This is a genomic window from Aliiglaciecola aliphaticivorans (assembly GCF_054782055.1).
The window spans coordinates 1-115,343 of sequence record NZ_BAAGTF010000010.1 but is presented as its reverse complement, the minus strand read 5'-3'; the positions used below and the strand labels follow the sequence as shown (position 1 = coordinate 115,343).

Genomic DNA, 115,343 nt, shown 5'->3' with positions numbered 1-115,343 from the left:
AACTGCAAAACATTCCAGATATTGACTATCCGGAATTGCCTGTAAGTGAGCATAAAGATGCGATTAGTGAGGCAATCGCAAAACATCAAGTTGTGATCATCGCGGGTGAAACTGGCTCGGGAAAAACCACCCAAATCCCAAAAATTTGTTTAGAACTTGGTCGCGGGGTAGATGGACTTATTGGTCATACCCAACCTAGACGGTTAGCAGCCAGAACAGTTGCGAACAGAATCGCTGAAGAATTAGGTACTTCCATCGGTGAAAAAGTGGGATTTAAAGTCCGCTTTTCGGATCACGTGGGAGATGATACCTATATTAAGTTGATGACCGACGGTATTTTGCTCGCGGAAATGCAAGCTGATAGGTTTTTAAGTAAATACGATACTTTAATTATTGATGAAGCCCATGAACGCAGCTTAAATATAGATTTTATTTTAGGCTATTTAAAACAACTTTTACCTAAAAGACCTGAACTCAAATTAATTATTACCTCAGCAACCATTGATCCTGAGCGATTTTCGAAACACTTTAACAATGCGCCTATTATTCAAGTAAGTGGCCGCAGCTATCCAGTTGAAATACGCTATAACCCACTACAAGATAATGATGAAGAGAGTGACCAAATACAGGGGATTATTTCAGCGGTTGACGAACTAAGCCGTGAAAAACGGGGTGATATTTTGGTGTTTTTAAGTGGTGAACGCGAAATTAGAGACACTGCTGATGCCTTAAATAAACAGAATTATAAAGCCACGGAAGTATTGCCACTTTATGCGCGGCTTTCAGTCGCGGAGCAAAACCGAATATTTCAATCACACGGTAATCGTCGAATCGTCTTAGCGACAAATGTGGCGGAAACATCGCTCACCGTACCAGGGATTAAATATGTTATTGATCCCGGTTTTGCACGGTTGTCTCGCTATAGCTATCGCAGTAAAGTCCAGCGCCTACCCATCGAAGCTATATCTCAAGCCTCTGCGAATCAGCGGGCAGGGCGCTGTGGGCGGGTTTCTGAAGGTATATGTATTCGTTTATATTCAGAAGAAGACTTTACAGGACGCCCTGAGTTTACCGATCCTGAAATTCTACGTACCAATCTTGCTTCGGTTATATTACAGATGTTGTCGCTAAAACTAGGCAATATTCAGGACTTTCCATTTGTTCAGCCCCCAGACAATCGATTCATTAATGATGGATTTCGTTTGTTAGAAGAGCTTACTGCCGTGGAAAAACGTCAGGGCAAGCTGACCTTGACCGAAACCGGACGACAAATAGCTAAATTACCCGTTGATCCTCGATATGCCAGAATGGTAGTGGAAGCCGGACAGCATAATTGTGTCTCAGAATTAATTATTATTGCCGCGGGTCTGAGTATTCAAGATCCCAGAGAGCGGCCCCAGGAAAAACGTGCTGCAGCTGACCAACAGCATGAAAAGTATGCAGATAAACAGTCTGATTTTGTTTCCTTATTAAATTTATGGCAAGAGTTTAAATTACAACAAAAAGAGCTGTCGTCAAATCAGTTGCGTAGATGGTGTCGAAGCCATTTTATTAATTATTTGCGAATGCGTGAATGGCAGGATGTGGTCAGCCAACTTAAAAAATCTATTGTAGACGTTGGATTTAGATTAAATAAAGAGAGCGCCGATTTTGATGCTGTGCATAAAGCCATTTTGTCTGGATTGTTGTCGCATATTGGTTTTAAAGATAAAGAGCGTGAATTTGAAGGGGCGAGGGGATCGAAGTTTGTGATCTTTCCTGGTTCAAATTTATCCAAAAAACCGCCTAAATGGACTATGGTCGCCGAATTAGTGGAAACCTCCAGACTATTTGGTCGTTTAGCGGCCAAAATTGAGCCTGAATGGATCGAACCACTGGCCAAACATTTAACTAAATATCAATACAGTGAACCGGTTTGGTCTAAGAAGCGTGGGACAGTTCAAGCATTGGAAAAAGTGCTGTTGTTTGGCCTAACAATTGTCAGCAATCGGCATGTTAACTTTAGCACAATCGATGCCGTAGTAAGTCGCGAAATTTTTATTCGCGAAGCCTTAGTTAATGCTCAAACTAAGTTGTCTTACGACTTTATTCACTATAATCAAAGCCTTATTGAAGATATACAATTACTTGAAGAAAAGTCCCGTCGTCGCGACGTCTTAGTCGATGAACAAGAACTGGTAGCATTTTATGAGCAAACAATTCCTCAGCATGTTTGTAGCGAAAGTAGTTTTAAAAAGTGGTGGAATAAAGCCGATTCAACCATAAGGGAAAGTTTAAAGTACGACCCTGAGCAACTCAAAAAACATCAGGCAGAACAGGTCAATGATCTCAATTTCCCTGACACTTGGCAGCAAAACAATTTGAATCTGCCATTAAGCTATTGTTTCGAGCCTAACCAAATAGATGATGGCGTGAGCTTAATAATTCCATTACCCATTCTCAATCAATTAGAAGAAACCGGCTTTGACTGGCTTATTCCTGGTTTCCGACATGAATTAATCGTGACCTTGATTAAATCGTTGCCAAAGCGATTGAGGCGTAATTTTGTGCCTGCCCCAAATTTTGCAGATGCGTGTATGTTAGATATGCCGTCTACCGATATTAAAGGTCATCCATTACCATTTTTAACCGCCTTGAGTAAAAAGCTTTTGAAAATGACGGGTGTAACAGTGGCGGAAGATGAATGGCAATGGCAAGGCTTACCAGAGCACTTAAAGTTTAACTTTAAAGTGGTGGATGGCAAAGGCAACCTATTAAAACAAGGTCGTGACTTGCATGTACTTAAGTATGGACTGCAAGATAAAATCTCTACCACGTTAAAACAAGCGGCGTCTCCAGAGATTGAGAAAAAGGGCCTCACCCAATGGAGTTTTTCAGTACTCGAAGAAGAGTATATTGATAATTCCCAGGGATATGAAGTGAAAGCCTATCCAGCTTTAGTGGATGATAATAAGAGTGTAGCGATAAAGTTATTTGAAAATCCAGAAAAAGCACTAAACATTCATAGACAGGGACTGCGACGCTTAATTATGTTGAACATTCCATCACCCCTAAGTTATTTAAAGGAAAAGTTACCTAATAAAGCAAAATTAGGGCTGTATTTTAATCCGTTTGGGCAAATACAAGCACTAATCAATGATTGTATAGAAGCTGGAGTTGATCACTTAATCGCTCGTTTTGAAAGCGATATGGGTGTGCCTATTCGTTCACCAGAGTTGTTTGATAAAGCGCGAGACTTTGTTCGAAAAGACATTAACGAAGTGGTTCTTGATATAGCAAAAAAAGTCGAAGTAGGGTTAACTCAAGCTCATCAAATACAAAAGAAATTAAAAGGTAATGTCTCCCTTGATATGATTAGTGCCCATGGGGATATTAAACAACACTTAAACTCTCTGGTGTTTCCAGGTTTTATAAGCCAATTTGGTATCGTTAAAATAGACGATTGGAACCGTTATATTAAAGGGATCGCCAGACGTTTAGAAAAATTACCCATAGATCCCAATAAAGATCGGTTACATCAACTAAATATAGAAAAAGTGCAAGGGCGGTATCAGGCAGCATTAAATAAAATACCTAAAGGCAAAGAGGTGCCTGAAGACCTAAAAGCGGTGCGTTGGATGATTGAAGAGTTGCGCGTATCCTTTTTTGCGCAACAACTTGGTACTCCTATGCCAATTTCAGTGAAGCGAATTGAAAATCAATTGCTATCATTTTAAACGATGTTCGTTGACTTTATAGCAGATGCACCCTATAAAAGTCATAGGTGTTTATAGTTAGGATGAGGTAAAAGATGTTGGGATACGATGACAAGCGAAACTTTTTTCGAATGATGTTGAATTCACCCTGTGAATTGACAGTGCACGATGATGAGTCCACTCGTTCCATGCCCGCAGTTTGCAAAGATATTAGTGCCACAGGCATGTCTTTTGAAGTGGAAGAAGAATCTGTCGAGATAGGCACGCTTGTTGATGTGGCGATTGAATCCACCAGTAGTCAGATCCCTTCGTTAAGTGCCAAAGCCAAAGTTGTGCGCTGTGAACGCAGCTCTGATAGCAGTTGTATTATTGGTGTTGAAATTAACGAAATGAATTAATCTATTTCATTTATAAATGACCAAGGGGGCAGATTCTTGGTCATTTACATTGTTTTTCAGTAATAGTTTAACTTACTGAACAAACCAATCCTTTTAAATAAAACCCTTCAGGGTAGTTACTGGCTACGGGGTGGTCAGCAGCTTGTCCCAAACGCTGTAAAAAGTGCACGGTTTTATTGGCATCTAATGCGGCATCAGCTACCACTTTTTGAAATAAATCCGATGACAATAAACCGGAACAACTAAAGGTTAATAGTATACCTCCAGGATTAAGGATCTTCATCGCTAGCATATTAATATCTTTGTAGCCTCGACAGGCTCGGGTTAATGATGCTTTTGAATCAACAAACTTAGGTGGATCAAGCACGATCATATCGAATTTTGTTCCCTGGTCTCTATATTCTCTCAACGCTTCGAACACGTCTTGTTTTACAAAGCTGGCTTTAGCAGAATCTAGATCATTCAGCTCAATATTTCGTTTTGCTGTTGCCAACGCATTGTCTGAGACATCCATATTTACTACGCTTGTGGCACCACCTTTGAGTGCATAACACGCAAAGGTTCCGGTATAACTAAAGCAATTTAGTACTCGCTTATCTTTTGCATAAGTAGCAGCGGTTGCGCGACTATCTCGTTGATCTAAGTAAAAACCTGTTTTGTGGCCTTGTTTGAGATCAACAATAATTTTAATGCCATTTTCTTCGATAATGACTTCATCGGGTACTTCACCATGTAAGGTTTGAATGATTTCAGGTAAACCTTCTTTCGCTCTAACAGACACGTCACTGCGTTCTAATATACTGCATTCAGGAAAGCGCTTAGTTAGGGCCCAAACAATTTTTTTACGGTGCTTTTCCGCTCCAGCTGAAAGTAACTGACAGACAATGACATTGGCATACTTATCAATAGTGATACCTGGCAAACCATCGGATTCCCCGGCAACTATCCGATATCCGGTTAAACCATGTTGTAAAATAATGGGCTCTCGCAGTGCCATAGCTTGGTCGAGTTTGCGTAAAAAGAAACCATTATCTACCACTTCCTGACGATCGAAAGTCCATACTCTCACTTGTATTTGTGATTGGGTTGACCAAGCTCCTTTAGCGAGAAACTCACCGTTATCAGCGAAGATGTCGACAGTGTCGCCGTTACGTACTACTCCTTTGTGTTCTTTAATCGCGCTTGCAAATATCCAAGGATGTTTGCGTAGTAATGATTTCTCCCTACCGGGATGCAGAATGACAGATGCACTCATAAAAAATTCCAATGTTGATTAAATTAGACCCAAGTGACTAATTTATTTAGCGAAAGAAGACTAATTTTGTGATTGTACAGCAGTCACTATATGATAGCTAAATCCGATTTTATGTTTAATTTAAGGAGTGATTTTTTTGAACAGTCAACAGAGCATGTCATTTGTGGATTTTGAAAAAGGCGGATCCCCTGAAACGCTTACATTAAATACGACAAGTATTCCCAACATTAATGCAGACGAAGTATTAGTTAAAGTGAATGCCTTTGGCGTGAATAGGGCGGACACATTGCAACGACAGGGAAAGTATCCACCGCCAAAAGGTGAAAGTGAAATTTTGGGCTTGGAAATTGCGGGTGTTGTTGTCGCTGTGGGCAGCGATGTTACGAACGTAAAAGAAGGTGAGCGGGTGTTTGGATTAGTCGCCGGTGGTGGTTATGCACAATACGCGAAAATTTTAAGTGCTCATGTGATTAAGACACCAGCTAGTCTCAGTTGTGAGCAGGCAGCTGGCATTGCGGAAGTGTTTTTAACTGCCTATCAAAGTTTATGTGAAATTGGTCAACTGCAACCTAAACAATCTGCATTGATTCATGCTGGTGCTAGTGGAGTGGGGCTTGCGGCCATTCAATTAGCAAACTTGATTGGAGCAAAAATAGCGGTAACGGCATCTTCACCTCAAAAACTGCAGGTGTGCGCGGATTTAGGTGCAGGCACGTTAGTGAATTATAAAGAACAAGATTTTGCCGAGGTATTATCAACTGAACGTTTTAAAGCGGATGTGGTGATTGATTTTATCGGTGAGCAATACACAAATCGAAGTCTAAAAGTCCTCAATATGGATGGTTGTATTGTTCAGTTAGCCTTATTAAATGGTCGATTTGGCGATAAATTAGATATGGCGTTATTGTTAGGTAAGCGTGCGAAATTACAAGGTTCCACATTAAGAAATAGAAGTGATGAGTATAAAACTAAATTAATCCATGATTTCAGCCAAGGTTTTTTAGGGGAATTTGAATCGGCTAAGTTAAAACCGATAATTGATACCGTTTACGCGGTTGAAGACATTGCTAAGGCTCATGCTCGAATGGAAGTGAATGACACCATTGGTAAATTAATTTGTAAGTGGTAGCAGTAGCAGGGGGATCCCCCCTGCTAGCTTAATATGTTTGTAAAACTATTGAAAACCGTTGTCTTCCAATAAATTTGAAGATTCGGCCGCGGTTCTAGCTAACTCATCGCAGCGTTCATTTTCAGGGTGACCTGAGTGTCCTTTCACCCATTCCCATTGAATATTGTGCTTTTGTGCTTGCTCATCGAGCCGTTTCCATAAGTCTGCATTTTTGACTGGTTTTTTGTCGGATGTCCGCCAGCCGTTCTTCTTCCAGTTCTTAATCCATTGATTAATGCCATTCTTAACGTATTGGCTATCGGTGGTGAGCGTAACCTGACAAGGCTCTGTCAGCGTGTTTAAGGCTTCAATGGCTGCCAATAACTCCATACGATTATTGGTTGTATGTTTAAAACCCTGACTGATTTCTTTGTTGTGTTGATTAAATTTGAGTACCGCACCGTAACCACCAGGACCTGGGTTACCTAGACAAGAGCCATCTGTAAAAATTGTAATATGCTTCATGGAAATATTCGTGATTTAAAGTTGTAGGCAAGTATAATGAAAGCCACTACTAATGCCAATTGAGTTGATATAAATGCGTCAAATCGTTTTAGATACGGAAACTACCGGAATCGATCCTAAACAGGGTCATAGAATTATTGAAATAGGTTGTGTTGAATTAGTTAACCGAAAGCTTACTGGTAATCATTTCCATGTTTACATAAATCCTGAGCGTATTGTAGAAGCTGAAGCCATAGAAGTTCATGGTATAACCAATGAATATTTGGCGGATAAGCCTAAGTTTAGAGAAATTAGCCAAGGGTTTGTAGATTTTATTCGCGGGGCACAGTTGGTGATCCACAATGCACCTTTTGATATCGGTTTTATGGATCATGAATTTCAGCTAATGAATCCGGTTAGCCCGGTAAAAAGCAGAGAGATCTGTACCGTTCTTGATACCCTAACTCTCGCTAGAGAACTACACCCTGGTCAAAAAAATAATTTGGACGCCTTATGTAAGCGATATGGAATCGATAACTCCCATCGTGAATTGCATGGCGCTTTGCTGGATTCAGAAATTCTAGCAGATGTTTATTTGTTAATGACGGGGGGGCAAACCGATCTAAATTTAAGCGGTAACAAAGCAAACGAGAACAATAATAATAGTGAAAATACCATTCAACGTTTAGATGCAAACCGAAAACCATTCAAGGTTATTCAAGCTTCTGCCGATGAATTAGAACAACATCAAGCTCGATTACAACTTGTAGAGGACAGCAGTGGTTCTTGTATCTGGCGTCAGCCACATTAAGTTAATGGTAAAATGGGCAACAATGATAGTGTTGTTGCTGATGGGCATGACGCAAGTTTATGCCCAAGACCCTAATGAAAAAAACCAACAACCTTTGTCTGAATTAGGGGATAAATACCACAACAGCATTAAATTGTTGCAGAATCGCTTTCGAATAGATTACCAAGTTGAAGAAATCACCATGGTGTTTTTTCGCGAATTCGGCAGTGCACCGGTTGTTTTGGTGAAACCTGATGGTTCTAAAATATTTGAGTCAGATGCCGATGGTGAAACTATTTTTTGGTACGACTCTGCGACCTATGATCTAGTCAACATCAAAAATCCAACGCCAGGACCCTGGCAAGCAGTAGGGCAGATTTTGCCAGATAGCAGGGTAATGGTGATCACTGATATTGAACTTCACGCAAAACCACTGCCGAGTATTTTATTTTCAGGTGAAATACTAAAACAGACGGCACAATTGACTAATGGCGGAGAGCCCATTAGCGCCACAGAATTTCGTGATGTTGTCTCATTAGAAATTAAGCTTGTAAGTACCAATAACCCGAACTACAACAATTTCGGTGCAGAAATCGCAACTATAGCGACCTTTGAAGATAATGGTCGTGGGATGGACGAAACGCCATTAGATGGCGTGTTTACTGGTCAGTTTAACCTTTCGGTGGCTAATGGAGAGTGGACCCCAGTATTTATGGTGAGTACTCCTATGCTAACCAGAGAGCAGGTAGATCCACCGCTAATGCTGTATCCCAACCCCATTAAAATAAACATGATCGAAGATGGTGGGGGAGACGGATATCACAAACTAGTGATTGATGCAGAGCGCGAATATGTTGATATGAATTCGCTATTGATAGATGGCAAGGTACGTTTTCCAAATGGCGATGTTCAAAACTTTTCGTTAACCGAGCAAACACCCAATGCCAGAGAATACTTGATTGTTAATTATGAATCAGGGGTCTATCGCATCAAACTCACCGCCTATGGCAATACAAAGAGCGGTCGCGACTTCATTTTGGATGTACCCGAATATACATACTTAGTAGAAGAGCCAGAAGTGGTAGTAGAAACGCCACCTCAGTCAACTAGCTTAGATGGCACTATTGGTACAGGTGATAATTCCGCTTCTGTTCAATCGACGATAACTGATCCTTTGTTAGTTGAAGATGAAAAAATGTCGAAAGGGTTGTTTTGGGGGCTTATTATCGGGATTAATCTGATAATTATTGTGATTGGCGCTGTAAGCCTATGGTTGTATTTAAAGCCTTCTAAAAAAGCACTAGATTCAGAGCTTGAGGACACTGAAACCTCCTCAATAAGCTTATTAAATAAAATTAAAAACAGGTTTTCAAAAAAAGCTGTGGAACAACCAGAAGCCAGCCCTGCTAAAAAAAATAATGAAGATTCAGGGATTATTGATTTAACCATCCCCAAAAAATAAAACTTAAGCAAATAGGCTTGTTTATTTTTCTCAGTAATTGACGTGTGTTTATTGAACATTTTTGGGCGTTTTGCGCAAAATTAAAACAAATAGATGCATTAGATTCGGATATCCGAAAAAACTGGTTGACTCGCCAATAGTGAACCCTTATTATCTGCGCCGCGGTTGACTAGGGGGTTCTACAAAACTAGTTAATAGCGTTTCAATAGGTCAGCGGAGTGGTAGTTCAGTTGGTTAGAATACCGGCCTGTCACGCCGGGGGTCGCGGGTTCGAGTCCCGTCCACTCCGCCAACATATTGAAAAAAATTTGCGAATGGAGTGGTAGTTCAGTTGGTTAGAATACCGGCCTGTCACGCCGGGGGTCGCGGGTTCGAGTCCCGTCCACTCCGCCAGCAAATTTATTCTGTTTTAAAATGCGGAGTGGTAGTTCAGTTGGTTAGAATACCGGCCTGTCACGCCGGGGGTCGCGGGTTCGAGTCCCGTCCACTCCGCCATTTAAAACGAAAGTCAATTCCTATGAGTCTTTACCCAAGTGTGTTGTTACGGCTCTGTATTTCCCAACTTGATTCATTTTTTAAGACCCTTTCTAAATAGTTTTTATGATTGTTACCTCTAACCTTTCCCAATACATAGTTTGCTAACAGCAGATAATTAAATTATCTGCTGTTTAACGATTACCTCTTCCTTGCTTTTGACTATCTTTCCTTGAGTGATCGCTGTTTCAACACAAATCATGCTTTCAAAACTATCTTCGTGCATATCTTTCATTCTTAGACAGTTGTCTCTCCATGGGTTCCAAACAACGATGCTGTCATGTCCTGTCGAGCGTACGCTAATATTACGACCATTGTTAATCTCAACTAGCACCGCTGGATGTAAGTGTACACGATCGGTTTCTTGTTGAATTTTATACGTCTCAGGGGGTTCAAATTCTTCGTAACCTTTGGTTTTATCTAAATATGGCCCCGTCAAACCCACCAAGGAAACTTGATCAATATCATCGATACGAAAGTAACTATGCAAAGCACAGCCAAGATTCATATCCTGAGGGTCTAAATTGCGCGTGATCAACTCCACGACTAGAGTTTTACCCACAGTAACCCTTAGCTTTAATGTGCTCTTATATGCCCAACCTGGTCCTTGCGTGCTTTTCGGGCTTAATACCAATTGAGTGCCCTGATTACTTTCCTGTGCTGAATCTAGGGACCAGGTTTGGGTTCGAACAAAACCGTGTGAGGGGAGGTCATCGCGATCTTGCTTATGTCCATCGCCAAACCATGGCCAACAAATGGGAATACCACCTCGTATTGCCGTTTTGTTATCAAATATTGCTGCATCACTCACCCAAAGCCTGTCGATGTTGTCTGTTTTTGGGATGAAACTTAAAATATGCCCACCGAATAAAGAAATTGTAGCTTTCGCAAAATCATTGTTAATTTCTAATATATCGTTCTCACCTCGTTTCGCAGTGGAGATACTAGATGGTGTGTTCATATTCAGATACCTATTTAAAAGTGGGTTAATTAAGAAGTCTGGAGTAGCTAATATATGATCGAAAAATCATAATTACTAAACTTGATTGGAATAACATAAAAAAAGCGACCCTAAGGTCGCTTTATGTGAACAATTGCAAGTGTATTTATTGACTAACGTGAGCGACTAAATCCAGAACTTTGTTGGAATAGCCAATTTCGTTATCATACCAAGACACAACTTTTACAAAGGTGTCTGTTAAGGCAATACCTGCTTTGGCATCAAATATAGATGTTCTCACATCGCCAATAAAGTCTTGGGATACCACTGCATCTTCGGTATAACCTAAAATGCCAGCCAATTCGCCTTCTGAGGCTTCCTTCATTGCAGCACATATTGCTTCATAAGTAGCAGGTTTTTCTAAATTAACGGTCAAATCAACGACAGACACGTCTGCTACAGGCACTCTAAATGCCATACCGGTTAATTTGCCATTCAATTCAGGAATTACTTTTCCTACTGCTTTTGCTGCACCTGTTGAAGATGGGATGATATTTTGGCTTGCCCCTCGGCCGCCTCGCCAATCTTTATGGGAAGGTCCATCTACGGTTTTTTGTGTCGCAGTCGTTGCATGCACTGTCGTCATTAATCCGTCAACGATACCAAACTTATCATTCAGTACTTTAGCCAGTGGCGCTAAGCAGTTGGTGGTACAAGACGCGTTAGAAACGATGTCTTGACCAGCATAAGATTCGTGGTTAACACCCATAACAAACATAGGCGTAGCATCTTTAGATGGGGCAGAAAACACCACCTTTTTTGCGCCTGCTTGAATATGTTTACGGCCAGTTTCATCAGTAAGAAATAAGCCAGTACATTCAACGACCACATCAACATTCACCTCATCCCACTTCAAATCAGCAGGATCACGCTCTGAGGTAACACGTACTGTATTGCCATTTACGACTAAGTGACCGTCAACGACTTCAACCGTACCTTTAAATTTTCCATGAGTAGAATCATATTGAAGCATGTAAGCCATATAATCCGGATCTAAAAGATCATTGATTGCTACAACTTCAATATCAGAGCGTTCGCACGCAGCTCTAAATACAAATCGTCCAATGCGGCCAAAGCCATTAATTCCAATTTTGATTGCCATGAAGGTTCCTCAATTTTACATTTGGTTGTAAGATAATTACAAAAATTATGGATCATTATTGCCTATAAGGCAAAAAAAACCCGAATATTTGTTGTTTTATTACGATATATTCACTGCAAACGTATTCAATAACGATTTATTAACATTCTGAAGGATAATGTAGCTACCATCATAGCAAAGTTTGCGGTTAAAATTACTACCAACTTGGTTGTCAGTTTTATTTTTGTTGTGAAACGCGACGCCATTTATTAGCCTAAAAAGGTCAATCAAAAAGATTTGTGACCCTATGATGGTAAGTCTTTTAATTCCTTAGGTAGGTTGTAGGTAACTACTCAACAACATAATTATAGGTAAATTTACCACCTGTCAGGTAAAATTTCAGTTTCATATGAGACGAGTTTTTCTAAAAACTCGTTAAAGTACTATATTAATAGGACATAAAGCGACATGACTTCTCCTCTTATCGATAAGCTTGTAGATATAAAAGGTGTAGAAACGAACTACATTGATGCTTGGGGCAATCCCGAAATTATTAGCGAACAAAGTAAATGCAAATTATTAGGCGCGATGGGCTACCAAGTTGACAATGAAGAATTGTTAATTAATCAGGTAGAAAAGGAGTTTCAACAGGTTTGGATGTCGCCACTTAATCCAGTACAGGTAAATCGAGAAAGTGATGAATTATTTATTACAGTTCGGCTCCCCATCGAGTTAGTCAATGACGATTTTGTTATCAACATTGAGTGTGAAAATAACAACCTTTTAGAACAGAAGTTTGTTCCTATTGATGGTGATTTAATTAATGCGACCATTATTGAAGATATCGAATTTCAAGAATACCTGATCAAAATTAATCACACTTTACCTCTTGGTTATCATCAACTTAGGTTGTTGGCAGATGATGGTGATCAAATTGCATCCATGCGAATGATAATGGCACCAACGTCATGTTATCATCCCCAGTCCATTTTAGATGGCAATAAAGTGTGGGGGTTAAGCGTCCAACTTTATTGTCTGCGAAGTCGGAATAATTGGGGAATCGGCGATTTTTCTGATTTGGCTCAGTTGGTTGAATCTGCAGCCAAAAATGGCGCTCAATTTATTGGTTTAAACCCCATTCATGCCCTTTATCCTGCTAATCCAGAGGCTTGTAGCCCTTATGGACCATCTTCCAGACGATGGCTTAATTTTATTTATTTAGATGTTACTGCGATTGATGGTTACCACACTCATGACGTTCAAGCATTGGTGAATGATGTGGAATTCCAACGTAGTTTAGATAACGCGCGTAATGTCGAATACGTGGATTATGAGGTGGTTACTCGCTTAAAGTTACAGGCACTTGATCGGGTTTTCGCCTATCAAAATTCGAAATTCTTAAGTAAAAATACTAAGCAAAATAAAGCATTCAAAACCTTTGTCACCCAAGGGGGCGAGAGTTTGCAAATGCTAGCAACCTATGATGCTTTACAAGAGCATTTAGCCAGTGAAGGGAAACCCTCTTGGGGCTGGCCGGTTTTTCCTAAGGAATACGCAGATTTTCAATCTCCTGCGGTGTCCAAGTTTGTTAAAAAGCATAAAAATAGAATTAAATTTTATTTGTTTCTACAATGGCAGGCTGCTTTGCAACTAGAAGCTGCGAATCAGGTCGCGAAAGAAAATAATATGTCCATCGGGATTTATCGTGATTTAGCCGTAGGAGTGAGTGAAGGTAGTGCAGAAATTTGGGGAAATAAAGATTTATATTGCACCCAAGCAAGTGTGGGAGCTCCGCCTGACGTACTGGGTCCCTTAGGTCAAAACTGGGGCTTACCGCCCATGGATCCAGAAAAACTGTATGAACAGCAATATCAGCCAATTATCGATTTGTTTGACTCAAATATGAAGTCTGCCGGTGCTTTACGTATTGATCATGTGATGGCGTTACTGCGTTTATGGTGGGTTGCCAAAGGTGACGATGCTAAAGAAGGTGGCTACGTTTATTATCCTGTTGATGATCTTTTAGGTATTTTAGCCCTTGAAAGCCAACGCCATAGAAGTTTGGTAATCGGTGAAGATTTAGGCACAGTGCCTGAAGAAATTCGAGTTAAGTTGGCGGAAAACGGTGTCTATTCATATAGGGTGTTCTTTTTTGAGCAAGCCAAAGACGGCGGTTTTTATTCACCTTCCGATTACCCAATTCAATCGATGTCAACCTTAACCACCCATGATATGCCAACCCTATCTGGATATTGGCATTGCTACGATTTAGAACTGGGCAAAGAGCTAGGATTGTATCCGACTGAGGAGATTTTGTCGGGATTGTATGCCAGTAGACATAATAACAAGCAGCAAATTCTAGATAGTCTACATGGGCATCATGCGATTCCAGAGTGGATAGATCGCAAGGTAGATAATCTTGGTATGAGCAAAGAGCTAAACTATGACATGCAAATTCATATGGCTACCGGGTCTAGTGCTTTACTCAGCCTACAACTTGAAGACTGGTTACAAATGAATAAACCTGTCAACATACCAGGAACCTTTAAAGAATACCCAAATTGGAAGCGCAAATTAAACCAAGATTTAGAACATATATTCTCTGATCTGGAAATGACGCTTTTGGCGAAAAAATTAACTGAGGCAAGAGACAACGCATAGTAATTCTGTAATTATACTTTACTTAAACGGTTAAGGTTCTATATTTGAACTGACGTTAACCCAAAAGGCGAATCAATGTTGATAGAAGAAGAATTAAAGCAAGCGAATTGTACGGAACCATTTGAGTTTTTAGGTAAGAAAACCATTGAAGAATTAACCCAATTTAATGTGTGGTTACCGGGAGCAAAAAATGTCAGCGTGTTTGATTTAGATTCTGGAAAAAACATTGGTAAGCTTAAACGGAAAAACAAAACAGATTTGTTTTGTGGGCAATTTAAACAGGTTAAAGATAACCTAGTTTATGCTTTGAAAGTTGAAACCAAAGAGACCACTTACGACCTTATCGACCCTTACCAATTTCAAGAACAAGCGTTTCATGCCGTGCATTACGTTGATCACGCTCCAGAAAATGTCTATCAACAATTAGGTGCACAGCTTGTTTCTTTAGAGGTTGGATTAGACGAAAAAATAGAAGGCACACGGTTCGCCGTTTTCGCCCCTAATGCTAAGGCTGTTTCAGTCATCGGTGACTTTAATTATTGGAATGGTAGTTGTCATCCAATGCAGAAAACGTCCATGGGATACTGGGTTTTAATTATTCCCGGCTTAACTGCTGGGCAAAGATATAAATATCAAATTAAAGATTCCCAAGGCAACCAACTACCTCATAAAGCCGATCCTGTCGGCTTCAGTGCAGAACAGTATCCATCCCATGCGTCTATTATATTCAATCAAAATGATTATCAATGGAGCGATGCTGATTGGTTGGAAAAATCGAAGGCAGATAAATATTTGCAGCCAATGAGTATCTACGAAGTGCATCTTGGGTCGTGGAAACGACCATCTGATCCAACTAAAACCTATTTAACCTATCGAGAATTGGTCGATGATCTCATTCCTTATGTAAAGGACATGGGATATACCCATCTTGAAGTTTTACCCATTTCTGAATTTCCTTTCGACGGCTCATGGGGCTATCAGCCTGTCGGTCTGTTTTCACCCACAAGTCGTTTTGGCGATCCAGACGACTTTAAGTTTTTTGTTGATCAATGCCACCAAAATGACATTGGTATCATCATCGATTGGGTGCCAGCTCATTTTCCTGAAGACGGTCATGGATTGGCGCGTTTCGATGGTACCCATGTTTATGAATATGAAGATCCTCGAAAGGGCTGGCATCCTGATTGGAACTCTTGTATTTATGATTTTGGTAAAGATACGGTGCGACAGTTTTTGGTGGCAAACGCGTTGTTCTGGATAGAGCACTTCCACGTAGATGGTTTGCGTGTTGATGCCGTTGCATCCATGTTGTATCTCGATTATTCACGCAAAGATGGGGAGTGGATCCCAAATGTTGATGGTGGCAATGAAAACTATGAGGCCATTAGCTTTTTACAATGGATGAACAAGGCGGTCTATGAGAAATTTCCTCGCGCCATGACTATTGCAGAAGAATCCACTTCGTTTCCTAAAGTCTCTAAACCTGTATTTGAAGGTGGTTTAGGTTTTGGCTTCAAGTGGAATATGGGGTGGATGCACGATTCGTTACATTACATTAGTAAAGACCCATCCTATCGCCGTTATCATCACGGTGAAATTACCTTCAGTATGGTTTATTCCTTTAGTGAAAGTTTTGTCTTACCTATCTCCCATGATGAGGTCGTTCATGGCAAAGGTGCTCTACTAAGAAAGATGCCCGGCGATGAATGGCAACAAGCGGCTAATCTTCGTTGTTATGCAGGGTTTATGTATGCTCACCCAGGTAAAAAATTAAACTTTATGGGGAATGAAATTGGCCAAAGTGCCGAATGGAATCACGATGGGTCGTTGCAGTGGAATTTATTGGATTTCGAAAAACACCAAGGTATTCAATCTTTGTATCGAGATTTAAACCATATTTATCGCAATTATCCCGCGTTATACGAAAGTGATCATGAGCCCGGTTGCTTTGCATGGATTGATCATGGCAATGCTGAACAGTCCATACTTTCCTTAATGAGAACCTCTAAGGATGGAAAGCAAACAGTGATTGCCGTGAGTAATTTTACTCCGGTACCAAGGAGTGAATTTAGGATTGGTGTTCCTGCACAAGGTGAATATCATTTAATCATGAATTCCGATGATAAAAAGTACTGGGGAAGCGATTATAAGGTACTTAAAAAAGTACAATCTGAAGCAGTAAAATGGAATAATCAACCTTATTCCATTCTCGTCAATATGCCTCCTTTGGCGACATTGATGTTACAAATAACAGAGTAAAGATTTGGCTAATTCACTAAAACACGATTTTTCAGTAACGGAAGGTAAGTGCCTTCCTTTGGGCGCAACGTTAACAAAAGACGGCTGTAATTTCGCCGTACACAGTCCAAATGCCCAGCAAGTTTTACTCTGTTTGTTTAAATCAGATACTGAAGAACCATTTGAGTATATTGAATTAAAAGCAAAAACCGGTGAAGTTTGGCATGGGCACGTTGAGGGTATTAGAGCGGGGCAGTTATATGGATACCGTACCCAAGGCGAAAATAAACCCTGTAATGGTAATGCTTTTCATCCAGAAAAATTATTAATTGACCCTTATGCTAAGAAGCTAAACCGTGCACTGCATTGGAATCGTAAAAAGTACCAAGGTGATAGTGCATTGATGATGCCCAAGTGCGTTGTGGTGGAAAATAACAATCCTCCTTTAACAGACGACCACAATAGACCTCATACACCTTTAAGTGACACCATTGTTTACGAGGCCCACGTAAAAGGTTTAACCCAACTTCATCCTGATGTACCTAAGAATATCAGAGGAACTTACCTAGGTGCGTGTCATCCAGCGATTATCCAACACTTAAAAGATCTCGGTGTTTCAGCCGTACAATTCTTGCCTGTAATGGCATTCATGCCAGAGCCATACATAACTGAGAAAGGCCTTACGAATTATTGGGGTTATAACCCAATTAATTATTTCTGCCCCGAAATGCGCTATGCCATTGACGACCCCATTGCTGAATTTAAAACCCTAGTAGAAAAGTATCATGAGGCTGGTTTAGAGGTCATATTGGATGTGGTCTTCAATCACACAGCGGAAGGGGGGCACGATGGTCAAATCTTATCTTTTAAAGGCTTTGACAATAGCAATTTTTATCTCTTTGAAAAAGATCAGCATGGCCTCAGGGATTTTGAGCAATATGTTAATAATTCAGGATGCGGTAATAGTGTAAACACGGCTTCCCCATATGTCATGAAAATGGTGATGGATGCACTACGTTATTGGGTGAGCTTTATGGGGGTGGATGGTTTTCGATTTGATTTGGCAGCCGGTTTAGGTCGTGATCCTTATGAGTTTTCTAGTTCTTCTGGTTTTTTAACTACCCTTAGACAAGATCCAATTTTATCAGGGGTTAAATTAATCGCGGAGCCTTGGGATATTGGTTATGGTGGCTATCAGTTGGGGCAATTTCCTGCTAATTGGCAAGAAGTAAACGACAAGTATCGGGATACGGTTAAAGGTTTTTGGCGTGGAGACGTAGGTTTAACCGGCGACTTTGCCACACGATTATTAGGATCTAGAGATATATTCCCAAAAGGGCGACGTTCTATACAGTCATCGGTGAATAATGTGACTTACCATGATGGTTTTACCTTGCATGATTTAGTGTGTTATTCGAGTCGTCATAATGAAGCAAATTTAGAAGATAATAGAGATGGCCATGGGCATAATCTTTCAGCCAACTACGGTGTTGAAGGCCCGACAAAAGATGAAAATATTAATATTTTGCGGGAGAAGCAGAAACGGAATTTGTTTGCGACCTTAATTCTCTCACAAGGTATTCCACATATATTGGGTGGAGATGAATTGAGTCGAACGCAGTTAGGAAATAACAATGCGTACTGCCAGGACAACGAAGTTAATTGGTCAAAGTGGACATTAAATGAATCGCAACAAGATTTCTTAGAGTTTTGTAAGCAGGTTATTGCGTTACGTAAAAGCAGTGTTATTTTAACCGATTTATCCCTAAAAGATGATGATTATAATCTTCATCACAACGTTGATGAAGTGAATTGGTATCGACCAGACGGTGAAAATAAATTGGACTCAGATTGGCAAGATCCCCAAAAACAATCTTTCGCTGTTGAGTTAAAAGGCTGCCCTAAACATACTGATGAACATTTGTTAATGATTTTTAATACATACGATCACGATGTACGCTTCCACCTACCCGAACTTAAAACGGGTTATTGGTCGTTAGAATTAGATACCCGTTATAAAAAAATATCGTTACAACCCAAAACCAAAATAGCTAACGTGTTCCTGCAAGCCTATCGAAGTGTTACTGTATTTAAACGGACCTACGATTAAACCTAAATGAAGTCAACTTGGGAGAGGGTAATGAAATTAACTGATGAACAATGGCGAGAAAAGTTAACCGATGAAGAGTACAGAGTTTGCCGACAGAAAGGGACAGAACGACCTTTTACCGGTGAGTTACTGCATAATAAAGAAACGGGAAACTACACTTGCACATGTTGTGGCAGTATTCTTTTCTCGTCCGAAGACAAATTTGACTCTGGTTGTGGATGGCCTTCATTTTCTGCACACACAAAACATGATAATGTCGCGTTTCATGAAGATAACTCCTTGGGTATGCAGCGAATTGAAATAGTTTGCAAAAATTGTGATGCCCACCTTGGCCATGTTTTCCCTGATGGTCCAGCACCGACAGGCCAACGTTATTGCGTTAATTCTATTTCTGTTAGGTTTTCCCCACAAAATTAGCCTTAAACAGGCCTTTATATAAAATAGTTTAAAATATTTTTTGTAATATACTTACAGAAAATCCTATCAAAATTAGCGCAATAATGATTGTTCTCCCTAATAAGCCAATTTTATGGGGTAAAATTACATTCAATATCAGTGTTCATTACTATTTTGTCTAAAAGATGAAACTTTATACCAGTTTGGTGATATGGATAACTGCCTTTAGAATAGCCGCGTTTTTTGATGCTATTAACAAATTAGGGTAGTAAAGAATGAATCAGCAGTTTGAACAGGAACTCATGGGCAGTTGGCAGGAGCGTCAAGAATACGCTGAATTGATGCAGCCAGTACTAGGTAAATTATATCGTGATTGTGCTGTTGAAATCTCAATTTTTGGCAGACCTATGTTAGGGGCCAGCGCAATTGATATTATCAAATCACATCGCAAAGTTAGACGCCATACTGGTGACAAACTTAGACTAAGAGAAAGTTGGCCAATTCTAGAAGAAATGAGCAAACTTCAATTAGCACCAGCTCACATTGATTTAGGTAAGTTAGCTTACGCTTATCACCATGATGACAAATTCAAAAATATGGACATCAAAACCTATCTTGATGAACAACTTGCGACTATTGCTGGTAAGCAAGATAATCATCCCGTGCAAGATGTGGTGCTTTACGGTTTTGGTCGTATCGGCAGACTCCTGGCCCGTTTACTTATCGAACGCCAAGGTAAAAACAATAAATTACGTCTTAAAGCAATTGTTGTTAGAGGCGGAAAAGACGGTGACCTAGAAAAACGTGCAAGTTTGTTGCGCAGAGATTCTGTCCATGGTCCATTTAGTGGCAGTATTACTGTTGATCATGAGCGTAACGCGATAAAAGCTAACGGCTCATTTATTCAAGTTATATACGCAGACTCCCCAGACAGCGTTGATTACACCCAATATGGTATTGAAGATGCGATTGTCATTGATAACACGGGGATATGGCGTGACCGCGATGGTTTAGGGCTGCACCTAAAAGCCAAGGGGACTAAAAAAGCCATATTGACCGCACCAGGTAAAGGCGACGTTAAAAATATTGTTTACGGTGTGAATCACAACGATATCACCAGTGATGATACTATTCTTTCCGCTGCGAGTTGCACAACCAATGCGATTACACCTGTTCTTAAGGCCCTCGATGAGCAGTTTGGTATTGAAAATGGACATGTTGAAACGGTTCACTCATTTACCAACGACCAAAACCTTATCGATAACTTTCACAAAGCAGAACGTCGCGGCCGCAGTGCTGCATTGAATATGGTGATTACTGAAACCGGCGCAGCGAAAGCGGTTTCAAAAGCCTATCCCCAATTAGAAGGTAAATTAACTGGTAATGCGATACGGGTGCCAACCCCCAATGTATCCTTAGCCATTTTGAATTTAAACTTAAATAAGTCATCTGACAAAGAAGAAATGAATAATTTCCTGCGAGACTTATCTTTGTTTTCATCCTTGCAACACCAGGTTGACTTTACTTCTTCCATTGAAATTGTATCTACTGATTTAGTTGGTTCTCGTGCTGCTTCTGTGGTGGACTCTCAAGCAACAATTGTTGCTGGTAACCGAGCAACCTTGTATGTATGGTATGACAATGAATTTGGTTATAGCTGTCAGGTAATGCGAGTTGTACAAGCTATGGCTGGTCTCGTTTATCCCACCATTCCTGCTTAAAAAATAAACCAATGGATTCGCCGCTTTTAGTACTTAAAAGCGGCAATCTATGTTTCCCCATTCCATTTCTACTATTACCTGCTTTTACTAAGTTATATTTATAAGCTAATTTAATTTTTTTATTTAAATTAGTGACTCATGCTGACCCATTTTTTATGAGATTATGGTAGATTGAACTCGGTTAAAATATCAGTGAGTCTGAATGTGAAAATAAGCAGCAATTTTGATTCTGGCAATATTGTCGTAATCAATGCAGTAAACCCCAAACAAATCGAATTACAAATACGCAATGACAACCAGTCTGATTTTTATCAATGGTTTCATTTCAAACTAGATTCCACACCTTTCGTAGAGCATAAAATTAATATTGGTGACTTGGCCAACTCAGCATACCCAGAAGGGTGGGAGGGCTATCGAGCTGTTGCCTCGTACGATCGACAAGAATGGTTTAGAGTGGATAGTGTTTTTGACGGTGATAATCTCAGCATTTCCTTTACGCCTGAACATAATCACACGTATTTTGCTTATTTCGCGCCCTACGGTTACGAAAGGCATTTAGATTTATTGGCAAGTGCGCAAGTTAACGACCATTGTCAACTGCACCATTTAGGTGAAACCTTGGATGGTCGTGATATGTCAGTGCTAGAAATCGGGCAACCTGAAACGGATAAACCGATAATTTGGATAACCGCACGGCAACATCCCGGTGAATCCATGGCTGAATGGTTAGTCGAAGGGTTATTAATCCGCCTTTTTGATGCAGATGACGGTGTGGCCAGAAGTTTGCTTGATAAAGCCGTGTTTTATGTTGTTCCTAATATGAATCCTGATGGTTCAGTTCGAGGTCACTTACGCACTAACGCGGTTGGTACGAATCTAAATAGAGAGTGGCAATCGCCAAGTATGGATAAAAGCCCTGAAGTATTTTTAGTTATGCAAAAAATGCAAGAAACAGGGGTAGATTTGTTTTTAGATATTCATGGGGATGAGTCTTTGCCCTATAACTTTGTCGCGGGTTCAGAGGGCAACCCTGGTTATAATGAACGTATTGAAAGATTAGAGAATGCGTTTAAGTCTGCTTTGTTAACCGTGACGCCCGAATTCCAAGACGAATTTGGATACGATAAGGATGCGCCAGGTAAGGCGAATATGACAGTGGCAACTAATGCTGTAGGCCAATTGTACGATTGTTTAGCCTACACCCTGGAAATGCCATTTAAAGACAACGCGCTATTGCCCGACGATGATTATGGCTGGTCTCCTCAAAGGTGCAAACAGCTAGGTGAAGATTTATTAGTCGCAGTCAACGCGGTATTAAAAGATTTACGTTAGATAAAAGAAAAACACAATTAGAAACTTGTATTAAACACCATATAACAATAAAAAAAGGGGAATCGTTTGGAAGTTTTTCATGATTTTTTAAAGCTATTAGATAGCTATTTAGGGGGCAATGCCCTGTTTCCATTTATCTTACTGGGAACAGGTTTGTTTTTTACGATTTTTCTAGGGTTTCCACAGATTCGTTACTTTAAACACGCGTGGAAAGTGGTTACTGGCAAGTTTGATAGCGATGATTCCCCTGGTGATACTAGCCATTTTCGGGCATTAACTACGGCGTTGTCAGGTACAGTGGGTACCGGAAATATCAGTGGTGTGGCCTTTGCCATTTTTCTTGGTGGGCCTGCAGCGCTGTTTTGGATGTGGGCTACTGCATTTTTTGGTATGACCACAAAGTTTGTTGAGGTCACCTTGTCTCACAAATACCGCGAGAAGACCGAAGATGGAACTATGGCCGGTGGCCCCATGTACTACATGGATAAACGTTTAAATATGAAGTGGCTAGCAGTGGCATTTGCCATTGCAACGGTCATCAGTTCTTTTGGTACAGGAAACTTACCTCAAAGTAATGGTATTGCAACTAGCATTGAAGAAACTTTTGGCTTTGAACCTTGGATTGTCGGTAGTGTTTTAGGTATTTTGCTTGCCTTAGTCATTTTAGGTGGGATACAGCGTATTGCTGCAGTGACATCTAAGATTGTTCCTTTTATGGCCTTAGTTTATTTAATTGGTGCCTTAGCCGTTATATTTGCCAATTTAGAAAATATCGGTCCTTCATTTACCTCAATATTTGCAGACTTATTTACCGGTTCAGCGGCAACAGGAGGCTTCCTTGGCGCTTCAATTGCGTACGCCTTTAATCGTGGTGTGAATCGAGGTTTGTTCTCCAATGAAGCGGGGCAAGGTTCTGCTCCCATTGCCCATGCTGCAGCTAAGACCAAAGAACCTGTTTCTGAAGGTATGGTTTCCATCCTAGAGCCTTTCATCGATACTATTGTCATTTGTACGTTAACCGGTTTAGTGATTCTCTCTTCCGGAGTTTGGAAAGATAAACATATCAATGAATTTGAACGCTCCAGTCTTGAAATAGTTGCCGGTACCTATTCTGAAGATGATCAACAGGATCGTGAAAACCTTTATCATTATTTAAACCATATCGGTAATTCAAATGTGGAAAAATACACTGGTGATATTCAGGTTGTGTCAGGTAAAGCCGTGAGTAGCGGATTTACTATCATCCATGCCCGATCATTAGCTGAAGATGTGGTCTATACTGTTGGTGGTAATGAAGATTTATTCACCGGATCCGTTAAAGTTGTAGATGGCGGCATCGTAAAAGACAATTTAATTTTAACCGGTAAATCCTTAGTCCACTCTGCCCGTTTAACGACGATAGCCTTTACCAAAGGATTTTTTGGTGACTTTGGTCAGTATATCGTTTCCATCGGTTTACTATTGTTTGCTTTCTCAACGGCAATTGCTTGGTCTTATTATGGTGATAGGGCAATGACCTATCTATTAGGTTCACGTTCGGTTATGCCTTATCGAGTCGTCTATGTTGCAGGTTTTGTCTGGGCTTCATTTTCTGACACAGAATTGGTCTGGACCTTAGCAAGTGTTGCTATTGTGGTTATGACCTTACCAAACTTGTTCGGCATTTTGATGCTAAGCAAAGAAATGAAAAGCTCAGTAAAAGATTATTGGGAAAGATTTAATAAGGAAAATAAATCTTAATCCAGTACAATATTCTTAATAATTAATTTGTGTAGCGTTGACGCCAGGAAACTAGCGTCAACGTTTTGTATTTGGAGTTTGAATATGGCACTAATAGAATGTCCAGCATGTAATAAGAAAATTTCTGACAAAGCGGATTCGTGTTCTCATTGTGGTTTTGCTGTTGGGGATGCGTCTGCAGAAGATCTCCTGCGTAAAAAGAACCTCAACAAATTTAAAAAACAACACAGTATTCAAAATCAGTCGATGTTAGCCATGCTGATGTTTGTTGCTGGCTTTGGTTTTATGTATTGGGGTGGGGCACAGCCAGGCGATCTTCAGCATTCCATTGCAATAGCGGTCTCAGTGACAGGGTTTGTTTGGTATGTGGTCAATCGAATTCGATTAATTTTTATAAAGCGAGCTAATTAGTGAGTATCGATGCATTAGTGTCTTCAATGACAAAAGAAACCTATGAAAAGTTGTTGCAAGCAGTAGAAACAGGTAAGTGGCTTGACGGTTTGCCCTTGACAGAAAGTCAACGAGAGAGCAGCATGCAAGCGGTTATGATGTATCAAGCGAAAGTTTTAAAACTTGATCAACATATGACCTTAAATGCTGATGGCCAAATTAATCATAAAAGCCGTCAACAACTTAAAGAGCAGTTCGCTCCACAAAGCAGCATAGCACGGTTTAAGCAGGATGATTTTTAAACACTTTTTTCGACCCAAGTATCAAGATCCTAACCCGCAAGTTAGAATTCAAGCGATTGCGAATTTAATTCCAGAAGAATCACAACACAAATCTCAATTGCATGAACTAGCATTCAATGACGAAGATCCTAACGTTAGTCTTGCGGCTTTGACTCGCCTGAACAGTTTTGCACTGTGGTGTAAAATGGCAGACACCGCTAAATCAGAGCGGGTTAAAAAACGTGCTCAGACAATGGTTGAAAATGCCTTATTTGATCAAGGTGATTTGGTCATAACAGATCAAGAAAGAAAACGATTTATTGCCGAATGTAAAAGCAATTCACTGTTAGAAAAATTACTGCAATTACCCTCAGTCAAAAATGATGAATCTGGTTTGTTGTTGACAGTGTTAAACAAGCTAAATAAGCCCCATGTAACCAAACAGCAATTTATCAATAGTAATAATGAGAAAGTGCAGTTGAGTTTATTAGCTTATATAGAGGACGAATCGACCTTGAGCAAAGGGTTAAAAAGAACCTCGTTCTCTGTCGTTGAAGAGGCTATTCGTCTCAAGCTTAAACAAATTGAAGAAGCTAAACTCAAACCAATAGAAATTGAGAAAGATGCGAAGTTAGTGTTGTCTCAATTGTTGGCATTAAAAGATAAGTCTGACTTTGTGCAAATCAAACAGCAAAATGAAGCGTTAGTTAAGTCATTTTTGTCACTTCAACCAGAATTCACTTACCTTAAAGACGAAACTGAAAAGCAATTAAACGCTAGATTTGACGAAATAAAACAAAAAATTTCTCATTTAATTCAACAGTTAGCGCCACAGTTTGAAGCAGCTGAGCGAGCTAATGGGCTTAATAAAGGGCTTAATGAAATCCAACAGAAAGTTAATTCAATATTAGCTGAAGTGAATTTAGAACTTGCACAAGATGTTGAAAAGGTAACCTTAGGCGCCGTTGAATCCTATGAACACGCGCTGCAAGATTGCCAACAACAATTAGCGGGTATATTGCCTGAGTTAACTGACCTCCAATCATTGAAAGAAGTGTGGGATGATATTTCAGCGCAGATTATTCAATGTCGTTCGACTTTAGAGCGGTTACCTGAATTTAAAAAAGCGGTAACCTTAGGTAAAGAATTTATTGAAAAGTTTAAGCGTTTGGAATCGCCTACGGACATTAGTCAGATCAATGCCGCTAAAGAATATTTAGCCGAACAAACTGCTTACTGGCAAGATTTATCTTCCCCCTATGGCTCAGGTTGGCCAAAAGAACTTAATACTCAGTGGCAAGCGTGCCGTAAAGAATTTAACGCAGGTTTAAATAAGCTAATTGCTGGCGTAAAACAAAATGAGAATCGCTGTAAAGCTAAGTTGCGCGCTATAGACAGTTTAATTTCTCAAGGTAAATACAATGCTGCTATGGGCTTGTACTCAAAGGTAATAACTTGGTATGAGCAATTACCTGAGCGAAATCAACAACATATTAGTCGCCAACTAGAATCAATCAAAGAGCAAATTGAAAACCTTAAAGACTGGCAACATTATATAGCTCAACCGCGTAAACCGGCAGTGTTGAAAGAAGCTGAAACCATTGCATTGCATCCTTTGGAAATTGATCAACAGGTTGCCGAGGTGAAACGTTTGCGAAGTGCTTGGAATAGCCTTGGAAATACCGGTGCCGAAGCGGATACTCTTCTTAATAAAGCCTTCGACATGGCGATTGAAAAAGCATTTGAACCCTGCCGTTTGCACTTTGCGGAAATGGAAGCTCAACGCAAAGAAAATGAACAGCTAAAGTTAGGTTTAATTGAACAATCAAAATTACTGCAAACATCAGATAAACCTATTAGTGACATTGCTGACGAGGTTATGCAGATTCAACAGCGTTGGAGACAGGTTGGTAAAGTAGATTACAAGATTTTAGACGCCATTAATCAGGCTTATGCAAATGCACTTAAGCCCCTAAAAGAGCGGGTTCAGAAATTTCATCATGAAAATGCAGAAGCGAAGCAGCTACTCATTAACAAGGCGCAGCTTTTACTTGAAAATGAAGAAATCAATGATGCTGTAGAGCAAGCAAAAAAGCTACAGCTTCAGTGGAAGGAAATCGGCAACGCTGGTCGAAAACAAGATTCATTATTGTGGAAAGAATTTAGAAGTATCAATGATAGTTTATTTGCTAAACGTAATGATCTTCAAGCGAATACTAAACTCGTTCAGCAAAAACAAACTGAAGAAGCAGAGCGTAAACTAGACGATATACTAGGGCTGGCGAACACAGTTAACAGCTTAGGGGAAATTGAGCACGCGTCTGAGCAATTGCAGCAGTTTGCTGCTACTTTTGATAATGGTAACGGAAATAAGGTTTCAAAATCCATTCATCATAAGATAGCTAAAATTGAAAAACTGTTGCTCAGCAAAAAAGATTCACTACATAACGACAAAAAACGGAAAGTGTTAGTGGAGTTGTTTGAGTTGCTGGCAGGTTCGAACACCGAAGGTGAGACGAATGAGTTGCTTGAGCATCTTCCCCAGGCATGGAAACAAGCCTATCTTAACCAAAAAAACAGCGATTTCAATCGTAATGAAATAGCCGTATTATTAGAGATACTCGATTCTCAAGACAGCCCCCAAGAGGATTCGCAGTTACGCAAAAATCTGCAATTACAAATGATGACTGACAAATTGCAACATGGTGAGCAGATTGATAAAGACAATTTGCTAATACAGTTTATTCAGCATGGAAAATTATCATCTGATGCCCCAGACAAAGAGCGTCGGTTGATTGAACGTGTGAAGTCTCACTTTATCCAATAATTAAACGATCAAAACGCGCGTTGAATTAACTTAATTCACCGCGCAGATTGGTTATTAATTGATGTTTAATCTCGTCCACTGAAAGATCTTTACTTAATAAATAATGTAACTTGGCTAAGGCAGCTTCTGGCGTCATGTCGTTGCCAGATACCACGCCGACTTCACGCAGCACATGGCCATTAGCATATCCACTCATATTCACTTTACCACTAACACATTGAGTGCAGTTGAGCACAATTATATCGTTCTGTTGGGCTGCTTTTAGTTGCGTCAGTAAGGCTTTATTTTGCGGCGCGTTACCAACGCCATAACTCAGTAGTACCAATGCTTTGACTGGCTGTTGTATGGTGTTTCTGATCACTTCGGCACTGATCCCTGGATATAAGGTAACCACGCCTATAGGTTGGGCATTGACCGGGCTGACTCTCATGATTTTTTGAGTTGGTTGACTGATTTTTCCGGCAATGAGTTCGATATCAATTCCGGCTCTAAGCAATTCAGGATAATTGGGCGAGCCAAAAGCCGCAAAGCCATCAGCGTCTACTTTACGACTACGATTTCCTCGAAAAAGGCGATTGTTGAAATACAGTGATACTTCGGAAATCGGGTAATTTGCAGCGATGTACAGCGCATTTAACAGGTTTACCTGTCCATCTGAACGTAATTCGGCAAGGGGGATTTGTGAGCCCGTCACTATTACCGGTTTACCTAGGTCTTCCAACATAAACGATAAGGCAGATGCGGTATATGCCATGGTATCGGTTCCATGCAAGATAATGAATCCATCATAGTCAGCGTAGTTTGCGCTAATATCATCAGCGATATTTTGCCAATCCGTAGGGCTCATGTCGGAAGAATCAATCAAGCTTTGATACTCATGAATCTTAAACTCTGGCATTTCGGGGCGGTGAAATTCAGGCATATTGTTCAAGGTTTCAGTTAAAAAGCCTGAGACTGGAATATAACCATGATTAGAAGGCCGCATACCTATGGTCCCTCCGGTATAGGCCACATAAATACGTTTTTTAGTCTGAGTCATCGTTTTTGTTGTCTATTCATTTAATCGCGTCATTCTAACCCAAAAAATTTTTAAATTGATGATATATTCTTGTAATTGGTTTGAATAATCTCAAAAATAATTTAAACGGGCTCGTCGCCATTAATCACTAATTGAAGGGACGGGTTGATGGAACTGCTTGTTGGAAAATAAAGGATCAATTTTGGTAAATATAAAAACAATCGCGCCATTACTGCTAATCCTGGCTAGTACACTGTTTGCAGGCTACTCCCAGGCTGAAGTGCTGAGTATGCGGGAGCGCGCTACAGTAATAGATGACATTCTCAAAGATCGCTTGGAAAACATCCTTCCTCAGTTAATGGAGCGGGAAGGAATTGACATGTGGATCCTGATATCCAGGGAATACAACGAAGACCCTGTGTTAAAAACCATGTTGCCAGCGACTTGGTTGTCAGCACGTCGCAGAACGATATTAGTATTGTTTAACCCCGGGAAAGGGCAACCCATTGAACGTCTTGCGGTGAGTCGTTATGACGTTGATAGTATGTTTAGAAAGGGCTGGAATAAAGAACAACAACCGAATCAATGGCAACGACTCGTTGAGCTAATACAGCAAAAAAATCCACAAAAAATTGCCATCAATAAATCTGATCATTTTGCCTTAGCCGATGGGGTCACTGCGACTGAACACCAAGAGTTAATGGATGCACTACCTAATGAGTTGTCGAACAAGGTGGTTTCATCACAAAATTTAGCAATTGCTTGGTTAGAAACCCGCAGTCCTAAAGAAATGCAAATATATCCAGAGTTAATTAAAATCGGTCATAGTTTAATCGCCGAAGCCTTTTCTAATCAGGTCATTACACCGGGTAAAACCACTACTGAGGATGTGGTTTGGTGGTTGCGAGAAAAAAGCAGAGAACTAAAATTAATAAATTGGTTTCATCCCTCAGTATCCATTCAGCGTTCAAGCTCTGTAAAATTTGACCACCTAAAAGCGTTTACCGGCACTAATGTTGAACAAGTAATTCAACCTGGAGACCTTTTACATGTGGATTTTGGTTTGGTCTACCTGAGGTTAAATTCTGATCAACAACAACACGCCTATGTACTAAAACCAGGGGAAACAGATGCGCCTAGCTACTTAAAAGAAGCCTTTGCAAAGGCCAATCAATTACAGGATATATTCACCCAGAACTTCAAAGTGGGTAGAACGGGTAATCAAGTTCTTAAAATGTCGCGTCAGCAAGCTATTGCACAAGGCATTAAACCTTCCATTTATACTCACCCTATTGGCTATCACGGACATGCAGCTGGTACCACATTAGGCATGTGGGATTCCCAAGGTGGTGTGCCTGTTACGGGTGATTACCCATTGCATTACAACACCGCTTATTCCATTGAACTGAATGCGGCTAGCTTTATTCCAGAATGGAAAAAAGAGATTCGCATTATGTTAGAGGAGAACGCGTTTTTTGACAGAGCAGGGGTACGTTATTTAGATGGGAGGCAGACAAGGCTTCACCTTATTCAGTCCCATTAAATTAAGGGAAGTCGAATAAGCATAAAAAATGTTACAGAGTTTGTTTTAACAAGCTAGAAGCAAAGTGCTTTGTTATGCTTAACCTTCAATAATAAAAATATGCACTTACACAGGAAAATATATGAAATTCACAGTTAGTAACTTAGCCGTTAAACAGGCTCTGATTGCAATGTCTGTATCTATTGCTTTAGTCGGTTGTGCCGCAAACAATAATGTAAGCAAGACTACTAGTCCAGTTGCTGCGCCACAAGCATCACAGTTAACCGAGTCACAAAAAATTCAAACCTTAGCTGAAAATTATTTTGATGAGAGTATGGCGCTTAACCCGGTCTACTCGACTTTTATGGGAGAAACCAAATATAACGATCAATTTAATGAACCTCTTAGCGATAAAGTTCTAGCTAAACATTTGGCGTTGGATAAAAAATATTTAGCAGCAGTTAATCAAATTGATCCTAGTAAATTGAGAGGTCAAGATTTGCTCAGTTATGAAATCTTGAAACGTGATCTTGAAGTGGATATTCGCGGCTATGAATTACCTGAACACCTGATGCCCATTAGTCAGTTCGGTGGCGTACATAGTTATTTTGCCATGTTAGGCTCAGGTAGCAGCGCACAGCCTTTTAATAATGCACAAGATTATCGTAACTTTATGAAACGTTCTGAGGGTTTTGCTGCTTATATGGACAGCGTGATCACCACCATGCAGGAAGGTATCAAAGCAGGGGTAGTGCACCCTAAGCCTATTATTAGAAAGCTTGTTCCCCAATTGAAAGCCCATGTAGTTGATGATGTGAGCAAGAGTGTATTTTACGGTCCTGTTGCCGCATTAGATGATAATGAAAATATTTCCGAAGAAGAGAAAGCCACACTAAAAAGTGAGTATATTGCCGTTATTGAGCAGATTATTATCCCTGCCTATGACAAGGTTGCAACATTTGTGGAAGGTGAGTATCTAGAAAATGGACGGGATAGCGTAGGCTTATCGGCCCTTCCTAATGGCAAAAAGTGGTATGAATACCGTATCGAAACCAACACCACTTTGCCCCTAACTGCTCAAGAAATACATGAGTTTGGTAAACAAGAAGTGGCCCGTATTTTATCAGAAATGGTTAAGGTTAAAGAAACGGTTGGTTTTGAAGGCGATTTACCTGCATTTTTTGAGTTTTTACGCACAGATGACCAATTCTATTTCGACTCTAAACAAGGGATCATTGATGGCTACACAGAAGTAAAAGAAAAAATTAATCAAAAATTGCCATTATTGTTTGAAGTCTTTCCAAAAGCCGATTATGTGGTGAAACCGGTTGAAGCTTACCGAGAAGCCTCAGAAGCCGGAGCTAGTTACATGCCTCCTTCTCCGGATGGCTCCAGACCAGGGATTTTTTATATTAATACGCGAGATCTTAAAGGTCAGCCAAAATTTTCTTTGGAAACTTTGAGTATTCATGAAGCTGCCCCGGGGCATCACTTCCAAATTGCCATTCAGCAAGAAGTGGAAGGCTTACCTAAATTCCGTAAATTTGGCGGTTATACTGTGTTTGCAGAAGGGTGGGCATTATATGCCGAAAGCTTAGGAAAAGAGTTAGGTCTGTTTACTGACCCATACATGTGGTACGGCCGCTTAAGTGATGAACAACTTCGTGCGATGCGTTTAGTTGTAGATACCGGCTTGCATGCGTTTGGCTGGACACGTGAGCAAGCAATTGACTTTATGCTAGAGAATTCATCCATGGCTAAAAGCGATGTGGTGGCAGAAGTTGAGCGTTATATTTCTATCGGTGGGCAAGCCCTTGCGTATAAAATTGGTCAGCGACATATCCGTATGTTGCGCAATAAAGCTTCTGCTGCCCTTGGTGACAAGTTTGACGTACGAAAATTTCATACCCAAGTGTTGATTGATGGCGCGTTACCTATGCCAATTCTAGAAGCTAAAATTGATCGTTGGATTGAGAGCCAAAAAAGTTAATCAAACTCACTACAGGCACAGTAAACAAGGTTTACTTAGCAAACTGCGTTTTTAAGCCCATCGATGATGGGGTAGTATCATAGACGAGACTTTGGTCTCGTCTTTTTGTTGTAATTACATTGTTTCTAACTGCTCTAATTTATAGGATATTCGTGAAGTTTTTACATACCTCAGACTGGCATATTGGCCGCCAATTCCACAACGTCTCTTTGCTTGAAGATCAAGAATATGTCTTAAATCAGTTAATTGATCACATTAAGCAACACGAGGTTGATGCACTCATTATCGCTGGTGATATTTATGATCGCGCTTTACCGCCGGCCAGCGGAGTTGAATTATTAGACACTGTGCTAAGTACCATTTGTATGGACCTAAACATACCTACAATTTTGATCCCTGGTAACCATGATAGTGCCGAAAGAGTCCGATTTGGCGCGAATCAGATGAAACAGTCGGGTTTACATATCCTAGGAGATTTACAGCAGATTACGCAACCAACCGTCATCCAGGTCAAAGGCGTGGAAGTGGCGTTTTACGGCATTCCTTATTGTGAACCGGCGATGGTGAGAAATACCTTTGGTGTGGACGTGGCTAACTATGATGAAGCCCATACTTTCTTGGTTGAGAAAATAAAAAAGGTGATGTCAGAGAAGCAAAAGAATGTGCTTATCAGTCATTGTTTTATTGATGGGGCAACTGAATCTGATTCCGAAAGACCATTGCAGATAGGCGGTGCCGACCGTGTTAGCTATCATCCTTGTGTCGACTTTGACTATGTGGCTTTAGGTCATCTGCATAGCCCACAGTTTAAAGGTCAAGAACATATTCGTTATTCAGGTTCGATTATGAAGTATAGCTTTTCTGAGCAAAATCAGAAAAAAGGCGTGACCCTTGTTGAGGTGGGCAGTGGTGAATCAGTCTCAATGCAACATTTACCTCTCATTCCACTTAGGGATATGCGCATTATTGAAGGTGAATTAAACACTATTTTGCAGCAGGGAAAAGTCGACCTCAATAACGATGATTACCTTTTAGTGAGGCTATTAGATAAACACGCCATTTTAGATCCCATGGGTAAGTTAAGAGAAGTCTACCCAAATGTTTTACACCTTGAAAAACCTGGCATGCTTGAATCTAATGCCTCTCAGTTGAAACAAGAATCGTTAAAGCGGGGAGAACTCGAAATGTTTCGCGATTTCTACTCACAAATTGCTGGCCAAGAGATGTCAGAAGATCAGGACAAGCTGGTTACTGAATTGATCAATAATCTAACTAAATAAAGGGATAACGATGAAGCCGCTTAAACTCACTGTGCACGCTTTTGGCCCGTTTTCAGGCACTGAAAGCATCGATTTTGCTGATTTAGGTGCCAACCCTTTATTTTTAATCAATGGCCCCACGGGGGCTGGAAAAAGTTCAATATTAGATGCCATTTGTTTTGCGCTATATGGGCAAACAACGGGGGCTGAGCGTTCTGCTTCGCAAATGCGTTGTGACTTTGCAGAGATTAATTTACTCACCCAAGTAACCTTAGATTTCAGCTTGGGCAATAAAGCCTATCGAATATCCCGTATACCCATGCAAGAAAGAGCTAAGAGTGTAGGGGAAGGCACTACGTCGCAAAATTCAAAAGCAACCCTGTGGGAGTTAGATGGTAGTGATAATCATAAACTATTAGTGTCATCAAGCGTAAAAGAAGCTGATCAGCAAATTAAACGCCTTATGGGTTTAGATGTTGAACAGTTTCGACAAGTTATGGTTTTACCCCAAGGCAAATTTAGAGAATTGTTGTTAGCCGACTCTAAAGATCGCGAAAAAATATTTAGTCAGCTATTTCAAACTTCCATTTATAAAAAGATTGAAGATGCATTAAAAGTCAAAGCTGCAGACATTAAAAAAGCGGTAGAACAACATCAGAATCAAATAAAAGGCATTTTGCAAAGTGCTGATGTCAACTCACAAGAGCAGGTTGATACCAGTATCGTTCAAATCAAACCAGAACTTGAAGTAGCCTTGACTCACAAGCAAGATGCGGAACAGTTCGTTAGACAAACTGAAAAAGCCTTAGATGCAGCCAATCAATTAGGTAAAAAGTTCGTCGATTATGAGCTGAAAAACAAACAATTAGAACAGCACAAAGAACTGACGCCCGAAATAGACAAGCAGAAACATCAACTTAAACTAGGGTTAAACGCGCAAAAATTATCGCCTTACTACAATGGGAAAAGGGTTGCAGGGTTAAAGTTAACCCAAGGGAAGCAAAAACTGAGGGATAGTCAAATTGAATTGGGTAAATGCGACTCCTTATTAAAACAAGCGTTAGAAGGTTTTAACAGTGCACAGATTGAGCAACAACAAGTTGAATCAAAACAAAAACAACTGTCGGAAGTTGAACAATACTTAAACTTAGCACGCAATCTAGAGGTTGCCAAAAAGATAAAGTCTAAAACCGAAACACAAGCCGCCGAAAGTAAAATAAAGCTTGATGCACAGCGCGGTCGAATTCATGCAATCCAATGTGAAATTCAGCTTTTAGAACAACAATGGCATGAACTATCTGAACAGGTTAGCTCCATTGCTGATGAAAAGCTGTTACTTGAAAAACAAACTCAGATATTGACTAAGGCTAAAAAATTACAACGTTTATTTAGTGAATTGAAACAGTTACAACAGCTAAGTGCCAATGAGAAAAGTCGCTACGATTCTGCCCAAAATCATTTATTAGAAAGCTCAACCTTGGTTAAACAAACCGAGATGTCTTGGCATGCTAGCCAAGCGGCCATTTTAGCTAAAGAACTTAGCGATGGAGAGCCTTGTCCTGTTTGCGGTAGCTTACAACATCCTAATATTGCTACCACACAATCGGATATGGAATTTACCAGCAAAGATAAAGTCGAAGAAGTCAGAAATATTGAGCAACAAGCACGTCAGGCCCTGGATATTGCTAAAGCTGAATTTGATACTGCAGTAGCGAATGAAACCGTTAAACAAAGTCTAATTGATAGTTTACAAAAGGAGTTAGGAGAAGTTGCGGTTAAAAAGGTAGAAGTGCTGCAAACTGAACATAATACCCAGCAAAGCAAAGTCACTGAGTTGCTATCGGTGCAAGCAAGATTAAAGGGCGTGGCAGAAAGCCTGCAACTGAATAAAAACAAACTTAAAGAAGAACAAGATAAAAACGCGGCTTTACAGGAAAAATCAGCTCTGGATGAGAAAAACTTAATTACAGCTAATGCGAATGTAGAACAGTTAGAGCAGCAAATACCAGAATCCCAACGCAATATTCCTGAACTTGAATCTCGTATTGATATTTTCAAACAGAAGATTGCTCAGCTTAATCAAACTTTGGTCTCGGCTCGTCAAACCAAAGACAATGCCCAGTCTAACTTTGACCAAGAGCATGCTAAAAATAAAGCGTTGCAGGCAAACGTATTTGAACTTGAAACGGAAAGTCACGATGCGGAAAGTGTGTGGAAAAAAGGCTTAAGTGCAAGTGAATTTGTAAATGAGGAGGCGTTTTTAGGAGCACTGCTAAGTGAACAACAGCAAAGTGAGTTACAAAGCAATATTGATGATTTTCAAACTAAGCTAGATACCTTAACAGGTGCGGTTTCGCAACTTCAATCTGAGTTAAAAGATCAATCCAAACCTAACCTAGCATTGATTAACCATGAATTAGCCCAAGCTAAAAGCGTTCTCAATGAAAAAGATACTAAATGGCGTGAATTAGAAGAGCGTAAAAATCAACTCATTTCCGTGCAAGCAAAGTTAATTGCGGCACATAAAAAGAATCAAGCCCTAGAAGCAGAATATCAAACTGTCGGCACCTTATATGAGGTATCCAATGGACTCACAGGGGATAAAGTGAGCTTGCAGCGCTTTGTATTGAGCGTGTTGTTAGATGATGTATTAATACAAGCTTCCCAGCGACTGTCGCTAATGAGCAAAGGACGCTATCAACTTATACGCAAAGAGGAACGTGCTAAAGGTAATAAAGCTTCTGGACTAGAGTTGGAAGTAGATGACGCCTATACAGGTAAGTCTCGACCAGTGGCGACGCTCTCAGGAGGGGAATCCTTTATGGCTGCTTTATCTCTTGCTCTGGGGCTATCTGATGTAGTCCAGTCATATTCAGGGGGAATTCGCCTTGATACATTATTCATTGATGAAGGATTTGGCAGTTTAGATTCTGAATCCTTAGATTTGGCCATACGCACCTTAATCGATTTACAATCCACTGGTCGCATGATTGGTATCATTTCTCATGTCAGCGAATTGAAAAGTCAAATGGCGCTGCGTGTTGACGTGAAATCAGGTAGAGGTGGCAGTCAAATTGAACTCGTTTGTGCATAAATTGACTAACATTAAGTGTTGCTAGTCAAAATCTAGGATTGACAAGTCCCAGCATATAGTTACCATGGTAACTATATTATTTGTTAAGGACATCATAATGCACTGCATCTTCGCTAGTATTACGCCAAAACCCGAGTATTTTACATCCGCCGAGAAAGCGATTTTGGGTATAGTGGAAAGCACTCGTAAAGAAGAGGGGTGTGTGCGATTTGATGTGCACACCAATCAAGGCCTGACGCAGCTCTTTTTATACGAGCAATGGCTAGATGAAGCAGCCCTTGAGCAGCATTACCAGCGAGATTATACAAAAAAGGTATTTTCAGCTTACCAAGAGTGGTTAGCTGAACCTGTTGACATAAAAGCTATGACTTTACGTAAATAGTGGTTTGAGCGTAACAATATGTTTTTCTTAAAAGAGTTGCCTACCCAATCTATGATAAAGCAATATAGTGAGGCGTATTTTCCCGGGCAAACAGAAGAAGTGGCTAATCAGTTACAAGGGTTACGAGAATTCAGCATTTTGCTGCGTAAATTAGAAGACTATTTTGCGTCCCACAACCTGTCTCAACTGCGGTTTTTGGTGTTAATGGTGATTGATCGAGAGCCGGAGCGGAACTACCTTTATGCTCATGAAATAGCAGAACGCTTAGATGTATCTAAGCCTGTGTTGAGCAGAGCAATCAAGACCCTTGCAAAAGATAGTTTATTGACTTCCAAAAAAGATAATCAAGATGCAAGGGCGCTGGTATTATCTCTGACGCCATCCAGTAAAACATTACTGAAGTCCATATTGCCAGGCTATTTTCAAATTCTTAAGAATAAACCCACTTAACTAATGTTGTTTTACCGTTGGGGCGTTACTTGTTAGTGCTGAGCTTTTAGCCCCTGTGTTTTTATTCTATCTGTATTTATCCGATATTTATTCGTGAATCAGAGCTTTTGGCTTGTAGTAGCACATATCTAAGTTTCCATTGCCTTTAAAATGAAAAAACTCATTTTCTAAATTTCGAGAACTGCGTAAACGCTCTTGAAAGGCGTTTGAATCTTGTTTTTGTATTTCAATTTTGATGCGTTGGTCAGGGGCGATATTCTCAGCCATTTTAATCCATTGTATTTTACTACGTTGCCCACTTTTTTCGATTAAGCCAGTGGCTACATTAACATGTGCGCGTTTTAATGATTGAACAACGTGCATGCCGTAAATGACTTGACCAAAAGAGCTCATATTGCGGTCGAGGTGCCGCGTGGCTTGACCTATGACAATGTAAAAGTGCGTGCTAGCAGAGTCTTTATCTACCTCTCTGGCCATAGCTACATTTCCTGGACAATGCAGCAGCCACTCTTCTTTGGTTTGTAAATCTCGGCCAGCTGGAAATTCATGTAAGTAACCCGTTTCAGGGGCCATGAAATCATTCTTTTGTTCCAATTGAAATGCACTTATTGGCGGGATCGATCGGGTAAACTCCGCCGCTAACTGACGATTAAACTGAGTGGGCTTTTTTTCGTCAACATCACCTGCCTGAGCAACAAAACCATCTATCACTCGATAAAAGTCCAAGCCATCGTAATACCCTTCATTAACTAAGTTTTTAAATCGTTTCACATGATTAGGAGCAATAAAGGGGGCTAGCTCTATGATCACTAAGCCTTCTTCAGTCTGCATATACACTTGATTTTCTAATCGCGGTGCTCGCCATTCAGTTTGTACTTTACTTAAAGCGGAATACGAAAAAAAGGTGAAAATGACGAAGATCGCGCTGAATGTTTTCAATGTCGTTCCTTAAAATTAAAAAGCCCGTTAATGATTACATTAACGGGCTTTAATTCATCCGTAAACTAGTTAGTGCCGTAATTAATTATTTTACTTCAACACCAGCCGCTTGTTTATCTGCATGATAGCTAGAACGAACCATAGGGCCACAGGCCGCATGAGTAAAACCAATGCTATGAGCATAATCACCCAATTCGTCAAATTCACTTGGGTGTATGTAGCGCTTTAATGGGTAGTGATGTTTACTTGGTTGTAAATATTGACCCAAGGTGAGCATATCAACGTTATGGGCGCGTAAGTCATCTAACACCACACTGATTTCTTGTTTGTCCTCTCCCATACCCATCATCAAACCTGACTTCGTAGGGATTTCAGGGTGCTGCTCTTTGAATTTCTTAAGAAGATCTAAGGACCACTGATAATTTGCTCCTGGACGACATTCACGATAAAGGCGCGGGATAGTTTCCAAATTATGATTAAACACATCTGGAACGCCTTGCTTAAATATCTCTAAAGCACGGTCCATACGTCCACGGAAGTCGGGCACAAGCACTTCAATTTTTGTGGTAGGGCTGTGCTCACGGATAGCATTGATACAATCAACAAAATGTTGAGCACCACCATCGCGAAGGTCATCACGGTCAACAGAGGTGATAACCACATATTTTAAACCCATCTCAGCAATGGTTTTTGCCAGTTTAATGGGTTCTTCTGCACTAGGAGGTAAAGGTTTACCATGGGCAACGTCACAAAATGGGCAGCGACGAGTACAGATATCGCCTAAAATCATAAAAGTAGCCGTACCGTGATTAAAACATTCTGCCAGGTTAGGGCAACTTGCTTCTTCACATACTGAGTACAGGTTATTTTTGCGCAAGGTTTGTTTAATGTGATCAATTTTTTCCGTTGTACGGGGTAATTTAATTTTGATCCACTCAGGCTTACGCAACATTTGCTCCTTTTCTGTAGGAACAATCGTAATGGGAATGTGTTTTACTTTCTCATCATCGCGGAGTTTAACTCCTGCTTGTGGTCGTGCGTTACTCATCAAAACCTTCTTTATATTCTTTGTGATCGATATTTAACAAATTGCAAAAATGCTCAACTAATTTAGTTCCAGCTTCATTCACCGTTTGCGGTCCACCTATAGTTGCGCAATTTATCATTTCAAGCCCCGCATAGCCACAAGGATTAATACGGTTAAATGGAGACAAGTCCATATTTACATTTAAGGCTAAGCCATGAAACGAGCAGCCTTTACGAATACGAAGCCCCACTGAACAAACTTTTTTATGGTCAACATATACCCCAGGTGCATCCGCTTTAGGGTAGGCGTCTATTGAATAATCTTGCAACGTATTTACCACACTATTTTCAAGGGCAGTAACTAAGTTTCTAACCCCCAGCTTACGTCGCTTAATATTTAATAGAACATACATGGTTTGTTGGCCAGGACCGTGATAAGTCACTTGACCACCTCTGTCTACTTTTACCACGGGGATATCCCCTGGTGCCAGTAAGTGTTCTTCTTTACCCGCTTGACCTTGGGTAAATACCGGCAAATGTTCAACTAGCCAAATTTCATCTGCAACTGAGGTGTCTCGATTGTCAGTGAAATCTTGCATTGCTTGCCAGATTGGGTGGTAACTTTGTTTACCAAGTTGACGAACAATTAGAGACATATTATACAAAACATCCCACTGCTTTCATTACAGAACAACTCTTACCAATTCCAGGTTAGATAGTTCAGTGTAGATGGTTTCCATATGTTCTTTGCTCGTGACTTTTACGCTAATGGATAACGAATGATATGTTCCTTTAGAGCTTGGTTTTACCCTTGGACTATAATCACCCGGCGCGTGATTTTGCAAACAAGAAATTACGTCATTAGGGAGTCGCTCATGGGCGACTCCCATTACTTTAAATGTCTGTAAACAAGGAAAATCCAACAATTGATCGAATTTAGTATCCACTTTTATCTCTTAACTATTTTGGGGATTTGAAAATGAGTAGATAAACTACTCATCAAATCCAAGTTGTAATTTTATATAATCGTACGCTCGGTCAAACAAGCCACCTTCTTGCACTTCTTGTAAAGCGACTAAAGGATATTCAGCAATATCTTCCCCTTCAAGTTGTAAAAATAGCTTGCCTACCACTTCACCTTTGGCGAGGGGAGCTTCCAAGCTTTTTTCCAATTCAAAGTTTGCTTTAAGGTTTTTGACCTGACCTCTAGGTATAGTTATGGGGGTGTCTTGGTTAATTCCCAAGTCTACGGTTTCTTTATCACCCATATAAATGCGATGAGAAACGAAGCTATCTCCAGCTTTATAAGGCGTGATAGTTTCAAAGAAGCGGAAACCATATTTTAGAAGTTTTTTATTTTCATTCTTACGGGCTCTTTCGCTATCGGCTCCCATAACCACCGCAACCAAGCGCATATCACCTTGGGTAGCGGAAGTCACTAAGCTATAGCCTGCATCTGAAGTGTGGCCAGTTTTAATTCCGTCTACATTTAAACTTTTATCCCAAAGCAAACTGTTACGGTTGTATTGTTTTATATCATTGTAAGTGAATTCTTTTTCTTCATATAAGGCGTATTCTTCCGGCACATCATTAATTAGCGCACTGGCTAGAATTGCCATATCCCGAGGGGTGGTATAGTGATCTGCATCATGTAAACCATGGCTGTTTACGAAATGAGTTGAGGTCATTCCTAACTTTTCCGCATGGGCATTCATTAGGCTGACGAAGGCGCCTTCTGTTCCTGCGATGTGCTCAGCCATGGCAACACAGGCATCATTGCCAGATTGAATAATAATACCGCGATTTAAATCGTGCACGGAGACTTGTTTACCTACTTCGATGAACATCTTTGAAGAGTCTGGAAAGTTTTTCGCCCATGCATTTTCAGACACTGTGACCATATCGGATTCTGAAATATTGCCTAGCTTAAGCTCATTTCCAATCACGTAACTGGTCATCATTTTTGTTAAGCTTGCAGGTGCTAGTTGAATATCCGCATTTAACTCAGCTATCACGTGACCCGTATTATGATCCATCAACAAGAAGCCCTTAGCGGCTACGGTCGGAGGAGGGGGGATAACCACTGCTGAGAAGGCACTAACGGAAAATACAGCTGTGCTAACTGAGCAAAATAACCCGAATAAAATAGACTTAAAATTGTTCATTGACCTACCATTTTTATTTATCTTTTGAAAAGTGTTTCGTGAGCGCTGCGTAATATATCATTTCTGTCATTTACTTTCGTGAAAAATATCATCAAGTTCGTTTAATCGTTCAGATTTTATGGCGGACGACATCTTTGCAACCAATATAAATATATTGGCTTCAACGTAGAATCAGTAAATGGGCAAATTACCCTGCTTAGTATGACAGTTAAAACCTAAGAAAAGTTTATTGGTCTTTCGGTTTATTCGACGCTACCGGTTTAGAAAGGTTGAATGTGGCTTAGCATTTACGGGGGAGTTGCCTGACTATAAATGCGAAAAGCACTGCTGTAACCATCTACTTTCAGTTGTTGTAACAGTTGATCCGCGTGGCTTTCATCATTGAGCGGACCTAAATGCAATCTAAATAGTCCGTTTTCGTTAGGTGTGTTAACGGATACCTGATATTGGCTTTGTAAACCTTGTGCTAAAGCCTGTACTTTTGATTTATCTTGCAAAGCGGCAACCTGGATAAACAACTGTTCTCCGGTGTTATTCGCTACTAAGGTGGCCGGCGGAGGTGTTGGAGTATTACCCACAGTCAAAGTACCCGCTTGGTCCATGTGCAACACTTCTACTTTCACTTTAGCCGTTCCAGTATCTAGCACACCAATTTTCATCGCCGCGGCATAAGATAAATCAATAATTCGATTATGGTGGAAAGGTCCGCGATCGTTGACTCGGACCACTGCAATTTTCCCATTTTCTAAATTTGTTACTTTAGCGATGGATGGAAGGGGTAAGGTTTTATGGGCGGCACTCATGGCAAACATATTGTAAACTTCGCCATTGGCAGTTAAGTGGCCATGAAACTTTTGTCCGTACCATGAAGCGATACCTTGTTTAGCGTAGCCTTTACCGGTTTTTAACGGTTTATAGTATTTTCCTAATACGGTATAAGGTCGCATGGATGCAGATAAATAAGGCTCGTAGGCAGGCTTCACATCGCGAAAATCAATATCCTGACTAATTGATTTTGGTTTTGAATCTGAATGTTGGCTATAACGACCCGTATTGCTACACGAGGCAATTAAAATACACAGTATCAAACATCCAATTCTTTTCATGGTTATTCCATAGCTTGCTTTAATTGTTGGCTAAACTGAAATACCGCCATGGCGTACAATGGGCTATGATTGTATCGAGTTATGGTATAAAAGTTAGGTAGGCCTACCCAATATTCGCTACTTTCGGGTTGTTGAAATGCCAGTAGTTTAACACTTTGCTGAGGGCTTAACGTTATGTTTTCATTAAGGCTTACACCTGCAACCTCTAAATCTTGCCATGTATGGGTGTATTTTAAGCTTTTACTGAGTAGATCATCAATATTACTATCAGATGTTAGTACATTAGCCTTATAAGCTACGGGCTCGTTGGGTTTCCAGCCATGGCGTTTAAAATAATTGGCGACACTTCCAATGGCGTCAGTTGGATTATTTAATAAATCGCGAACACCGTCGCCATCAAAATCCACCGCATAATGTCGGTAGCTAGATGAGATAAATTGTCCCCAACCCATAGCACCGGCATATGAGCCTTTTACATCTTGTAAATTGAAGCCTTCTTCTCGCGTAAGTAGGAAATATTCAGCTAACTCACTACGAAAAAATGTCGCGCGGGGAGGGTAGTAAAACCCCAGCGTATAAAGAGCGTCTAATACCGAATATTTACCTTTATAGGTGCCATAAAATGTCTCTACGCCGATGATTGCGACAATGATCTGAGCCGGTACTCCCGTTTCTTGCTCTGCTCGCTGTAAATCTTCTTTATGTTGTTGCCAAAATTCAATACCTTTAGCGAGGCGCTTTTCAGTCAAAAAAATGGGGAAATACTGATGCCAAGGTTTCGCTTCCCAAGGCCGAGCAATAGCATCTAAAATTGTTTGGTTTTTATGGGCGCTATCCAAGGTTTGTTTTATAACGTCTGGATTAAATTGATGTTTTTCAGCCATCATTACCACGAACTCTTCAATCTGGGCGTCTATCTGTGAGGTATTTGCCGTTTCGGCGGTTACCTTGCTCACATTAAGACTTAACGCTGAAAAGAATAGAAATTTCGCTAACACTCGCATTCTCTCTCCATGGCCATTCCCGTCGGATTCGCCTTTTTATTTTGTTTTATTGTCTGGAAAGCAGACGTTTTTGTGTACTGATTGCCATTAGAATGCCAAATCCGGCTAATAAAGTCACCATTGAAGTGCCTCCATAGCTCACTAAAGGCAAAGGCACCCCAACAACGGGCAACAAACCAGAGACCATCCCCATGTTAACAAATACATAAACAAAGAATGTCAACGTAATACTACCAGCCAATAGTTTTGCAAAAGCATCTTGGGCACGCATCGCAATCATTAATCCTACCACTATGATGTAACAATATATGGCCAATAACGCTAAAATGCCAAAGAGTCCAAACTCTTCACTAAACACCGCAAAAATGAAGTCGGTGTGTCGTTCAGGTAAAAATTCCAACTGAGACTGTGTGCCTTGCAACCAGCCCTTACCACTAACGCCGCCAGAGCCTATTGCTATCTTTGATTGAATAATATGATAACCCGAGCCCAAGGGATCGCTCTCAGGGTTGAGGAAAGTTAATACTCTTTGTTTTTGGTATTCCTTCATCAGGAAAAACCACATGACAGGAGCGAAGGCTGATACTAAACAGGTAACCATCAAAATAAGGCTCCAGCTCATACCGGCAAGAAACAAAACGAATACCCCAGAGCTGGCAATCAATAAAGAGGTACCAAGGTCAGGTTGTTTAGCAATGAGTAAAGTTGGTACAACAACAAACAAAAAACCGATGCAAATATTCCAGATTTTTGGGGGCAGATTGAAACGACTAATATACCAAGCAACCATCATAGGCACGGCTAACTTCATTATTTCGGAGGGTTGAAATCGAACTACGCCTAAATCTAGCCAGCGTTGCGCGCCTTTCCCCGAGACCCCAAAAAGTAACACGGCTAACAGCATAAGCACGCCCGCAATGTAAAAGTAGACCGACATACGTTGATAAGCTAACACCGGAATTTGAGCTAGTATTAGCATTACAAACAAGGCTACACCTAGGCGAATTACCTGCCGTTGTATTAATGCCATGTCCTGACCACCGGCGGAATAAATGGTGACTAGACCAACAGCCATAAGAACTAAGAGTCCAATTAGTAAAGTCAGGTCTATGTGTATTTTAGTAAAAATAGACTGTTTATTGGGTTCTAGTTTGGTTCTTAACATAGGCGCGGCTTATTGTGTTTTCTGATTATCAGTTTCTGGTTCTTCGGCTTTAGCCTTAACCAACTGATGCTGTTTATCTTTAAAGTAAAAATCCATCACCTTACGCGCAATGGGGGCGGCCTGTGAGCTTCCGCCTCCAGCATTTTCTAGGGCAACTGCAATACTTATTTGCGGGTCTTGATAGGGTGCAAAGCCAACGTACATAGCGTTGTCACGGTGTTTCTCAGCTAATTTTTCAGCATCATATTTTGCGTCTTGAGCAATGGATACCACTTGAGCTGTACCGGTTTTACCTGCGGGCTCATAATTCACATTTTTAAATGCTCCTCTTGCTGTTCCATGAGGCTCATGAATAACACCGTACATAGAGGACAAAACTAAATCCCAATTTTCACTATTTTTAATGGCAATGGGTTGCAATTCTTTTAGGGGATCTAAAATCATTTCGTTATGTACAATTCGGCCCCGTAAAATTTGAGGAACAATTCTTTTACCTTTGTTCACTAGGGTATTCACCGATTTGACTAATTGTAGTGGTGTTGCCGTCCAATAACTTTGACCAATTCCCACTGAAATCGTATCCCCTATATACCAAGGTTCGTTGTACCGTGCTTTTTTCCAACCGCGACTTGGCATATTGCCATCGGACTCTTCGTAAATATCTACTCCAGTGTAATCACCAAAGCCAAATTCAGTCATGGTTTCATTAATACGATCGATACCTAAATGGTAAGCTAAGTCGTAAAAGAAGAAGTCGCAGGAGACTTCAACGGATTTTTTGACATCTACCCAGCCGTGTCCCCATGGGATCCAATCTCGCCACACATGACTGACATTTTTGAGTTTGTAACGTCCATTATCAAATAAGCGAGTTTCACTATCGATGACACCTTCTTCTAAACCTGCAAGGGCTAAATGGGGTTTTACCGTGGATGCTGGGGGGTATTGACCTTGGGTTGCTCGGTTTATTAAAGGTCTGTCTGTTGATTGCAATAATTTGGCGTAGTTTTTACTACTAATACCATGAACAAATAAATTGGGATCGTAACTGGGATTGCTATAAAGTGCTAAAACGCCACCGGTTTTTGCATCCAGTGCAACCACTGAACCTCGGGTATCACCCAAAACACTTTGAATTTCCAATTGCATTTTAACGTCAATGTTGAGGATCAAGTCTTGCCCTGGTTCGGGTGGTTGAAAGTTTAAAGTGCGAATAATGCGGCCCTTGCTATTCACTTCAACTTCTTGATAACCCACAGAGCCATGTAACAATTCCTCATGATATTTTTCAATGCCTAGTTTGCCGATATCATGGGTGGCAGCATAGTTGTCTTCTTGACCGGCTTCACTGAGTTTCTGCAGATCCTTTTTATTGATCCTCGCCACATAGCCTAATGCATGAGTCAGGGCACTGCCAAACGGGTAATGGCGTGTTAATCTAGCCTCAATAGAAACTCCAGGGAATTTGTGTTGACTCGCTGAAAACAGAGCAACTTCATTATTACTCAGTCGATTCCGCAGGGATACCGGCTTAAATCGTCTGACCCGTTTCATATTCTCTTTAAAATCGGTAATTTCATCTTCGCTTAGGTCTAACAGTTTGCTTAGTTCAGCAAGGGTGCCATCTAGATCGTCAATTTCTTCAGGAATAAGCTCCAACGAGAATACCGGGCGATTTTCAGCTAACAAAATCCCGTTTCTGTCATAAATTAAGCCGCGGTTGGGCGCAACGGGGAGAACTTTTATGCGATTTCCGTTAGAACGGGTTTGATAATCAGAATGTTTAGATACTTGTAAGTAGTATAAGTTACTTATGATTAAGATCATCGCCACACAAACTAACACCATTGCAATAAAACTTCGTCTTGCAAATAGGTTCGCTTCAGCGGAATGATCTTTAATGGTAACGCGGTTAACTGGCAAAATTACTCTCGGTGATATGGATGATTGGCATTCACCGACCAAGCGCGATACAAGCTCTCAGCAACTATTATTCGAACCAAAGGATGGGGCAAGGTGAGAGCAGATAACGACCACTTTTGTTCACTCGCTTGAATACATTCTGGTGCAAATCCTTCAGGGCCGCCAATTAATAAACTGACGTCTCTACCATCCATCTGCCAAGCGGCAAGATTTTTTGCTAATTCAGTTGTGGTCAACGCTTTTCCGGTTACTTCAAGGGTGACTATTTTATTACCTTTGGGTATTGAATTTAAGGTAAGTTCCCCTTCTTTTTGTAAAATACGTTTGATATCCGCATTTTTACCCCGTTTACCCGCGGGTATTTCCGTTAAGGTTAATGCTAAATCGCCATTAAACCGACGTTCATATTCTCGGTAACCTGCGTCTACCCAAGAGGGCATTTTTGTGCCGACCGCAATTAGCTGAATGCGCATTGAAACTATTATCCTAAATAAGTTTAGTCGTTATGCCCAAAGCTTTTCTAATTGATAGAAGTCTCGGGTTTGGTCCTGCATTACATGAACCACAATGTCACCTAAATCCACCAGCACCCATTCTCCCTCGGCTTGGCCTTCAACACTAAGTGGAGGATGGCCCGCTTTTTTCGTTTCATACACCACATTTTGTGCTATTGAAGCCACGTGGCGTTTTGAATTGCCAGAGCAAACTAGCATAGTATCGGTGACTGTAGATTTACCTTTGACATCAATATCAACAATATCTCTGGCTTTAAGATCTTCGATTTTATCGATTACAAATTTTTTAAATTCGTCGCTTTCCAATTGTGTTCCTCTTAACCTATTTTTTTGAAAGTGAATTGTATCAGAAATAATGACAAACTAGGATAGCTATCTATCACTTCTAAACTAAAGGGATTGAAAGGTTATGCGTAACCTTTCATGTTACTCAAGGGGGATGCCATTGAGGTCAAAGGGGACGAATAACAAACACAAATGGCAGAGTTCTACATAAGGACGCATAACTTGCGATTGTTTGATACGTTGATCTAGAACCTGCAGTTTTTGCTGAATATTATCCAACGCCTTAAAGGACAGTCGTTGCATCGCACCAAGGTAGATATTCTGTCTGGCTTTCCAAATCCTATATTGGTTCCAGTTAATACTTTTTCCTGCTTGTTTATCGGCCAGTAGCGAACTTAATATTTGCCATTCTCGTGTTAGTGCCCAGCACACAATAGTGGGCTCAACCCCTTCCGCCTCTAAACGATAAAGCATTTTAACCATTTTAACAGCATCACCCGATAACATGACATCAACTAACTGAAATACGTTGTATCTAGATTGATCGACCACTGACTCCATTATTTGTTGTTCGGATACCACACCATCGGGAAATAATAATCCTAATTTATCAATTTCTTGCTTAGCTGCGAGTAAGTTACCCTCACTATAATCACTGAGTAGTTTGATAGATTCAGGTCCAGTTTTTATGCCGCTTTCATTCAAATAACCAGCAATCCATTGTTGCAGGTTATTGCCTTCTAATGGAAAGCATGGAATATAAATACCTTGTTTATCGAGGGCTTTAAACCACTTAGCATTTTGTACATCACGACCAATTTTTTGACCATGAATAAGTACGATAGTGTCGTTATGAGAATTTTCTGCTAGCTCGCATAAGGTTTTACTGCCTTCAGTACCGGGTTTCCCTGTGGGCAGTTCCAATTCGATAAATTGCTTCGCGCTAAAAAGGGATAGGGTTTGTGTTGCTTCGATTAGGCTTGACCATTGAAATTGATTATCTACAGATAATTGCTGCCTTTCATCAAAACCTTGCTGTAACGCTTGCTTACGTATGGTTTCAATGCTTAGCATTTTTTGCAGTGGCTCATCCCCAAACACCAAATAAAACGAATGATTATTTTGTTTTACATGTTGTGCTAACCGATTGGGATATACCTGCATTAAAGTTCTCGGCTATCCAAACTAGGCAACATTCTAACTATTCGGTCTGCGGCTTGACTACGCATCTCCCTTAACACTAAATCGAGTTCACGAGACTTCGCCAAAATAGCGTCAGGGTCATCTTGGTATTCACGGGTAACATCAAACTCAACTATTTGTGGCTCTTTATTGGGTAAGATGAATTGCAGTTTAATGGTTAATACCAGTTCATATTCTGCAACTTGCCCGGTACTAAAAAGTGACAGTAGCCGTCTATCCAAAGAGTCTGGATATAAATAAATAGCTAGGGTAGTGTCTTTTTGTTGAATAGGAATATTCGCGACATAAGGAATTTGGTATAGATCAAAGTGTTCCTTCACCGTGCGATTTAACGGTAAATATTCCTGTGTGCCCGCAAGGTATACCTGTTGGATACCTGCGGGTAACGGCTGTGAGCCCCTAAGTTTGAAACCACAACCTTGAATACCAAAGAGCAACAGAAATATTAAAAAAGCACGGTTTGAGAATATTTTCATTAAATTAGTTTGCCACTATGTTTACGAGTTTACCGGGTACATAAATGACTTTTCTAAGGGTTTTCCCTTCAGTAAATTGAGTTACGTTGGGTTGTGCCAAAGCATGTTCTTTCACCTCTGCTTCAGGCAGGTCAGCGGCCACTGTCATTTTAGCGCGAACCTTACCGTTAACTTGCACGATGATCAGTTTTTCATCTTCAACTAGTGCCGATTTATCTGCTTGTGGCCAAGCTTCAAAAGCGATTTCTGTGGAGTGACCAAACTGTTGCCATAATTCATGGCAAATATGTGGCGTTATCGGATTCAACATCAGTACCATTGATTGCAAACCTTCGTCTAATAACGCGCGATCTTGAGCGGATTCTTGCGAAGCTTTTTGCAAATGATTTAAAAGCTCCATTATTGCCGCTATTGCAGTATTAAAGGTTTGGCGACGTCCAATATCATCACTCACTTTATCAATGGTTTTGTGAATATGACGACGCAAGGCTTTTTGTTCAGAGGTAAGGTTAGACAGGTCTAAATTCTCTACCGATCCCAACGCCAAGTGTTCTTGGACTAGCTTCCAAAACCGTCTTAAAAAGCGGTTAGAACCATCTACACCTGAATCAATCCACTCAAGTGTTTGCTCCGGTGGCGCGGCAAACATGGTAAACAAGCGGATTGTATCTGCACCATAAATATCAATGACTTGTTGAGGGTCGATTCCGTTGTTTTTTGATTTAGACATTTTCGTCATGCCACCAAATTCAACTTCTGCCCCGTCACTTGCTAACTTAGCACTTACAATGCGACCTTTCTCATCCTTTTCGGTTTCCACATCTGCTGGCGAATACCAATGCTTTTTGCCTTTTTCATCTTCTCGATAGAAGGAATCGGCTAGCACCATCCCTTGGCAGAGTAAACGCTTGTAGGGTTCGCTAGATTCAACTAAACCCTCATCTCTTAACAACTTATGGAAAAATCGCGAATAAAGTAAATGTAAAATGGCATGCTCAATGCCGCCTACATATTGATCAACGGGTAACCAATAATTCGCCTCAGTGGGGTCGAGCATAGCTTGATTATTTTGCGCGCTAGTATAGCGTGCGTAATACCAAGATGATTCCATAAAAGTATCGAAGGTGTCGGTTTCACGCAGGGCTGGTTGCCCTTGATATTCAGTTTTAGCCCATTCTGGATCGGCTTTGATTGGCGAAACCACGCCATTCATGACAACATCTTCTGGTAAAACAACGGGTAAATCTTTTTCAGGAACAGGTACAGACTCACCATTTTCAAGGTTTAACATAGGGATGGGTGACCCCCAGTAACGCTGTCGTGAAACGCCCCAATCACGTAAGCGATAATTGACTTTGCGCTGACCTTTACCTTGGCTTTCCAATTCTTGGCTTATCTTTTCAAATGCCTGTTCTGAGGTTAAACCGTCAAATTGCCCTGAATTAATTAGTTTCCCTTTTTCAGTAAAAGCGGCTTGGCTTAAATCACAAGGTTGCGAGTCGCTATCAAGAGGTTCGATAACTTGAGTGATATTTAATTTATATTTAGTGGCAAATTCATAGTCTCGCTGATCGTGACCAGGCACCGCCATAACCGCACCCGAACCATAATCCATTAGGACAAAGTTAGCGGCCCAAACCGGTACTTTTACGCCAGAAATTGGATGGATTGCATATAAGCCTGTAGCACACCCTTTCTTCTCCATGGTCGCCATTTCAGCTTCTGCTACTTTAGTATTTTTACATTCTTCAACAAATGCTGCTAATTCTGGATTGCTATTTGCTGCTGCAAGGGCAATTGGATGAGTCGCTGCAATACCCACATAAGTGACCCCTAAAAGGGTGTCTGGACGGGTTGTATAAACCTCTAAGTGATCAATGTTATCGATTGCTTGGGCAAGTTCAAACTTGATATCGACGCCTTCAGAGCGACCAATCCAATTTTTTTGCATGGTGCGAACTTGTTCAGGCCAGTCATCCAACTGTTCCAAGTCTTGTAAAAGTTCTTCTGCATAATCGGTGATCTTAATGAACCATTGGGGAATTTCTTTTTGTTCTACCAATGCTCCTGAGCGCCAACCACGGCCATCAATAACCTGTTCATTGGCAAGCACAGTATGATCAACGGGATCCCAGTTTACCGTTGCATTTTTTTTGTAAACTAAGCCTTTTTCATATAAACGAGTGAAAAACCACTGTTCCCAGCGATAATAATCCTGTTTACAGGTAGCTACCTCACGATTCCAATCATAGCCGAAACCAAGAGATTTGAGCTGCTGCTTCATATAATCGATATTGGAGTAAGTCCAATTCGCAGGGGCTGTGTTATTGTTGATTGCGGCGTTTTCTGCCGGTAAACCAAACGCATCCCATCCCATAGGCTGCAAAACGTTTTTACCTTGCATACGATGAAAACGACTGATTACATCGCCAATGGTATAGTTTCTAACATGGCCCATGTGTAATCGACCACTTGGGTAGGGAAACATCGACAAACAATAAAACTTTTCCTTATTGGCATCTTGTTCAGCGCGGAATATGTCATTTTCTTCCCAATGGGATTGTACCTTTGATTCAATTTGTTGCGGGTCGTATTGTTTGTCAGCCATTAACACGGAATTCCAAAAAAATAGTATAATTATCTGTTAAAAGAAGTGAAAAGACCTTCTTAATGTTATTCATGCAAGAATACCTTAGCTAGCCATATGCAAACAACCTGAAATGCAATTTAGAGCAATTAAAAGCGTTTAGTCTGATTATTATTTAGTCGAAACTCAATTTTGCGGTGTGTTTGCCTGTTGACACAATTCAACTTAAAGGGTTCACTGTGGCCAAATTAACTTCAAAATAGTCGTATGCTGGAACATAAATCACTGAACGTTGAACAATTAACTGCAATCCCGAGCCGCCGTTTAATCAATGAGGCGCTGCGTGATGATGACGCATTATTGGCCACTTTTATTGGCCAGCAGCGAGCCAAGGAAGCGTTGTCTTTCGGTTTGGGTATTCAAGCTAAAGGTTATAATTTGTATGTTATGGGTGAGCATGCCACTGGCCGGTTTACGCTAGTTCAGGAATATATTGCTAAGACGGTTGATAAGGTTCCCACACCAGACGAGTGGTGTTATATCAATAACTTTGAAGAAGAAAGAGAACCCTTTGTTCTGCGCCTAAAACCTGGGGAGAGTAAATTACTGCATAAAGATATGGAAGGGTTAATTGATGAACTTTTAGATACCTTTCCCGCGGCCTATGATAACCCTGGATACCAGAGAAAAAAGGCAGCGATTGGCAGAGCGTTCGATCAACGTTATGACATGGCAATCGATAAGGTTGAGCAATACGCGCAATCTAAGCAAGTCGCCTTATTTGAAGAAAATGGCACGATTAGCTTTTCCCCCATTTTAAATGATAAACCTATTACTGATGCCGATTTCGCTAAAATAGACGATCAACAACGTCAGCATTATTATCAATTAATTGATCATTTAGAAGATTATCTAAGTGAAGCATTATTAGAGTTGCCCAAGTGGAAGCGTCATTCTTCTGAACAATTGCGAAAATTAAAACGAGATACCGCTGAACAGGGTATTAAACCGTTACTCAAAGACTTAGAACATAAATATGCTAACGAATTAGCTATTCTGAAGTTTCTAAGGCAATTAAAGTCGCATCTGGTCGACACCATTGTTGAATTACTCGCCGGTGATCTCAAAGATGACAAGCAAGATGAGTACGATAAGCGGGATGTGTTAGAGGAGCAATACTTACCGAATATTTTGGTATCGCATAAAATTCATGATGGTGCACCAGTGGTTTACGAACCTAATCCTACCCATCAAAATTTATTCGGTAAGATAGAATATACCAATGTGCAAGGTTCCATGTTTACCAGTTATCGAATGATACGCAGTGGTGCGCTGCACAAAGCCAATGGAGGGTACCTTTTGCTCGATGCTGATAAAATGATTGATCAGCCATTTGTGTGGGAATCCTTAAAGCTAGCCTTGAAATTTGGTCAGTTAAAAATGGAATTACCACAGCTTGATGTTGGAATGGTTAATTCCATGACATTAATACCCCAGCAAATCCCTCTGAACGTCAAAGTAGTATTGTTAGGCTCAAGAGATTTATATTATTTATTACAAGATTACGATGAAGAATTTGATGAACTGTTTCGGGTTTTAGTGGAATTTGACCATGAGATCCCACTTAATAAACAAACACTTTACGATTTTGTTGGCAGGGTACGTAATCATGTGATTTCCATTGGTTTAAATGGTATTTCCAATAAAGCGATGTACCGATTAGTGGAATATAGTTTACGCCTTGCTGAGCACCAACAGAATTTTTCGGCGCGTTTTTCAGATGTTATTGAACTAATCAATGAAGCCCATTACTTCTGCGTAGTGGAAAATTTAACTGAAATTCAAACAGATCACATTGAAACAGCGTTAAAAGCTAAAATTGAACGGACCGGCCGGGTCAGCCAAGCGTTATTAGAAGACATTAAGCAAGGGCAAATATTAATTGCTACCCAAGGTACTTCAATTGGACAGGTTAATGGCTTAACAGTACTTGAGGTTGGGGATAGCGTGTTTGGTACCCCTGCTAGAATTACTTCAACGGTATATGCCGGTGCCAACGGTGTGGTGGATATTGAGCGTGAAGTGGAGCTAGGCCAACCCATACATTCTAAAGGTGTCATGTTGCTTACAGGTTACTTGGGAAACAAGTACGCACAATATTTTCCTTTAACCTTATCTGCTAATATCGCGTTGGAACAATCCTATGGTCATATTGACGGTGACAGTGCCTCACTAGGTGAACTAGTTGCTTTAATTTCCGCCTTGACCGAAGTTCCCGCTAGACAAGATTTAGCCATTACTGGATCAATAAATCAATACGGTGAAGTGCAATCTATTGGTGGCGTTAACGAAAAAATAGAAGGCTTTTTCACGCTTTGCCAACATCGAGGATTGACAGGTACGCAAGGTGTAATTATTCCCCATTCGAATAAAATCAACTTGATGCTAAACAGTGAAGTCATCAAAGCAGTTAAGGCTGGTGTATTTCACATTTATACTGTGGCCACTGTGGATCAAGCCTTGTCTTTATTGACCGGTAAAGAAGCTGGTGAGTTAAATTCGCGAGGACGATATCCTAAGGGCAGCATGAATTATCTGGCCGTTAATCGCTTGTATAATATTGCGTCTATAGTCAACGGCGCAGACGGTGATTAATACCTAAACTAAATGTAAGAGTGCAATATGACAATCAGTAAAAACAAAGTAGTCCAGTTCCATTATCGTATAAATGATCTTGATGGCAACGAGTTAGAAGCTAGCGAAGCAGACGCGCCAGTCGCTTATTTACATGGCCACAATAATATGATGGTTGGGGTCGAAAACGCCTTAGAAGGCAAAAGCGCTGGAGATGAGTTTAGTGTCGAACTTCCACCTCAAGAAACCTTTGGTGAAGTGATAAAAAACGCGGAGCAGCGGGTTTCTGTTAAACATTTGCAAGGGGCTAAGAAATGGAAACCTGGCATGAGAGCAGTGTTGCAAACCGAAAATGGGGCTAGGGAAGTGACTATTGTGAAATTAGGAAAGTTCATGGCGACTGTAGACATTAATCATCCTTTAGCGGGCCAAACCCTTAAGTTCGATTTAAAAGTGGAACATGTTCGAGATGCCACTGACGACGAGTTGTCCCACGGCCATGCTCACGGTGTGGGTGGGCATCATCACTAGTTTCTATTGGCAGCATGTTCGCCTTATCGCCACTGGTGTAGGCTAAAATCCTAAAATTTACCCTAAAAATTTAATCATTTTTGAAAAATGCGCTATCTTCATTAAGTGCAAAATAGAGAAATCAGCAAAATTTTGTACGAATGGGTAATGCCGCATCGAAGTTTGAATGCACATTTTGTTTTCATAACTTAAGGATATCAAAAATGATTCCAGTGGATGGCGATTTCATACTAGCTGTAGCACCAAGATTTTCAGGTGAAAAAGCAGAAGCACAAATGCGAATAGTCGGTCAGATTTCGGCAATATTTGCTCCAACCTTAGCAAGCTATCAAATTAACACCAGACTGCGAATCGCCCATTTTATGGGACAGGTTACCCATGAATGTGCAGGTTTTCGAACAACAGAAGAGTTTGCCTCCGGTGCGGCCTATGAAGGCAGAAGTGATCTGGGTAATGATCAAATAGGGGACGGTAAACGTTATAAAGGGCGGGGATTGTTGCAATTAACAGGAAGAGCGAATTATCGCCTTTACGGTAAGAAACTCAACTTGCCATTAGAGGATGATCCGGAAATTGCTGGTGATCCTGCGATTTCTCTTAAAATTGCCTGTGAATATTGGAAATCTCGAAATATTAACAGGTTCGCTGATTTAGACGATTTAATTAAAGTAACCAAATTAGTGAATGGAGGTCGACGTGGTCTTGATGATCGGCGAAAATATTTACAGAAAGCTAAAAATGCACTTGCAGCAATTGAAGGAATTCGCGTCGCTTTAAATGAAGGTGAAAATGCAGTTGTTTTAAGGCGTGGCTCTTTTGGTGATAAAGTGGGGGAACTCCAACAATTGCTAGTCGATAAGGGGTTTGTAATCTCCATAGACAACGACTTCGGGGCAGGAACAGAAGGCGCTGTTATTATGTTTCAAAAACAAAATGGCCTTAAAGTCGATGGGATTGTTGGTAAATCTACTTGGGACAAATTAGCTGCGCCAAACAATAGTAAATAAAATCTGCTTATTAGATTGCTTGAGCCTGGTGAGGAGCCGTTTTGTATAAATATACTCGGTTTCTACCATTTTCTTTGGAGTCATATAAAGCCGTATCCGCCCCTGCAAATAGTTTTTCCAAACTGTAGCCGCAGGTCTTAGCATCTGAAACACCAAAGCTTGCGGTTATTTTAAACTGATGCTCGGTTGCCCGAGTGTCGATTTTTTCAATGGCTCCTCGGCAAATTTCAGCGACTTTACAAGCTTCATCAACACTGCAACCAGGCAACACAAGACCAAACTCCTCACCTCCCATGCGGCCAATAAGATCGATTGATCTGCACACTTGTTTGGCGGCTTTTACCGCTTCTCTGAGCGCCCAATCTCCTGTTTGGTGTCCGTAGGAATCATTGACTTTTTTAAAGTGATCTAAGTCAAATAAAACAAAACTAATGGGTAGTTGCTGATTTTCAGCATTTTCAATGATGTTTTTTGCTCGATCATTAAAAAAGTGACGGTTGCTGATCCCAGTTAACTCATCCGTTTCAGCCATTTTTCTCAGTTTTAATTGGATTTTTCTGCTGCGGTATAAGCCAACAAATAGCAATATTAGCAATAAAACCGATAAGGATAACGCAAGTTTGTTGTTACTGGATTGCTCGGCGGCCAATGCAGCTTGTGTACGCAAAAGGGCATTTTGCTTATCTAAAATAACGATTTTGTTATCTTGTTCTAGCTTTTCATACTTAGCTTGTTGAAACGCCAGTCCTCGTGCTTTAGTGTCATCTATATAGGCTTTTTCAGCTTGATTGTATCGTTTTAAATAATCAACGGTTTGCTGATAGTCACCCTGAGCTTCGGTGGCTTTATATAATACTTCTAAGGATTTGACTAGGGCTTTTGTCAAACCAAAGTTTTGGATACTATTGTATGCTTTGAGGCCATATTTTATTGCCAAATCTGGTTGATCTAAGAGCAAATAATTATTTGCCAGCAAACTATAAAAAATACCAATTAATGGCGGATATTTGCTGTCAACAGTTTGTTGTTCTGCACTTTGCAATAACGCTATTGATTCGTTAAGACGACTTTCATTGGTTAATGATTCAGCCATGGTCATAACAATGATATTGGCAACCAGAATTTCATTGTTTTCCCGGCAAAAATCGATACTTTGTTGAGCGTATTGATAGTCAGAAAGGCTCTTAGCAAGTTCAAACTCTGATTCAACTTTAATTTGGCGAGCAAAACAATGGGTTCGATTAGTAATATTTCTTTTAAGAAGCTGATTGGCAACTTGTAATCCGAGTTCATATTGTTGCGCTTGATTGTAAAATATTGCTACAACCCCAAAACTCGTGTTTAGGGCTTCTTCATCTTGTACTTTTTCACGTTGGTCAAATAAACGGTTAATGGCTTTTGCACCAAGGTAAAAGTCGCGTTTAACCGCATAATTGTTTACTAAAGAACTTAGGGCGCGTAATTTTAACGTTTCAGATGCATTACTGCTTTCGATATTCTGATAAAGCTCGATGGCCTCATCCACCTTTCCGTTGAAAGTAAGTTGATAACCTTTAAGAAGGTGATAGAAATGCGTCTGCTGCTCGCTAAATGTGTCTTCACTTTTTTCAAGTTCAGTCATTAAAATTTCAAAAGCATTAAAATCGGCGCTCCTAATTTTATCTGCTTTGTGCAGTAAGGTCGTAACATCAGCATACGACACAAGAGGAGTGATTAAGCACACTAAAAACAAAGCAGAAATAACGATAAAACGCATGTTTAATTCTCTTTTGGCGCTTCTTCCTGCTCTTCAGGCTCGTCTTCTGTTTGCTCGTCATCTTTTGCTGGCATCAATGCACACCAAAACTTACCCTGTTTTTGACGCATTTCTTGCATATCTTTTTTCGCTTTCAGGGCTAGGGGATGTTGCCCACCTTCGGTCATTTCTCTTTTAAAATCGGGGTTAACCGCCAGTTTTTCCATTAATTCTAACGCAGCCATGTTGGTTCCTTATGTTGTTTTAAAAAATTAGACGTCGAAACATTTTTAACCGGCAGTATTATTAAACACTTAGGGTCGGTGTGGAAAGGACTATCCGTTGTTTTTTGACATTTTATTGATTTCTCGAAAGCTGATTCATTTTATGCTGCATGAAAAGGTCAATTTTTTTAACTTCACAAGGGGGAATGATAAGGGTTGAATAATGCTCAACATGCACTTTGCTTAATTCATCTAAGAAAAACCAATCGATTCTGGCCGTTTCTGTGGGAAGCGTCGGTGACTCGTAAATGGCTACTTTATGCTTAGCTGGAAAATATTCAATCAATAACTGTTGCAAAAGGAGTCGATAAGCACTGTCGGTTTGATATTTAGACATACTAAGGTCACCAACAAACCCAAGTTGCCACAAAATCAAATATGCAGTGTTATCAACCTTGCGCTCGTATAGCATAAATTGGCTAGCCTCTACATGCACAGCTCCGTTTCGTCCAGGATCTATGCCCATGTCGGAATATAGGCAATCTTCGGCAGATATACCTGGTTCCATATGGCCGTGATATCCCTTTTCTTTCGCTAACTGGATTAATTTATGAGGTGCCCAGGCAAACACACCTGGATGACCATAAAAAGCGGCAACAACTTTTTTACCTAATTCAACCTGAGCCATTATGGCGTCTACCATTTCAGCATAGCTCTTTCTTCTGTCTTTGCCATCAGCATAGAATCTTTGCAAACTATGACAGTTAGGGTTCATCTTTTCCACCCAAGCTTCTGTTAGGGGGTCAGTTACACTCATAAACACGACGTCTGCTTGTTCGACAAACTGTCGCGATAGCGGGGCAATATGAGACCCTAGTATCATTCCCAAACCGACACAAACGATACTGCCTGTTTTTTGAGTCGAATTATTTTCAGGCATAGATTGCTTGTCCATTATGGCTTAGAAAAGTTTTTTGGGAGATACAACAGCGCATCTTATTGGTTTGTTGATTATCACTGGTTATCTCAAAGTTGAGTTTTTCAGCGATTTTTTGAATGGCAATATTGTCAGCGTCAAAAAACGCATGTGCAGTTGCTAAGTTAAGGTATGTAAAACCGTGGAACAACATGGCGGTGACAGATTCCGTTGCCACATGATTGCCGTAGAAGTCCGGTCTAATTAAAATCCCAAATTCAGCATCGTTACGTTTCTGTTGCTCAATATTGCTCATAAAGCCTTGTATACCTACGGCTTTTTCAGAATGGACACATTCAATACGCCAATACACATTTAAACTCTTTTGCTGCTTATTCAGTATATTTGAAAAAAGGGAGCTGGCTTGCTTCCTTTCAAGCTTAGGCATAATTTTGCCCATAACGACATCGTTACAATATAGTTCGCAGAATAAATCTCGATCATCGTCTGTTAAAGGTTGGAAGCGAAATCTTTGAGTTTGGTATTGTGATGTAACACTTGGCATATTCATTCCATCAAATAGTTACATAGATTGTTACAGATTAAGTCTTTGCCTAATTACAATTTGACGTAAACTTAATTTTAGAAATTCCGACACCCCAAATTACATGCTAATAGCTGTGTTATGAAAAGGGGAATAGGTAAAGGTTTCTATCAATAGGGTTAAATCTATTATTCCGTATAGAAACCTAAAAAAGGTGAGAGATTGGACCTAAGTTTTCTATTTAAACTTTTGGAATACTGATTTTTTTCTCATCACTTTGTCGGTACATTATTAGGGTGTGTCCAATGACTTGCAACTGAGTTGCCGAAGTTTCACGAATTATCGCATCCATAATAAGTTGTTTTTCTTCGCGATCATCAGAAGGTACTTTAACTTTGATTAACTCATGAAAACTCAAGGCATTGTCAATTTCTGCTAACACACCTTCAGTGAGACCATTGTTACCCAATTGCACTATGGGTTTTAAAGGATGGGCTAGGCCTTTTAAATATTGTTTCTGTTTATTCGATAACTTCATTTAGATTATTCTTACAATTTTAATAATAATTGATGGTTGAAAATCGCTATTCTAACGCCATCTTACTTTTATACCTAATAAGAAACGACAAACTAGGTAAAAAAGACCTATAAATAGTGTAGAAAGTGGTCGTTTGATGAATTTCAAATTGCATTTGAACAAAATGAAGGGATTTAGCGTATCTATGCAAGGTCATTCAGCTTTAGGAATAAATGTTCCTTCCGGGACGTTTTGACAGCAAATTTATTTTGTATTGGTCAAGGTTAAAACTTAATGGAGATTTAGTAGTCATAAGAAAAGCAGGTTTTAACAATTTCGTGAGTGAGTTGTATTTGCCATTATTTGTGGTGGAATCCAGAGAGCTGATTTATCTGAAGGCAAAACTGAACAAGCTTTATCTGGTAGCGGCAGGATTTAAACTGTAGTACCCTTGATGTACTGCTAACCGGGCGGAAGACTTGGTTGATTATTTAGTAATCTTCCTAGTGACTAGCCTACAGACAGAATTTTACTTTTTAGAGGTTAAAAGCGTTGAGCGATATGGCAAAAAATTTAATCTTATGGTTGGTCATCGCCGTTGTGCTGATGTCCGTGTTTAATAGTTTTACGCCTGGCGAAACAAGCAAGGCTAAAATTGATTACACCACGTTCGTGCGTAATGTTGATCAAAAAACTGTGCGACAAGCAACCATAGACAGGCAAACAGGCGAGATAACTGGTACTACAACCAGCGGTGATGCGTTTTCAACGTATATTCCTTACGCAGATCCTGATCTAATGAATGATTTAATTAGTAATGGTGTTGTAGTTGAAGGCAAGCCACCTGAAACACCTTCTTTCTTATCTCAGATTTTTATTTCTTGGTTCCCAATGTTATTGCTTATTGGAGTATGGATATTCTTCATGCGTCAAATGCAAGGAGGCGGCGGTCGTGGCGCAATGTCGTTTGGTAAGAGTAAGGCTCGTTTATTAGGTGAAGACCAAATAAAGACAACTTTTGCTGACGTTGCCGGTTGCGATGAAGCCAAAGAAGATGTGTCTGAGCTCGTTGACTTCCTAAGAGATCCTTCTAAGTTTCAAAAACTAGGTGGTAAAATACCTAAAGGTGTTTTGATGGTCGGTCCTCCAGGTACGGGTAAAACCCTTTTAGCTAAGGCGATTGCTGGCGAAGCCAAAGTGCCATTTTTCACCATTTCTGGTTCCGACTTCGTAGAAATGTTTGTTGGTGTAGGTGCATCTCGTGTGCGTGACATGTTCGAACAAGCTAAAAAGTCTGCGCCTTGCATTATCTTCATTGATGAGATTGATGCAGTAGGTCGCCAGCGTGGTGCTGGTCTAGGTGGTGGACATGACGAACGCGAACAAACTTTGAACCAAATGTTGGTTGAAATGGATGGCTTCGAGGGTCACGAAGGCATTATCGTTATCGCCGCGACTAACCGCCCAGATGTACTTGACCCCGCGTTACTGCGTCCTGGCCGTTTTGACCGTCAAGTGGTCGTTGGTTTACCTGATATTCGTGGTCGTGAGCAAATTCTGAAAGTTCACATGCGCAAAGTGCCTATTGGCGACAATGTTGAAGCCTCTGTTATTGCCCGCGGTACACCAGGATTCTCTGGTGCCGATTTAGCTAACTTAGTTAACGAAGCGGCTTTATTTGCAGCGCGTTCCAACAAACGTGTTGTTTCAATGGAAGAGTTCGATAAAGCTAAAGACAAAATCATGATGGGCGCTGAGCGCAAAACCATGGTTATGTCTGAAGAAGAGAAAACCAATACAGCGTATCATGAAGCTGGGCACGCCATTGTTGGCCGTGTAGTGCCAGAACATGACCCTGTTTACAAAGTCTCAATTATTCCTCGTGGACGTGCGCTAGGGGTGACAATGTATTTGCCTGAACAAGACAAATACAGTCACAGCAAGCAACACTTGGAAAGTATGATTTCTAGTTTGTTTGGCGGTCGTATCGCTGAAGCCCTTACGTTAGGTGAAGAAGGTGTTACAACCGGAGCATCTAATGATATCGAAAGAGCAACCGATATCGCCCGTAAAATGGTCACCCAGTGGGGACTTTCAAATAAAATGGGCCCTATGTTGTATTCTGAAGAAGAGGGCGAAGTGTTCCTTGGACGCAGTATGTCGAAAGCTAAGCATATGTCTGACGATACAGCTCGGGCAATAGACGCTGAAATTAAGTCTATCATTGACCGCAATTACGAGCGTGCTGAGAATATCCTTAACGAGCATATGGATGTTTTGCATGCCATGAAAGATGCGTTAATGAAATACGAAACTATCGATGCGAAACAAATCGATGATTTAATGGCTCGTCGCCCTGTGCGACCACCAGCGGATTGGGATAGTCGGGACCCTGGTTCCAATGACAAACCTACCGGTGGTGCAACAGTAAGTGCTGATGATGATAAAAGCACACCTCCACCTACTGTAGGTAAGCCTGGCGATTTGCCGAGCTAATTTGCTCCTGATTAAATTAGGTCGATTCAGACGAGCGCTGATTCGACCTTTTTTGTATTTACTATCCTATTATTTCGTGTCCCAAATTATTGTATGCAGTTTAAAAACAAAAGTATTGATTTAACCACGCCCAGAGTTATGGGGATTTTAAACGTTACCCCAGATTCATTTTCTGATGGTGGTAAGTTTGAAGGTCTCGATAAGGCCCTTGGGCAAGCTGAAAGAATGGTTTTAGATGGGGCTGACTTTATTGATGTTGGTGGAGAGTCGACTCGTCCTGGTGCCGAAGATGTGAGTGTTCAGCAAGAATTGGATCGCACTATTCCTGTTATTGAAGCCATTCATGCCAATTTTGATGTGGTGATTTCAATCGATACTAGCAAACCCGAGGTCATGGAGCAGGCTGTTTCAGCTGGCGCTGGGCTTATCAATGATATTCGTGCCTTAAATCAAACTGGTGCCTTATCAACCGCCGCAAAAAGTGGGGCCGCTGTTTGCTTAATGCATATGCAAGGCCAGCCAAAAAGCATGCAGTTGGCTCCCCATTATCAAGATGTGGTCAACGACGTCATCGAATTTTTACAAGCAAAAATAGCGTTATGTACCCAAGCTGGTATTCCAAAATCTAAGCTAATGATAGATCCTGGTTTTGGCTTTGGGAAAACTTTACCGCATAATTATCAATTACTTGATAGACTGGATGAACTACAATCATTAGCTTTACCCATGTTGATTGGTGTGTCTCGTAAATCTATGATTGGAAACTTATTGGATAGGAAAGTGGACGAACGGTTGGCGGGCAGTTTAGCTGCAGCGACAATTTCGTTAACTAAAGGTGCTTCGATTTTACGAGTGCACGATGTAAAACAAACCGTTGATGCCGTAAAAGTCGTATCAGCGTTGAGTGCGTATAAGGATTAGTGTGATGAACTCAAGAAAATATTTTGGTACAGATGGTATTCGTGGAAAAGTTGGCGAAAGTGTCATTAATCCTGAGTTTGTAATGAAACTGGGTTGGGCCGCAGGAAAAGTGCTTGCTGGACAAGGCACTAATAAGGTCCTTATTGGTAAAGACACCCGAATATCTGGCTACATGCTTGAGTCTTGTTTAGAGGCGGGGTTATCCGCAGCTGGTATTAATATTGGTTTATTGGGGCCGATGCCGACGCCAGCTATTGCCTACTTAACCAAAACCTTTCGTTCTGAAGCGGGGATAGTAATTAGCGCTTCCCACAATCCATTTTATGACAATGGTATTAAGTTTTTCTCAGCTAATGGCTATAAATTGGATGATGAAATTGAACTGGCCATTGAAAAGGAAATGGAAAAACCTATGGTTTGTGTTGCCTCAGATAAGTTAGGAAAAGCTTACCGGATTGAAGATGCAGCAGGAAGGTATATCGAATTTTGTAAAGGTAATTTTCCGTCCGATCTTAACCTTAAAAGCTTAAAAATCGTTGTCGATTGCGCCCACGGTGCGACCTATCATATAGCCCCCAATGTTTTAGAAGAACTAGGTGCCGAGGTCATCGAAATTGGTACTGATCCTGATGGTTTAAACATCAATAAAGGGGTAGGGGCAACGTCAATGAAAGCGATTCAAGAAAGTGTGTTAGAACACCAAGCAGATCTTGGTTTTGCTTTAGATGGTGACGGTGACCGAATTATGATGGTCGATCACAAAGGCAACCTTATCGATGGCGATCAACTAATATATATTATTGCTCGAGACTGTCTCAAATCCGGCCGTTTGAACGGTGGCGTTGTTGGCACTTTAATGAGTAATTTGGGCTTAGAAATTGCCTTAAATAAACTGGGAGTAGCGTTCGTAAGAAGTAATGTTGGCGATCGCTATGTAATGGAGTTGCTACAAGAGCGCGGTTGGGCAATTGGAGGCGAAAACTCTGGTCATGTACTTAATTTAAATGTTACTTCAACAGGGGATGGTATACTTGCTGGCTTACAAGTCATTACTGCCATGCTGCGGTCGCAAATGACGTTGCATGAACTATGCTCAGGCATGGATATGTACCCGCAAACATTAGTTAATGTTCGCTTTGAAGAAGGGGAAGACCCGTTAGACAACCCTAAAGTGAAAGAAGCGGTCATTGAAGCGGAGACCAATTTAGGTAAAACTGGTCGGGTATTGTTGCGAAAAAGTGGTACTGAGCCATTAATTCGTGTCATGGTCGAAGCAGAAAAACAAGAAGACTCGGAGAATTGGGCTGAATTTATCGCTGACGCAGTGCGTAAATTAACCAAATAGTCATTTAGCATCATAAATTAACGCTAGCCCACTTGTATATTTTACTCGGGTTAGTTAATATCTCGCCCGCTTTTTCGCTGGGTTAAGGAAGATTAAAGTGCAGAACAAACGTCGCCCTATAGTTGCAGGCAACTGGAAAATGAATGGTAGTGTCGAACTTGCTAAGCAAATGATGGATACTATTAATAGTGCTAGTTTGCAGGATGTCGATGTATTAATATGTCCTCCTTTCCCATTCTTAAGTGCGTTTGCCCCGTTTAACGGTGCTATTGGCGGACAAAATTTAAGTGAATTTGATTCTGGTGCCCATACAGGTGAAGTTTCAGGTTCAATGCTAAAAGCCTTAAATTGTGATTTTGTCTTAGTTGGTCATTCCGAAAGAAGAACTGACAATGGCGAAAGCGATTTGCTCGTTGCTGAGAAGGTTCGTGTAGCATTAGAGCACGGCTTAACACCCGTGTTATGTGTTGGTGAGCCAGAGTCGGTACGTGACAGTGGCGAATATTTTAATCACATTCAAGGGCAAATTGATGCGGTTATTAGTGTTATTGGTATAGCCAGTTTTGAAAAAATTGTCGTTGCTTATGAGCCAGTTTGGGCTATCGGAACGGGTAAAACAGCAAGCCCAATACAAGCGCAAGAAGTACATGCATTCATTCGCGAATACGTGGGTAAATTAGATGCAGACGTCGCCAATGGGTTACGTATTTTATATGGTGGCAGTGTTAAAGCGGCGAATGCCAATGAATTGTTTTCACAACCTGATGTTGATGGCGGGTTGATAGGTGGAGCCAGTTTGGACCCACAGGAATTTTTAAATATTTGCTTAGCGGCAAAAGGTTAGAGACATAACATGACGTATTTTTACGAGATTTTGATAGTAGTTTACTTAGTAGTTGCTTTGATGTTGATAGGTATGGTCCTTATTCAACAAGGTAAGGGTGCCGATATGGGAGCATCTTTTGGCGGTGGCGGTTCAAACACTGTGTTTGGTTCTACGGGTTCTGGTAACTTTATGACCAGAACAACAGCCATACTTGCCACCTTGTTTTTTGTGATTAGTTTAATTTTAGGTAATCAAACTGCTGACAAAGATCAATCTATAGATGAATTCGAAAATCTAGGGGTAGTAGAACAAACTATCGATTCAGATATTCCTAATCAAGAAGAGACTCCTGAATCCAACGAGATCCCTAACTAAGTATTTGATAAAATAAAAACATCGCGGATGTGGTGGAATTGGTAGACACGCAGCCTTGAGGGGGCTGTGGCTTAGGCCGTGGGAGTTCGAGTCTCCCCATCCGCACCATACAATAAAAGGCTGTAACATTGGTTGCAGCCTTTTTTCTATTTATGGCTACCTGATATTTTCAATCATCAACACGTTTGTTAAACATCGATTGTTGCTTAGAGTACTTGTATGCAGTAGGCCTGTGGGGTAAAGAGTGAACTTCCCATTGAGCAGCTTCCATTCTATAAAATAAAACTACTCGACAGTTCTTGCTGCAGCAAATCAGTGGGTAAGCAGTGTTTTCGCTGTTGCATAACGATGATAGAAAATTTCATATTAGGGAACCACAGGACAAATTAATTAGGCTCTAGGGTTTTACGAATAGCAGCATCTGCATGTTTGACATTGAGAATAGTGACTAAATAGCTAGTACCAGTGAATGTGAGTTGAAGGTTCATATCTTTATATTGCCAGATAGTGCTTTATCATCTATTTCAGGCTTGTCGTATTTTTCGGTAAACAGGGTCGTAATTTCAGCTATTTCCCCAGGTTTATCGATGTGTTTAGTGCGTAGTAGGTTGCCGGCAATCAATTTATTTGCAGATATGATAGGTTGCGCAGAAACTTTTATTTCATTCCGTGCTTTAAAGGGGCTTTAAATCTTATCATTAAAGCCCCTTAAATTAGTTTATAAGTGTATTTATCTTACTACTCAAAACAAAACTTCCAGTGTTTTAATTGAGTACTCATACCTTATCTAGCGCTTGACTCACATCGGCAATAATGTCGTCGATATGCTCGATACCCACAGAGATCCTAACCAAATCGGTACTTACTCCAGCAGCGGCTAGTTCTTCTTCGTTTAATTGACGGTGTGTGGTTGATGCCGGGTGACAAGCCAATGATTTAGCATCGCCTATATTCACTAGACGTAAAATCATATTTAATGCATCAATGAATTTTGTGCCAGCTTCAAGCCCACCTGTTATGCCAAAGCTCAATACGCCTGAGGCTTTGCCTGAGGTGATGTTTTTGCAGTTTTCATGGTACGGGCTATCAGCAAGAGCAGCATAGTTTACCCATTCAACTTTATCGTGTTGCAATAAATATGCTGCTAATTTTTCAGCATTTTCACAATGACGGTCCATGCGCAGACCCAGGGTTTCTAGTCCCTGTAGAATTTGAAATGAATTTAATGGGGAAATCGCTGCCCCTGTGTTTCTTAGCGGTCCTACACGACAACGCCCAATATATGCAGCTTCTCCTAGGGCTTCGGTGTAAACAACACCGTGATATGAAGGATCCGGTTCATTTAGTATTGCAAAACGCTGTTTGTTTTTAACCCAGTCAAACTTACCAGAATCAACAATCACACCGCCTACTGACGTACCATGACCACCAATGTATTTCGTTAACGAATGCACAACAATGTGAGCACCTAACTCAAATGGCCTACATAGATAGGGGGTGGCAACGGTATTATCCACAATTAATGGGACCCCGTGTTTTTCAGCTATCTGTGCTAAATGCTTTATATCAACAACGTTACCTGCGGGGTTACCAATAGATTCACAAAAAATAGCTTTGGTTTTTTCATCAATAGATTCTTCGAACTTATCAAAATCATCATGGGAAACCATACGGGTTTCAATTCCTTGGCGAGGCAATGCGTGGGCAAATAAATTATAGGTTCCACCGTACAGTTGACTGGTACTAACGATATTATCGCCGGCCTCACAAATACATTGAATCGCGTAGGTAATAGCGGCCATACCTGAAGATACACAGACTGCCGCAATACCGCCTTCCATTGCTGCCACACGTTTTTCAAGAACGTCAGTGGTTGGATTCATTATGCGAGTGTAGATATTTCCTGCAACTTTAAGATCAAATAAATCTGCGCCATGCTGTGTATCATCAAACGTGTAAGATGTGGTTTGATAGATTGGAACTGCAGCAGCTTTAGTGGTTTCTTCTGATTTATACCCTTCATGTAATGCTATTGACTCTAATTTCATTATTTTTCTCTGTAAGGTTTGAGTTAACAATTATTAACTATTGCAAAAGCTCATGATAGTTAAGGAATTATAATCCGTAAAATCAATTTAGTTATTAATCATACAAAAGGGTTAGAAGACGCAACAATGCATGTTTAGCCATACAATACAAATTTAACAAATGACCAATTACCAATTACCAATTACGAAACATATCCTTAAAACGCTTTTTTTACGAAAAGTCGAAATACGTTATCCCTCGCACCATTGGTAATGCCTCTTAGATAACTGATTGAATAAGAAATGCCTTGATATTTGCCCGAGACTGAAGGGCCAATTTGGTGGCTTTGTTCATTGCCGTTTCCAAAGTCGCCTATTTTCCCTAGATTATTGAAGGAGTCGAGGCCCAGAGTAACCTTGTTGGTTGTATATGCAATCCCAGTTCGTGATTCTAAATAGGTACCAGTGGCAGGGCTCTCTCCTCCAACATTCCAACTAAAGGACAATACCTGCGTAATAGACCATTTGTCTGCAAATGACCATCTATTGCTCCATTTAAACGATAAGCCTTCACTGCGATGAGCCTTACGTGTTTTTATATCAAATCGAACTGCGCTATCCCAGATACCATCTTGTCTGTGTTGAAATTGCCATAATAGATCGGCGCTAAGGGCATCATACTCAAAATTCCCAGTGGTATCTTTTACTTGACCGACCAAACGAATACGTACGGATTCAAGAATGGACTTTTGAACATTCATTCTTACCACTAACTGTTCTCTATGATTATTTTCACTTGGGGTATAAGCCGTTCGAAATTGAAAAGACTGATCTTTAGGATTGACTATAGGACTGGTTACACCACTGGTATTGTTAGCATGTGCCTTGGTGTAGCTAAAAGAAATACATAGTATGAGACTAAATTTAACGACAAAGTTATTTTTTATAATCACGGTTACTGTTACATATTTGTTTCATATTTATGACAGGCGGGAGATTCTAATCCAAATCATTGTAAGTGCAAAAAACTATTTTCTTTATTTATTGTCTCGCCATTCAATTTGCCTTACTTAAAGCTTACTTTGCCATGAATTTTTGATGTAGATATTGTTTGCAATATACAAATCGAAACAGATTAAAAGAAAAAAACAGTAAAAATATTCAATTAACCTTGATTAAATATAAATTTCACTGTCGATTTGCCAATCATATAGCTATACTATGCGCCGCATTTGAAAGCGATATAAGAAAATATTAAAAAGGATAAATAGTGACTCCTATTACTAAAACATTTCAGTATGGACAGCATACTGTAACGCTAGAAACGGGTGTAATTGCTCGTCAAGCAACCGCCGCGGTTATGGCCAGCATGGACGATACATCTGTATTAGTCAGTGTTGTTGGTAAAAAAGATGCCAAAGCAGGGCAAGACTTTTTCCCATTAACGGTTAACTATCAAGAAAAAGCATACGCAGCTGGTAAAATACCAGGTGGCTTTTTCAAACGTGAAGGTCGTCCTTCTGAAAGTGAAACGCTTATTGCACGTTTGATCGACCGTCCCATCCGTCCTTTATTTCCAGACGGATTCATGAACGAAGTTCAAATTATTATTACCGTTGTTTCTGCTAACCCAGAAATTCCTACCGATATCATCTCTTTAATTGGTACTTCTGCTGCTCTTGCTATATCAGGTATTCCATTCAATGGACCTGTTGGCGCGGCACGAGTTGGTTATAAAGAAGGTGAGTACATTCTTAATACATTGACTTCAGAACTTGAAACAAGTGAATTAGATTTGGTTGTAGCGGGTACTGAAAGTGCGGTACTGATGGTTGAATCTGAAGCGAGTATTCTTTCTGAAGAAGTGATGCTTGGTGCTGTAATGTACGGACACGAGCAAAGCCAAGCAGTAGTTAATGCTGTAAGTGAATTTGCCGCTGAAGTTGCTACGCCTAAGTGGGAATGGTCTGCCGTTGCAGAAAACACTGATCTTAAGAGCAAAATCAAAGAGCTTGCTGAAGCTGGCATGACTGAAGCGTACCAGATTTCTGATAAAATGGTTCGTAAAGATGCGGTAGTTGCTGTTACTGAGAAAGCGGTTGAGGCTATTTTAGAAGCGGATCCTGAACAGGATCCTAAAGAAGTATCTGAAATGCTACATGACCTTGAAAGTGATGTTGTGCGTTCTCGTATACTTGCTGGTGAGCCACGTATTGATGGTCGTGAACCTGATATGATCAGAGCGCTACACGTTAATACTGGCATTCTTCCTAGAACTCATGGTTCCGCACTTTTCACTCGTGGTGAAACACAAGCTTTAGTTGCTGCTACCCTAGGTACAGAACGTGATGCACAGATGATTGATGAATTAGGTGGAATGGCAAGCAGTCGTTTCATGTTGCATTATAACTTCCCTCCATACTGTGTAGGCGAAACTGGTTTCGTTGGTTCTCCTAAGCGTCGCGAAATCGGCCATGGTCGTCTTGCTAAACGTGGTATTCAAGCGGTTATGCCTTCTGAAGCTGAATTCCCATATGTGGTACGAGTGGTTTCAGAGATTACTGAATCAAATGGTTCTTCATCTATGGCATCAGTTTGTGGTACCTCGTTAGCACTTATGGATGCAGGTGTACCGATCAAAGCTTCTGTAGCGGGTATTGCTATGGGCTTAGTGAAAAATGACGAAAACTTTGTCGTTTTATCGGACATCTTAGGTGATGAAGATCATCTTGGTGATATGGACTTTAAAGTTGCTGGTACTACTGATGGTATTACTGCACTTCAAATGGATATCAAAATCGAAGGTATTACCAAAGAAATCATGCAAAAAGCCCTTAAGCAAGCTAAAGAAGCTCGCTTACATATTTTGGGTGTGATGGATGAAGCCCTTGGTGGTCACCGTGATGAAATGTCTGAATTCGCTCCGCGTATCTATACTCTTAAAATCGACCAGGATAAAATCCGCGATGTTATCGGTAAAGGCGGCGCAATGATCCGTGCTATCACTGAAGAATCTGATACTAATATCGAAATCGAAGATGACGGTACTATTAAGATTTTTGCAACTGAATTAGCGAAAGCGGAAATTGCTATTGCTAAGATAGAGCAAGTGACTGCTGAAGTTGAAGCGGGCAAAACTTACCACGGTAAAGTAACTCGTATCGTTGATTTCGGTGCATTTGTTGAAGTGCTACCTGGTAAAGAAGGTCTAGTACACATTTCTCAGATTGCTCACGAACGTGTGAATAAAGTTTCTGATTACCTTTCTGAAGGCCAAATGGTTGACGTGAAAGTAATGGAAATTGACCGTCAGAATCGCGTACGCTTAAGTATCAAAGAGTTGTTAGAAAAACCAGCTGCTGAAGCACCATCTGAAGATTAATCTTTAGCATTAACTGACATAAAAAAGGAGCGCTAAGCTCCTTTTTTGATTTTTACTACATTGATTATCATTTTTGGAATTCATAATGGATAAACAAACAGAAATTGAAATACAAGCCGCGACTTTTAGACGTTTATTAAAACACCTAGATGACAATAAAGATGTGCAAAACATCGATTTAATGATTTTGGCAGACTTTTGTCGCAATTGTTTAGGCAAGTGGTACAAGGCAGCGGCGGAGGAAAAAGGAATTGATATCGACTACGAACAAGCACGAGAAAAGATATACGGTATTCCCTATGCTCAATGGAAAGAACAATACCAAGCCAAAGCTACGCCTGAACAATTAGCGGCATTTGATGCCAGACAAGCTCAAAAAGGAGGGTGCAGCTAAGGGCTAACTGAATTGTTAAAAGGAGAATTGCGATAATGATTATTAATGGCTAAAGTTATTAGAATTATTTAGTAAAACGTTAATCCAGTTCAGCATTAATTATGACAGTTCGGAGTAGGCATGTTCCTTGAGAACAACGTATTAGAACAGCTTTATAGCAACGCCAAAATTAATCACTTAGACCAATCTCATATTTATCCAGAGGATGTTACTAAACATCTTGATGAGCATATTATCTCTGCCCCAGGTTTTATACAAAAGCGGGTTATTGGTTATTCCTATTTAGCACTGCCCATTCATATGATTTCTGTTGGAAAGGGCAGTAGCACAATCTTATGTTGGTCGCAGATGCATGGTGACGAACCAACGGCAACGGCAGCAATATTAGATCTACTGCAATTTTTTCAGCAAAATAAAACCACGGCATGGTTAACAGACTTATTCGACAAGGTCACTTTACACCTAGTTCCTATGCTCAACCCGGACGGTGCTAAGCAACGTACCAGAGAGAATGCCCAAGGCATCGATATAAATCGAGATGCTGCTGCTTTACAAACCCCCGAAGGAAAATTACTTAAATCATTGTTCGACAATATTAAGCCAGATTTCGCTTTCAATCTGCACGACCAATCTCGTTTTTATCGAATCGAAGATACTTTAGATCCCGTTGAAATGGCGTTTTTAGCGCCACCTGGCGATCCCAACGAAAGTGTGCCTGAGCACAGATGTAATGCAATGAAGCTCATTGCCGCAGTGTTAACTGATATGTCTGAAGAATTATCTGGAAAAGTTGCAAAGTATCAAGATAACTTTTCTCAAAGAGCCTTTGGCGATCTCGCCTGTAGTCAGGGAATAGCATGTATTTTGATTGAATCGGGTAGTAAAGCCAATGATGCCAATAGACAAAACGCCAGAAGACTAAATTTTCTGTTTTTGATCAAAGGGTTAAAACATATATCTGCGGGCTCTTTTAGGCAGGTAAACGAGCTCGCTTATCAGGCTTTACCCTACAATATTGAAAATGGTTTATGTGATTTAGTCATAAGAGGACTGAACGTTGATAGCGTAAAAGGGCATTTCAATGTTGATATTGCCCTGAAAAATCAGATAAATAATCGGATGCTAATTAGTGAATTAGGGGACTTAAGACAATTAGGTGCTTATACAGTGCTCAATGCACATAATTTTAGTTATGCCCCTGGGAATACATTTGAAGTAAGCGAAGCTATCGATCTCAATGAAGAAAAGTACTTAACGCTTTTGCGTGGTGGTTTTTGTCGTTTTAGTGGTGACATTTCTCTGATCAATCAATTAACCGATTGGCCAATTATTAAAGTCCCTGGTGAGTCAGAGCCAGCAGGTTTCTGGCAAAAAGACATGCCACCAACTTGGTTGATGTTATTCAATGACCAGGTGAAAGCTGCTCTGTTAGAGGGAAGGTTAATCGTTTTAAATTAAGTCTCAGTTTAATATTCTTTTTAATAAATGGAAGAATCCCAATACAAATCCAGTAAGCACTCTTGAAATGATTCATAATCGATGAATTTCTCAATCCAATCGTCGGAATTGCAAGGCATTTTTCAAAAAATGCGATAAGCTATTTGTTCGCCCACTAAATTAGGGATAAAAAATGAAAAAAGTAATAGTTAGCGTTATGTTGATTGGAGGATTAATCTCTCCAACAATCAGTGCGAAAACTGAAATGGATGTGCTCAAATCTGAAAATATCTTTGATATTGAGTATGCGGCAGATTTAAAAATTAGCGCTGACGGCGAAACCATCTATTTTGTACGTCATTTTATGGATATTCAAAGTGACAGAAAGCTTGGCAATATTTGGTCTGTAGATAGCAAAACTGGCGAAATGCTTCCCGTCACGACAGGGGATCATTTGGATTATAACCCTGTATTGTCCGCCGATGGTAAAAAGCTGGCTTATATTTCAACGCAAAGTGGCAAGCCTCAAATTTATTTGACTTGGTTAACTACAGGCAAAACGGCAAAACTGACGAATTTAACCTCCTCTCCCAGTGGTTTGAGCTGGTCTCCAGACGGTAAATACATTGCATTTAGCATGTTTGTGCCAGGTACACCTAAGTCTCCCGTATCTCTTTCAGGTAAGCCTGCTGGCGCAAAATGGGCGGATCCTGCTATTTATATCGATGATGTTTATTATCGCTTTGATGGTGGAGGTTATCGCACCCCGGGTACTAGTGAGATCTTTATCTTATCCGCAGAAGGTGGAACACCAAGACAATTAACCCATGATGAATTTGACAATGGCGGTGAGCTTAGTTGGGGGCAGAATAGTCAACGCATTTATTTTTCTGCAAATCGTTCAGAAAATAGGGATTTCACTCCTCTCAATAGTGATATATATGCTATCTCCATAGATGATAATTCCATCACTCAATTGACGGACAGAGATGGCCCTGATGATAGCCCTAAGGTTTCCCCAAACGGTAAATACATTGCCTATATTGGTTTTGATGATGCCCGCAAGAATTACGATAATGCCAAAGTCTATGTGAAGCAACTTTCGGATGGGGAGACCATCATGGTGTCCGACGGCTTAGACCGCAGCATCGACCGACTTGAGTGGGATCATAAGAGTCGAAACCTGTATATTCAATATGATGACAAAGGTAAAACCATTTTGGCGTTACAATCAGCAAGAACAGCGGATAAACGCACTATATTGTCAGATAAATTGGGTGGCCAATCCTATGGTCGACCTTATACTAGCGGTGAATTTTCGGTCAGTGAAAATGGCAAAGTTGCGATTACCTATTCAAATCCATTACGGCCTGCCGATGTCGGTATCATTGATAACAAAAAAAGCAAACAATTAACCCATTTAAATGATGATGCTTTAGGCCATAAAAAGCTGGCTAAGATTGAAGAGTTTTGGTTTACATCCAGTGCCGATGGCAAAGATATTCAAGGTTGGATAGCTTATCCACCAGGATTCGATGCAAATAAAAAGTACCCAATGATATTGGAAATACATGGCGGTCCAGTCACTGCTTATGGACCTCATTTCTCCATGGAAATTCAATTGTTTGCTGCTGCTGGAAACGTGGTTTTATATCTCAATCCTCGTGGAAGTTCTAGTTACGGAGCAGATTTTGCTCATACAATTGATAAAAACTATCCCAGCCAGGATTTTGATGACTTAATGAGCGGTGTCGATAAACTCATTGAGAAAGGGTTTATAGATACTGAACAACTATTTATTACTGGTGGGTCAGGCGGTGGTACTCTGACGGCTTGGTCCATTGGTCACACTCAGCGATTTACCGCGGCAGTAGTGGCAAAACCGGTTATTAATTGGTTTAGCTTTGTGTTAACTGCTGATTTTTATCCATTCTTTTACCAATATTGGTTTAATGGAAAACCTTGGGATAATTTAGATGAGTATATGCGGTATTCCCCCATTAGTTATGTAGGTAATGTCACCACACCTACAATGTTGTTAACTGGCGAGTCTGATCATCGAACGCCAATATCCGAATCGGAGCAATTTTATCAGGCTCTAAAAATCCAAGGTGTTGATAGTGCAATGGTACGAATTCCGAATGCGTCACATGGGATCTATCGTAAGCCAAGTAATTTGATGGCTAAAGTGGAATACATTTTATGGTGGTTTGAGCAACATAAACCAAAGAAAGAGGGAGATAGCTAACTGTATGTTGCTATTAATTATCTATGTAGTTGTTGCACTGGGTTTTTCTTTTTTATGTTCAGTGGCTGAAGCGGTTATTTTGAGTATCTCTTCGGCTTATATATCAGTTTCCATGAACAATGGCGAAAAATCTGGAGAGATTTTGCATGACCTAACAACGGACATTAACAAACCCTTGGCCGCCATCTTAACCCTAAATACGATTGCGCATACTATGGGGGCAGCAGGAGCTGGCGCACAGGCGGCTGTGGTTTTCGGCGACGCTTACCTAGGTGCAGCTTCAGCAGTATTGACGTTGTTGATCTTGGTGTTTTCTGAAATTATACCGAAAACCCTAGGCGCAACTTACTGGCGGCAACTAGCGCCAATTACGGCTTATTTCTTAAAGTACTTAGTTTGGGTTTTGTATCCGTTTGTACAAATGGCCAATGCGTTAACCAGTAAATTCACTGAAGAAAGCCCACTAAAAGGCCTGAGCCGTGGTGAACTTCAAGCCATGACGGAATTGTCGAAACATGAAGGCTTACTTGATCATCAAGAAGCCAATATTTTACAAAGCCTGTTGAGTTTAGATGATCTTAAAGTACGTGATGCCATGACCCACCGAACCGTGGTGTTTAAAGTGTCTGAAAACATAAGCGTTGAAACTTTCTACCATAAACACGCAACCGTGGCTTTTTCGAGGATCCCCGTTTATGAAGATGAAGAGCCGGAAAAAATCAGTGGTTTTGTTTTAAAATCTGATTTGATTTTAGCTCAGGCCAGGGGCAACGGTAACAAGTTACTGGCTGAATATCGCAAGGACATGGTAGCTTTATTGAGCAGCACCAGTCTGGCTGAAACTTTCCCGCACTTTTTACAATCGCGTTCTCACATGCTGCTGGTCGTGGATGAATACGGTGGTATGGATGGCATTCTGACATTGGAAGACTTGCTAGAAAGCCTGTTAGGGTTTGAAATTGTCGATGAAAAAGATAAACACGTGAGTATGAAAAAAGTGGCAAGACTGATGTGGAAACGACGTGAGCGAGAATTGTTTAAACAACAGCAATATGAAAAATAAAGAAGAGATTATGTCACAGTTGTTAATCTGTAAAAATGTAAGTAAAACTTATCAAGAAAATGACGCAGCCTTAGTGCAAGTACTAAATAAAGTAAATTTTGAGATCAATAAAGCAGAGCAAGTTGCCATATTAGGGAGTTCTGGCTCGGGAAAAAGTACGTTATTGCATATTTTAGGCGCATTAGATACACCCACCTCAGGACAAGTATTGTTCAACGGACAAGACATTTTCCAGTTTACTGAAAAGCAACAAGCTGACTTTCGAAATAAGTGTTTAGGGTTTGTTTATCAATTTCATCATTTATTGCCTGAGTTTACAGCCCTAGAAAATGTTGCGATGCCACTGCTTATTGGCAAGTGCAAAACTGAATTGGCTAAACACAAAGCAGAAGAAATTCTAAAACGAGTAGGTTTAGGTCATCGATTAGATCATAAGCCATCTCAGATGTCTGGTGGAGAGCGTCAACGTTCAGCCATCGCTCGGGCACTAGTCACTCAACCTGACCTAGTTTTAGCGGACGAACCCACTGGCAATTTAGACCACACGACCGGGCAGAGTATTTATCATTTATTGAACGAGTTGAGAGAGCAAATCTCAACCAGTTTTATCGTGGTTACCCATGATATTGAGTTGGCTGCAAAATTAGATAGAACCTTACACATTACAGATGGAAAACTCGTTGAGCAGGGCGCAACGGTATGAATTTAGTTGCACAACTGGCTTGGCGTTTCCGTTCAGGTAAGCGTCAAAATGGTTTTATATCCTTCATTTCAGCGTCATCAACCTTGGGTATTGCATTAGGATGCATGGTGCTAATATTGCTGCTATCTGTTATGAATGGTTTCGAACGTGAGCTCAAAAATCAACTGTTGAGTTTTATTCCTCACGCTGAAATATACGCTTATGAGGGCAGCGGATTAGAGGATTGGCAACAACAACTCGACCGCTTGTCTTCTGATCCAAGAATTAGTGCCATTGAACCCTATATTAAAGCCGCTGGATTACTGCAAAAAGGCAGTAAAATGAAAGCCGTGCCTGAGCTGGTTGGAATTAACCTAAATTATTCAAAAAATAACCGATTAGTGCAACAAGTGGGGGAAAGTCATTGGCAGAATTTTAAGGCAGACCCAAATTCGGTTTTACTAGGTCGGGCGATTATGCAGCAATTAGCGGTAAAGGTCGGAGATAAAGTGCAGCTTGTTTTACCGCAAATATCTGATGATCTTTCTTTCTCAGCGCCCAAATCTGTATGGTTAAACGTTGCTGGTGAAATTGCCATAGGCGGAGAGCTCGATGGTCAGATTGGATTTATGCATATTCAGCTTGCGGCGGATACCTTAGGCACGAAAACCGGCGCCCAGGGGTTGCGCTTTCGCTTTGACGATCCTTTTATAGCGAATAGTGCTATTCGTGAATTTGGCTTTTCATTTTCACAACATGTTTTTATGTCAGACTGGATACGAACGCAAGGACATCTATACCAAGATATTCAGTTAGTAAGAGCGGTAGTGTATGTGGCCCTTACGTTAGTCATTGGTGTAGCTTGTTTTAATATTATCTCAACCTTAGTGATGGCGGTGAGTGAAAAACGGGCTGAAATCGCCATGCTCAAAACTATGGGAGCACGAGATAGGTTAATTATCCAAGTGTTTATTCTGCAAGGTGCGGTGAACGGTGTTATCGGTACCTTCGTTGGCGTCATATGTGGGGTGTTGTTGGCGGAGTATCTTACCCAGATTGCCAGCCTAATTGAAACCATCAGCGGTGCGAAGTTTTTATCGGGAGATGTCTACTTTATTGATTTTTTGCCGTCACAATTACGTTGGAGCGAAGTATTATTTACGGCCTTAATCGCAGTAACGTTAAGTTTGTTAGCTACAATTTATCCTGCCATTAAAGCAACCCAAATAAATCCAGCCGAAGCCCTAGGTCAGCATTAGCAACTAATTTTTAGCTGCTAATGCCTGTTATTACAATTAATCCTTAGTTTCAGTGGCCGTGGATTTAAAATCATCTAAGTCAACTTTTTCAAAGTCTTCGCCAGCTTCCATATCATAGTATACTGACTCATCTAGCTCATTTTCGCTTTTTGCCACAACACAAGAAACCATACAGTCACCGGTAATATTCACCGCTGTTCGGGTCATATCCAATAACCTGTCTACACCTAATATTAAGGCAACACCTTCAACAGGTAGCCCAACTTGTACTAGTACCATAGATAACATGAGTGTACCGACGCCGGGTACTCCCGCAGTGCCTACCGACGCCAATGTTGCGGTTACTACCACCATCAACATGTCTGATGTGGAGAGGTCGATACCATAAACTTGAGCGATAAACACGGTAGCCACCCCTTGCATTATCGCTGTGCCATCCATGTTAATTGTAGACCCTAAAGGAACCACAAAAGAGGCTACGGATTTGCCAATACCTAACTTTTTGGTGGCGGTTTCCATGGTAACAGGCAAGGTTGCACTACTACTGGCGGTACTAAAGGCAAATAACACAGCTTCGCGCATTTTTAAGAACAAATACTTTGGATTTAATCCAGTCAATAGTTTCAGAATAATGGAATAGTTAACAAAGGCATGAATTAACAGTACGGCAAATACCAAGACAAAATATAAAGCCAATGATGCGATTCGCCCCTCGTCTATAGTGGTGAATAATTTTGCTAAAAGGGCAAACACACCGTAAGGAGCCATATTCATTAAGATAGTGACTAACTTCATGATGACCGTATTTAAATCTTCGAAGAAAGCCGCTACTCGTCTACCTGCATCACCTACCATTGCAATGGCTAATCCGAATAAAACGGCGAAGGTGATAACCTGCAACATTTTACCTTCGGTAAAGGCTTGAAATGGGTTAGAAGGAAAGATGTCGATAATCACCGCGGCAAGGGTAGGTGGCTCTTTAGCCGCAAAGACCGCATCGGAAGGAATGGGGATCCCCGAACCAGGTTGTACGATAATGGCTGCAATCATTGCAACGGTTATTGCGATAGCCGTGGTGCCAATGTAGAGCAAAACAGACTTTCCGCCTAAACGTCCCAATTTGCTAGGCTCAGATAAATTTGCCACACCACAAACCAAAGATACAAATACCAGGGGCACAATTAGCATTTTTAAACTGTTGATAAAGATCTGACCAATAACGTTAAATATACCATTGACTAAAACATCATACGTAGAAACCGTTGTCCCGAATACACTAAATGCTAAATCTCCGCTATCATCAAATGACCATTTTAAAATAACACCGGTAATTATCCCGGCAATCATGCCGATAAAGATTTTAGCGGTGAGACCAAGTTTTTTTGGAGATTGCTGCATTGTTTGTCCTAAATTTATTATTGATTTTTGGATAGCGTAGCAAGTTTAGGTCTCTAGCAAAACAATAAAAATGATTTAGAACGGGTACTTGAATTGAAAAACATTATTTGTGGGAAAAAATGCATGGCTTCACGTTTGAAGATGTTATTCGCAGTTATACTAATTTTTACACTATCCGCGTGTGGCGGAGGAGGCTCAGTTGAGCGTGATTCTACAGCAACAGATAGCGATGGCAGTGATACTTCGGTAACCTATGAGGTTAATTTGAGTATCGCCGATCAAAACGGCGCAGCAGTGAATGAGCTGACCTCAACGTCTCCATTGGTAGTGACTGCCACCGTTACTAGCTCCGACGGTGACGTGGAAGACCAGCTAGTCACCTTCACCTTTAGTCAAGATGGCTTGGCTAGCTTTGATAATGATACTGGCACAGCCCTAACCAACGCACAGGGCGTTGCTACTATTGGATTAATAGTAGGAGCAAGTTCCGGAGATGGCCTGGTCACAGGTGCGCTTTCAGATGGTACAGAAGGCCAGATAGGTTTCAGTTCTTCAGGTACTTCTCAATCTGGTGTAACACCAGCTTCGTTGGAGCTCTATGCCAGCTCAATTCAGCTTGCCTCTAGCGGTTCTGATGAAATAGAACTTATTGCGGTAGTGAAAAATGCACAAAATATCTTACTTTCTGGTGTTGATGTATCCTTTGCTGCAAATAACGGGGCGGAATTGCAAATAGTACAAGGGACCTCTGCGGATGATGGTACTGCCAGAGCCACCTTAACCAGTCGCAATAATCCTGAAAATAGAACGATTACAGCGACAGTTTCTTCGGGTACCCTAAGTGAAACCATTGATGTTGAAATTGTAGGCACAGAAGTCAACGTTGATGGCCCTATTTCCGTGGTGTTAGGGGATACTGTAGATCTCACCATTAAAGTCGTTGATTCTGATGGTACTGGCTTAGCCAATCAAAGTGTGCAACTAAGCACAACACAAGGAAGTATCGTTTCTTCAGCAGTAACAGATAGTGAAGGGCAGGTAGCCATCCAATATGTTGCTACTACTTCTGGTGAGAATGTCATTACCGCCAGTGCACTTAATGCCGAAGGAAGTTTAACCTTTACCGTACAAGAAGACAGTTTTAGCTTCAGTTCAGTACCAACGGAGGATGTGCCTCTTAATACCAGCACAACATTGGAAGTCACTTGGTTAAAAGACAATATCGCTTATGCTGGCGGTGAAGTGACCTTAAGTGCCTCTCGGGGAGACTTTGTATCTTCAACAGTGGTAACAGATGCTAATGGTGTTGCTGCGTTTTCCATTCAATCTAATAACGCCGGCTTGGCTTCGGTTACTGCCAATGGCGTAGATGCTAACAATCAAACTGTTAGTGCCAGAACCCAGTTTGAATTTATTGCTACGGTTCCAGATACTATTATTGTTGACGCATCTCCGGATCTAATTGGTCCTGATGGCCAAACATCAACGATTACGGCTATCGTAAGAGACGTGACAGGAAATCTAGTTAAAGGAAAAGTGATTAATTTTAGAGTAGACGATGTCAGTGGTGGATATGTTTCGCCCAATTCAGCTACAACGGACAGTAATGGGATTGCCTCTACTGTGTATACCTCTAATGCGGTGAGCAGTGAAGATGCGGTTATAGTGCATGCTGAGGTGGCTGATAATAATTCTATTACTGACTTCACTACCCTTACTGTAGGTGATAGAGCTTTTGATATTTCATTAGGAACGGGGAATTTACTGTCGTCACCAGATGATTCTAGTTACTCAAAAGAATTTTCAGTGTTTGTCAGTGACTCTGTGGGTAGACCAGTTGCGAACGTTGCGTTAACTGCTTCTTCAACACCAATAAAATATGCAGATGGTGAAGCTTTTTATCAAGGTTTTTGGACTTACGATATTGTGTCTGGTTTTTGGTATACAACCACGACAAAAAATTGTCGTAACGAGGATATTAACGGAAATGGTTCTTTAGACATAAATGAAGACATTAACGAAGACGATAAATTAACTCCCGGTATTATTGGTACAATAAGTTTTGTAGATGGAATTAATGAAACTGATGAAAATGGTCAAGCTAAAATTGAGATACGCTATCCAAAAGCTTACGGTGCGTGGACCAACGTAAATATTGCAGTATTCGGTCAGTCTTCTGGTAGTGAATCGTTTGAAAGCCAAACATTTTTATTACCCGTTGCATCGGAAGATTTACAAATTGAAACGGCTGCACCACCAGCTAATCCTTTTGGTTTTAATGAGATTTGTAATGAGATTACGCCTTAGTAAAACATGAACTTAAATTAATTAAAAAGGCCCTTAGATTTTAGAGGGCCTTTTAAGTTCTAAAAGTTACTTTTTACTGACGTTGGAAAGGATAAATTGAACCTAGATTTAAAATCTGAGTTAATTCATCCAAGGCACTGCGGGTTTCATCTAGCAACTGCGCATCCCGTAAATCGTTAACACTTAATTGATCACGATAATGTTTGTTCACCCATTTATTCAGGCGTACAAATACCGCATCAGACATCAAGGTGTGCTGATTGACCGCTTCGAGTTCTGCACCTGTCATGGCGACTCTGAGTCTCAAACAGGCTGGTCCGCCGCCATTTCGCATACTTTGTTTTACGTCAAAGTAATGCACTTTCTTAATAGGGGTATTTAGGCTAGTCAATTCCTGTAAATAATTAGCGACGATAGGATTCTCTTCACATTCCGTAGGCGCAATGATTGCCATTTCACCGTTGGCCATGGTAATAATTTGGGTATTAAATAAATACGTTTTAATGGCATCTTGAACCGGAACAGTCTTTGTATCCACTTGGATAAAATGGAGTTTTTGCTCGCCAAATTTACGTTGAATTTCATCTAAGGCATTTTGCGTATCAAGAAAAGCTTGCTCATGATAAAAAAGCACATTCTGATTGCCCACTGAGATCACATCGTTGTGAAACACCCCCTGGTCTATTAGATCTGGGTTTTGCTGCACAAACACAGTCGTATCATCACTTAGTCCATGTAAACGAGCCACTGCCTGGCTGGCTTCTAAGGTTTGTCTAGCAGGAAATTTCTTCGGAGCAGGTTTACTGCTGTCAAAAGCATAACGACCGTAAACAAACATCTCGATGCCTGCATGACCATAGTCACTGCAAAGTCGGGTGTGGTTAGCCGCGCCTTCATCACCAAAATGCTCATTCTCTGGCAAGTGCTGGTGATGCTGGAAATACTTGTCATTATCAAAAGTGGCTTGCAAAATTCGGCCAGTCACCTCTGGCTCTAATGAACGATGAAATTTATTGGTTAAATTTGCAGGTGTAAAATGCACTTTGCCATTGCTCGTATCGGCACTAGGAGAGACGCTAGCAGCATTTGCCGTCCACATGCTACTAGCAGAGCAACAGGCGCTGAAAACTTCAGGAGCTCGCTTTGAGGCCTGTTCAAGCACGTTTGAATCACTGCCAGTAAAGCCAAGTCGTCTGAGAGTGTCAATATCCGGTCTCGCTTGCGGGGCTAATACACCTTGTATCATTCCCATATCATGTAACGCCTTCATTTTTTGTAGGCCTTGTAGCGCAGCTTGTTTAGGACTACTAAACGCGTTTGCATTGTTCAAAGAAGCCACATTTCCAATTGAGAGCCCTGCATAGTTATGGGTTGGACCGACTAGACCATCAAAATTAACTTCAACTTGTTTCACTCACTCACCTCATTGCAATTAAAATGCACAAAAACTTGCCCATTAGGTTTAGTCTCAACTAATTTTTTGATAAAAAACTAGGTGAATTGGGCTTACTCTGTTTATTATTCGTGGCGATTATACGTCTTTTAATGTGCTTGCCAATGTGCCTGTACATATTTTGAACATATTTAGAGCGGCTTTACAGATAAAAAGTAGATAAGTATTAAGAAGAACTTGTTTTCTATTCACTTTGCCGATATATGTTAAAAAAGCAATATGCGACAGGAAGTTTACGTAAACTCCTTATAAATGGCATAAAACCCATATGAATCAAAGGTTAATGAATAATTTATGGCAAAATCATTGGTTATTGTCGAGTCGCCAGCTAAGGCGAAAACAATAAATAAATATCTCGGCAAAAATTTTATTGTTAAATCTAGTGTTGGACACGTTAGAGATTTACCAACAAAAGCATTAGGTCAAGCTCCGGCTAAAAAACCAGCTAAAGAGCTTAAAGAATGGAGCGAGAATAAACGCGAAAAGTACCTAAGAGAATTTGAATATCAAAAGTTAGTCGATCGCATGGGTATAGATCCCAAACACGATTGGAAAGCTCATTACGATATCCTGGCTGGTAAAGAAAAAGTAGTAAATGAATTAAAGAAACTGGCAAAAGACGCCGACACTATTTACCTCGCAACGGATTTGGATAGAGAAGGGGAGGCCATCGCGTGGCACCTGCAGGAATTGCTAGGTAGTAAAGGTAAGACCTACCAAAGAGTTGTGTTTAACGAAATTACTAAAAATGCAATTCAAGAAGCGTTTGCTCATCCAGGCCAATTGAATATCGCCCGGGTGAATGCCCAGCAAGCCCGTCGATTCCTTGATCGGGTTGTGGGTTTTATGGTTTCTCCGTTACTTTGGAAAAAGGTAGCCAGAGGATTATCTGCAGGACGAGTGCAGTCTGTTGCTGTGCGTCTTGTGGTTGAGCGAGAGCGCGAAATTAAAGCGTTTGTGCCTGAAGAATTTTGGGATATTCACGCAGATTTAAATGCTAAGCAAACTCCATTGCGTATGCTTGTCTCTAAACATTTAGGCAAAGGATTTAAACCGGTTAATAAATCCCAGGCTGATACTGCGTTAGAGGCTTTAAACAAAGCTGATTATGAAGTTATCAGTCGCGAATCTAAACCGACACAAAGTAAACCTTCAGCGCCGTTTATCACCTCTACGTTGCAACAAGCTGCGAGTACCAGATTAGGCTTTGGGGTGAAGAAAACCATGATGATGGCCCAGCGTCTTTATGAAGCAGGTCATATCACCTATATGCGTACTGATTCAACTAACTTAAGTAAAGACGCCGTTGATAGTTGTCGTGGCTACATCGAAGACAATTTTGGCAATAATTACCTTCCAAATGGTCCTATATCCTATGGCAGTAAAGAAGGCGCACAAGAAGCTCACGAAGCAATACGTCCTTCAAATGTCATTGTGAAATCGGAATCATTAACGGAAGTTGAACGGGATGCCCAGCGTCTGTATGAGTTAATTTGGCGACAATTTGTAGCCTGTCAAATGGTGCCAGCCAAATACGATGCAAGCACCATTAAAGTTAAAGCCGGTGATTACGAACTAGTCGCTAAAGGTCGCGTATTAAAGTTTGATGGTTGGACCCGGGTGCAAACTCAAGTGAAAGGAAAGGGTGATGGAGACATTAATTTACCTGATGTAAAAGAAGGTGAAAAACTTGATCTCAAAGCATTGGATCCTAAGCAACACTTTACTAAACCCATTGCCCGCTTTAATGAAGCATCATTGGTGAAAGAGCTGGAAAAACGTGGTATTGGCCGTCCATCAACTTATGCCAGTATCATCTCGACTATCCAAGATCGCGGTTATGTGAAATTGGATAATAAACGCTTTTATGCAGAGAAAATGGGAGAGATAGTTAACGATCGCCTAGTTGATAATTTCTCTGATTTAATTAATTTTGATTTTACTGCAAACATGGAGCAGCAACTTGATGACGTTGCAAATGGTATCCGTGATTGGAAAGACGTTTTAAATGAATTTTATGAAGACTTTTATCAGCGCTTATTAAAAGCTGAATTACCTCCTGAAGAAGGGGGCATGCGCCTTAATCAAGCCATCGAGACCGATGTGGAATGTCACTTATGTGGCCGACCTATGAACGTAAGAACGGCATCGACAGGCGTGTTCTTAGGCTGCTCGGGCTATAATTTACCACCTAAAGAGCGTTGTACCGGAACTAAAAACCTGACGCCAGGTGATGAAGTTGTAAAAGTTGATGATGAAGAAGAACTGGAAACAGAAGTATTAAGGGCTAAGCGCCGCTGCGATATTTGCGGTACTGCTATGGATAGTTATTTGGTAGATGAAACCCGCAAGTTACATGTGTGTGGTAATGCGCCAACTTGTCCAGGTACCTATGTGGAAAAAGGGACCTTTAAAATTAAGGGATATGATGGACCTATTATCGAATGTGATAAATGTGGTTCGGATATGGAACTTAAAAATGGTCGTTTTGGTAAGTACTTTGGATGTACCAACGTCGAGTGTAAAAATACTCGTAAATTATTGCGCAACGGAGAAGCCGCGCCGCCTAAAGAAGATCCAGTTGATTTACCAGAATTGGAATGTGAAAAATCCGATGCGCACTTTGTGCTTCGTGATGGGGCTGCGGGTATCTTTATGGCCGCCCATAATTTTCCTAAATCCCGTGAAACGCGGGCACCTATGGTTCACGAGTTGGCAAGGTTTAGGAATCGCATTTCACCTAAGTTTTATTACTTGGCCGATGCCCCTGCAAAGGATCCTGATGGCAACCCGACTATGGTGAGATTTAGTCGTAAAACAAAACAACAATATGTCACCTCTGAGAATGCCGAAGGCAAAGCAACAGGCTGGTCAGCTTGGTATCAAGATGGTAAATGGGTTGTTGAAGACAAACGTAAGAAAGCCAAGTAGTCGGCTTTACAATTCAGTTGTAACGGCAGTGTAATACTGCCGTTTTTATTTCTAGAATATTCAAAGAGTATTTTATTATGGCGTTATCATTACAAGAGCAATTATTGAAAGCCGGTTTAACCGATAAGAAGAAGGTTAAGCAAGCTAAGAAAGAAAAGCATAAACAGGTAAAACAACAACAAAAACATAAAGTTGTAAATAAAAATGAATCGCAAATTGCGGCGCAAAATGCACTTCGTGAAAAGCAAGAAAAAGACCGAAAGTTGAATCAGGAAGCCAAGGCCTTAGCCGAATCCAAAGCGGTAAAAGCGCAGATCAAGCAGTTGATAGAACTGAATAAACAAACCAAGGATAACGGTGATATTCCGTGTAATTTTACCCACGATAATATTATTAAACGTCTGTATGTGAATCAACAAACCCGCAATCGAATTAGCCAAGGTAAATTAGCCATAGTGGTGCTTGATGGTGCATATGAAATTGTGCCTATGCCAGTTGCCGATAAGATTAGTTTACGTGATAAAAATGCGGTGGTTTATCGGGCCGATGCCGCCGAGCAAGCGGAAGCTAAATCAACAAGCACGGCAGAAGAAGATGAATGGTATGCCGATTATGAAATTCCAGATGATTTAGTATGGTAAGTCCGTTAACTATACGATTTATATTCTTTTCGAGGAGCGTTACAGTTTGAAGATTTGGGTTGATGCAGACGCTTGTCCGAACGTAATAAAAGATATTTTATTTAAGGCTGCACAACGCACTGGCGTAGAAATGACGTTAGTGGCGAATCAGTTTATTCGAGTGCCTGGCAATAAAAACATTACATCATTACAGGTATCTTCCGGTTTTGATGTAGCCGACGATGAGATTGTTGCGCGCTGTGAAGCCGGTGATCTAGTCATTACTAGCGATATTCCACTCGCGGCCGAAGTGATTGAAAAGGGGTGTAACGCCTTAAGTCCTAGGGGAGAGTTGATGGACAAAGAAAATGTTCGCTCACGCCTAAATATTCGCGATTTTATGGACACCATGCGCGCCAGTGGGGTAAACACTGGCGGGCCTCCTGCTTTAAATCAAACTGACAGACAAAACTTTGCTAATCATTTGGATCGGTTGTTAACCCAGTTTCACCGTTCAAGTTAATTTTGCGGTTTTGTTTGGGGGGCCGAGGCAGGTTTTCTAGGTCTTCTTGGTTTTTTAGGTCTGGGTGCCTTTTTCGGCTGTGGTTTCGCTGGCGTTTCTGATAATTTCTCAGTTGGTTCGAATCCCTTCACTTCAATACGATTGATTTTTTCACCAATTACACGCTCAATATCTTTGAGTAATTTAACATCTTCAACCGTCACTAGTGATACAGCATGACCTGTTGCTCCAGCACGACCTGTTCGTCCAATACGATGCACATAATCTTCAGCTACATGGGGGAGATCATAGTTTATGACAAAAGGAAGTTGATGGATGTCTAACCCTCTGGCTGCAATATCTGTTGCAACCAACACTTGGATCTTTGATGACTTAAATTCTGCTAACGCCTTGGTACGAGCTCCCTGGCTTTTATTACCATGAATCGCAGATGATACAATGCCTTTGGCCGTTAATTGCTTGGCAAGGCGGTTAGCGCCGTGTTTAGTGCGACTAAACACCAATACCTGATCCATATTTTGTTGCTTGATAATGTGAGATAGCAGTGCCGACTTTTTACTTTTATCAACGGGGTGAACACATTGTTCAACTTTATCGGCAGTTTTGTTGGCTGGGGCCACAGAAATTTCTACCGGATTGTTGACAATGTTTTTAGCAAGTTCACGGATTTGCGTTGAAAATGTTGCAGAAAACAATAGGTTTTGACGTTTAGGGGGTAGTAACTTCATTACCCGCTTGATATCGTGAATGAACCCCATGTCTAGCATGCGATCCGCTTCATCCAGCACTAATATTTGCAAGTTATCAAACTTAACCGCTTTTTGGTTATATAAATCCAATAAACGTCCAGGTGTGGCAACTAGAATATCGACACCTTTGCGCAAAGACATCATTTGTGGATTAATACTCACCCCACCAAATACCACTGTATGTCTAATATTTAAGTTTTTACTGTAGGCTGTTACATTATCTGCTATCTGTGCCGCTAGCTCTCTAGTCGGGGTTAAGACTAAGGCGTTGACTTGATTTGCTTTAGGACGGGGTTGATGACTAAGTTTTTCTAAAATAGGTAGTACAAAGCCAGCTGTTTTACCTGTTCCTGTCTGGGCGGCCGCCATTACATCTTTATTGTCTAAAATAGCGGGGATGGCTTGTGCTTGAATTGGGGTAGGCTCATTGTAGCCTTTTTCAATTAAGGCATTAGCAATGTTTTGGCCTAAACCAAGGGAATTAAAATTCATTAAAGTTTCTCTATTAAGTAAAATACGGTGATATGTTCATTGCTTAATATCTAAGTATTAAACGCAAGAAAATACAAATAATTTGAGCCATGATACTTTGATATGTTTGTGTTTATTCACATTAAGGCATATTGGCTAACAAGAGGAGAAATGCGCCCAACACTGAGCGCATTTTGAAGAGTGCTTATAAAACATCTACCAAAGCGGTAGCTAACGCATCGACATTTTTTAAACTAATACCAGCTATGTTGACTCGACTTGAATCCACAAAGTATACACTATGTTTGGCTCTAATAGCTTTAACTTGTTCAGGACTGATACATAAATAAGAAAACATGCCTTTTTGTTGAGTGACAAAACTAAAGTCTTTTGTCGCGCCTTTCTCGGCCAGTTTGGCAACTAATAACTGTCTTAAAGACTGCATACGGGCACGCATATCTTCAACTTCGCCTTGCCATTCTGTTTTCAACAAAGGATCGTTTAATACGATATCTACCAAGGCACCACCGTAGGAAGGAGGCATTGAGTAAATAGCTCTAGCAATGGATTGAATTTGCGTTTGCACAATTTGTCTAGTTGCACTGCTGTTGGTTACAGATACCGCAAGACCAACACGTTCACGATACAAACCAAAGTTTTTGGAGCAAGATGCAGCAATAATGACTTCAGGTAGGTTTGTAGTTAATAGGCGAACCCCATAAGCATCATCTTCGAGACCATCACCAAACCCTTGGTAGGCCACATCGATAAAAGGAATAAAACCTTGTTGTTGCGCTATTTCCAGTACAGTTTGCCATTGTTCTTTAGTCAAATCCGCACCTGTTGGGTTATGGCAGCAACCATGCAACAACACAACATCGCCTTTTTTAACTTGTTTTAAGCAGTCAGCCATTTCATCAAACTTTATGTTTGCGGTTGCCTTATCAAAATACGGATAGGTTTCAATATTTAAACCAGCGCTGCCGATTAAGGGGATATGATTTGCCCAAGTAGGATCACTCACCCAAACTGTCGTGTCAGCATTACAACGTTTAAGTAATTCAGAAAGTACTCTTAACGCACCGCATCCTCCAGGAGCTTGAACGGCCGCTACACGGTCTTCAATCACTGCAGGGTGACCTTTACCCAAAAGCAGTTCCAACATGCCATTAATATAACCCTGCACGCCTTGGGGTGTGATGTAGGTTTTTGAGGTTTCTTGGGCTAAAAGTATTTTTTGCGCTTTTGCAATAGAACTAAGTATTGGCGTATTACCGTTTTCATCTTTATATACGCCGACACCTAAATCAATCTTGTTAGGATTCGGATCTTCACGATAAGCAGCAGACAGACCTAGAATAGGATCGGCGGGTAATTTCGGTAACACTTCTAACACAGCAATTCCTCAATAAATAACGGGCGAAAAAAACAAGCCGCTATTATGCCAGTAATTAGAGATATTTCGAGTAATATATGAGCTTATTGAATGTTAAATTGAAACTCTCGTTGCTGGACGTTAGTTCCTGCTGGATCGAATGTGTGTTCTAGCCATGTTACCTGCTTGTTTTTATTCACTAATAACAGGGTGGAAGAGCGAGTGCCATATTCAGGAGATTGGATGAATATGGACGATAATCGGCGCTCCCAATCAATTGGAACCCCCGTCTTTGGGAGCTGTTCGTCTTTTGCTTTGGTTTGATCAAGTAGAATTTCAAACAATCTATCGGTATCAATCGTTTTAGCCTGTTGGCAGTGTTCTCTTAGCTTATCCACACCTTGGTTTATTTTAGGCCAGGGGCTATCCAAATCTGCATTTGATAATCCATACACTCCTGAGCCTAAGCGATTCACATTATCGGTGTGATTATTGTAAACAAAAAGGTCGTTCCATTTTCCAAATAACAGATTATAACCATTGTATTGCTGTTTGCTTTGCCGCAATTTGCTTAAATAGTCCTGGGGGTTATTTTGCTCAATCAAAAATTCACTTACCAAATACCCCCTTGAAATAGCATTACTTAGCAGTTTTTGAGGATCTCGCACATTGGTTAATGCGCAAATACGGCCATGCAAATTTGCGCCCATCCAAGTCCCACCCGCTTCCAAATCTCGCCCTGCTAATAGCTTAGGGTGTGCTTGCCAGAACTCAGATTGAGCAGTAGGGCGTTGATGAAACTCATCCCGATTAGCCGCGATTATTAACGGATAGTCAGGATGCTGTTCCACAGCGATAAAAAGAATGCACATTAGTTATTTGTTGTCCTTTTCAACTTCTTGCTTTAAACCTTCAATTAAATTTTCGGACCTCTCTACAAACGCTTCTGTACTTTCAGGCGCTGTGATCCTAAAAATAGGAGACAGCACTTGTGAAGTGTAGCGGGGCGCTGCAACGAAATTTTGGGTATTGAAAAAGTGTGGAGCTAAAACGTACATGGCTAATAAAGCCGTTCCTGCAATGCTAATACCATTGCGCATAGCCCTTGATTGATGGAAAGCTATAAACAACGTAAACCACAAGAATGCGAAGAACAAGATCCCTTTTAACAACAATATGAACCAATAAATAAATTGCACAGAACTTAAGTTAAACTGCAATAGCGCCTGTAAATAACTCATTAATTCGTGACAAATTAAAAACAGCCAGAGCAAATTAAATTGAGTTACGATGTGGGCATCTTTTTTCGCCAAAATGGATAACAACGCAAAACATAGAGGCCAAATGCAGGCTACTGCTGTGGCGCTTAAACTCACTTTCATAATTTGCGAAATATTGACTTCAACAATACTATTAAAATAGAAGTTAGCGGATACAAGCCCTATAAAGATAAAGGCTAAAAGTGCGCATATTCTGCGCATTGAAAGCCATTCCATTTTTTCTTCTAGTTTACTTAAAATCACGGCAGGTGCGACGTTTTGACTATCTTTGAATATTCTAAGTCGTGTTCGGCCTATGGTAACGATATCGTCAAAACCTATTAAGGCGTTTTTACCCGATATTCCATTGATTTTGACGCCATTTAATGAATCAACATCATTTAAGATGAGTGTATTACTATCGTCTTGTGAACTAACAGATAAGTGGCTAGGTTCCACATAGGGGTCGTCTATGCGTACATCATTATCGTAGGCTCTGCCAATGGAAATAGTCTCTTTCTCGAAAGCTTGGTAGCTTAAAACTTTGCCGCTTCTCGACAGTACTTCAACAACTATTGCCATGACATGGAATCCATAAATTGATTAGAAAATTGTTTCATAGAATCAGCACTTACTCCTGCAAGCGTGAAATGGCTAATTAAACTTCCATCTGAAAAATCATTACTGGCGGAGATAAATAAAACATCATACAAATCATCAAAGTCTTTATAAGCGCGAGCACACAAAATACTTTTCTGCGAAACTTGGTGTTGGTTGGATACGATATCTTGTTGGCAACGATAATTTGTCACATCGTTTTTACCCGCTTGGTTTCCAGGGCGCGTAAAGGCAATTTTTTGAGTCAGAAAGTTGTGAAATTGAAAGGTGTTGAGTTGTTCGCTAGTGAGCCACTCGAATTCAATTTCAATTTCTCCAGTTTGTAATCTACCGTTTAAAAAGATGGCTTCACCAATTCGGCAGCGACTGGAGACGGATAAAAATTTCACATCCTTTTCACTGGCATTTGAGCCTCCCCAGCAAGATATAAAGTCGGATATTTTTTCAGGGACACTGGCTTTACCTAAAGGGGCGTGGGACCAAGGGGTGGATAAAATCTGAGCAATCATTTTCCCTTGGTTTTGTTGCAATTGTTTTTGTATGTGCGATTTGTAATCTTGTGCATCAATTTGTTGTTGTGAATAAAACAGCGCTTTTACTTTCGGCAAAGGGATTAAGAAACCTATTTGATTGCCTGCTGTGGCCACATTAACGCCAACGATTTGACCCAAGCCATTGACCGCCGGACCACCACTCATTCCAGGGTTAATTGAACCGGTAAAATGAATTCGTTGGTAAAAACTATTCTTTTTTAATCCATTGTAGGTGCCAGGCACGACTATCATACCTAAATCATGTGGGTTGCCTAATGAATATATATTTGAGCCTTGCAATGGTAAGTTATCTGCTAGCTTAAAGGGTAAGCCGCTGGTTTGTGCAGGATCAATTTGCAACAAGGATAAATCGTTAATTACATCAAAGTTTTTAAGCTGCAAATTACCGGTATTACCATCTGCATCTAAATACTGAATGCGGTATTTATCGGGAAAGTAAACAAAGTCAGATATCACGTGATAATTGGAAATAATATCTCCGTTTTCACTCACTCTAAATCCGGAACCAATTGACGATTTGTTTCCAGACTCTTTATCAATCATTTGAATTTGATATAAAGAGCTTCGATATTGGCTAAACAGGTTTTGCGCTGTTTGTTGGCTAAAAGTATGTTGGCTATATAGTAAAGATATAAAAATTATAATTCTTAGCACTAAAAATCCCATTAAAATACTGACGATGGTAACAAGGGGTTATTTGAGACCGGTTTTCATACAACTTAGATTGGTAAACTACGGTTTTAGGTAAAATAATAAGAGTGATTATTTTTCCATGGTTATTTACTTGACCCTAGAAGTTATAAAAAGTTGCAAACCCGTTCGTTTGTCTAATCCGAGTGTATAATAAGAGAATCTGAACGCAAATAATATTGTAAATATTATTAATTCATTACAACAGGATATAAAACTGAAACTTTCTGCAAATATACCAAGATTAGGAAATGCCTTAAGTGAGAGTTTAGGCTGCATTATTTTAAAAATATTGGGATGGAAATTTGAAGGGGAGTTTCCTGAACAAAGTAAAATGGTAATTGCAGTAGCTCCCCATACCTCAAACTGGGATTTCGTGATTGGCATGGCTGCGGTATTTCGTTTACGACTCAAAATCTCATTTTTTGGCAAGCATAGTATTTTTGTTCCTCCTTTCAAATCTTTACTGATCCGATGGGGAGGCATACCCATTGAACGGTCTCAATCCCATGGTGTCGTCAATCAAATGATTGATAAAATTAAACAAAAGGATAAAATACTATTAGCTGTTGCCCCTGAGGGTACTCGTAGCAAAATTTATCCTTGGAAAAGTGGTTTTTTACATATTGCTAAACAAGCGAATATTCCGGTGTTTTTAATTGGCCTAGACTATCGCCGTAAATCCATCGTTTTAGGTCCTATTTTTCATCCTAAAGAAGATAACTCTTTAGAAATGCAAAAAGTTTATGCGTTTTATGCTAAAGTGCACGCAAAATTTCCTTCCCAGGTAGCCTTTCCCGCGGAGAGTTCGATTGAAAGATAAAGGTTTTACAACACGACTTGTGCATGCTGACCGCATGTTTAACAAGCCCCAAGATGGTTCTGTTCATTCACCCACAAGTAATTCAGTCCTTTTTGAGTACCAAGACGTCAATGATTTAGTCGAGGTGTTTCAAGGTAAGAAGCTTGGGCATGTATACGGACGCTCATCTTCTTCCTCTAATGCAGCTTTGCAAAATATATTGGCTGATATTGAAGGCGGTGTGGCAGCTGTCACTTTTGCCACAGGCATGGCAGCTATTTCTTCTATGTTTTTTGCATTATTGAAGCAAAACGACCACATTATTGTTAGCCAATTTTTATTCGGCAATACCAGCAGTTTAATGGTCACATTAGAAAACTTAGGTATTCAAATAAGCTATGTGGATAGCACTAATATCAATTCCATTGCTAAAGAATTGAAAGACAATACGCGAATGGTATTCACTGAAACTATTGCAAATCCAGTGACTCAGGTTGCTGATTTACAGGCCATTGGTGAGTTTTGTGAAGCAAACAAGCTTTTGTTTGTTATTGATAATACCATGACACCTGGTTTTATTTTCGATGCCAAAACAGTCAAAGCATCCTTAACGGTTACGTCATTAACTAAATACATCGCTGGCCATGGCAATGTTTTAGGTGGTGCTGTGGTGGATACTGGGGTTTATGATTGGTCTGAATATCCAAATATTTTTGACTTGTACCGTGTGGGTGATCCAGCCACATGGGGTATGACCCAAATTCGTAAGAAAGGTTTACGTGATTTAGGGGCAACTTTATCTCCGCAGTCGGCACAACAAATATCCATAGGCTTAGAAACCCTGGCTTTACGGCTCAACAAAACCTGTGAAAATGCACTGAGGTTAGCCACTTACTTGCATGGTCACGAAAAAGTGGCCAATGTTTACTATCCTGGGCTCGCTGATCATCCCCAACACTATATTGCCAGAGAACTGTTTAAAGGTAATTACGGCGGAATTTTTAGCATGGATTTATCCCCGGGGCTAGATGTACACAAGTTTATAAATTCACTCAATACAGTGGTAATTGCTACTCACCTTGGGGATACACGCACATTATGTTTGCCGGTAGCGTCTACTATCTTTTATGAAAACGGTGCCGAGCAGCGTGCGCAAATGGGGATCAACGAAAGCATGATACGATTTTCGGTAGGCATTGAAGATATCGACGATATTGTGGCTGACTTTGAGCAAGCCTTTGCACAAATTTAATGGGAGTGATTAGCCGCACTGTTTATTCTCGAAGGTGTATTAATAAAAATATCACCCAAAAATTCACTAAAATTCAATCACTTGAATAGATACTTTGAAATAATTTAAAATTTTATGAACTAATAGTATTTAGCATTGACTAATAATTAGTTGTAAAGATGTTTTATTGCTAATAAGAGTAAAACATTTCATTGTGTGTTCCAAGTGATGTGTGTTTATAGCCCCGTTTATCGGGGCTTTTTTTTGCTTTCGAATTCAAACTATCTATTTCAAAGTCAGTTATTAACGGGCTATTGCGTCTAGAATATCTTTCCTAAACTCTTTATCTGAAGGTTTGATGGAGGATTTATATGCGTTTACCACCTCACCATTTTTATCAACCAAATATTTATAAAAATTCCAACCTGGTTCAATACCACTTTGTTTGCTTAACTTGCGGAATAAGGGATCGGCGTTTTTGCCTTTTACGTTTGTTACCTCAAACATGGGAAATTCCACACCATAGGTTAATTCACACAACTCAGCGGTTTGACTTTCATCACTAAATTCTTGTTTAAAATCATGGGAAGGAAAACCTAGAACTACAAAATCTTTATCTTTAAGTTCACTATATAAGGCTTCAAGGCCTTCAAATTGAGGGGTATACCCACATTTACTTGCGGTGTTAACAATTAGCAGGGTCTTTCCACGATACTCTTTGCACATGTTAACCGTTTCTTGTGAGTTCAGTTTGCGTTTCATAAACTTTAAAACATCTGGGCATTCATTTGCTGATGTGAATAGGGGGGTGAATACTAAACTGCAAAGTAAGACTAATTTTTTCATGAAAACTCCATTGATATGACGATCTACTATTTGGCATGTAAACGTTACTATCTTCAAAAAGCAATTTTAGATCATTTGTTTACCTAAATAAGCTCATGGGTTTTAATACCATCCTAGGTTCTAACGACTATAACAAAAGCAGAGACTCAAAAATGCAAAAAAGCTTTAAACTGCTCATTATTTCAACTTTTACGTCTAGTTTACTTGCCTGTTCTGGGCTGCAAACTTCGGAAACTCCTCCTGAATCTAATTTAGTACAAGAAAATAGTGTCAGTACTATAATCCAGCAAAGAGTAAAACAAAAAGCGCCATACCTCGGTGATAACAATGAAACGCTTACGTTAAAGAAAATAATGGCGGATCCTGATTGGATCGGAAGACAACCGGAATCTCCTTATTGGTCACTTAACGGCGAAAGTTATTTTTATTCTCAGAAACGAGAAGGGTCAGTGGTACGAGACTTGTATCAACAATCACTGACATCAAACACGGCGACGTTAGTCCCTTTGGCTGATTACCACCAGGTTTCCTATCAAGATAAGGTGTTTAATCAAGGTCGAACGATAACGGCTTGGTTATTTGAACAAAATATTTATATACAAGACCTTCAGTCTGGAAAGGTGACTCAACTCACCCGCAGTGATCAATATAGAAGTAATTTACAGTTTCTGGTTGATGGTAGGTTAAGTTATCGTAGTTACAACAAAATATTTGCCATAGATACAACCTCAGGCATAACAGAACAATTGGTCAGCTGGGAATTTAAAGAGGCTCCGAGTGCCAACGAAGCGGCTAAAGATTACATTGCTCAAGAGCAATTGAAGTTAATTGCGGTGCTAAATGATCGTCGAACACGTACTCAAGATAAGTTTGACTTCAACGCACAAATTTCAAAACAGAATCACACAACCACTCCCGAACCTTTTTATCTCCCTAAAGATCATAAAACCGCTTCGGCCAGTCTGTCTCCTAACGGCAGATACCTAATAGTAGCCATTGAAAAAGATACCCCAAGCAGAAGTAAAGGCGACATTATGCCTAATTACATCAAAGACAACGGGCGTATTAAGGCTGAGAAAGTGAGACGTCGGGTTGCGGACGCTAAGCCAGAAAGTCAATATCTGTGGCTACTCGATTTACAAAGCGGCGCGCAGAACAAACTTTCATATCAAAATTTACCCGGTTATAACGAAGACGTATTAGCTTCTGTTAAACAAGAAAATGCTGAAGCAAAAGGGGAGACCTATGAAAGCAACCGTCTGCCAAGGGATATCGCATTGTTGCAAGATTGGGATTGGGATCAAAGTGCGATACAGTGGCAAAGAAATGGCGAAAACGTCGCCATTATGTTGGAAGCCTGGGACAATAAAGATCGTTGGTTAGCCACAGTCGATTTCAACAATCACACTTTCGTTACCCAAGATAGACTGCATGACGATGCCTGGATTAATTATAACTTTAATAGTTTTGGTTGGTTAAATCAGTCTACAACCCTGTATTTTCTGTCTGAAAAAACTGGTTACTCTCACCTTTACTTGAAATCCTTAAATGCTGCAGCCAAACAACTTACCCGTGGTGAGTATGAGGTGGGTTCATTAACCTTAAGTACAAACGATGAGTATATTTACTTTAAAGCAAATAAAAAACATCCCGGTATTTATGAGATTTATCGCATTGATTTAAACAGTGGTGATATAGAAGCTTTAACCGATTTGAATGGCGTAACCGACTACGTACTTAATGATCAGCAAACTAGTTTATTGTTAACCCACTCAAAGTTAACCATGCCGCCAGAACTTTTTGTTAAATCAATTGGCACCGAAAGCTCAGCTGAGCAGGTTACATTCACCACCAGCGACGCATTTAAACAAATTAACTGGTCAATTCCAGAAATTGTGCCGATAAAATCTTCCCACGTAGCACAACCTATTTATGCCCGTTTATACGTGCCTGAAAATGTCGCAGAAGGTGATAAAAAGCGTGCAGTTATCTTTAATCACGGCGCAGGTTATTTACAAAACTCCCATTTGGGATGGTCTGCATATTTTCGTGAGTTTATGTTTCACAGTTTGCTGGTTCAACGAGGTTATGTGGTGCTAGATATGGATTATCGTGCTTCAGCAGGATATGGCAGGGATTGGCGTACGGCAATATACAGACACATGGGGAAACCTGAAATTGAAGATTTAGTGGATGGCGTTAATTGGATGGTAAATAACGTTAACGTGGATAGAAATAGGATAGGGACTTATGGCGGATCATACGGTGGTTTTATGACGTTTATGGCACTTTTCACTGAGCCAGATCTATTCCAAGCCGGTGCGGCATTGCGTCCTGTATCTGATTGGGCCCACTATAACCATCCGTACACCTCAAATATTCTTAATACCCCTGATGTAGATCCCATTGCCTATGAGCGCAGTTCTCCCATCTATTTTGCTGAAGGTCTTGAAAAGCCCTTGCTTATAAATGCTCCTATGGTGGATTCAAATGTGTTTTTTGTTGATACGGTACGTTTAGTTCAACGTTTGATTGAGTTAGAAAAACAGGACTTTGAAACCGCTATTTATCCAGTTGAATCCCATGGTTTTATTGAACCAAGTTCGTGGTTAGATGAATACCGCAGGATCTATAAATTATTTGAAGAAAACTTGTAAGCTTATCAATGCACTATTTGCCTCGGTGATCCTGAGGCAAATAGTTACCTTTGACTAAGTTCAGAACTATACAGCCTAGCCCAGCCACAGCACCATATAAATGGGCATCAACCGCCACATTTGCTGCAATCAGATCCTTAATCATTTGGTCTGCCCCATAAAGTTGTTCATAGCTCACTTTTAACCAAACCCCAAACATTAACAGCCAGCCAAACTTTACTTTGTTACGGATATCTAAATACGCTCCGTAAACAAAAATGCCATGTAAAGTTCCAGAAAGACCTGCATACCAAAGCAAATTGTTTGAAAACAGGTAAATACCAATAGTTACGCCTATACTTAGAAGCACAATGTTAATGAGATAGTTTTTTACATTGTAGTATTGACCATGGACTGCCCAAAGTAATGTGACGCCGGTTAAATTAAGCAGCAAATGGTTTGTATTGGTGTGCACAAAATTGGCGGTAAGAAATTGCCAAAGGTAACCTTTGGCAACTAAGTCTCGCTGGAAGGCGAAATATTCTGAGGCGGTAGGTTCAAATAACCACAACAAACAACAGATAAGCATAATTAAAATAGGCCCGGTTATTTGTTGTTGTTTTAACGGTAAATTTAACAAGTTGCCAACACAATATTTATAAAAAGTAATGAACACCTTAACTAAATCCATGATTTATCACAAGAATGCTTTAATAAACAGATTTTCGGTTGCATCCAATTCTAGGGATAGTTATCTTTCTAACATCCCTTAGCCGTTTAGTGAGTTAGTCTGTGAAGTTATTGTATAAAGTTGTGTTTGTCTTTTGTTTAATCTCGTTTAATCAAGTTAATGGGAAACAAACGACTAGGGAAGATCGCGAGCCAGAGGCCGCAACGGGCGTAAGTCAGAAAAAGGCACGGATTGCCCAAGAATACATGGTGGTATCTGCCAACCCATATGCATCTTGGGCGGGTAAAAATATTATTAATAATGGCGGCAGTGCCATTGACGCTGCCATTGCTGTTCAAGCCATGTTGACCTTAGTTGAGCCTCAATCTTCCGGTATTGGTGGCGGAAATTTCATTTTATATTGGGATAATAAGGCTAAAAAGTTACATACCTTTGACGGTCGTGAAACCGCTCCATCAAAAGCAAACGCCTATTTATTTGTACAAGACGGCAAACCGATGAAATGGCGAGATGCAGTGGTAGGAGGGCGTTCTGTTGGGGTTCCTGGGGCCTTAAAAGCGCTCGAAAAAGCCCATTCACAATTTGGCAAGCTACCCTGGAATGCGCTGTTTAAGGATACGATTAATACGGCTGAAAAAGGGTTTACTGTTTCCCCTCGTTTAGAAAAATTGCTTTCCTTAAAATTTCATCCTGGACTAGAGGCATTTTTGATCCCCAAGACCTATTTTTATCCTAATGGAATTGAGTTAAAACAGGGAACCAATAAAACGAATGTTAAACTCTCTAACGTATTCAAAAAGATTTCACAACAAGGCGCGGACTACCTTTATAAGGGAGAATTAGCAGATAAAATCGCTAAAACTGTGCAGTTTTCCACTATTAACCCTGGTGCGTTAAGCGTTGAAGATCTTGAAAATTATCAAGCTAAAGAGCGCGATCCAATTTGTGGTTGGTATCGTAAATACAAGGTTTGCGGTATGGCTCCTCCTAGTTCAGGTGGAATAAGTGTATTGCAAATACTTAAAATGCTTGAAGATTATGATATGGCTAAGATGGGACCGGATTCAGTAGAGTCTATTCATATTTTCACCCAAGCATCCAGACTCGCTTATGCTGATCGGGATAAATATATCGCTGACAGTGACTTTGTGCAGCTTCCTTTTGCCGCGTTAATCAATCAAACCTATCTTTCTGATCGTGCTGAGTTAATCCAAGCGGAAAAGGACATGGGTAAAGCCATGCCCGGAGAGCCCCATATTAATGCATCTTTGATTGGCATGGATACCTCCTTTGAATTACCCAATACCAGTCATGTTTCTATAGTTGATAAGGAAGGGAATGCACTAGCAATGACCACCAGTATCGAATTTGGTTTTGGCTCAGGATTAATGGTAGAAGGATTTTTGCTAAATAATCAATTAACCGACTTTTCATTGAACCCAAGTCCTAATGGTCAGCCAGCCCTTAATCGAGTCGAGCCAAACAAACGCCCACGCAGCGCCATGAGTCCAACGATGGTATTTGATGAAAATGGTCAGTTGCTATTAGTGGTGGGCTCGCCCGGCGGAAGTCGAATTGTCAGTTATGTCGCACAGACTATCGTAGGCGTAGTGGATTGGGGCTTAGATATTCAAGAAGCCATCAATTTACCCAAAGTGACCAATCGAAATGATTATACTGCCCTTGAAAAAGGGACGAGTGCTGAAAAATGGGCAGATCAACTAACTGCCATGGGTCATCAGGTGAAGGTTATCGATTTAAATAGTGGTCTGCATGGCATTCAATTTAAAAACGGCAAAATAATTGGTGGTGCGGATCCTAGAAGAGAAGGGGTTGCCGTTGGCGATTAGCGTCTCTGCTAGGCCTATTTGTTAATACTTGGGGTAATATTCCTCTTAAGTGAAAGCATATTAGAATTAATGAGCCAAGGTGATACCTTGGCCATCTAAGTATCATAAATTTTTACAAATCTTATGCTGATAATGATGCTTTAAAACAAGACTACTTGGGGCAATCGTTGTAGCCTAGAACCCAATTCTAACCTTAATCAATGTCGTATTTTTATTGTAAATTAGACATAAACCCATCAAACGGATTGATAATGAACTCAAAATTTAACCTGTTCGCTGTATTTACCATTAGTGTTTTTTTAACGGGCTGTATGAGTATGCCCATATCGACAATGTATAAAATGTCACAGTTTTCTCCTTTTGATATGGAGCCTAAGGATATTCGTATAGCCCTTCGAACTAATCAAAGTATTGAAGTGAAAAGTGGGGCCGCGCAAATATTCATGAGTTACAGTTCTGATGGAAATGAGCGTCTGCCTGCTTTTTACGAAGAGCATAAATTTAATGTGCAGATGCAAAAAATTCAAAATGCTGAAATGCCAGAGATTTTGTTAGATGATCTAGAAGATAATGAAGCCGTTACTATTCTTAAACTATCGGATAGCGACGCTCAAACAATGAAAAATTTATTGGCTAAAGCAAAAGAGTACAAAGCTCAAGAAGCTAGGGGGAAAGGCGAATTTGCTATCTCCACTGAAAATAATTGTTTTGGAAATTTAAATAACTTTACTTCTTTAGAAGTGGATGTCTTTTTACAAGCAGTGAAAGAAGATGGATACATGCTGTTTTTAGAAGATATTGACGTTATCGAAGAGGCTAACAATAACGATATTGACCTGCAGCAAACAAACCGCTGTGAAGTCGGTTAACTGCGCTATACCCTTGCAAGCACTTAAATTTTTATTTTAGGCTTTGCAGTTAGATCGCAACATGATGAATTATTTAGTGCTAGGAAATCTAAATTAGCAGTTTTTGATAGGGTGTTTCTGCTCAAAAGCTGTTAGATTGTCCGCCATTTAAAATGAGATAAAGGCGTAATATGTTTAAAGTAAACGAATACTTCGATGGTAAAGTTACCTCTATGGCGTTTCAAACCGCAACATTACCTGCAACTGTGGGTGTAATGGCACCAGGCGAATATGAATTTGGTACCAGTGAGTTTGAAACAATGACGGTGGTGAGTGGGGCGCTTACAGTGCTGTTGCCTGGTCAAACAGAATGGCAAACGTTTACCAACAGTCAGGTATTTACTATTGAAGCAAATGTTAAGTTTCAAGTTAAAGTAACTGTCGATACGGCCTATCTTTGCACTTACGGAAAATAGTCTCTTTGTCGGCAAAATTAACCTAAACCCTCACGGTTGTTTTTAAACGGCAACCGTCTCTCAACTGATTAAAGTGTGTTATGTCTTCAGCGAAATCCACCGTTAAAAAACTAGATGAAAATACTATTAAAGCACTGACCAAAGTGTGTGAGATAGGGAAACAAAAGGTTAAAGGGTTCGACTGGCTTACCCATAGCGCCGATTACAGTAACTTTCCATCTAGTTTAGTTATTACCTGTGTGTTTATTACTGAGCAGCAGATAAGCGATGCAAAAGAGCAGCAACAGGACGCTTACTTACGTAAATTAATTCATCAACATCTATTGAAAGTTGGAATTTTATTGAAAAATCCCAAACAGAATGTCTTTTTTGATAGTGAAGAAGCTTGCCAATTAAGTCATCAAGGAAATTGGGATAAACGTTTAACTTTACTCCACTAATATAAAATCTTAGTACTAGAGCCGTTAGTCAATGCTAGTGAGTTTTTGCTGGTCGGCAAAGTAAATAAACGCGTCTTGTAAATCCCGCATTATTGTTCTACCAGTAGATAGGGGAGGTATCTCATCTAAGGCAAAAAAGTCTGCTCCGCATGTCTCCATACCCGCCAAAGGTTTAACGGGTTCTATAGGGTCACATAAAAACAAAATTTTATAGAATTCTCGTATATCAGGATCATAATCCCCTGATGCTTTGTGACGTAAGGAAATTAAACGAGGGTGGCTAACCTGAACATTTGCTTCTTCTTCAATTTCTTTTTTAATATTTTCTACTGCCGTTAAACCCACATCGGCGTAACCACCAGGTAAAGTCCATTTCTTATCACTTTTCTCTTGTACCAAAAGGATTTTGTTGTCTTTTATGACTGCGCCACGGACTTCAACTTGTGGGGTGACATAACGGCGATGGAAAGGCGTGACTAAGTCGGAGATTTGGTTAACAGGGACAGAAGCTAAATCACTCATCATTTGTCGTGCTATTTGGGAGATTTCTTCAAATCTTTCCCTATCGAACTCTTCTGGCGAAAAAGCTAAACCGGATTCTGCAATAGCGTGAAGTCGTTTAACGTAGGAAAGCCAAATCGTCGAATTGACTAGATTAGACATATTAATATTCCGCTATAAATATTTATCTGGCTGAATTTTATCTACCAACCATTCTCCGTCTTTGCGGATCATTTCAATGACGCGAATATCTTCAACTCGTTCTTCATATAAGGTACCTGTAAAAAATAAAGTCACGACCGCAGTCTCTGCAAATTCACTTCGTCCAATACTATTTCCCGTATCAGGTTGGATGTCGACTTCATCATAGACGAGATCAAAAACGTGTCTCTGGACATTCCTGTTCGTACGGTAAGAGCGTAACAATCTAGCCATACGTTCGGTACTCATGGCGATTGCTTTATTTAAGTTCTTATCGTTATACACATGTTGAAAAAACTCAACGGCAGCATAATCTGGTGTATTGGTGTCCATCATGCCATATTTGCCAGCGCCTTTTTTATTCTCACTGTCGCAGGCTTGCAGGAATAAAACAAAAATACATAAAGAGAAGAATCGTAGGTAAGGGTGATTTATCATGATGAATTGTAAAGGTTAGATTGAAAACCCATACAGTCTGCGTTTTCTGGTATTAAAAGTAAAGAGCAGGCTGAATGCCTGCTCCTTTTTATCGTAGAAATGCGCTGCTTTTTATTGCACTTCTTCGTGGTCAGTGAATTCACCAGCAAACATAGCACTACTTAAGTAACGCTCTGTAGAACTTGGGAAAATAACCACTATCATTTTGTCTGCAAATTCGGGTTTTTCAGCAATACGTTTCGCTGCAACCATAGCTGCGCCCGTTGAAATACCAGCTAATATGCCTTCTTCTTTCAATAGACGATGAGCCATTTCTATTGCGTCATCATTTGATACTTGTTCCACCTGATCAACAATATCTAAATCTAAATTGCCAGGAATAAAACCTGCACCGATACCTTGTATTTTATGAGGACCTGGTGTGAGTTCTTGGCCGGCTTTTGCTTGAGTAATAACCGGTGAATCCGTTGGCTCTACTGCTACGGTGAGAATATCTTTACCCTTGGTATTTTTCAGGTATCGACTTACCCCCGTGATAGTGCCGCCAGTACCAACACCTGCAACGAAAACATCCACTTTTCCATCGGTATCTTTCCAGATTTCCGGACCGGTAGTTTTTTCGTGGATTTCAGGATTCGCGGGGTTGTCAAACTGTTGCAACAAAATATATTTACCCGGATCTGAGGCCACAATTTCTTGTGCTTTTGCAACTGCGCCCTTCATACCTTTAGGCGCTTCTGTTAGCACCACATTTGCACCTAAGGCTTTAAGCAGCTTACGGCGTTCTAAACTCATGCTGCTTGGCATCGTTAAGGTTAATTTATAACCTCTAGAGGCCGCCACAAACGCGAGTGCAATACCCGTATTACCACTGGTTGGTTCAACTAACTCTTTGTCTTTTGTTAAGATGCCACGTTTTTCAGCATCCCAAATCATATTTGCGCCAATACGGCACTTAACACTAAAGCTGGGGTTACGTGATTCCATCTTAGCAAAAACGTTGCCAGTGGAAACAACACGATTTAATTTAACTAATGGTGTATTGCCAATAGCCAGAGAATTATCATCATAAACTTGCATACTATATCCTTGCATAGGTTTAGGTAACTTTCAGTGATACCCTTTGATGTGTTTTTGTTATTTGAATAACTATATTAGGCTGTTAATGTTGTACATAACAAGCACTTGTTTTCATGAAAATAGCAAATTTTATAAGTTTGCTTAACGTTGTACTCTAGTATGATTGTGCTCAACGGTTATTTTTCAAAGTGCTTTTTGCTATATCTTAGTTTTATATTCACATTTTTTCATTATTGAGGTGATTGATGCCATTTAGTAGTACCGGAAATTATATTGCGAGTAAGGAACTGCAACTTGCAGTGAATGCTGCCATTACATTACAAAGACCTTTATTAATAAAAGGTGAGCCGGGCACGGGTAAGACCATGTTGGCAGAAGAGTTAGCGAATAGCCTGGGAACTGATTTAATCCAGTGGCATATCAAGTCGACCACAAAAGCTCAACAAGGATTGTACGAATACGATGCAGTATCTCGTTTACGAGACTCCCAACTGGGCGACGAAAAAGTTAAAGATATCAGCAATTACATTATTAAAGGTAAGCTTTGGCAAGCCTTTGATGCGCAAACGCCCCCGGTTTTATTAATTGATGAAATTGATAAGGCAGATATAGAATTCCCAAATGATCTGCTCTTAGAATTAGATAAAATGGAATTTTTTGTCTACGAAACTAAGCAAACTATAAAAGCAGAGAAGCGTCCAATCGTGATCATTACGTCGAATAATGAAAAAGAGCTGCCTGATGCATTTTTACGTCGTTGTTTTTTCCATTACATTCAGTTTCCCGATAAAGAACAAATGCAAGACATAGTTGACGTGCATTTTCCAAATTTGAAAAAAGAACTTCTTGCACAAGCTTTGGAAACCTTCTTTGATTTAAGAGAAATGCCAGGTTTGAAGAAAAAACCGTCAACTAGCGAACTAATTGATTGGTTAAAATTATTGGTCGCCGAAGACATTCCCCCCGAAGCTTTGCAAAATAAGGACGGCAAAAATAGTATTCCGCCATTGTACGGAGCGCTTATTAAAAACGAGCAAGATATTCATTTGTTCGAGAAATTGGCTTTTATGGCTAGACGCTAATGTTAGTCGATTTCTTCTTTAAAGTTCGAGAATACAAAGTTCCTGCAACAGTTAGAGAATTATTAGATCTGTTGAACGCATTGGAGCAGCAGGTTGTATTTGCCGATACTGAAGGCTTTTATTATTTATCGAGAATGTGCTTAGTCAAAGATGAAAGCCATTTTGATAAATTCGACAGAGCATTTGCAGATTATTTTGAGGGTGTTCAGTCTATTGATTTGTTCGGTAAAGATATCCCTGAAGAATGGTTGAAGAAACAATTAGAGAGACATTTTAGTGAAGCTGAAAAAGCCGAAATTGAGGCCATGGGTGGGTTAGACAAACTTATGGAAACCCTCAAGAAACGTTTAGAAGAGCAACAAAAACGTCATCAAGGGGGCAATAAATGGGTTGGTACAGGAGGCACCTCACCTTTTGGAGCGCACGGATATAACCCCGAAGGGATTAGTATTGGCAATAAAGGTAAAGGTCAATCTTCCGCTGTTAAGGTCTGGGAAAAAAGAGAATATAAGAATTTAGCCAGTGACGTTGAGCTTGGCACTCGCAATATCAAAGTCGCCTTGCGCAAGTTGCGTCAATTTGCCCGAACTGGAGCGAGTGAAGAATTAGATCTCCCCACAACCATTGGAAAAACCGCAAAAAATGCTGGATGGTTAGATATTCATATGGTGCCTGAACGCCATAACGCCATAAAAGTGTTGATGTTTTTCGATGTAGGTGGTTCTATGGATGAACACATTAAGTCTTGTGAGGAATTGTTTTCAGCTGTGCATTCCGAATTCAAGCACCTTGAATATTTCTACTTTCATAATTGTGTATATGAAGGGGTTTGGAAAGACAATAAACGCCGAAGTAATGAAGTCATTTCTATCTTTGATATCATTCATAAATATGGCGGTGATTATAAATTAATATTTGTAGGCGATGCGACTATGGGCCCCTATGAAATTACCTATCCCGGTGGCAGTGTCGAGTATTGGAATGAAGAACCCGGGTCTGTGTGGTTAAAACGATTAACCGATCACTTTCCCCATGCCATTTGGTTAAATCCACAAATGGAAAAGCATTGGCAATATTATGCTTCAATTCAAATACTACAAGATCTTATGCAAGGAAAAATGTTTCCATTAACGATAGAAGGACTCAGTGAGGGCATCAAAGCGCTCACCAAAAGGTAAGTAGAAAAGGTAAGCATATGGACGCCAAGGATACGTTGACAGAACAATCCGAACACCACACTTCTAAACATCAGCAACGGCAAGAAACGAGGGATGTAGTTACCCCATACGCATTTGAGGTGGCACCCGACTTGTTCGGTACACCTTTGGCCACTCCTTTTCGTCGCGGATCAGCGCTGTCTGTCGATTTAATCTTGGTGGCAATACTCTCTAGTGTTACTGGTAATGCACTGGCAATAATAGTGGCGATTCTACTGTGGGTAACCAGTCGAAGATTAAAACGTGAAAAACGACTGCCATGGGTTATTAATTTGGTGCGCATAACGGCGGGGATTTTAGTCATTGGTGGTATATTTGGTTTATTTCGTAACGACCCACCAACTTGGATGACAGAGCAAGAGCAGCCAAGTGTGAGCTCGCGAGATGTGGTTGATGCGGTGATGTATACTGCTGCCTATGCAGCCTTAGTCAGTACAATTGATGAACAAATTGAACGAAAAGACTGTGCTGATTGGCAAGATTGTTGGAACGAAATAGGTAATAATTTGGTGGAAGATTTAGTTGAATTGGCCATCCCCAAACCTAAGAAAGTCGAAATGTTAGATGAATTTTTGCTGCAAAGTCAGCCTGGTTTAGATGATATTCAGTATCAAGAATTAAAAACAAAATTACATGCAAAATTCGAGTTACTGCAATCTGAAATTGATCAACACGAGGCAGATGAAAAGGCCATTGTTGCTGCCACGCCAAAACTCAAATCGTTTCAGGATTACAGCATTGTCAGATTTTTTAATGATGTCGCTAAAGATTTAGGTTTAGGGTTTGGTTGGGCGGCAGTCTATTTTACTGGAACCATGGTGCTATTTCGTGGGCAAACCATGGGTAAAAAAGTATTTGGTATAAAAGTGATTAAACTCGACGGTAGTAGTTTAAATGTGTGGGAATCCTTTGGTCGTTATGGGGGATATGGCGCTGGTTTTGCCACCGGATTATTGGGATTTTTACAAATTTATTGGGATCCTAACCGACAGGCGATACAAGACAAGATCTCCGAAACCTTGGTGATTAGATTAAAAGCAAAACAATAAGCGACGTTGAATGGCAAATGCATTTTCTAGCATTCTGAATATTTGGTATCCAAAAAAAGACGAATGTAAATGGGTCTTAGCCACCATTTTTGAGACTCAAGGATCGTCGTATCGTAAGCCTGGCGCGCACATGTTAATCAATGACGTTGGTCAATATTTTGGGCTGCTTAGTGGCGGTTGTCTGGAGTCCGATATAATGCTCCAAGCCCGCAGATGTTGGGATAACGACCAAGGTCGTATTGTTGAATACGATATGACCGAAGAACAGGATTTAGCTTGGCAACTAGGTATAGGCTGCGGAGGTTTGGTTAGAATTTTACTGCAACCAATCAGTGAAGATAATCATTATTTGCAATTGCACAAAGTCTATCATCGTTTGTCAGACAATGGCTTTTGCCTATATTCCCAGGAAATATCCATTGGTCTACCGAATGTTGAGTACACAGAATTACCTCGCACTGCGCAAGCTAGTGTGGAGAAGGTTGAAAAAAATGGCAGGCTATTGTTACAACAAATCCTAAGACCGCCTATCAATTTATGTATTGTCGGTGCCGGAGTTGATGCCCGTCCCGTTGTTGATATAGCAGCCAAATTAGGCTGGCGTGTTAGGTTAATCGATCCCAGAGCTAGCCATGGAAGAAGTCATTACTTCCCCAGTGCATTTGCGATAATTAAACAACCAATGGCAACGCTAATCGAAAATGCCAATGAAGCAAGTTGGTTGGCGCAAACTGATGCTATCATCATTATGAGCCACAATATTAGTATTGATGCTCAGGCTTTAATATTGTCGTCAAAAAGTTCTGCTAAATATGTTGGTATGTTGGGACCTATTCATCGTACCGAACGGGTATTTGAACAAGCTGGGTTAAAGCGGGAGGAATTTGAGCTTCCGTTTGCGAACCCTATCGGATTGCGCTTAGGTGGAGAATTGCCAGAATCCATCGCCTTGTCTATGATTTCTGAAGTACACAGTTTTATGGCTCAACAAGATGCAAAGTCAATAAGCGGTATTGTGTGAATATTGTCAGTTTAATACTTGCTGCTGGTGAAGCTAAACGTTTTGGTAGCCTAAAACAATTAGCGGTCATTAACGGTCAATCAATGTTGAATACGGCGATAACACAACACAGACTCGCTGGAATAGATAAAATAGTGGTTGTATTAGGTGCCAAAGCGAATCGAATACAACAACAAATTGATCCCTTGGTTGATGTTGTCTTAGCTCCAAATTGGCAATTGGGCATGGGGGAGAGTATTCGAGTTGGTGTGGATTTTATTAAACATCAAAGATATCCAAAGACGAGTAATATCTTAATTGGCTTAGGCGACCAAGTCGCAGTGAAATCAGCGCAGATTTTGAAATTGTGTAATGCGGTGAAATCTAACTCGACATCCATTGTCGCCGCAGACTATGGGGATAATATAGGTGTTCCAGCTTGTTTTCCTGCCCATACTTTCAATGATTTGCTAAATTTAAATAGTACAAATGCTAATTTACAAAAAGGCGCAAAGACGATTCTAAGTGCTAATAGACAAAATGTTGTCACGGTTAACATGCCTGAAGCACAACTTGATATAGATACGACTGAGGACTTGCGTCGCTGGTGCAACCTTTCCTCGCAATAACTTAGGAGCAATAACGTGATTAATTTCAGTGTAAACGGTAAGCAGCAACAAGTGGATGTTGATCCGAATATGCCTCTTTTATGGGTGCTTAGAGATTCTTTGGGGTTAACGGGAAGTAAGTTTGGGTGCGGTATGGCTCAATGCGGCGCTTGCACTGTACACATTGACGGTCAACCCGTACGTTCCTGCGTTATGCCTATATCAGCTGTTGCAGGTAAGCAAGTTACTACCATCGAAGGATTATCCAATACCGGAGATCACCCAGTACAAAAAGCCTGGATTGAACACAATGTTCCCCAATGTGGTTATTGTCAATCGGGGCAAATAATGAGTGCAGTTGCATTGTTATCCCAAAACGAAGCGCCTAGTGATGAGGATATCGATAATTACATGCAGGGAAATATATGCCGTTGCGGAACTTACCCGCGAATTAAAGCGGCGATTAAAAGTGTCGCAAAAGGAGCAGATCTTGCTAAAAATGTAGGAGATGACGCATGAGCCATAAAATAGAAAATGTCAGCCGTCGACAGTTTTTAAAAGTGTCAGGGGTGGGGGCAAGTAGTTTTGTCTTGGCGAGTAGTTTAGGCTCTTTTGCTCCGGTTTGGGCGCAACAAAATCAAAATGATGTAGAGCTTAATCTTTTTGTTAGTATACATGCTGACAATAAAGTGGACATCATATGCCACCGCAGTGAAATGGGGCAGGGAGTGCGTACTTCGATTCCCCAAGTTGTGGCGGAAGAATTATGTGCAAAATGGGATCTCGTCTCTGTAGTACAAGGTCAAGCCAACAAGGAATACGGTAGTCAAAATACCGATGGTTCACGCTCTATTCGTCGATTCTATACAACATTGAGGCAAATGGGAGCCTCTGCTCGAGCCATGCTTGAACAAGCGGCAGCAGATTTATGGAAAGTCGACGTCAATAGCGTGTACGCCGAACAAAGTTATGTGCATCATAAAGACTCAAACCGTAAAGTGAGTTTTGGATACATCGCTGAAGCCGCCGGCAAGCTATCTCCCCCTAATCCTGACTCCTTAACTTTCAAATCTAAAAAAGACTTTAAACTCATTGGTAAACCCGTTACAGGGATAGATTCAACCGAAATAGTCAGTGGTCAGGCTGAATTTGGACAAGACATTCGTTTGCAATCAATGGTGTATGCCAGTATTGAACGAGCGAAAGTGTTAGGGGCGAAAGTAACCTCTTATGATGCTGATGCGGCCAAGTCCGTAAAAGGGGTTATTGATACCTTTAAAATGCCTGAACAGCCAATGCCAGTTGTGTTTCATCCCATGAATGGTGTGGCTGTGATTGCCAATAATACTTGGTCAGCGTTACAAGGCCGAAAAGCGCTCAATATTGATTGGGAGCTAGGTGACAATAGTCAACACAATACTCAGGAATATATCGCTGATCTAAAAGCCAATATAGTGAATAAAGGTAACCCCATCCGCGTGGAAGGAGACGTTTACTCCGACTTGGTTCAGGCTACGGATACTCACAGTGCTACTTACAGTGTGCCTTACCTTTCCCAGGCGCCCATGGAGCCCTCAGCCGCTACTGCTGTGGTCAAAGATGGTAAGTGTGAAATTTGGGCGTGTACACAATCTCCCCAGGTGACTCAGCAAAATGTTGCCCAAGCCCTTGGTATCGAGCCTGAAAATGTCACTGTCAACGTGACGTTTTTAGGAGGGGCATTTGGTAGAAAAGCAAAACCTGATTTTTCCATAGAAGCGGCTTTGTTAGCAAAGCAACTCAAGCGACCTGTAAAAGTTGTTTGGAGTCGTGAAGATGACATTCAACAGGGCTTTTATCACGCAGTCAGCGTACTACATGTCGCTGCCGCGATGGATGCCAAAAAACAGGTAACCTCTTGGCTGCAACGCACTGCTTTCCCGAGCATAAGCTGGACATTTACTGGCACTGTGGATGAACCCCAAACGGGCGAACTTTCCCTTGGATTTGGTGATGTGCCATTTAATATCCAAAATTTATCTTGTGAAACCCATAAGGCAACTGGCCATATTCGAATCGGGTGGATGCGTTCAGTAAGTAATATTCAACACAGTTTTGCCATAGGCTCTTTTGTCGATGAATTAGCGAGCAAGGCCGGTATATCGACCCATAAAATGTGGCATCAGTTGTTGGGTGAAGATCGCTTGCTTAATCCAAAAACGGATGATTTTGATTATCAAAACTACGGTGAACCCCTGGAAGTGTTTCCCGTGGATATTAAGCGTATCAAAAAGGCACTGGATTTAGTTGTTGAAAAATCTGGTGCAAATCAGCCTACTCAAGAAAATGAAGGATGGGGGATTTGTGTCCACCGTAGTTTTGTCAGTTATTGCGCGGTAGCGACAAAAGTGAAAGTAGTGGATAACAAAGTAACGGTTTTAGAAGTTCACTCGGCTATCGACGCTGGTACTGTTGTCAACCCAGATCGTGTTCGTTCCCAACAGGAAGGCTCAATGATCTTCGGCTTATCTTTAGCCCTGTTAGGCGAGATTTCGGTAAAAGATGGTGCGGTCGAACAATCAAACTTCCATGACTATCAAGTGTTGCGGATGCACCAGTGCCCTAAAATAGAAACCTATATTATTGAATCAGACGCTCCTCCAGGTGGGGTAGGTGAACCAGGTACTCCACCAGTTGCGCCAAGTTTGGCCAATGCTATATACCATGCCAGCGGAAAACGTATTCGAGACTTACCCATTAAAAATCATATGGCGGTGTAAAAACACATTTAGTGTTTTAAACGTCTGGTTTAGGGCGAGTATAACGTAAGTGATTGTCAAATATCATCGACAATCACTCACTCTGTTGTCCTACTTAAATAGTCATTTAAAATGAAACCTCCATTTCAATTTACATATACCTGAGTTAAACATGACAAGGCTATATCCAGAATACGATAAATGTTAAGGTGTTGAGTGAATCATTTGATTATTACCTTGCTGCCCAGCAGGAAAATTTAACACCTGTCGAAGGAAGTGTTGACGAATGTTGATTTCTCACCAATATAATTTCATTTTTATTCATATTTATAAAACCGCTGGTACGTCAATTATGAACGAGTTCGTACCTCATTCTCGACTCATTGATCGGTTGGCTTATCAAAATACCTTATCCAGACTGATATTTGGCCAGATTAACAATCTAATGGGGTGGAGCGATGATGGTATGAAGCAGTTTACCGGTCATCACAAGCACGCTAAAGCCCATGAAGTTGAAGATAAAATGGGAACTAAGGCATTTTCCTCATATTATAAATTCTCGTTTGTGAGGAATCCTTTTGATCTTATTGTCAGCAAGTACTTTTATATTTTGCAATCTAAAAAGCATGTTTCACACAAAAAGGTGTTGAATATGAGCTTTCTCGATTTTTTAAAATGGCACTTATCCAAAAAGCCGCCTCTTCAAATCGATTTTCTAATGAATCAACATAGAGATAGAAAGCTAGTTGACTATATTGGTCGGTTTGAAAACCTTACTGAAGATACTAGCAAGATTAAGAAAAACCTTGGCTTGGAGGTTTCAAACGGGATAGAACATAGAAACCCTTCATTGAATCGTAAAAGTAAAAATTATCAGGACTACTATGATGATGAAAGTAAATCCCTTGTATTAAATTACTTTCAATTGGATTTAGAATTGTTAGGTTATAATTATGATGGCGCCCAAGGCGATATGAAATTGATTACTCAATACTAAATACAGGTATGCAGTTAGAAAAACGATAGGGAGAACTTGCCTATAGAAAAGCAAATAAATGTCCAAAGAGATGTATTAACTGCACTCAGTCTCTTTTATTTGTTAACAATGACCTTATAACTTAACAATGACAGTCAAGCCATCTTTTAAATCAAGTATCATTGTAATCAGTTTTTTCATTGGCTTTTTATGGTGCATCAAATCATTTGAGTTACTATTTCATGTTGATCTTGGGTGGTTAGGAGTATATCCACACAGTATTCGAGGTTTATTGGGAATATTAACCGCTCCCTTAATTCATGGCTCAGTAGAACACCTTTTTAATAATACCTTGTCTTTATTGATCCTTGGCGTTTTTATCGTTTATGGATACCCGCGATCACGATGGCGAGTCATACTCTTTGTTTGGATTTGTTCAGGTATAGGCGTTTGGCTATTTGCTAGAGATGCTTACCATCTTGGCGCCAGTGGCTTAACCCACGGCTTGTTTTTCTTTTTGTTCGTTGTAAGCTTATTTCGGCGTGATAAAAGTTCCATCGCGATCATGATGGCTGCATTTTTTTTGTATGGTGGCATGACCATGACAATTTTCCCACGACAAGAAAGTATATCTTTTGAATACCATCTATTTGGCGCTATATCTGGCACTATTGCAGCGCTTTTATGGCATAAAGTCGACCCTAAAGCGGCAATAAAACGTTATGAATGGGAAGAGCCAGAATCTCCTGACGACCCTTTTATTGGTGAGCAGTGGTTATATTCCAATGAATCTAATCTAAATCCCACTGAAAATGGCTCTGAATTAAATAACAGCGACGATAATAGTAAAGTCGATAGCCAACAAATAACAATATTACCGACTCGAAAGGAGAAAGACTGAATGTCTGAGCACAATAAGATGCAAGTGTTATTAAGAGTTCGTTATGCTGAATGTGACGCGCAACAAGTGGTATTTAATAGTCGGTATGCGGAATATGTAGACTTAGCTGCCACTGAATTTATGCGAGCTGTGTTGGGCGGTTTTGATAAGTTGCTGGAACAGGGGTTAGATAACCAAGTAGTTAATCTCAATATTAGTTGGCAAGGCCCAGCAAAATTTGATGATGTAATTAGCATGGACGTATTTGTTTCAAAAGTTGGTACTTCTTCATTTACCTTGGATGTAGAGATGTTTCATCAAACCACTAAACAAGCCATATGCACTGCACAGGTAATTTATGTCATGGTGGACGCCAAGACATTTAAAAAGGTTGAAATAAACCAAAAGTTGAAACATATATTACTAGCGGGCGCTCCTGACGCTAGCGTTAATCTTGCTGGTACTTTTGCCCCTTGAGTGGTGGTAGTGTAATCCCCCCAGAAAGTCGGAGCAGTTTTAAGTAGAAATTCCCGTTAAACTAAAACGAAGGAGTTTTCTATGCGTAAATCGAGATATACCGACAGTCAGATCCTGGCGATCATAAAACAGA

At 40.5% G+C, this 115,343-nt stretch carries 95 protein-coding genes and 4 tRNA genes (1 of these 99 running past the window's edge); 61 read left to right on the top strand and 38 right to left on the bottom strand.

Going from position 1 to position 115,343, the window contains the following annotated elements; genetic code table 11:
* Together hrpA and ACYVIL_RS05860 are read left to right on the top strand one after the other, a co-directional pair.
* Window positions 1-3,716 carry the 3' portion of an ATP-dependent RNA helicase HrpA gene (gene hrpA / locus ACYVIL_RS05865; protein WP_303473786.1) on the top strand. It extends 190 nt beyond the left edge of the window, so the window shows 3,716 of its 3,906 coding nt (coding positions 191-3,906); the start codon falls outside the window, past its left edge; its stop codon occupies window positions 3,714-3,716.
* Between the two features lie 74 nt (window positions 3,717-3,790).
* Window positions 3,791-4,093: a PilZ domain-containing protein gene (locus tag ACYVIL_RS05860; RefSeq protein ID WP_460311886.1), complete on the top strand. Its 303-nt coding sequence runs from the start codon at window positions 3,791-3,793 to the stop codon at window positions 4,091-4,093.
* Window positions 4,094-4,160: 67 nt separating this feature from the next.
* Here the strand turns inward: ACYVIL_RS05860 and ACYVIL_RS05855 are convergent, their stop codons facing one another.
* On the bottom strand, window positions 4,161-5,348 hold the full coding sequence (locus tag ACYVIL_RS05855; protein WP_460311885.1) for a class I SAM-dependent methyltransferase: 1,188 nt from the start codon (window positions 5,346-5,348) through the stop codon (window positions 4,161-4,163).
* Window positions 5,349-5,502: 154 nt separating this feature from the next.
* Here ACYVIL_RS05855 and ACYVIL_RS05850 point away from each other — a divergent pair, with 154 nt between their 5' ends.
* Window positions 5,503-6,477: an NAD(P)H-quinone oxidoreductase gene (locus ACYVIL_RS05850; protein WP_460311992.1), complete on the top strand. Its 975-nt coding sequence runs from the start codon at window positions 5,503-5,505 to the stop codon at window positions 6,475-6,477.
* A gap of 45 nt (window positions 6,478-6,522) precedes the next feature.
* Here ACYVIL_RS05850 and rnhA read toward each other — a convergent pair whose 3' ends face one another.
* A complete protein-coding gene (rnhA, locus tag ACYVIL_RS05845; RefSeq protein ID WP_303473790.1) occupies window positions 6,523-6,981 on the bottom strand; it encodes a ribonuclease HI in 459 nt (152 codons plus the stop codon).
* Window positions 6,982-7,054: 73 nt separating this feature from the next.
* Here rnhA and dnaQ point away from each other — a divergent pair, with 73 nt between their 5' ends.
* From dnaQ to ACYVIL_RS05820, 5 genes are all read left to right on the top strand, one after another.
* Window positions 7,055-7,771, top strand: coding sequence for a DNA polymerase III subunit epsilon (gene dnaQ / locus ACYVIL_RS05840; protein WP_460311884.1), 717 nt, complete (start codon window positions 7,055-7,057; stop codon window positions 7,769-7,771).
* A 40-nt stretch (window positions 7,772-7,811) separates the two neighbouring features.
* Entirely contained in the window at window positions 7,812-9,212 is a 1,401-nt protein-coding gene (locus ACYVIL_RS05835) for a TIGR03503 family protein (protein WP_460311991.1), read from the top strand.
* A 215-nt stretch (window positions 9,213-9,427) separates the two neighbouring features.
* Window positions 9,428-9,504: transfer RNA gene (locus ACYVIL_RS05830), tRNA-Asp, on the top strand.
* 24 nt (window positions 9,505-9,528) lie between these two features.
* Window positions 9,529-9,605: transfer RNA gene (locus ACYVIL_RS05825), tRNA-Asp, on the top strand.
* A gap of 25 nt (window positions 9,606-9,630) precedes the next feature.
* Window positions 9,631-9,707: transfer RNA gene (locus ACYVIL_RS05820), tRNA-Asp, on the top strand.
* A gap of 157 nt (window positions 9,708-9,864) precedes the next feature.
* Here ACYVIL_RS05820 and ACYVIL_RS05815 read toward each other — a convergent pair.
* Window positions 9,865-10,707 (bottom strand): D-hexose-6-phosphate mutarotase, encoded by an 843-nt coding sequence (locus ACYVIL_RS05815; RefSeq protein WP_303471696.1) that lies wholly within the window; start codon window positions 10,705-10,707, stop codon window positions 9,865-9,867.
* A gap of 145 nt (window positions 10,708-10,852) precedes the next feature.
* On the bottom strand, window positions 10,853-11,848 hold the full coding sequence (gene gap / locus ACYVIL_RS05810) for a type I glyceraldehyde-3-phosphate dehydrogenase (protein WP_303471697.1): 996 nt from the start codon (window positions 11,846-11,848) through the stop codon (window positions 10,853-10,855).
* 447 nt (window positions 11,849-12,295) lie between these two features.
* Here gap and malQ point away from each other — a divergent pair, with 447 nt between their 5' ends.
* The 10 genes from malQ to ACYVIL_RS05760 all read left to right on the top strand — a co-directional run bounded on the left by malQ (window position 12,296) and on the right by ACYVIL_RS05760 (window position 27,523).
* The gene (gene malQ / locus ACYVIL_RS05805) at window positions 12,296-14,488 is read left to right on the top strand and encodes a 4-alpha-glucanotransferase (protein WP_460311883.1); all 2,193 of its coding nucleotides are present in this window, start codon (window positions 12,296-12,298) and stop codon (window positions 14,486-14,488) included.
* A gap of 75 nt (window positions 14,489-14,563) precedes the next feature.
* Window positions 14,564-16,747 (top strand): 1,4-alpha-glucan branching protein GlgB, encoded by a 2,184-nt coding sequence (gene glgB / locus ACYVIL_RS05800; RefSeq protein ID WP_460311882.1) that lies wholly within the window; start codon window positions 14,564-14,566, stop codon window positions 16,745-16,747.
* Between the two features lie 4 nt (window positions 16,748-16,751).
* Window positions 16,752-18,836 carry a glycogen debranching protein GlgX gene (gene glgX, locus ACYVIL_RS05795; RefSeq protein WP_460311881.1) on the top strand — a complete coding sequence of 695 codons (2,085 nt, stop codon included), beginning with the start codon at window positions 16,752-16,754 and terminating at the stop codon, window positions 18,834-18,836.
* Window positions 18,837-18,866: 30 nt separating this feature from the next.
* A complete protein-coding gene (msrB, locus tag ACYVIL_RS05790; RefSeq protein WP_303471708.1) occupies window positions 18,867-19,253 on the top strand; it encodes a peptide-methionine (R)-S-oxide reductase MsrB in 387 nt (128 codons plus the stop codon).
* A gap of 254 nt (window positions 19,254-19,507) precedes the next feature.
* Window positions 19,508-20,953 (top strand): glyceraldehyde-3-phosphate dehydrogenase, encoded by a 1,446-nt coding sequence (locus ACYVIL_RS05785; RefSeq protein WP_460311880.1) that lies wholly within the window; start codon window positions 19,508-19,510, stop codon window positions 20,951-20,953.
* A gap of 204 nt (window positions 20,954-21,157) precedes the next feature.
* The gene (locus ACYVIL_RS05780) at window positions 21,158-22,285 is read left to right on the top strand and encodes a M14 family metallopeptidase (RefSeq protein ID WP_460311879.1); all 1,128 of its coding nucleotides are present in this window, start codon (window positions 21,158-21,160) and stop codon (window positions 22,283-22,285) included.
* A gap of 66 nt (window positions 22,286-22,351) precedes the next feature.
* Window positions 22,352-24,025 carry an alanine/glycine:cation symporter family protein gene (locus tag ACYVIL_RS05775; protein WP_460311878.1) on the top strand — a complete coding sequence of 558 codons (1,674 nt, stop codon included), beginning with the start codon at window positions 22,352-22,354 and terminating at the stop codon, window positions 24,023-24,025.
* Window positions 24,026-24,109: 84 nt separating this feature from the next.
* The gene (locus tag ACYVIL_RS05770; protein ID WP_303471717.1) at window positions 24,110-24,436 is read left to right on the top strand and encodes a hypothetical protein; all 327 of its coding nucleotides are present in this window, start codon (window positions 24,110-24,112) and stop codon (window positions 24,434-24,436) included.
* Window positions 24,436-24,717: a YeaC family protein gene (locus ACYVIL_RS05765; RefSeq protein WP_460311877.1), complete on the top strand. Its 282-nt coding sequence runs from the start codon at window positions 24,436-24,438 to the stop codon at window positions 24,715-24,717. The genes ACYVIL_RS05770 and ACYVIL_RS05765 overlap by 1 nt, the downstream gene beginning before the upstream one ends.
* Complete coding sequence (locus ACYVIL_RS05760) at window positions 24,707-27,523, top strand: DUF349 domain-containing protein (protein WP_460311876.1); 2,817 nt, start codon at window positions 24,707-24,709, stop codon at window positions 27,521-27,523. Before ACYVIL_RS05765 ends, ACYVIL_RS05760 begins: the two co-directional genes overlap by 11 nt.
* 25 nt (window positions 27,524-27,548) lie before the next feature.
* Here the strand turns inward: ACYVIL_RS05760 and ansA are convergent, their stop codons facing one another.
* A complete protein-coding gene (gene ansA, locus ACYVIL_RS05755; RefSeq protein ID WP_460311875.1) occupies window positions 27,549-28,562 on the bottom strand; it encodes an asparaginase in 1,014 nt (337 codons plus the stop codon).
* 181 nt (window positions 28,563-28,743) lie between these two features.
* Between ansA and ACYVIL_RS05750 the strand changes: the two genes are divergently transcribed.
* From ACYVIL_RS05750 to ACYVIL_RS05725, 6 genes are all read left to right on the top strand, one after another.
* Window positions 28,744-30,084, top strand: coding sequence for a M24 family metallopeptidase (locus tag ACYVIL_RS05750; RefSeq protein WP_460311874.1), 1,341 nt, complete (start codon window positions 28,744-28,746; stop codon window positions 30,082-30,084).
* Window positions 30,085-30,205: 121 nt separating this feature from the next.
* The gene (locus ACYVIL_RS05745; RefSeq protein WP_303471726.1) at window positions 30,206-32,053 is read left to right on the top strand and encodes a DUF885 domain-containing protein; all 1,848 of its coding nucleotides are present in this window, start codon (window positions 30,206-30,208) and stop codon (window positions 32,051-32,053) included.
* Window positions 32,054-32,205: 152 nt separating this feature from the next.
* A complete protein-coding gene (locus ACYVIL_RS05740) occupies window positions 32,206-33,333 on the top strand; it encodes an exonuclease SbcCD subunit D (protein WP_460311873.1) in 1,128 nt (375 codons plus the stop codon).
* 10 nt (window positions 33,334-33,343) lie between these two features.
* Window positions 33,344-36,406, top strand: a complete 3,063-nt coding sequence (locus tag ACYVIL_RS05735) for an AAA family ATPase (protein ID WP_460311872.1) — start codon at window positions 33,344-33,346, stop codon at window positions 36,404-36,406.
* Between the two features lie 97 nt (window positions 36,407-36,503).
* Window positions 36,504-36,788 carry a putative quinol monooxygenase gene (locus ACYVIL_RS05730; RefSeq protein ID WP_460311871.1) on the top strand — a complete coding sequence of 95 codons (285 nt, stop codon included), beginning with the start codon at window positions 36,504-36,506 and terminating at the stop codon, window positions 36,786-36,788.
* A gap of 18 nt (window positions 36,789-36,806) precedes the next feature.
* Entirely contained in the window at window positions 36,807-37,238 is a 432-nt protein-coding gene (locus tag ACYVIL_RS05725; protein WP_303471736.1) for a MarR family winged helix-turn-helix transcriptional regulator, read from the top strand.
* An 87-nt stretch (window positions 37,239-37,325) separates the two neighbouring features.
* Here the strand turns inward: ACYVIL_RS05725 and ACYVIL_RS05720 are convergent, their stop codons facing one another.
* The 14 genes from ACYVIL_RS05720 to leuS all read right to left on the bottom strand — a co-directional run bounded on the left by ACYVIL_RS05720 (window position 37,326) and on the right by leuS (window position 51,653).
* Window positions 37,326-38,177: a peptidylprolyl isomerase gene (locus tag ACYVIL_RS05720; RefSeq protein WP_460311870.1), complete on the bottom strand. Its 852-nt coding sequence runs from the start codon at window positions 38,175-38,177 to the stop codon at window positions 37,326-37,328.
* An 85-nt stretch (window positions 38,178-38,262) separates the two neighbouring features.
* Window positions 38,263-39,225, bottom strand: a complete 963-nt coding sequence (gene lipA / locus ACYVIL_RS05715; RefSeq protein WP_460311869.1) for a lipoyl synthase — start codon at window positions 39,223-39,225, stop codon at window positions 38,263-38,265.
* Complete coding sequence (lipB, locus tag ACYVIL_RS05710; protein WP_303471743.1) at window positions 39,218-39,868, bottom strand: lipoyl(octanoyl) transferase LipB; 651 nt, start codon at window positions 39,866-39,868, stop codon at window positions 39,218-39,220. The genes lipA and lipB overlap by 8 nt, the downstream gene beginning before the upstream one ends.
* A gap of 18 nt (window positions 39,869-39,886) precedes the next feature.
* Window positions 39,887-40,150 (bottom strand): DUF493 family protein YbeD, encoded by a 264-nt coding sequence (gene ybeD, locus ACYVIL_RS05705; protein ID WP_303471745.1) that lies wholly within the window; start codon window positions 40,148-40,150, stop codon window positions 39,887-39,889.
* Window positions 40,151-40,195: 45 nt separating this feature from the next.
* Window positions 40,196-41,368, bottom strand: coding sequence for a serine hydrolase (locus tag ACYVIL_RS05700; RefSeq protein ID WP_303471748.1), 1,173 nt, complete (start codon window positions 41,366-41,368; stop codon window positions 40,196-40,198).
* Window positions 41,369-41,655: 287 nt separating this feature from the next.
* A complete protein-coding gene (locus tag ACYVIL_RS05695; protein WP_460311868.1) occupies window positions 41,656-42,474 on the bottom strand; it encodes a septal ring lytic transglycosylase RlpA family protein in 819 nt (272 codons plus the stop codon).
* 2 nt (window positions 42,475-42,476) lie between these two features.
* Window positions 42,477-43,478, bottom strand: a complete 1,002-nt coding sequence (gene mltB / locus ACYVIL_RS05690; protein WP_460311867.1) for a lytic murein transglycosylase B — start codon at window positions 43,476-43,478, stop codon at window positions 42,477-42,479.
* 46 nt (window positions 43,479-43,524) lie between these two features.
* Window positions 43,525-44,643, bottom strand: a complete 1,119-nt coding sequence (gene rodA / locus ACYVIL_RS05685) for a rod shape-determining protein RodA (RefSeq protein WP_303471757.1) — start codon at window positions 44,641-44,643, stop codon at window positions 43,525-43,527.
* A gap of 9 nt (window positions 44,644-44,652) precedes the next feature.
* Window positions 44,653-46,566 carry a penicillin-binding protein 2 gene (gene mrdA / locus ACYVIL_RS05680; protein WP_460311866.1) on the bottom strand — a complete coding sequence of 638 codons (1,914 nt, stop codon included), beginning with the start codon at window positions 46,564-46,566 and terminating at the stop codon, window positions 44,653-44,655.
* Between the two features lie 2 nt (window positions 46,567-46,568).
* Complete coding sequence (gene rlmH / locus ACYVIL_RS05675) at window positions 46,569-47,039, bottom strand: 23S rRNA (pseudouridine(1915)-N(3))-methyltransferase RlmH (protein WP_460311865.1); 471 nt, start codon at window positions 47,037-47,039, stop codon at window positions 46,569-46,571.
* A 30-nt stretch (window positions 47,040-47,069) separates the two neighbouring features.
* A complete protein-coding gene (gene rsfS / locus ACYVIL_RS05670) occupies window positions 47,070-47,387 on the bottom strand; it encodes a ribosome silencing factor (protein WP_303471766.1) in 318 nt (105 codons plus the stop codon).
* Window positions 47,388-47,507: 120 nt separating this feature from the next.
* Window positions 47,508-48,530, bottom strand: coding sequence for a DNA polymerase III subunit delta (holA, locus tag ACYVIL_RS05665; RefSeq protein ID WP_460311864.1), 1,023 nt, complete (start codon window positions 48,528-48,530; stop codon window positions 47,508-47,510).
* Window positions 48,530-49,045 (bottom strand): LPS-assembly lipoprotein LptE, encoded by a 516-nt coding sequence (locus tag ACYVIL_RS05660; RefSeq protein ID WP_460311863.1) that lies wholly within the window; start codon window positions 49,043-49,045, stop codon window positions 48,530-48,532. The genes holA and ACYVIL_RS05660 overlap by 1 nt, the downstream gene beginning before the upstream one ends.
* A 4-nt stretch (window positions 49,046-49,049) precedes the next feature.
* Window positions 49,050-51,653: a leucine--tRNA ligase gene (leuS, locus tag ACYVIL_RS05655; RefSeq protein WP_460311862.1), complete on the bottom strand. Its 2,604-nt coding sequence runs from the start codon at window positions 51,651-51,653 to the stop codon at window positions 49,050-49,052.
* Window positions 51,654-51,899: 246 nt separating this feature from the next.
* On the opposite strand from leuS, the gene ACYVIL_RS05650 reads away from it, so the two are divergent.
* The 3 genes from ACYVIL_RS05650 (at window position 51,900) to ACYVIL_RS05640 (ending at window position 55,804) form a co-directional block, all read left to right on the top strand.
* The gene (locus ACYVIL_RS05650) at window positions 51,900-54,287 is read left to right on the top strand and encodes a Lon protease family protein (protein ID WP_460311861.1); all 2,388 of its coding nucleotides are present in this window, start codon (window positions 51,900-51,902) and stop codon (window positions 54,285-54,287) included.
* Window positions 54,288-54,314: 27 nt separating this feature from the next.
* Window positions 54,315-54,797 (top strand): FKBP-type peptidyl-prolyl cis-trans isomerase, encoded by a 483-nt coding sequence (locus ACYVIL_RS05645; protein ID WP_460311860.1) that lies wholly within the window; start codon window positions 54,315-54,317, stop codon window positions 54,795-54,797.
* 203 nt (window positions 54,798-55,000) lie between these two features.
* A complete protein-coding gene (locus tag ACYVIL_RS05640) occupies window positions 55,001-55,804 on the top strand; it encodes a peptidoglycan-binding protein (RefSeq protein ID WP_460311859.1) in 804 nt (267 codons plus the stop codon).
* A gap of 10 nt (window positions 55,805-55,814) precedes the next feature.
* On the opposite strand, the gene ACYVIL_RS05635 is transcribed toward ACYVIL_RS05640, so the two are convergent.
* From ACYVIL_RS05635 to yhbY, 5 genes are all read right to left on the bottom strand, one after another.
* Window positions 55,815-57,560, bottom strand: coding sequence for a tetratricopeptide repeat-containing diguanylate cyclase (locus ACYVIL_RS05635; protein WP_303471781.1), 1,746 nt, complete (start codon window positions 57,558-57,560; stop codon window positions 55,815-55,817).
* A gap of 2 nt (window positions 57,561-57,562) precedes the next feature.
* The gene (locus ACYVIL_RS05630) at window positions 57,563-57,784 is read right to left on the bottom strand and encodes a hypothetical protein (RefSeq protein WP_303471787.1); all 222 of its coding nucleotides are present in this window, start codon (window positions 57,782-57,784) and stop codon (window positions 57,563-57,565) included.
* Window positions 57,785-57,896: 112 nt separating this feature from the next.
* On the bottom strand, window positions 57,897-58,703 hold the full coding sequence (locus tag ACYVIL_RS05625; RefSeq protein ID WP_460311858.1) for an SAM-dependent methyltransferase: 807 nt from the start codon (window positions 58,701-58,703) through the stop codon (window positions 57,897-57,899).
* Window positions 58,696-59,244: a GNAT family N-acetyltransferase gene (locus ACYVIL_RS05620; RefSeq protein WP_303471791.1), complete on the bottom strand. Its 549-nt coding sequence runs from the start codon at window positions 59,242-59,244 to the stop codon at window positions 58,696-58,698. The genes ACYVIL_RS05625 and ACYVIL_RS05620 overlap by 8 nt, the downstream gene beginning before the upstream one ends.
* A gap of 220 nt (window positions 59,245-59,464) precedes the next feature.
* Window positions 59,465-59,761: a ribosome assembly RNA-binding protein YhbY gene (gene yhbY / locus ACYVIL_RS05615; RefSeq protein ID WP_303471793.1), complete on the bottom strand. Its 297-nt coding sequence runs from the start codon at window positions 59,759-59,761 to the stop codon at window positions 59,465-59,467.
* A 531-nt stretch (window positions 59,762-60,292) separates the two neighbouring features.
* Here yhbY and ftsH point away from each other — a divergent pair.
* The 6 genes from ftsH (at window position 60,293) to ACYVIL_RS05585 (ending at window position 65,811) form a co-directional block, all read left to right on the top strand.
* The gene (gene ftsH, locus ACYVIL_RS05610; protein WP_303471795.1) at window positions 60,293-62,236 is read left to right on the top strand and encodes an ATP-dependent zinc metalloprotease FtsH; all 1,944 of its coding nucleotides are present in this window, start codon (window positions 60,293-60,295) and stop codon (window positions 62,234-62,236) included.
* A gap of 93 nt (window positions 62,237-62,329) precedes the next feature.
* Window positions 62,330-63,157 carry a dihydropteroate synthase gene (folP, locus tag ACYVIL_RS05605; RefSeq protein WP_303471797.1) on the top strand — a complete coding sequence of 276 codons (828 nt, stop codon included), beginning with the start codon at window positions 62,330-62,332 and terminating at the stop codon, window positions 63,155-63,157.
* A 4-nt stretch (window positions 63,158-63,161) separates the two neighbouring features.
* A complete protein-coding gene (gene glmM / locus ACYVIL_RS05600) occupies window positions 63,162-64,502 on the top strand; it encodes a phosphoglucosamine mutase (protein WP_303471800.1) in 1,341 nt (446 codons plus the stop codon).
* 97 nt (window positions 64,503-64,599) lie between these two features.
* Window positions 64,600-65,346, top strand: coding sequence for a triose-phosphate isomerase (gene tpiA, locus ACYVIL_RS05595; protein WP_303471802.1), 747 nt, complete (start codon window positions 64,600-64,602; stop codon window positions 65,344-65,346).
* A 9-nt stretch (window positions 65,347-65,355) separates the two neighbouring features.
* Entirely contained in the window at window positions 65,356-65,703 is a 348-nt protein-coding gene (gene secG / locus ACYVIL_RS05590) for a preprotein translocase subunit SecG (RefSeq protein WP_303471804.1), read from the top strand.
* A 23-nt stretch (window positions 65,704-65,726) separates the two neighbouring features.
* Window positions 65,727-65,811 (top strand) — tRNA-Leu (locus tag ACYVIL_RS05585).
* 668 nt (window positions 65,812-66,479) lie between these two features.
* Here the strand turns inward: ACYVIL_RS05585 and ACYVIL_RS05580 are convergent.
* Together ACYVIL_RS05580 and ACYVIL_RS05575 are read right to left on the bottom strand one after the other, a co-directional pair.
* The gene (locus ACYVIL_RS05580; RefSeq protein ID WP_460311857.1) at window positions 66,480-67,751 is read right to left on the bottom strand and encodes an O-acetylhomoserine aminocarboxypropyltransferase/cysteine synthase family protein; all 1,272 of its coding nucleotides are present in this window, start codon (window positions 67,749-67,751) and stop codon (window positions 66,480-66,482) included.
* Window positions 67,752-67,948: 197 nt separating this feature from the next.
* Window positions 67,949-68,683 carry a hypothetical protein gene (locus ACYVIL_RS05575; RefSeq protein WP_460311856.1) on the bottom strand — a complete coding sequence of 245 codons (735 nt, stop codon included), beginning with the start codon at window positions 68,681-68,683 and terminating at the stop codon, window positions 67,949-67,951.
* Window positions 68,684-69,000: 317 nt separating this feature from the next.
* Here ACYVIL_RS05575 and pnp point away from each other — a divergent pair, with 317 nt between their 5' ends.
* The 7 genes from pnp to ACYVIL_RS05540 all read left to right on the top strand — a co-directional run bounded on the left by pnp (window position 69,001) and on the right by ACYVIL_RS05540 (window position 78,195).
* A complete protein-coding gene (pnp, locus tag ACYVIL_RS05570) occupies window positions 69,001-71,112 on the top strand; it encodes a polyribonucleotide nucleotidyltransferase (protein WP_303471811.1) in 2,112 nt (703 codons plus the stop codon).
* Window positions 71,113-71,197: 85 nt separating this feature from the next.
* Window positions 71,198-71,506, top strand: a complete 309-nt coding sequence (locus ACYVIL_RS05565) for a DUF1244 domain-containing protein (protein WP_303471813.1) — start codon at window positions 71,198-71,200, stop codon at window positions 71,504-71,506.
* 120 nt (window positions 71,507-71,626) lie between these two features.
* Window positions 71,627-72,964, top strand: coding sequence for a M14 family zinc carboxypeptidase (locus ACYVIL_RS05560; protein ID WP_460311855.1), 1,338 nt, complete (start codon window positions 71,627-71,629; stop codon window positions 72,962-72,964).
* 172 nt (window positions 72,965-73,136) lie between these two features.
* Window positions 73,137-75,191, top strand: a complete 2,055-nt coding sequence (locus tag ACYVIL_RS05555) for a S9 family peptidase (RefSeq protein ID WP_460311854.1) — start codon at window positions 73,137-73,139, stop codon at window positions 75,189-75,191.
* Window positions 75,192-75,195: 4 nt separating this feature from the next.
* A complete protein-coding gene (locus tag ACYVIL_RS05550; protein WP_460311853.1) occupies window positions 75,196-76,254 on the top strand; it encodes a CNNM domain-containing protein in 1,059 nt (352 codons plus the stop codon).
* Window positions 76,255-76,264: 10 nt separating this feature from the next.
* Window positions 76,265-76,957: a lipoprotein-releasing ABC transporter ATP-binding protein LolD gene (lolD, locus tag ACYVIL_RS05545; protein WP_303471822.1), complete on the top strand. Its 693-nt coding sequence runs from the start codon at window positions 76,265-76,267 to the stop codon at window positions 76,955-76,957.
* Window positions 76,954-78,195, top strand: a complete 1,242-nt coding sequence (locus tag ACYVIL_RS05540) for a lipoprotein-releasing ABC transporter permease subunit (protein ID WP_460311852.1) — start codon at window positions 76,954-76,956, stop codon at window positions 78,193-78,195. The genes lolD and ACYVIL_RS05540 overlap by 4 nt, the downstream gene beginning before the upstream one ends.
* Before the next feature lie 36 nt (window positions 78,196-78,231).
* On the opposite strand, the gene ACYVIL_RS05535 is transcribed toward ACYVIL_RS05540, so the two are convergent.
* The gene (locus ACYVIL_RS05535; protein WP_303471827.1) at window positions 78,232-79,593 is read right to left on the bottom strand and encodes a dicarboxylate/amino acid:cation symporter; all 1,362 of its coding nucleotides are present in this window, start codon (window positions 79,591-79,593) and stop codon (window positions 78,232-78,234) included.
* Between the two features lie 123 nt (window positions 79,594-79,716).
* Between ACYVIL_RS05535 and ACYVIL_RS05530 the strand changes: the two genes are divergently transcribed.
* Window positions 79,717-81,900: an Ig-like domain-containing protein gene (locus tag ACYVIL_RS05530; protein ID WP_460311851.1), complete on the top strand. Its 2,184-nt coding sequence runs from the start codon at window positions 79,717-79,719 to the stop codon at window positions 81,898-81,900.
* Window positions 81,901-81,973: 73 nt separating this feature from the next.
* Here ACYVIL_RS05530 and astB read toward each other — a convergent pair whose 3' ends face one another.
* Window positions 81,974-83,314 carry an N-succinylarginine dihydrolase gene (gene astB, locus ACYVIL_RS05525; protein ID WP_460311850.1) on the bottom strand — a complete coding sequence of 447 codons (1,341 nt, stop codon included), beginning with the start codon at window positions 83,312-83,314 and terminating at the stop codon, window positions 81,974-81,976.
* Window positions 83,315-83,647: 333 nt separating this feature from the next.
* Here astB and topA point away from each other — a divergent pair, with 333 nt between their 5' ends.
* The 3 genes from topA (at window position 83,648) to ACYVIL_RS05510 (ending at window position 87,427) form a co-directional block, all read left to right on the top strand.
* On the top strand, window positions 83,648-86,284 hold the full coding sequence (topA, locus tag ACYVIL_RS05520) for a type I DNA topoisomerase (protein ID WP_460311849.1): 2,637 nt from the start codon (window positions 83,648-83,650) through the stop codon (window positions 86,282-86,284).
* 77 nt (window positions 86,285-86,361) lie between these two features.
* Complete coding sequence (locus ACYVIL_RS05515) at window positions 86,362-86,925, top strand: DUF2058 domain-containing protein (protein WP_460311848.1); 564 nt, start codon at window positions 86,362-86,364, stop codon at window positions 86,923-86,925.
* Between the two features lie 46 nt (window positions 86,926-86,971).
* Window positions 86,972-87,427 (top strand): YaiI/YqxD family protein, encoded by a 456-nt coding sequence (locus ACYVIL_RS05510; protein WP_303471838.1) that lies wholly within the window; start codon window positions 86,972-86,974, stop codon window positions 87,425-87,427.
* On the opposite strand, the gene ACYVIL_RS05505 is transcribed toward ACYVIL_RS05510, so the two are convergent.
* The 5 genes from ACYVIL_RS05505 to ACYVIL_RS05485 all read right to left on the bottom strand — a co-directional run bounded on the left by ACYVIL_RS05505 (window position 87,424) and on the right by ACYVIL_RS05485 (window position 93,107).
* Window positions 87,424-88,668, bottom strand: coding sequence for a DEAD/DEAH box helicase (locus ACYVIL_RS05505; RefSeq protein ID WP_460311847.1), 1,245 nt, complete (start codon window positions 88,666-88,668; stop codon window positions 87,424-87,426). The genes ACYVIL_RS05510 and ACYVIL_RS05505 overlap by 4 nt on opposite strands.
* Window positions 88,669-88,852: 184 nt before the next feature.
* Complete coding sequence (locus ACYVIL_RS05500) at window positions 88,853-90,043, bottom strand: amino acid aminotransferase (protein ID WP_460311846.1); 1,191 nt, start codon at window positions 90,041-90,043, stop codon at window positions 88,853-88,855.
* A gap of 83 nt (window positions 90,044-90,126) precedes the next feature.
* Window positions 90,127-90,894: an NRDE family protein gene (locus ACYVIL_RS05495; RefSeq protein WP_460311845.1), complete on the bottom strand. Its 768-nt coding sequence runs from the start codon at window positions 90,892-90,894 to the stop codon at window positions 90,127-90,129.
* A 3-nt stretch (window positions 90,895-90,897) separates the two neighbouring features.
* Window positions 90,898-91,863, bottom strand: a complete 966-nt coding sequence (locus tag ACYVIL_RS05490; protein ID WP_460311844.1) for an FHA domain-containing protein — start codon at window positions 91,861-91,863, stop codon at window positions 90,898-90,900.
* Window positions 91,854-93,107: a S1 family peptidase gene (locus tag ACYVIL_RS05485; RefSeq protein WP_460311843.1), complete on the bottom strand. Its 1,254-nt coding sequence runs from the start codon at window positions 93,105-93,107 to the stop codon at window positions 91,854-91,856. The genes ACYVIL_RS05490 and ACYVIL_RS05485 overlap by 10 nt, the downstream gene beginning before the upstream one ends.
* Before the next feature lie 370 nt (window positions 93,108-93,477).
* On the opposite strand from ACYVIL_RS05485, the gene ACYVIL_RS05480 reads away from it, so the two are divergent.
* The gene (locus ACYVIL_RS05480) at window positions 93,478-93,966 is read left to right on the top strand and encodes a 1-acyl-sn-glycerol-3-phosphate acyltransferase (RefSeq protein ID WP_303471851.1); all 489 of its coding nucleotides are present in this window, start codon (window positions 93,478-93,480) and stop codon (window positions 93,964-93,966) included.
* On the top strand, window positions 93,956-95,197 hold the full coding sequence (locus ACYVIL_RS05475; protein WP_303471853.1) for a cystathionine gamma-synthase family protein: 1,242 nt from the start codon (window positions 93,956-93,958) through the stop codon (window positions 95,195-95,197). Before ACYVIL_RS05480 ends, ACYVIL_RS05475 begins: the two co-directional genes overlap by 11 nt.
* Before the next feature lie 282 nt (window positions 95,198-95,479).
* Here ACYVIL_RS05475 and ACYVIL_RS05470 read toward each other — a convergent pair whose 3' ends face one another.
* Window positions 95,480-96,022 carry a glutathione peroxidase gene (locus tag ACYVIL_RS05470; protein ID WP_303471856.1) on the bottom strand — a complete coding sequence of 181 codons (543 nt, stop codon included), beginning with the start codon at window positions 96,020-96,022 and terminating at the stop codon, window positions 95,480-95,482.
* Between the two features lie 152 nt (window positions 96,023-96,174).
* Here ACYVIL_RS05470 and ACYVIL_RS05465 point away from each other — a divergent pair, with 152 nt between their 5' ends.
* The gene (locus ACYVIL_RS05465; RefSeq protein ID WP_460311842.1) at window positions 96,175-98,679 is read left to right on the top strand and encodes a S9 family peptidase; all 2,505 of its coding nucleotides are present in this window, start codon (window positions 96,175-96,177) and stop codon (window positions 98,677-98,679) included.
* 13 nt (window positions 98,680-98,692) lie between these two features.
* On the opposite strand, the gene rrtA is transcribed toward ACYVIL_RS05465, so the two are convergent.
* Complete coding sequence (gene rrtA / locus ACYVIL_RS05460; RefSeq protein WP_460311841.1) at window positions 98,693-99,349, bottom strand: rhombosortase; 657 nt, start codon at window positions 99,347-99,349, stop codon at window positions 98,693-98,695.
* A gap of 101 nt (window positions 99,350-99,450) precedes the next feature.
* On the opposite strand from rrtA, the gene ggt reads away from it, so the two are divergent.
* The 4 genes from ggt to ACYVIL_RS05440 all read left to right on the top strand — a co-directional run bounded on the left by ggt (window position 99,451) and on the right by ACYVIL_RS05440 (window position 102,963).
* The gene (gene ggt, locus ACYVIL_RS05455) at window positions 99,451-101,199 is read left to right on the top strand and encodes a gamma-glutamyltransferase (RefSeq protein ID WP_460311840.1); all 1,749 of its coding nucleotides are present in this window, start codon (window positions 99,451-99,453) and stop codon (window positions 101,197-101,199) included.
* Window positions 101,200-101,450: 251 nt separating this feature from the next.
* Window positions 101,451-102,068 carry a hypothetical protein gene (locus tag ACYVIL_RS05450; RefSeq protein WP_460311839.1) on the top strand — a complete coding sequence of 206 codons (618 nt, stop codon included), beginning with the start codon at window positions 101,451-101,453 and terminating at the stop codon, window positions 102,066-102,068.
* Between the two features lie 170 nt (window positions 102,069-102,238).
* Entirely contained in the window at window positions 102,239-102,523 is a 285-nt protein-coding gene (ppnP, locus tag ACYVIL_RS05445) for a pyrimidine/purine nucleoside phosphorylase (protein WP_303471869.1), read from the top strand.
* A gap of 80 nt (window positions 102,524-102,603) precedes the next feature.
* Entirely contained in the window at window positions 102,604-102,963 is a 360-nt protein-coding gene (locus ACYVIL_RS05440; RefSeq protein ID WP_303471872.1) for a Fis family transcriptional regulator, read from the top strand.
* Window positions 102,964-102,987: 24 nt separating this feature from the next.
* Here the strand turns inward: ACYVIL_RS05440 and ACYVIL_RS05435 are convergent, their stop codons facing one another.
* The 3 genes from ACYVIL_RS05435 to cysK form a co-directional block, all read right to left on the bottom strand.
* Entirely contained in the window at window positions 102,988-103,626 is a 639-nt protein-coding gene (locus ACYVIL_RS05435) for an NUDIX hydrolase N-terminal domain-containing protein (protein ID WP_303471874.1), read from the bottom strand.
* Window positions 103,627-103,638: 12 nt separating this feature from the next.
* Complete coding sequence (locus ACYVIL_RS05430) at window positions 103,639-104,103, bottom strand: hypothetical protein (RefSeq protein WP_460311838.1); 465 nt, start codon at window positions 104,101-104,103, stop codon at window positions 103,639-103,641.
* A 111-nt stretch (window positions 104,104-104,214) separates the two neighbouring features.
* Window positions 104,215-105,183: a cysteine synthase A gene (cysK, locus tag ACYVIL_RS05425; protein ID WP_303471879.1), complete on the bottom strand. Its 969-nt coding sequence runs from the start codon at window positions 105,181-105,183 to the stop codon at window positions 104,215-104,217.
* Between the two features lie 245 nt (window positions 105,184-105,428).
* On the opposite strand from cysK, the gene ACYVIL_RS05420 reads away from it, so the two are divergent.
* From ACYVIL_RS05420 to ACYVIL_RS05375, 10 genes are all read left to right on the top strand, one after another.
* Window positions 105,429-106,265: an AAA family ATPase gene (locus tag ACYVIL_RS05420; RefSeq protein ID WP_303471881.1), complete on the top strand. Its 837-nt coding sequence runs from the start codon at window positions 105,429-105,431 to the stop codon at window positions 106,263-106,265.
* Window positions 106,265-107,443 carry a vWA domain-containing protein gene (locus ACYVIL_RS05415; RefSeq protein ID WP_460311837.1) on the top strand — a complete coding sequence of 393 codons (1,179 nt, stop codon included), beginning with the start codon at window positions 106,265-106,267 and terminating at the stop codon, window positions 107,441-107,443. The genes ACYVIL_RS05420 and ACYVIL_RS05415 overlap by 1 nt, the downstream gene beginning before the upstream one ends.
* 17 nt (window positions 107,444-107,460) lie before the next feature.
* Window positions 107,461-108,531, top strand: coding sequence for an RDD family protein (locus ACYVIL_RS05410; RefSeq protein ID WP_460311836.1), 1,071 nt, complete (start codon window positions 107,461-107,463; stop codon window positions 108,529-108,531).
* A 10-nt stretch (window positions 108,532-108,541) separates the two neighbouring features.
* On the top strand, window positions 108,542-109,552 hold the full coding sequence (locus tag ACYVIL_RS05405) for an XdhC family protein (RefSeq protein ID WP_460311835.1): 1,011 nt from the start codon (window positions 108,542-108,544) through the stop codon (window positions 109,550-109,552).
* Entirely contained in the window at window positions 109,549-110,160 is a 612-nt protein-coding gene (locus tag ACYVIL_RS05400) for a nucleotidyltransferase family protein (RefSeq protein WP_460311834.1), read from the top strand. Before ACYVIL_RS05405 ends, ACYVIL_RS05400 begins: the two co-directional genes overlap by 4 nt.
* A 15-nt stretch (window positions 110,161-110,175) precedes the next feature.
* On the top strand, window positions 110,176-110,658 hold the full coding sequence (locus ACYVIL_RS05395; RefSeq protein WP_303471890.1) for a (2Fe-2S)-binding protein: 483 nt from the start codon (window positions 110,176-110,178) through the stop codon (window positions 110,656-110,658).
* A complete protein-coding gene (locus ACYVIL_RS05390; RefSeq protein ID WP_460311833.1) occupies window positions 110,655-112,898 on the top strand; it encodes a xanthine dehydrogenase family protein molybdopterin-binding subunit in 2,244 nt (747 codons plus the stop codon). Before ACYVIL_RS05395 ends, ACYVIL_RS05390 begins: the two co-directional genes overlap by 4 nt.
* 265 nt (window positions 112,899-113,163) lie before the next feature.
* Complete coding sequence (locus tag ACYVIL_RS05385) at window positions 113,164-113,874, top strand: sulfotransferase family 2 domain-containing protein (RefSeq protein ID WP_460311832.1); 711 nt, start codon at window positions 113,164-113,166, stop codon at window positions 113,872-113,874.
* Window positions 113,875-114,001: 127 nt separating this feature from the next.
* Complete coding sequence (locus tag ACYVIL_RS05380) at window positions 114,002-114,754, top strand: rhomboid family intramembrane serine protease (protein WP_460311831.1); 753 nt, start codon at window positions 114,002-114,004, stop codon at window positions 114,752-114,754.
* Window positions 114,755-115,210 (top strand): acyl-CoA thioesterase, encoded by a 456-nt coding sequence (locus ACYVIL_RS05375; RefSeq protein ID WP_303471896.1) that lies wholly within the window; start codon window positions 114,755-114,757, stop codon window positions 115,208-115,210.
* Window positions 115,211-115,343 lie beyond the last annotated feature (133 nt).

Coding starts and splice junctions, on each gene's coding strand:
- ACYVIL_RS05860 (WP_460311886.1), top strand. CDS start 3,791: ATGTTGGGATACGATGACAAGCGAAACTTTTTTCGAATGATGTTGAAT.
- ACYVIL_RS05855 (WP_460311885.1), bottom strand. CDS start 5,348: ATGAGTGCATCTGTCATTCTGCATCCCGGTAGGGAGAAATCATTACTA.
- ACYVIL_RS05850 (WP_460311992.1), top strand. CDS start 5,503: ATGTCATTTGTGGATTTTGAAAAAGGCGGATCCCCTGAAACGCTTACA.
- rnhA (WP_303473790.1), bottom strand. CDS start 6,981: ATGAAGCATATTACAATTTTTACAGATGGCTCTTGTCTAGGTAACCCA.
- dnaQ (WP_460311884.1), top strand. CDS start 7,055: ATGCGTCAAATCGTTTTAGATACGGAAACTACCGGAATCGATCCTAAA.
- ACYVIL_RS05835 (WP_460311991.1), top strand. CDS start 7,812: ATGGGCATGACGCAAGTTTATGCCCAAGACCCTAATGAAAAAAACCAA.
- ACYVIL_RS05815 (WP_303471696.1), bottom strand. CDS start 10,707: ATGAACACACCATCTAGTATCTCCACTGCGAAACGAGGTGAGAACGAT.
- gap (WP_303471697.1), bottom strand. CDS start 11,848: ATGGCAATCAAAATTGGAATTAATGGCTTTGGCCGCATTGGACGATTT.
- malQ (WP_460311883.1), top strand. CDS start 12,296: ATGACTTCTCCTCTTATCGATAAGCTTGTAGATATAAAAGGTGTAGAA.
- glgB (WP_460311882.1), top strand. CDS start 14,564: ATGTTGATAGAAGAAGAATTAAAGCAAGCGAATTGTACGGAACCATTT.
- msrB (WP_303471708.1), top strand. CDS start 18,867: ATGAAATTAACTGATGAACAATGGCGAGAAAAGTTAACCGATGAAGAG.
- ACYVIL_RS05785 (WP_460311880.1), top strand. CDS start 19,508: ATGAATCAGCAGTTTGAACAGGAACTCATGGGCAGTTGGCAGGAGCGT.
- ACYVIL_RS05770 (WP_303471717.1), top strand. CDS start 24,110: ATGGCACTAATAGAATGTCCAGCATGTAATAAGAAAATTTCTGACAAA.
- ACYVIL_RS05760 (WP_460311876.1), top strand. CDS start 24,707: ATGATTTTTAAACACTTTTTTCGACCCAAGTATCAAGATCCTAACCCG.
- ansA (WP_460311875.1), bottom strand. CDS start 28,562: ATGACTCAGACTAAAAAACGTATTTATGTGGCCTATACCGGAGGGACC.
- ACYVIL_RS05745 (WP_303471726.1), top strand. CDS start 30,206: ATGAAATTCACAGTTAGTAACTTAGCCGTTAAACAGGCTCTGATTGCA.
- ACYVIL_RS05735 (WP_460311872.1), top strand. CDS start 33,344: ATGAAGCCGCTTAAACTCACTGTGCACGCTTTTGGCCCGTTTTCAGGC.
- ACYVIL_RS05730 (WP_460311871.1), top strand. CDS start 36,504: ATGCACTGCATCTTCGCTAGTATTACGCCAAAACCCGAGTATTTTACA.
- ACYVIL_RS05725 (WP_303471736.1), top strand. CDS start 36,807: ATGTTTTTCTTAAAAGAGTTGCCTACCCAATCTATGATAAAGCAATAT.
- lipA (WP_460311869.1), bottom strand. CDS start 39,225: ATGAGTAACGCACGACCACAAGCAGGAGTTAAACTCCGCGATGATGAG.
- ACYVIL_RS05700 (WP_303471748.1), bottom strand. CDS start 41,368: ATGAACAATTTTAAGTCTATTTTATTCGGGTTATTTTGCTCAGTTAGC.
- ACYVIL_RS05695 (WP_460311868.1), bottom strand. CDS start 42,474: ATGAAAAGAATTGGATGTTTGATACTGTGTATTTTAATTGCCTCGTGT.
- mltB (WP_460311867.1), bottom strand. CDS start 43,478: ATGCGAGTGTTAGCGAAATTTCTATTCTTTTCAGCGTTAAGTCTTAAT.
- rodA (WP_303471757.1), bottom strand. CDS start 44,643: ATGTTAAGAACCAAACTAGAACCCAATAAACAGTCTATTTTTACTAAA.
- rlmH (WP_460311865.1), bottom strand. CDS start 47,039: ATGCGCATTCAGCTAATTGCGGTCGGCACAAAAATGCCCTCTTGGGTA.
- holA (WP_460311864.1), bottom strand. CDS start 48,530: ATGCAGGTATATCCCAATCGGTTAGCACAACATGTAAAACAAAATAAT.
- ACYVIL_RS05660 (WP_460311863.1), bottom strand. CDS start 49,045: ATGAAAATATTCTCAAACCGTGCTTTTTTAATATTTCTGTTGCTCTTT.
- leuS (WP_460311862.1), bottom strand. CDS start 51,653: ATGGCTGACAAACAATACGACCCGCAACAAATTGAATCAAAGGTACAA.
- ACYVIL_RS05650 (WP_460311861.1), top strand. CDS start 51,900: ATGCTGGAACATAAATCACTGAACGTTGAACAATTAACTGCAATCCCG.
- ACYVIL_RS05645 (WP_460311860.1), top strand. CDS start 54,315: ATGACAATCAGTAAAAACAAAGTAGTCCAGTTCCATTATCGTATAAAT.
- ACYVIL_RS05640 (WP_460311859.1), top strand. CDS start 55,001: ATGATTCCAGTGGATGGCGATTTCATACTAGCTGTAGCACCAAGATTT.
- ACYVIL_RS05635 (WP_303471781.1), bottom strand. CDS start 57,560: ATGCGTTTTATCGTTATTTCTGCTTTGTTTTTAGTGTGCTTAATCACT.
- ACYVIL_RS05630 (WP_303471787.1), bottom strand. CDS start 57,784: ATGGCTGCGTTAGAATTAATGGAAAAACTGGCGGTTAACCCCGATTTT.
- ACYVIL_RS05625 (WP_460311858.1), bottom strand. CDS start 58,703: ATGCCTGAAAATAATTCGACTCAAAAAACAGGCAGTATCGTTTGTGTC.
- ACYVIL_RS05620 (WP_303471791.1), bottom strand. CDS start 59,244: ATGCCAAGTGTTACATCACAATACCAAACTCAAAGATTTCGCTTCCAA.
- yhbY (WP_303471793.1), bottom strand. CDS start 59,761: ATGAAGTTATCGAATAAACAGAAACAATATTTAAAAGGCCTAGCCCAT.
- folP (WP_303471797.1), top strand. CDS start 62,330: ATGCAGTTTAAAAACAAAAGTATTGATTTAACCACGCCCAGAGTTATG.
- glmM (WP_303471800.1), top strand. CDS start 63,162: ATGAACTCAAGAAAATATTTTGGTACAGATGGTATTCGTGGAAAAGTT.
- secG (WP_303471804.1), top strand. CDS start 65,356: ATGACGTATTTTTACGAGATTTTGATAGTAGTTTACTTAGTAGTTGCT.
- ACYVIL_RS05580 (WP_460311857.1), bottom strand. CDS start 67,751: ATGAAATTAGAGTCAATAGCATTACATGAAGGGTATAAATCAGAAGAA.
- ACYVIL_RS05565 (WP_303471813.1), top strand. CDS start 71,198: ATGGATAAACAAACAGAAATTGAAATACAAGCCGCGACTTTTAGACGT.
- ACYVIL_RS05560 (WP_460311855.1), top strand. CDS start 71,627: ATGTTCCTTGAGAACAACGTATTAGAACAGCTTTATAGCAACGCCAAA.
- ACYVIL_RS05555 (WP_460311854.1), top strand. CDS start 73,137: ATGAAAAAAGTAATAGTTAGCGTTATGTTGATTGGAGGATTAATCTCT.
- ACYVIL_RS05550 (WP_460311853.1), top strand. CDS start 75,196: ATGTTGCTATTAATTATCTATGTAGTTGTTGCACTGGGTTTTTCTTTT.
- lolD (WP_303471822.1), top strand. CDS start 76,265: ATGTCACAGTTGTTAATCTGTAAAAATGTAAGTAAAACTTATCAAGAA.
- ACYVIL_RS05540 (WP_460311852.1), top strand. CDS start 76,954: ATGAATTTAGTTGCACAACTGGCTTGGCGTTTCCGTTCAGGTAAGCGT.
- ACYVIL_RS05535 (WP_303471827.1), bottom strand. CDS start 79,593: ATGCAGCAATCTCCAAAAAAACTTGGTCTCACCGCTAAAATCTTTATC.
- ACYVIL_RS05530 (WP_460311851.1), top strand. CDS start 79,717: ATGGCTTCACGTTTGAAGATGTTATTCGCAGTTATACTAATTTTTACA.
- topA (WP_460311849.1), top strand. CDS start 83,648: ATGGCAAAATCATTGGTTATTGTCGAGTCGCCAGCTAAGGCGAAAACA.
- ACYVIL_RS05515 (WP_460311848.1), top strand. CDS start 86,362: ATGGCGTTATCATTACAAGAGCAATTATTGAAAGCCGGTTTAACCGAT.
- ACYVIL_RS05505 (WP_460311847.1), bottom strand. CDS start 88,668: ATGAATTTTAATTCCCTTGGTTTAGGCCAAAACATTGCTAATGCCTTA.
- ACYVIL_RS05495 (WP_460311845.1), bottom strand. CDS start 90,894: ATGTGCATTCTTTTTATCGCTGTGGAACAGCATCCTGACTATCCGTTA.
- ACYVIL_RS05490 (WP_460311844.1), bottom strand. CDS start 91,863: ATGGCAATAGTTGTTGAAGTACTGTCGAGAAGCGGCAAAGTTTTAAGC.
- ACYVIL_RS05480 (WP_303471851.1), top strand. CDS start 93,478: ATGGTAATTGCAGTAGCTCCCCATACCTCAAACTGGGATTTCGTGATT.
- ACYVIL_RS05470 (WP_303471856.1), bottom strand. CDS start 96,022: ATGAAAAAATTAGTCTTACTTTGCAGTTTAGTATTCACCCCCCTATTC.
- ACYVIL_RS05465 (WP_460311842.1), top strand. CDS start 96,175: ATGCAAAAAAGCTTTAAACTGCTCATTATTTCAACTTTTACGTCTAGT.
- rrtA (WP_460311841.1), bottom strand. CDS start 99,349: ATGGATTTAGTTAAGGTGTTCATTACTTTTTATAAATATTGTGTTGGC.
- ACYVIL_RS05450 (WP_460311839.1), top strand. CDS start 101,451: ATGAACTCAAAATTTAACCTGTTCGCTGTATTTACCATTAGTGTTTTT.
- ppnP (WP_303471869.1), top strand. CDS start 102,239: ATGTTTAAAGTAAACGAATACTTCGATGGTAAAGTTACCTCTATGGCG.
- ACYVIL_RS05440 (WP_303471872.1), top strand. CDS start 102,604: ATGTCTTCAGCGAAATCCACCGTTAAAAAACTAGATGAAAATACTATT.
- ACYVIL_RS05435 (WP_303471874.1), bottom strand. CDS start 103,626: ATGTCTAATCTAGTCAATTCGACGATTTGGCTTTCCTACGTTAAACGA.
- ACYVIL_RS05430 (WP_460311838.1), bottom strand. CDS start 104,103: ATGATAAATCACCCTTACCTACGATTCTTCTCTTTATGTATTTTTGTT.
- cysK (WP_303471879.1), bottom strand. CDS start 105,183: ATGCAAGTTTATGATGATAATTCTCTGGCTATTGGCAATACACCATTA.
- ACYVIL_RS05420 (WP_303471881.1), top strand. CDS start 105,429: ATGCCATTTAGTAGTACCGGAAATTATATTGCGAGTAAGGAACTGCAA.
- ACYVIL_RS05415 (WP_460311837.1), top strand. CDS start 106,265: ATGTTAGTCGATTTCTTCTTTAAAGTTCGAGAATACAAAGTTCCTGCA.
- ACYVIL_RS05410 (WP_460311836.1), top strand. CDS start 107,461: ATGGACGCCAAGGATACGTTGACAGAACAATCCGAACACCACACTTCT.
- ACYVIL_RS05405 (WP_460311835.1), top strand. CDS start 108,542: ATGGCAAATGCATTTTCTAGCATTCTGAATATTTGGTATCCAAAAAAA.
- ACYVIL_RS05390 (WP_460311833.1), top strand. CDS start 110,655: ATGAGCCATAAAATAGAAAATGTCAGCCGTCGACAGTTTTTAAAAGTG.
- ACYVIL_RS05385 (WP_460311832.1), top strand. CDS start 113,164: ATGTTGATTTCTCACCAATATAATTTCATTTTTATTCATATTTATAAA.
- ACYVIL_RS05380 (WP_460311831.1), top strand. CDS start 114,002: ATGACAGTCAAGCCATCTTTTAAATCAAGTATCATTGTAATCAGTTTT.
- ACYVIL_RS05375 (WP_303471896.1), top strand. CDS start 114,755: ATGTCTGAGCACAATAAGATGCAAGTGTTATTAAGAGTTCGTTATGCT.